The organism is Billgrantia hypersalina (genome assembly GCF_052584175.1).
The window spans coordinates 1-111,972 of sequence record NZ_JBMIQI010000007.1; the positions used below are offsets into that span (position 1 = coordinate 1).

Annotated in this window: 105 protein-coding genes, 1 tRNA gene and 2 pseudogenes (1 of these 108 only partly in view); 54 read left to right on the plus strand and 54 right to left on the minus strand. The window is 65.7% G+C overall.

Translation table 11 applies throughout. The features are described 5' to 3' along the window. Positions 1-98 precede the first annotated feature (98 nt). Both ACOJCM_RS04030 and pgi read left to right on the plus strand, forming a co-directional pair. Positions 99-578, plus strand: coding sequence for a methylglyoxal synthase (locus tag ACOJCM_RS04030; RefSeq protein ID WP_445210781.1), 480 nt, complete (start codon positions 99-101; stop codon positions 576-578). A gap of 41 nt (positions 579-619) precedes the next feature. Continuing rightward, on the plus strand, positions 620-2,278 hold the full coding sequence (gene pgi / locus ACOJCM_RS04035; RefSeq protein WP_445210782.1) for a glucose-6-phosphate isomerase: 1,659 nt from the start codon (positions 620-622) through the stop codon (positions 2,276-2,278). A gap of 22 nt (positions 2,279-2,300) precedes the next feature. Here the strand turns inward: pgi and crcB are convergent, their stop codons facing one another. After that, a complete protein-coding gene (gene crcB, locus ACOJCM_RS04040) occupies positions 2,301-2,693 on the minus strand; it encodes a fluoride efflux transporter CrcB (RefSeq protein WP_445210783.1) in 393 nt (130 codons plus the stop codon). After that, the gene (locus ACOJCM_RS04045; protein ID WP_445210784.1) at positions 2,690-3,079 is read right to left on the minus strand and encodes a fluoride efflux transporter FluC; all 390 of its coding nucleotides are present in this window, start codon (positions 3,077-3,079) and stop codon (positions 2,690-2,692) included. The genes crcB and ACOJCM_RS04045 overlap by 4 nt, the downstream gene beginning before the upstream one ends. A gap of 286 nt (positions 3,080-3,365) precedes the next feature. On the opposite strand from ACOJCM_RS04045, the gene ybiO reads away from it, so the two are divergent. The 3 genes from ybiO to ACOJCM_RS04060 all read left to right on the plus strand — a co-directional run bounded on the left by ybiO (position 3,366) and on the right by ACOJCM_RS04060 (position 8,436). Further along, positions 3,366-5,681 carry a mechanosensitive channel protein gene (gene ybiO, locus ACOJCM_RS04050; RefSeq protein WP_445210785.1) on the plus strand — a complete coding sequence of 772 codons (2,316 nt, stop codon included), beginning with the start codon at positions 3,366-3,368 and terminating at the stop codon, positions 5,679-5,681. A 215-nt stretch (positions 5,682-5,896) separates the two neighbouring features. Continuing rightward, the gene (locus ACOJCM_RS04055; protein WP_445210786.1) at positions 5,897-6,298 is read left to right on the plus strand and encodes a hypothetical protein; all 402 of its coding nucleotides are present in this window, start codon (positions 5,897-5,899) and stop codon (positions 6,296-6,298) included. Next, positions 6,295-8,436: a pyrroloquinoline quinone-dependent dehydrogenase gene (locus ACOJCM_RS04060; protein ID WP_445210787.1), complete on the plus strand. Its 2,142-nt coding sequence runs from the start codon at positions 6,295-6,297 to the stop codon at positions 8,434-8,436. The genes ACOJCM_RS04055 and ACOJCM_RS04060 overlap by 4 nt, the downstream gene beginning before the upstream one ends. 69 nt (positions 8,437-8,505) lie before the next feature. Here the strand turns inward: ACOJCM_RS04060 and ACOJCM_RS04065 are convergent, their stop codons facing one another. Genes ACOJCM_RS04065 through hemC form a run of 4 tightly spaced genes read right to left on the minus strand, consistent with a single transcriptional unit; the run spans position 8,506 to position 13,064 of the window. Next, positions 8,506-9,774, minus strand: a complete 1,269-nt coding sequence (locus tag ACOJCM_RS04065; protein ID WP_445210788.1) for a heme biosynthesis HemY N-terminal domain-containing protein — start codon at positions 9,772-9,774, stop codon at positions 8,506-8,508. Then, entirely contained in the window at positions 9,771-11,321 is a 1,551-nt protein-coding gene (locus ACOJCM_RS04070) for a uroporphyrinogen-III C-methyltransferase (RefSeq protein WP_445210789.1), read from the minus strand. The genes ACOJCM_RS04065 and ACOJCM_RS04070 overlap by 4 nt, the downstream gene beginning before the upstream one ends. A gap of 6 nt (positions 11,322-11,327) precedes the next feature. Continuing rightward, complete coding sequence (locus tag ACOJCM_RS04075; protein ID WP_445210790.1) at positions 11,328-12,125, minus strand: uroporphyrinogen-III synthase; 798 nt, start codon at positions 12,123-12,125, stop codon at positions 11,328-11,330. Next, the gene (hemC, locus tag ACOJCM_RS04080) at positions 12,126-13,064 is read right to left on the minus strand and encodes a hydroxymethylbilane synthase (RefSeq protein WP_445210791.1); all 939 of its coding nucleotides are present in this window, start codon (positions 13,062-13,064) and stop codon (positions 12,126-12,128) included. Between the two features lie 255 nt (positions 13,065-13,319). Here hemC and argH point away from each other — a divergent pair, with 255 nt between their 5' ends. The 7 genes and pseudogenes from argH (at position 13,320) to ACOJCM_RS04115 (ending at position 19,474) form a co-directional block, all read left to right on the plus strand. Beyond that, positions 13,320-14,732: an argininosuccinate lyase gene (gene argH / locus ACOJCM_RS04085; protein WP_445210792.1), complete on the plus strand. Its 1,413-nt coding sequence runs from the start codon at positions 13,320-13,322 to the stop codon at positions 14,730-14,732. A gap of 2 nt (positions 14,733-14,734) precedes the next feature. Further along, positions 14,735-14,875: pseudogene (gene lptM / locus ACOJCM_RS04090) on the plus strand (LPS translocon maturation chaperone LptM); the annotation flags it as partial. Between the two features lie 60 nt (positions 14,876-14,935). Continuing rightward, positions 14,936-16,219 carry a diaminopimelate decarboxylase gene (lysA, locus tag ACOJCM_RS04095; protein ID WP_445210793.1) on the plus strand — a complete coding sequence of 428 codons (1,284 nt, stop codon included), beginning with the start codon at positions 14,936-14,938 and terminating at the stop codon, positions 16,217-16,219. Further along, positions 16,219-17,052: a diaminopimelate epimerase gene (gene dapF / locus ACOJCM_RS04100; RefSeq protein ID WP_445210794.1), complete on the plus strand. Its 834-nt coding sequence runs from the start codon at positions 16,219-16,221 to the stop codon at positions 17,050-17,052. The genes lysA and dapF overlap by 1 nt, the downstream gene beginning before the upstream one ends. Before the next feature lie 32 nt (positions 17,053-17,084). Continuing rightward, a complete protein-coding gene (locus tag ACOJCM_RS04105) occupies positions 17,085-17,822 on the plus strand; it encodes a DUF484 family protein (protein WP_445210795.1) in 738 nt (245 codons plus the stop codon). Continuing rightward, the gene (locus ACOJCM_RS04110; protein WP_445210796.1) at positions 17,815-18,738 is read left to right on the plus strand and encodes a tyrosine recombinase XerC; all 924 of its coding nucleotides are present in this window, start codon (positions 17,815-17,817) and stop codon (positions 18,736-18,738) included. The genes ACOJCM_RS04105 and ACOJCM_RS04110 overlap by 8 nt, the downstream gene beginning before the upstream one ends. Next, positions 18,731-19,474 carry an HAD family hydrolase gene (locus ACOJCM_RS04115; protein WP_445210797.1) on the plus strand — a complete coding sequence of 248 codons (744 nt, stop codon included), beginning with the start codon at positions 18,731-18,733 and terminating at the stop codon, positions 19,472-19,474. Before ACOJCM_RS04110 ends, ACOJCM_RS04115 begins: the two co-directional genes overlap by 8 nt. Positions 19,475-19,502: 28 nt before the next feature. Here ACOJCM_RS04115 and yihA read toward each other — a convergent pair whose 3' ends face one another. Then, positions 19,503-20,114: a ribosome biogenesis GTP-binding protein YihA/YsxC gene (gene yihA / locus ACOJCM_RS04120; protein ID WP_445210798.1), complete on the minus strand. Its 612-nt coding sequence runs from the start codon at positions 20,112-20,114 to the stop codon at positions 19,503-19,505. A gap of 259 nt (positions 20,115-20,373) precedes the next feature. Between yihA and ACOJCM_RS04125 the strand changes: the two genes are divergently transcribed. From ACOJCM_RS04125 to ACOJCM_RS04145, 5 genes are all read left to right on the plus strand, one after another. Next, entirely contained in the window at positions 20,374-20,994 is a 621-nt protein-coding gene (locus ACOJCM_RS04125; RefSeq protein ID WP_445210799.1) for a c-type cytochrome, read from the plus strand. A gap of 182 nt (positions 20,995-21,176) precedes the next feature. Then, positions 21,177-21,827, plus strand: a complete 651-nt coding sequence (locus tag ACOJCM_RS04130; RefSeq protein WP_445210800.1) for a thiol:disulfide interchange protein DsbA/DsbL — start codon at positions 21,177-21,179, stop codon at positions 21,825-21,827. Positions 21,828-21,910: 83 nt separating this feature from the next. Beyond that, entirely contained in the window at positions 21,911-22,663 is a 753-nt protein-coding gene (locus ACOJCM_RS04135; protein ID WP_445211018.1) for an endonuclease/exonuclease/phosphatase family protein, read from the plus strand. Between the two features lie 85 nt (positions 22,664-22,748). Then, on the plus strand, positions 22,749-23,297 hold the full coding sequence (locus tag ACOJCM_RS04140) for a TRAP transporter small permease subunit (protein WP_445210801.1): 549 nt from the start codon (positions 22,749-22,751) through the stop codon (positions 23,295-23,297). A 10-nt stretch (positions 23,298-23,307) separates the two neighbouring features. Then, a complete protein-coding gene (locus ACOJCM_RS04145; protein WP_445211019.1) occupies positions 23,308-24,711 on the plus strand; it encodes a TRAP transporter large permease in 1,404 nt (467 codons plus the stop codon). 2 nt (positions 24,712-24,713) lie between these two features. On the opposite strand, the gene ACOJCM_RS04150 is transcribed toward ACOJCM_RS04145, so the two are convergent. Beyond that, positions 24,714-25,145, minus strand: coding sequence for a YqaA family protein (locus tag ACOJCM_RS04150; protein ID WP_445210802.1), 432 nt, complete (start codon positions 25,143-25,145; stop codon positions 24,714-24,716). 41 nt (positions 25,146-25,186) lie between these two features. Between ACOJCM_RS04150 and thiD the strand changes: the two genes are divergently transcribed. The 3 genes from thiD (at position 25,187) to dtd (ending at position 27,426) form a co-directional block, all read left to right on the plus strand. Continuing rightward, positions 25,187-25,999 carry a bifunctional hydroxymethylpyrimidine kinase/phosphomethylpyrimidine kinase gene (thiD, locus tag ACOJCM_RS04155; protein ID WP_445210803.1) on the plus strand — a complete coding sequence of 271 codons (813 nt, stop codon included), beginning with the start codon at positions 25,187-25,189 and terminating at the stop codon, positions 25,997-25,999. A gap of 80 nt (positions 26,000-26,079) precedes the next feature. After that, on the plus strand, positions 26,080-26,925 hold the full coding sequence (locus ACOJCM_RS04160) for a universal stress protein (RefSeq protein WP_445210804.1): 846 nt from the start codon (positions 26,080-26,082) through the stop codon (positions 26,923-26,925). A gap of 63 nt (positions 26,926-26,988) precedes the next feature. After that, the gene (gene dtd / locus ACOJCM_RS04165) at positions 26,989-27,426 is read left to right on the plus strand and encodes a D-aminoacyl-tRNA deacylase (protein ID WP_445210805.1); all 438 of its coding nucleotides are present in this window, start codon (positions 26,989-26,991) and stop codon (positions 27,424-27,426) included. Positions 27,427-27,429: 3 nt separating this feature from the next. On the opposite strand, the gene ACOJCM_RS04170 is transcribed toward dtd, so the two are convergent. After that, positions 27,430-29,382, minus strand: a complete 1,953-nt coding sequence (locus ACOJCM_RS04170) for an ATP-binding cassette domain-containing protein (RefSeq protein ID WP_445210806.1) — start codon at positions 29,380-29,382, stop codon at positions 27,430-27,432. A 76-nt stretch (positions 29,383-29,458) separates the two neighbouring features. Between ACOJCM_RS04170 and ACOJCM_RS04175 the strand changes: the two genes are divergently transcribed. The 7 genes from ACOJCM_RS04175 (at position 29,459) to ACOJCM_RS04205 (ending at position 35,503) form a co-directional block, all read left to right on the plus strand. Continuing rightward, entirely contained in the window at positions 29,459-29,986 is a 528-nt protein-coding gene (locus ACOJCM_RS04175) for a TIGR02444 family protein (RefSeq protein ID WP_445210807.1), read from the plus strand. A 102-nt stretch (positions 29,987-30,088) separates the two neighbouring features. Further along, the gene (locus tag ACOJCM_RS04180; RefSeq protein ID WP_445210808.1) at positions 30,089-31,105 is read left to right on the plus strand and encodes a TRAP transporter substrate-binding protein; all 1,017 of its coding nucleotides are present in this window, start codon (positions 30,089-30,091) and stop codon (positions 31,103-31,105) included. A gap of 191 nt (positions 31,106-31,296) precedes the next feature. Then, entirely contained in the window at positions 31,297-31,875 is a 579-nt protein-coding gene (locus ACOJCM_RS04185) for a TRAP transporter small permease (protein WP_445210809.1), read from the plus strand. Positions 31,876-31,899: 24 nt separating this feature from the next. Further along, entirely contained in the window at positions 31,900-33,183 is a 1,284-nt protein-coding gene (locus ACOJCM_RS04190) for a TRAP transporter large permease (protein ID WP_445210810.1), read from the plus strand. Positions 33,184-33,215: 32 nt separating this feature from the next. Then, positions 33,216-33,659, plus strand: coding sequence for a universal stress protein (locus ACOJCM_RS04195; RefSeq protein WP_445210811.1), 444 nt, complete (start codon positions 33,216-33,218; stop codon positions 33,657-33,659). Between the two features lie 109 nt (positions 33,660-33,768). Continuing rightward, positions 33,769-34,452: an FKBP-type peptidyl-prolyl cis-trans isomerase gene (locus tag ACOJCM_RS04200; protein WP_445210812.1), complete on the plus strand. Its 684-nt coding sequence runs from the start codon at positions 33,769-33,771 to the stop codon at positions 34,450-34,452. Positions 34,453-34,462: 10 nt separating this feature from the next. Then, on the plus strand, positions 34,463-35,503 hold the full coding sequence (locus ACOJCM_RS04205; protein WP_445210813.1) for a poly(3-hydroxybutyrate) depolymerase: 1,041 nt from the start codon (positions 34,463-34,465) through the stop codon (positions 35,501-35,503). Between the two features lie 28 nt (positions 35,504-35,531). Here ACOJCM_RS04205 and ACOJCM_RS04210 read toward each other — a convergent pair whose 3' ends face one another. Both ACOJCM_RS04210 and ACOJCM_RS04215 read right to left on the minus strand, forming a co-directional pair. Beyond that, positions 35,532-36,125 carry an SCO family protein gene (locus ACOJCM_RS04210; RefSeq protein ID WP_445210814.1) on the minus strand — a complete coding sequence of 198 codons (594 nt, stop codon included), beginning with the start codon at positions 36,123-36,125 and terminating at the stop codon, positions 35,532-35,534. Further along, complete coding sequence (locus tag ACOJCM_RS04215) at positions 36,122-36,634, minus strand: hypothetical protein (protein WP_445210815.1); 513 nt, start codon at positions 36,632-36,634, stop codon at positions 36,122-36,124. Before ACOJCM_RS04215 ends, ACOJCM_RS04210 begins: the two co-directional genes overlap by 4 nt. Before the next feature lie 132 nt (positions 36,635-36,766). On the opposite strand from ACOJCM_RS04215, the gene ACOJCM_RS04220 reads away from it, so the two are divergent. Then, positions 36,767-37,684, plus strand: coding sequence for an AEC family transporter (locus ACOJCM_RS04220; protein WP_445210816.1), 918 nt, complete (start codon positions 36,767-36,769; stop codon positions 37,682-37,684). Between the two features lie 213 nt (positions 37,685-37,897). Here the strand turns inward: ACOJCM_RS04220 and ACOJCM_RS04225 are convergent, their stop codons facing one another. After that, positions 37,898-38,806, minus strand: a complete 909-nt coding sequence (locus ACOJCM_RS04225) for a LysR family transcriptional regulator (protein ID WP_445210817.1) — start codon at positions 38,804-38,806, stop codon at positions 37,898-37,900. Positions 38,807-38,891: 85 nt separating this feature from the next. On the opposite strand from ACOJCM_RS04225, the pseudogene ACOJCM_RS04230 reads away from it, so the two are divergent. Next, positions 38,892-39,746, plus strand: a pseudogene (locus tag ACOJCM_RS04230) (DMT family transporter); the annotation flags it as partial. 10 nt (positions 39,747-39,756) lie between these two features. Here the strand turns inward: ACOJCM_RS04230 and trmB are convergent. The 4 genes from trmB to ACOJCM_RS04250 are packed head-to-tail and all read right to left on the minus strand — an operon-like array spanning position 39,757 to position 41,854. Next, complete coding sequence (gene trmB / locus ACOJCM_RS04235) at positions 39,757-40,497, minus strand: tRNA (guanosine(46)-N7)-methyltransferase TrmB (protein ID WP_445210818.1); 741 nt, start codon at positions 40,495-40,497, stop codon at positions 39,757-39,759. A 25-nt stretch (positions 40,498-40,522) separates the two neighbouring features. Continuing rightward, on the minus strand, positions 40,523-41,320 hold the full coding sequence (locus ACOJCM_RS04240; RefSeq protein WP_445210819.1) for a thiazole synthase: 798 nt from the start codon (positions 41,318-41,320) through the stop codon (positions 40,523-40,525). Positions 41,321-41,370: 50 nt separating this feature from the next. Beyond that, positions 41,371-41,571 (minus strand): sulfur carrier protein ThiS, encoded by a 201-nt coding sequence (gene thiS, locus ACOJCM_RS04245; RefSeq protein WP_445210820.1) that lies wholly within the window; start codon positions 41,569-41,571, stop codon positions 41,371-41,373. A gap of 34 nt (positions 41,572-41,605) precedes the next feature. Beyond that, entirely contained in the window at positions 41,606-41,854 is a 249-nt protein-coding gene (locus ACOJCM_RS04250; protein ID WP_445210821.1) for a hypothetical protein, read from the minus strand. Positions 41,855-41,996: 142 nt separating this feature from the next. Between ACOJCM_RS04250 and ACOJCM_RS04255 the strand changes: the two genes are divergently transcribed. Beyond that, a complete protein-coding gene (locus ACOJCM_RS04255) occupies positions 41,997-42,392 on the plus strand; it encodes a DUF423 domain-containing protein (RefSeq protein WP_445210822.1) in 396 nt (131 codons plus the stop codon). Here the strand turns inward: ACOJCM_RS04255 and ACOJCM_RS04260 are convergent. Both ACOJCM_RS04260 and ACOJCM_RS04265 read right to left on the minus strand, forming a co-directional pair. Beyond that, complete coding sequence (locus ACOJCM_RS04260; protein WP_445210823.1) at positions 42,373-42,786, minus strand: PaaI family thioesterase; 414 nt, start codon at positions 42,784-42,786, stop codon at positions 42,373-42,375. The genes ACOJCM_RS04255 and ACOJCM_RS04260 overlap by 20 nt on opposite strands. A gap of 111 nt (positions 42,787-42,897) precedes the next feature. After that, positions 42,898-45,072, minus strand: coding sequence for a malate synthase G (locus ACOJCM_RS04265; protein ID WP_445210824.1), 2,175 nt, complete (start codon positions 45,070-45,072; stop codon positions 42,898-42,900). A gap of 300 nt (positions 45,073-45,372) precedes the next feature. Here ACOJCM_RS04265 and ACOJCM_RS04270 point away from each other — a divergent pair, with 300 nt between their 5' ends. Both ACOJCM_RS04270 and ACOJCM_RS04275 read left to right on the plus strand, forming a co-directional pair. Further along, a complete protein-coding gene (locus ACOJCM_RS04270) occupies positions 45,373-46,356 on the plus strand; it encodes an alpha/beta hydrolase (RefSeq protein WP_445210825.1) in 984 nt (327 codons plus the stop codon). Then, on the plus strand, positions 46,350-46,829 hold the full coding sequence (locus tag ACOJCM_RS04275; RefSeq protein WP_445210826.1) for a hypothetical protein: 480 nt from the start codon (positions 46,350-46,352) through the stop codon (positions 46,827-46,829). Before ACOJCM_RS04270 ends, ACOJCM_RS04275 begins: the two co-directional genes overlap by 7 nt. A gap of 10 nt (positions 46,830-46,839) precedes the next feature. Here ACOJCM_RS04275 and ACOJCM_RS04280 read toward each other — a convergent pair whose 3' ends face one another. The 3 genes from ACOJCM_RS04280 to ACOJCM_RS04290 all read right to left on the minus strand — a co-directional run bounded on the left by ACOJCM_RS04280 (position 46,840) and on the right by ACOJCM_RS04290 (position 50,035). Further along, positions 46,840-47,934 (minus strand): sodium:calcium antiporter, encoded by a 1,095-nt coding sequence (locus tag ACOJCM_RS04280; RefSeq protein WP_445210827.1) that lies wholly within the window; start codon positions 47,932-47,934, stop codon positions 46,840-46,842. A gap of 94 nt (positions 47,935-48,028) precedes the next feature. Beyond that, positions 48,029-49,534, minus strand: a complete 1,506-nt coding sequence (locus tag ACOJCM_RS04285) for a YifB family Mg chelatase-like AAA ATPase (protein WP_445210828.1) — start codon at positions 49,532-49,534, stop codon at positions 48,029-48,031. 75 nt (positions 49,535-49,609) lie between these two features. Then, positions 49,610-50,035: an accessory factor UbiK family protein gene (locus ACOJCM_RS04290; RefSeq protein WP_445210829.1), complete on the minus strand. Its 426-nt coding sequence runs from the start codon at positions 50,033-50,035 to the stop codon at positions 49,610-49,612. A gap of 287 nt (positions 50,036-50,322) precedes the next feature. Between ACOJCM_RS04290 and ACOJCM_RS04295 the strand changes: the two genes are divergently transcribed. The 3 genes from ACOJCM_RS04295 to glnK all read left to right on the plus strand — a co-directional run bounded on the left by ACOJCM_RS04295 (position 50,323) and on the right by glnK (position 52,503). Further along, entirely contained in the window at positions 50,323-50,661 is a 339-nt protein-coding gene (locus ACOJCM_RS04295; protein WP_234272191.1) for a P-II family nitrogen regulator, read from the plus strand. Between the two features lie 37 nt (positions 50,662-50,698). Continuing rightward, positions 50,699-52,027 (plus strand): ammonium transporter, encoded by a 1,329-nt coding sequence (locus ACOJCM_RS04300; protein WP_445210830.1) that lies wholly within the window; start codon positions 50,699-50,701, stop codon positions 52,025-52,027. 137 nt (positions 52,028-52,164) lie between these two features. After that, the gene (glnK, locus tag ACOJCM_RS04305; RefSeq protein WP_086509163.1) at positions 52,165-52,503 is read left to right on the plus strand and encodes a P-II family nitrogen regulator; all 339 of its coding nucleotides are present in this window, start codon (positions 52,165-52,167) and stop codon (positions 52,501-52,503) included. A gap of 201 nt (positions 52,504-52,704) precedes the next feature. Here glnK and ACOJCM_RS04310 read toward each other — a convergent pair whose 3' ends face one another. Next, positions 52,705-53,481: a ferredoxin--NADP reductase gene (locus ACOJCM_RS04310; protein WP_445210831.1), complete on the minus strand. Its 777-nt coding sequence runs from the start codon at positions 53,479-53,481 to the stop codon at positions 52,705-52,707. Positions 53,482-53,626: 145 nt separating this feature from the next. Between ACOJCM_RS04310 and ACOJCM_RS04315 the strand changes: the two genes are divergently transcribed. Beyond that, positions 53,627-54,553 carry a LysR family transcriptional regulator gene (locus ACOJCM_RS04315; protein ID WP_445210832.1) on the plus strand — a complete coding sequence of 309 codons (927 nt, stop codon included), beginning with the start codon at positions 53,627-53,629 and terminating at the stop codon, positions 54,551-54,553. Between the two features lie 9 nt (positions 54,554-54,562). Here the strand turns inward: ACOJCM_RS04315 and ACOJCM_RS04320 are convergent, their stop codons facing one another. The 6 genes from ACOJCM_RS04320 to phnD form a co-directional block, all read right to left on the minus strand. Next, positions 54,563-56,632, minus strand: coding sequence for a methyl-accepting chemotaxis protein (locus ACOJCM_RS04320; protein ID WP_445210833.1), 2,070 nt, complete (start codon positions 56,630-56,632; stop codon positions 54,563-54,565). 98 nt (positions 56,633-56,730) lie between these two features. After that, positions 56,731-57,159 carry a host attachment protein gene (locus ACOJCM_RS04325; RefSeq protein WP_445210834.1) on the minus strand — a complete coding sequence of 143 codons (429 nt, stop codon included), beginning with the start codon at positions 57,157-57,159 and terminating at the stop codon, positions 56,731-56,733. Positions 57,160-57,252: 93 nt separating this feature from the next. Then, positions 57,253-58,062, minus strand: coding sequence for a phosphonate ABC transporter, permease protein PhnE (phnE, locus tag ACOJCM_RS04330; protein WP_445210835.1), 810 nt, complete (start codon positions 58,060-58,062; stop codon positions 57,253-57,255). Next, entirely contained in the window at positions 58,056-58,865 is an 810-nt protein-coding gene (gene phnE, locus ACOJCM_RS04335; RefSeq protein WP_445210836.1) for a phosphonate ABC transporter, permease protein PhnE, read from the minus strand. Before phnE (ACOJCM_RS04335) ends, phnE (ACOJCM_RS04330) begins: the two co-directional genes overlap by 7 nt. Further along, positions 58,852-59,658, minus strand: coding sequence for a phosphonate ABC transporter ATP-binding protein (gene phnC / locus ACOJCM_RS04340; RefSeq protein WP_445210837.1), 807 nt, complete (start codon positions 59,656-59,658; stop codon positions 58,852-58,854). Before phnC ends, phnE (ACOJCM_RS04335) begins: the two co-directional genes overlap by 14 nt. 70 nt (positions 59,659-59,728) lie before the next feature. Beyond that, on the minus strand, positions 59,729-60,730 hold the full coding sequence (gene phnD / locus ACOJCM_RS04345; RefSeq protein WP_445210838.1) for a phosphate/phosphite/phosphonate ABC transporter substrate-binding protein: 1,002 nt from the start codon (positions 60,728-60,730) through the stop codon (positions 59,729-59,731). 158 nt (positions 60,731-60,888) lie between these two features. Here phnD and ACOJCM_RS04350 point away from each other — a divergent pair, with 158 nt between their 5' ends. Both ACOJCM_RS04350 and ACOJCM_RS04355 read left to right on the plus strand, forming a co-directional pair. After that, positions 60,889-61,479: a histidine phosphatase family protein gene (locus ACOJCM_RS04350; protein ID WP_445210839.1), complete on the plus strand. Its 591-nt coding sequence runs from the start codon at positions 60,889-60,891 to the stop codon at positions 61,477-61,479. Between the two features lie 113 nt (positions 61,480-61,592). Then, positions 61,593-62,030: a hypothetical protein gene (locus ACOJCM_RS04355; protein ID WP_445210840.1), complete on the plus strand. Its 438-nt coding sequence runs from the start codon at positions 61,593-61,595 to the stop codon at positions 62,028-62,030. Positions 62,031-62,129: 99 nt separating this feature from the next. On the opposite strand, the gene ACOJCM_RS04360 is transcribed toward ACOJCM_RS04355, so the two are convergent. The 10 genes from ACOJCM_RS04360 to ACOJCM_RS04405 all read right to left on the minus strand — a co-directional run bounded on the left by ACOJCM_RS04360 (position 62,130) and on the right by ACOJCM_RS04405 (position 73,254). Next, the gene (locus tag ACOJCM_RS04360; protein WP_445211020.1) at positions 62,130-62,858 is read right to left on the minus strand and encodes an amino acid ABC transporter ATP-binding protein; all 729 of its coding nucleotides are present in this window, start codon (positions 62,856-62,858) and stop codon (positions 62,130-62,132) included. Between the two features lie 50 nt (positions 62,859-62,908). Continuing rightward, positions 62,909-64,009 carry an amino acid ABC transporter permease gene (locus ACOJCM_RS04365; RefSeq protein ID WP_445210841.1) on the minus strand — a complete coding sequence of 367 codons (1,101 nt, stop codon included), beginning with the start codon at positions 64,007-64,009 and terminating at the stop codon, positions 62,909-62,911. Between the two features lie 10 nt (positions 64,010-64,019). Beyond that, positions 64,020-65,210, minus strand: a complete 1,191-nt coding sequence (locus tag ACOJCM_RS04370) for an amino acid ABC transporter permease (protein WP_445210842.1) — start codon at positions 65,208-65,210, stop codon at positions 64,020-64,022. Between the two features lie 111 nt (positions 65,211-65,321). After that, entirely contained in the window at positions 65,322-66,350 is a 1,029-nt protein-coding gene (locus ACOJCM_RS04375) for an amino acid ABC transporter substrate-binding protein (RefSeq protein ID WP_445210843.1), read from the minus strand. A gap of 174 nt (positions 66,351-66,524) precedes the next feature. Continuing rightward, the gene (locus ACOJCM_RS04380; protein WP_445210844.1) at positions 66,525-67,547 is read right to left on the minus strand and encodes an amino acid ABC transporter substrate-binding protein; all 1,023 of its coding nucleotides are present in this window, start codon (positions 67,545-67,547) and stop codon (positions 66,525-66,527) included. 205 nt (positions 67,548-67,752) lie between these two features. Next, positions 67,753-69,309 (minus strand): alkyl hydroperoxide reductase subunit F, encoded by a 1,557-nt coding sequence (gene ahpF / locus ACOJCM_RS04385; RefSeq protein WP_445210845.1) that lies wholly within the window; start codon positions 69,307-69,309, stop codon positions 67,753-67,755. 173 nt (positions 69,310-69,482) lie between these two features. Continuing rightward, positions 69,483-70,046, minus strand: a complete 564-nt coding sequence (gene ahpC / locus ACOJCM_RS04390; protein WP_445210846.1) for an alkyl hydroperoxide reductase subunit C — start codon at positions 70,044-70,046, stop codon at positions 69,483-69,485. Between the two features lie 49 nt (positions 70,047-70,095). Further along, on the minus strand, positions 70,096-70,716 hold the full coding sequence (locus tag ACOJCM_RS04395; protein ID WP_445210847.1) for a hypothetical protein: 621 nt from the start codon (positions 70,714-70,716) through the stop codon (positions 70,096-70,098). Continuing rightward, on the minus strand, positions 70,713-71,873 hold the full coding sequence (locus tag ACOJCM_RS04400) for a ChaN family lipoprotein (RefSeq protein ID WP_445210848.1): 1,161 nt from the start codon (positions 71,871-71,873) through the stop codon (positions 70,713-70,715). Before ACOJCM_RS04400 ends, ACOJCM_RS04395 begins: the two co-directional genes overlap by 4 nt. Before the next feature lie 55 nt (positions 71,874-71,928). Continuing rightward, positions 71,929-73,254, minus strand: coding sequence for an MFS transporter (locus ACOJCM_RS04405; RefSeq protein ID WP_445210849.1), 1,326 nt, complete (start codon positions 73,252-73,254; stop codon positions 71,929-71,931). Positions 73,255-73,454: 200 nt separating this feature from the next. Between ACOJCM_RS04405 and ACOJCM_RS04410 the strand changes: the two genes are divergently transcribed. The 8 genes from ACOJCM_RS04410 (at position 73,455) to ACOJCM_RS04445 (ending at position 83,465) form a co-directional block, all read left to right on the plus strand. Then, positions 73,455-73,904: a hypothetical protein gene (locus ACOJCM_RS04410; protein WP_445210850.1), complete on the plus strand. Its 450-nt coding sequence runs from the start codon at positions 73,455-73,457 to the stop codon at positions 73,902-73,904. Between the two features lie 189 nt (positions 73,905-74,093). Next, on the plus strand, positions 74,094-77,162 hold the full coding sequence (gene fdnG, locus ACOJCM_RS04415; protein ID WP_445210851.1) for a formate dehydrogenase-N subunit alpha: 3,069 nt from the start codon (positions 74,094-74,096) through the stop codon (positions 77,160-77,162). A 159-nt stretch (positions 77,163-77,321) separates the two neighbouring features. Beyond that, positions 77,322-78,251: a formate dehydrogenase subunit beta gene (gene fdxH, locus ACOJCM_RS04420; protein WP_445210852.1), complete on the plus strand. Its 930-nt coding sequence runs from the start codon at positions 77,322-77,324 to the stop codon at positions 78,249-78,251. Then, a complete protein-coding gene (locus ACOJCM_RS04425; protein ID WP_445210853.1) occupies positions 78,248-78,937 on the plus strand; it encodes a formate dehydrogenase subunit gamma in 690 nt (229 codons plus the stop codon). The genes fdxH and ACOJCM_RS04425 overlap by 4 nt, the downstream gene beginning before the upstream one ends. Continuing rightward, positions 78,934-79,872, plus strand: a complete 939-nt coding sequence (gene fdhE / locus ACOJCM_RS04430) for a formate dehydrogenase accessory protein FdhE (protein ID WP_445210854.1) — start codon at positions 78,934-78,936, stop codon at positions 79,870-79,872. The genes ACOJCM_RS04425 and fdhE overlap by 4 nt, the downstream gene beginning before the upstream one ends. Before the next feature lie 101 nt (positions 79,873-79,973). After that, positions 79,974-81,419 (plus strand): L-seryl-tRNA(Sec) selenium transferase, encoded by a 1,446-nt coding sequence (gene selA / locus ACOJCM_RS04435; RefSeq protein WP_445210855.1) that lies wholly within the window; start codon positions 79,974-79,976, stop codon positions 81,417-81,419. Then, positions 81,416-83,341 carry a selenocysteine-specific translation elongation factor gene (gene selB / locus ACOJCM_RS04440; protein WP_445210856.1) on the plus strand — a complete coding sequence of 642 codons (1,926 nt, stop codon included), beginning with the start codon at positions 81,416-81,418 and terminating at the stop codon, positions 83,339-83,341. Before selA ends, selB begins: the two co-directional genes overlap by 4 nt. 28 nt (positions 83,342-83,369) lie before the next feature. Next, positions 83,370-83,465: transfer RNA gene (locus tag ACOJCM_RS04445), tRNA-Sec, on the plus strand. A gap of 27 nt (positions 83,466-83,492) precedes the next feature. Here the strand turns inward: ACOJCM_RS04445 and ACOJCM_RS04450 are convergent. The 6 genes from ACOJCM_RS04450 to ACOJCM_RS04475 all read right to left on the minus strand — a co-directional run bounded on the left by ACOJCM_RS04450 (position 83,493) and on the right by ACOJCM_RS04475 (position 90,554). Further along, positions 83,493-84,098 carry a L,D-transpeptidase family protein gene (locus tag ACOJCM_RS04450; RefSeq protein ID WP_445210857.1) on the minus strand — a complete coding sequence of 202 codons (606 nt, stop codon included), beginning with the start codon at positions 84,096-84,098 and terminating at the stop codon, positions 83,493-83,495. A 392-nt stretch (positions 84,099-84,490) separates the two neighbouring features. Next, positions 84,491-84,736 (minus strand): formate dehydrogenase subunit delta, encoded by a 246-nt coding sequence (locus tag ACOJCM_RS04455; protein ID WP_445210858.1) that lies wholly within the window; start codon positions 84,734-84,736, stop codon positions 84,491-84,493. A gap of 5 nt (positions 84,737-84,741) precedes the next feature. Further along, complete coding sequence (fdhD, locus tag ACOJCM_RS04460; RefSeq protein ID WP_445210859.1) at positions 84,742-85,566, minus strand: formate dehydrogenase accessory sulfurtransferase FdhD; 825 nt, start codon at positions 85,564-85,566, stop codon at positions 84,742-84,744. Next, positions 85,559-88,480 carry a formate dehydrogenase subunit alpha gene (fdhF, locus tag ACOJCM_RS04465; protein WP_445210860.1) on the minus strand — a complete coding sequence of 974 codons (2,922 nt, stop codon included), beginning with the start codon at positions 88,478-88,480 and terminating at the stop codon, positions 85,559-85,561. The genes fdhD and fdhF overlap by 8 nt, the downstream gene beginning before the upstream one ends. A gap of 17 nt (positions 88,481-88,497) precedes the next feature. After that, complete coding sequence (locus ACOJCM_RS04470) at positions 88,498-90,063, minus strand: formate dehydrogenase beta subunit (protein WP_445210861.1); 1,566 nt, start codon at positions 90,061-90,063, stop codon at positions 88,498-88,500. Further along, entirely contained in the window at positions 90,063-90,554 is a 492-nt protein-coding gene (locus ACOJCM_RS04475) for a formate dehydrogenase subunit gamma (RefSeq protein WP_445211021.1), read from the minus strand. Before ACOJCM_RS04475 ends, ACOJCM_RS04470 begins: the two co-directional genes overlap by 1 nt. Positions 90,555-90,734: 180 nt before the next feature. Here ACOJCM_RS04475 and ACOJCM_RS04480 point away from each other — a divergent pair, with 180 nt between their 5' ends. Further along, the gene (locus tag ACOJCM_RS04480) at positions 90,735-91,808 is read left to right on the plus strand and encodes a substrate-binding domain-containing protein (RefSeq protein ID WP_445210862.1); all 1,074 of its coding nucleotides are present in this window, start codon (positions 90,735-90,737) and stop codon (positions 91,806-91,808) included. Between the two features lie 19 nt (positions 91,809-91,827). Here the strand turns inward: ACOJCM_RS04480 and ACOJCM_RS04485 are convergent, their stop codons facing one another. Beyond that, complete coding sequence (locus ACOJCM_RS04485; RefSeq protein WP_445210863.1) at positions 91,828-92,934, minus strand: FAD-binding oxidoreductase; 1,107 nt, start codon at positions 92,932-92,934, stop codon at positions 91,828-91,830. A gap of 325 nt (positions 92,935-93,259) precedes the next feature. Here ACOJCM_RS04485 and ACOJCM_RS04490 point away from each other — a divergent pair, with 325 nt between their 5' ends. Next, positions 93,260-94,546 carry an aromatic ring-hydroxylating oxygenase subunit alpha gene (locus tag ACOJCM_RS04490; RefSeq protein WP_445210864.1) on the plus strand — a complete coding sequence of 429 codons (1,287 nt, stop codon included), beginning with the start codon at positions 93,260-93,262 and terminating at the stop codon, positions 94,544-94,546. Positions 94,547-94,634: 88 nt separating this feature from the next. On the opposite strand, the gene ACOJCM_RS04495 is transcribed toward ACOJCM_RS04490, so the two are convergent. Further along, positions 94,635-94,874 (minus strand): hypothetical protein, encoded by a 240-nt coding sequence (locus tag ACOJCM_RS04495; RefSeq protein ID WP_445210865.1) that lies wholly within the window; start codon positions 94,872-94,874, stop codon positions 94,635-94,637. Positions 94,875-95,026: 152 nt separating this feature from the next. Continuing rightward, positions 95,027-96,220, minus strand: a complete 1,194-nt coding sequence (fdhA, locus tag ACOJCM_RS04500; RefSeq protein ID WP_445210866.1) for a formaldehyde dehydrogenase, glutathione-independent — start codon at positions 96,218-96,220, stop codon at positions 95,027-95,029. 277 nt (positions 96,221-96,497) lie between these two features. Here fdhA and ACOJCM_RS04505 point away from each other — a divergent pair, with 277 nt between their 5' ends. Further along, positions 96,498-98,072 (plus strand): BCCT family transporter, encoded by a 1,575-nt coding sequence (locus ACOJCM_RS04505; protein WP_445210867.1) that lies wholly within the window; start codon positions 96,498-96,500, stop codon positions 98,070-98,072. Between the two features lie 200 nt (positions 98,073-98,272). Further along, entirely contained in the window at positions 98,273-98,800 is a 528-nt protein-coding gene (locus tag ACOJCM_RS04510; protein ID WP_445210868.1) for an invasion associated locus B family protein, read from the plus strand. Between the two features lie 65 nt (positions 98,801-98,865). Here the strand turns inward: ACOJCM_RS04510 and etfB are convergent, their stop codons facing one another. From etfB to gbdR, 7 genes are all read right to left on the minus strand, one after another. Next, positions 98,866-99,681, minus strand: a complete 816-nt coding sequence (etfB, locus tag ACOJCM_RS04515; RefSeq protein WP_445210869.1) for an electron transfer flavoprotein subunit beta — start codon at positions 99,679-99,681, stop codon at positions 98,866-98,868. Then, positions 99,671-100,948 carry an electron transfer flavoprotein subunit alpha gene (etfA, locus tag ACOJCM_RS04520; protein ID WP_445210870.1) on the minus strand — a complete coding sequence of 426 codons (1,278 nt, stop codon included), beginning with the start codon at positions 100,946-100,948 and terminating at the stop codon, positions 99,671-99,673. The genes etfB and etfA overlap by 11 nt, the downstream gene beginning before the upstream one ends. Further along, complete coding sequence (locus tag ACOJCM_RS04525; RefSeq protein WP_445210871.1) at positions 100,945-102,936, minus strand: (Fe-S)-binding protein; 1,992 nt, start codon at positions 102,934-102,936, stop codon at positions 100,945-100,947. Before ACOJCM_RS04525 ends, etfA begins: the two co-directional genes overlap by 4 nt. 209 nt (positions 102,937-103,145) lie before the next feature. Then, the gene (gene dgcA, locus ACOJCM_RS04530; protein WP_445210872.1) at positions 103,146-105,218 is read right to left on the minus strand and encodes a dimethylglycine demethylation protein DgcA; all 2,073 of its coding nucleotides are present in this window, start codon (positions 105,216-105,218) and stop codon (positions 103,146-103,148) included. A gap of 11 nt (positions 105,219-105,229) precedes the next feature. After that, on the minus strand, positions 105,230-105,766 hold the full coding sequence (locus tag ACOJCM_RS04535) for a DUF5943 domain-containing protein (protein ID WP_445211022.1): 537 nt from the start codon (positions 105,764-105,766) through the stop codon (positions 105,230-105,232). 201 nt (positions 105,767-105,967) lie between these two features. Further along, entirely contained in the window at positions 105,968-106,945 is a 978-nt protein-coding gene (locus ACOJCM_RS04540) for a dipeptidase (protein WP_445210873.1), read from the minus strand. Positions 106,946-107,214: 269 nt separating this feature from the next. Beyond that, positions 107,215-108,378, minus strand: coding sequence for a choline metabolism transcriptional regulator GbdR (gene gbdR / locus ACOJCM_RS04545; RefSeq protein ID WP_445210874.1), 1,164 nt, complete (start codon positions 108,376-108,378; stop codon positions 107,215-107,217). Positions 108,379-108,752: 374 nt separating this feature from the next. Here gbdR and ACOJCM_RS04550 point away from each other — a divergent pair, with 374 nt between their 5' ends. From ACOJCM_RS04550 to ACOJCM_RS04565, 4 genes are all read left to right on the plus strand, one after another. Beyond that, the gene (locus ACOJCM_RS04550) at positions 108,753-109,475 is read left to right on the plus strand and encodes a FadR/GntR family transcriptional regulator (RefSeq protein WP_445210875.1); all 723 of its coding nucleotides are present in this window, start codon (positions 108,753-108,755) and stop codon (positions 109,473-109,475) included. A gap of 3 nt (positions 109,476-109,478) precedes the next feature. After that, a complete protein-coding gene (locus ACOJCM_RS04555; protein ID WP_445210876.1) occupies positions 109,479-110,234 on the plus strand; it encodes a fumarylacetoacetate hydrolase family protein in 756 nt (251 codons plus the stop codon). 79 nt (positions 110,235-110,313) lie between these two features. Further along, positions 110,314-111,270 (plus strand): C-terminal binding protein, encoded by a 957-nt coding sequence (locus tag ACOJCM_RS04560; protein ID WP_445210877.1) that lies wholly within the window; start codon positions 110,314-110,316, stop codon positions 111,268-111,270. Positions 111,271-111,333: 63 nt separating this feature from the next. Continuing rightward, a protein-coding gene (locus ACOJCM_RS04565) for a TRAP transporter substrate-binding protein (protein ID WP_445210878.1) crosses the window boundary here: on the plus strand, positions 111,334-111,972 show its 5' portion. It continues 384 nt past the right edge of the window; only the first 639 of its 1,023 coding nucleotides appear in the window; its start codon is at positions 111,334-111,336; its stop codon lies off the right edge, out of view.

Consider the following 111,972-nt stretch of genomic DNA (forward strand, 5'->3'; position numbering starts at 1 on the left):
ATTGCCGAACCGGGCGATCATGTCATCCTGACCCGGGGCGACCACATGAACGCCCATGGCGGTACCAATACCCTGAAGATACTCGAGGTAGCGCAGTCATGACCGAAAGCCGCCCCCGGCGCAGCGTCAAACGCACCCTGCCGGCACGCAAGCGCATCGCGCTGATCGCCCACGATGGCAAGAAGAGCGAGCTGCTCGAATGGGCCACACGCTGGCGCGACACCCTGGCGGAACATGAACTGGTGGGCACCGGCACCACCGCAGGGCGCCTCTCGGCAAGCCTGGGGCTTAACGTGGAGGGGCTGATGAGCGGCCCGCTGGGCGGCGATCAGCAGATCGGTGCGCGCATCACCGAACAGCGCCTCGACCTGCTGATCTTCTTTTGGGACCCCTTCTCGCCCCAGCCCCACGATCCCGATGTGAAGGCACTGCTGCGCCTGGCCGCGCTGTGGAACGTGCCGGTGGCATGCAATGCCGCCAGCGCCGATTTCATGGTCAGCTCGCCCTGGCTCGGCCAGTCCTACGAGATGGCCATTCCCGACGCCGACGCCTGGGTGGCCTCACGCAGTTCACGCTAACGAGAAACGGCGGGCCGAGCCCGCACACGTGCGAGGAAACCATGTTCCAGCTCACCCGCAGCGTCACCTGGCAGGCCTTGATGCGGCTGCGCCAGGAAACCGCCAACGACCGCATACGCGACTACTTCACCGCCGACCCCGAGCGCTTCGCCAAGATGAGCCTGCGGGTCGGTGGCCTGTTTCTCGACTACTCCAAGCATCAGGTCTCCGATGCCGTGCTGGCCAAGCTGATCGAGCTGGCCGACCACTCCGCCCTGGTCCAGCGCCGTGCACAGATGTTCTCCGGCGATATCATCAACGTCACCGAAGACCGCCCCGTCCTGCACACCGCGCTGCGCAACATGGGCGACGCCCCGGTGATGGTCGACGGCAAGGACGTGATGCCCGAGATACGCCGCTCGCGCGAGCAGCTGCGCCAATTCGCCGATGCCGTGCGCAGCGGCGAGTGGAAGGGCTACAGCGGCAAGCGCATTCGCGACGTGGTCAACATCGGCATCGGCGGCTCCGACCTCGGCCCCAACATGGCCTGCCGTGCGCTGCTCAAGCACCGTCACCCCGAACTCAACTTCCACTTCGTCTCCAATGTCGACGGCGCCCACATACAAAAAGTGCTGGCCCGCCTCGATCCGGCCTCCACGCTCTTCATCGTCTCGACCAAGACTTTTTCCACCCAGGAGACGCTGCTCAACGCCAAGACGGCACGCCGCTGGTTCCTCGACAACGCCGGTGAAGAGGCCGACCTCGGGGCTCACTTCGTTGCCGCTTCCACCAACAAGAAGGCCGCCATGGCTTTCGGCGTGCGCGAAGAGAACGTGTTCGAATTCTGGGCCTGGGTCGGCGGGCGCTACTCGATGTGGTCCTCCATCGGCCTGCCCATCGCATTGGCGGTGGGCTTCGACGGCTTCATGGAGATGCTCCAGGGCGCCTACGAGATGGATCAGCACTTCGTCGCCGCCCCCTTCCGCGAGAACATGCCGGTGCTGATGGCGCTGATCGGCATCTGGCATATCAATTTCATGGGCGCCGAGACCCAGGCCATCGTGCCCTACGACCAGGCGCTGCATCAGCTACCTTCTTTCCTGCAGCAGCTCGACATGGAGTCCAACGGCAAGTCGGTGGATATCTTCGGCCATCCCGTGGACTACAAGACCGGGCCCATCGTCTGGGGTCAGACCGGCTCCAACGGCCAGCACGCTTTCTTCCAGCTGCTGCACCAGGGCACGCGCTACGTGCCGATCGATTTCATCGCCTCGCTCAAGCCGGAGCCGGGCATGGAGGAGCATCACTTCGCCCTGCTCACCAACATGCTGGCCCAGGCCAATGCCTTCATGGAAGGCAGCCAGCGCGGCAGCCGGCTCGACCCCTACAGCTGCCCCGGCAATCGCCCTTCGAGCGTACTGCTGCTCGACGAGCTGACACCGAAGAACCTGGGCGCGCTGATTGCGCTCTACGAGCACAAGGTGTTCGTGCAGGGGGTGATCTGGAACATCAATTCCTTCGACCAATGGGGCGTGGAGCTGGGCAAGCGTATCGCCGGCGAGATCAGCGAGCGCATCGACGAACACAGCCAGGACTTCGACGCCTCGACCCAGGGCCTACTGGCACTGGTACGCGAGCGCTTCCGCGGCGAGCCCGATGCCCCCGAGCCGGTCGCGACGAGCAAGCAGGACAGGAAAACCGCCGAGAAGAGCAAGCGCTGAGAGCCATCTCGGTGGCGGGCCGTCAGCCGTAACAGACCCGCACGAAGCGCTCGCCCAGCCAGGCCGCGGCCAGCCATAGCGGCACGCTGAGCAGAACGCAAAGGAGGGCCAGGCCGGGCCGACCGCTTTCGACCAGGTGCAACGTTTCCAGGCTGAACAGGGAGAACGTGGTGAAACCGCCGCAGAAGCCGGCTACCAGGAAGGGCTGCCAGCGGGCCGCCCTGCCGGCGTTGCGCAAGGCAGCCAGGGCAACAAAGGCGGCAATCAGCCAGGAACCCAGCAGGTTGACGACAAATGTCCCCCAGGGAAAGGCCGGCCCCAGCGCGGCGAGCGTGGCCAGCGAAACCAGATAGCGCAGCGTCGTTCCCAGGGCGCTACCCAGCCCCACCGCCGCATAGCGGCGCCATCCGCTCATGTTAACCGTCCCGTCAGCCACCAGCCGAACGCGGCCAGTGCCAACCCGGCAATCAGCGTGATCGCCACGTTGGCAAGCGCTGCGCCACGTCGCCCGCTCTGCCACAGTGCCAGGCTCTGCAGGCTGAGCGAAGAGACGGTGGTGTAACCACCCAACAGACCCACCGCCAGAAGCGCCCACGCGCCCGGGGCATCGCCGCCAGACATACCGAGCCAGCCGGCCAGGGCGCCGGCCAGCAGGGCCCCACTGAGATTGACGGCCAGCGTGCCCCAGGGAAAGGCCGGCCCCAGTTGCCTGGCGAGCAGCTCGGAGATCGCCAGGCGCGCCATGCCCCCCAGCGCACCTCCCGCCGCCACCATCAGTACGATTCCAACGTTAGCGTTCATGCGCCTTTCTCACTGGATGAAAGCCGATGCTAGCCGAGTCGGCGCACGCGGACAAAAAGAAGCCATCCGCATGAGATGGCCAAGGGGATGTCGAACTTGGTTCAGGGAATTGCGCCAAGGGCAGGCGCCAAGGAAATATGACACAATATAAATAAAATGTACAATATCTGCATAATTATTTCTGCTCAATGAGCCGCCCATTCGTTCCCTGCGGCCTGAACCCTTATGATGGGCGAGACGGAATACGTATCGCTCCCTGCCGACACGCCCGAGACGGAGGTCACGCGTGATAGCACACCGGATTCTTGCCTGGCTGTTTGCCTGGCTGACACTGACGCTACTGGTCGCCACGCCAGCCTTGGCCCAGCCCGCCGAGAACGGCGACGTTCCCGCTCCCGAGGCGCTTGCCGAGCTGCTCGAGAACGAGCAGACCCGACAGCAGCTGATCGACCACCTGAGGCGTCAGGCCGCCGACCCGGCAGTAGCCGCCGATGACACAACGCCAGCCGGCCAGATATCGCTTCCCAGGCGGCTGGCCGAAGTGACCAGCCGCGTCGTCAGCGATATCGGCGGTGAAATTCGCAACATATTCGATGTCGTGGTGGGAATGTTCACGGCAGATGCCGATACCACCGCTTTCGACTGGAGCGATCTGATCATGGCGGCCATCAACCTGGGCCTGGTCATCGCCGCGACGTTCGCCCTGTTCCTGCTGTTCCGCCGCCTGTCACGACCGTTGTTCTCGCGGCTGAGCCGATGGTCGCAGCACGGCAATGGTCTGAACCCGATCATCAGGCTGGTACTCTGCGTCGCGATTGCCGCCCTGGTCGACGCCTTGGTGGTGGCGCTTTCCTATGTGGGCGGCAACCTCCTCGCCACCTTCGCCATCGGCGAGGCCGGCGAGCTGTCGACCCGCGCTTCGCTGTTTCTCAACGCCTTCCTGATCATCGAACTGATCAAGGCGGCCGTGCGCATGCTGTTCGCCTCGCGCTACGAGGGGCTCCGGCTGCTGCCCGTCTCCGCCGGCGAAGCCTCGTACTGGAATCGCTGGTTGGCTCGCCTGATCGGCCTGGTGGGCTATGGCCTGCTGGTCGTAGCCCCGTTGGTAAGCGTCTACGTGGCGCCGACGATGGGGCAGGCGGCCGGGGCATTGATCATGTTCGCGGCCTTCATCTATGCCGTGGCCGTGGTGCTCAAGAACCGCACGCGCATACGCGACGAACTCAATGGGATGGCGGCACGCTCCGACTTCACCGCCTCTCGCATCTCGCTGCAGCTGTTCGCTCGCACCTGGCACCTGTTCGCTCTGGCCTACTTCCTGATGGTGCTGGTTTTGACCCTGACACGTCCGGCGGATGCCCTGCCCTTCGTGCTCTTCGCCACGCTCAAGACCGTTGTGGTCATCGTCGTCGGCATGCTGCTCTCGAGCCTTCTGACCCATTCCATCGGGCGTCGCATCCGTCTCTCCGACGACCTGCGTCGTAAATTGCCGCAGCTCGAGCCGCGCCTCAACAGCTACATACCCAATGCACTTCGGGTCATCCGTACCGTTATCCTTATCACCGTGGTGCTGCTGGTGCTCAACGCCTGGGGCGCCTTCGATCTGGCGGCCTGGTACGCCTCCGAGGCCGGGCGCGGCCTGGTCGGTACCCTGGTCAGCGTGGCGGTGATCCTGCTGCTGGCCATCGCCGTATGGCTGGCACTGGCCAGCCTGATCGAGCACAAGCTCAACCCCGAAACCGGCAAGGGCGAGCCCGATGCCCGCGCCAAGACCCTGCTGTCCCTGTTCCGCAACGCGCTCGCCATCGCCCTGATCACCATGACGGTGATGATCGTGCTGTCCGAGATCGGCATCAACATCGGGCCACTGATCGCCGGTGCCGGCGTCCTCGGCCTGGCTATCGGTTTCGGCTCGCAGAAGCTGGTGCAGGACATCATTACCGGCATCTTCATCCAGGTGGAGAACGCCATGAACACCGGCGACGTGGTCACGGTGGGCGGCGTCACAGGCACCGCCGAGCGGCTCAGCATTCGCTCGGTGGGCATCCGCGATCTCAACGGCACCTATCACATCGTGCCCTTCTCGAGCGTCGATACCGTTTCCAATTTCATGCGCGAATTCGGCTACCACGTGGGCGAGTACGGCATCGCCTATCGCGAGAGCATCGACGAGGCGATCGTCGCCCTGCGCGAGGCCTTCGACGAGCTGGCCGCCGACGACGACCACAAGATGAATATTCTTGCCCCGCTGGAGGTGGCCGGCGTCGTCGCGCTGGCCGACAGCTCGGTGAACATCCGCGTGCGCATCAAGACCACCCCGGGCACCCAATGGGGCGTGGGCCGCGCCTACAACCGGCTGGTCAAGCTGCACTTCGACGCCCGTGGCATCGAGATTCCCTTCCCCCATACCACGCTCTACTTCGGCGTGGGCAAGGAAGCCGAGGCGCCGCCCGCCAACGTGCGCCTCATGCAGCAGAACTTCGACATCGACGGGCGCCCCGGCGGCCAGCCACGCTCCGGCGAGAGCAGCCGCGAGTCGCAGGACGACCCTCGCGCGAAGTCCGACCCGCCTCCCCAGGGCGACTACGAGGAGAAGGATTGAACGGCCCGGCCTCCTGGCGGTCGGCGGTATCACACGAGCCCCCTATCGCCCCGGTGGGGGGGATTCCCTTGTGCGGTAGCTTCACATCAAGGCGCTAATGCCAGGTGAAATGGCGCGGCATGCCTATACTGTCCCTGGGCGCTGACGCTGCGCATCATCGCGCTTCGGCAAGCGTCCTTCGTGCTTCCAAGGCGTTCAAGGGACGGGACTCACCTATGACAAGCAAACCGCAAGGTACCGCCTACGGTGCCTGGCTGCTGCTCGCGATCTCCATCGTTTCGCTGATCCTAGCGGCAGTCGCCACGTTCAACGAAGGCAATGGCATTGCCTACACGCCCGGCACCTACCTGGTGCTGGTTTCCACTGCCTTTCTGTTGGTCGGGTCGCTGCTGCTCACCCTGGCACGCGGCATGCCGCGCTGGCTGGGCGGGCTGATTACCTTTCTGTTCCTGCTCGACCTGCTGGGCACGGGCCTGGCGGCCTACCTGCTGCAGGCCGAGTGGCTACTCGCTTGTATGGGAGCCGGCCTGGTGGCCTGGCTCGTTCATGTAATAGCCGATCCCGCCACGGGCAAGCGCAGCCACCGCATGACGCAACGCCAGGAGGCCACCTCATGAAAGCTCTGGAGACGCTACCCTTCGCCGTTCTGCTTATGCTGGCGGGCTCCATCGGCGTCGCACAAGCGCAGGAAGCACCCAACGAGGGCGACACCGGCGGCCAGCCCCAGGGGATCTCCGAAACCCAGGACGACGAGGCCGGGCAGGACGACGACGGCGACGAGCCGCAAACGGAGGAGGGCGAAGCCGTGGATGCCTCGGTAACGCCGACCGGCCCCGGCGGGCGCGTCGACACCGGGCCTGCCGGAGAAGCGCCCAGCGGCAGCGGCGAGGCCTCGCTGCCACGGCCGGGAGCGGACGCCTGGATGGAATCACCCGAGAGCTGGGCGACCTTCAACGGCGATCTGCGCGCCCAGAAATACTCGCCGGCCGACCAGATCACGCCGCAGAACGTGGGCGAGCTGGAGCAGGCCTGGGAGTATCACACCGGTGACGTCTCGGATGGCAGCGACGATATCCCGATGTCGGTATGGTCGGCCACGCCGCTGTTCGTCAACGATACCCTCTACCTGGGTACGCCCTTCTATCGCATCATCGCCCTGGACCCGGGCAGCGGCGAAGAGAAATGGACCTTCGACCCCGACGCCCGCCTGGAAGCCCTGACCCAGCCCAACATGAAGAATCGCGGCGTCGCCTATTGGCAGGCCGACGAGCCCCAGGAGGGTGAGGCCTGCCAGAAGATCGTCTATATCGGCACCATGGACGCGAAGCTCTACGGTGTCGATGCCGACACCGGAGAGCGCTGCGCCGACTTCGGCGACAATGGCATGGTCGATATCGACCAATGGAATACCGTCAACGACAAATGGCCACTGTCGCTGCTGCAGCCGCCCACGGTCTACAACGACACGCTGTTTCTCGGCTGGGCCGGCAAGGACTGGACCGACGCCGCCGCGCCGCCCGGCACCGTCTTCGCCCTCGACGCTCGCACCGGTGAGCGCCGCTGGACCTTTCACGCCCTGCCCGAGGAGGTCGTAGACAGAACCGGCACGGCCAATGTCTGGGCCTCGATGTCGCTTGATCCCGAAACCGGGCTATTGTACATACCGATCAGCTCGCCGAGCCCCAACTACTACGGCGGCGAGCGTACCGAGGAGCTGCCCCTGGCGACCTCGATAACGGCCTTGAACACCGAAACCGGCGAGGTGGTGTGGAGCCGCCAGCTCGTGCATCACGATATCTGGGACTACGACACCGTGGCGCCGCCCACCCTGGTCGATATCCAGAAGGATGGCGAGAGTCTTCCCGCCCTGGTCCAGCCGTCCAAGCAGGGCTTTCTTTTCGTGCTCAACCGCGAGACCGGGGAGCCGATCTATCCCATCGAAGAGCGCGAGGTGCCGCCCTCGGATGTCGAGGGCGAACAAGCCGCGCCGACCCAGCCGTTCGTCGATTTCCCCGAACCGGTCATTCCCGACGAGTGGCCGGGCATCTCCAGGCTCGCCGACATGGTGGGCCTGGGCGAGTGCAGCCGCAAGGCAGAAGGGCTTCGTTGGGAGGGCCGCTTCACGCCACCCAGCCTGGAAGGCACCATCGCCTACCCCCCGACGACCGGCGGCTCTCAGTGGGGCGGCGGAGCCGTCGATCCGGAGAGCGGCGTGTTCGTGATCAACTCCAACAGCGTGGTGCAGATCTATCGCCTCATCCCGCGTGACGAGTTCGAGCAGTTGGAGCAGGAAGGGGAGACGGGCGGCTACTACGAGCAGGGGGATACGGCCTACGGCTTCCATCTCGAGACCTTCCTCAACTGGGCCGGGATGCCGTGCTGGAACCCGCCCTATGGCACCATCGCCGCCTACGATCTCAACACCGGTGAGCGGCTATGGAACGAGCCGTTCGGCCAGGTCCAGAAACACGGTTTCTACATGCCCGAGTCTTGGGGTTCGGTCACCATCGGTGCGCCGGTGATCACCCGCTCGGGGCTGATCTTCATCGGTGCCTCGATGGATTCCCGCGTGCGCGCACTGGACCTGGAGAGCGGCGAGGTGCTGTGGCAGCACCTGGTTGATGCCCCCGCCGTCTCGATGCCGGCGGTCTACACCTACGAGGGCAAGCAGTACGTTACCTTCGCGGTGGGGGGCAACTCCATCCTGTTGCCCAAGGTCAGCGACCAGGTGGTCTCCTTCGCCCTGCCCGATTGATAACGTGCCCCCCGCTCAGCAGAAGGGCGCCTGACGGCGCCCTTCTGCTGGCTTGCCCATGGCGGCGTGTCAGCCGGCCTTCTTCTTCGACTTGGCCTCGTCGCGCTTGTCGGGTTGGGCTGGTGGTTCGACAGGTTGGGGTAGCGAGGGCAACGACTTGTCGAGCAGCTCGACGCTCTGGCGATAGTAGAGCTGGCTCTTGTTGTGTTCGCCCAGGTTGGCGTAGAGCCGTGCCAGCTCGGCGCACACCACGCCGCTGGGGCGCTGGCGCTGGCTGGCCTCGAAATACTCCTGTGCCTTGCCCCAGTAGGCGTTGCGCAGCGCCAGACGGCCGAGCGTGAGCAGCAGGTCGGGGTCGTTGGGACGTTCCTGCAGCCACTTCTCCGCATGCGCGAGTTGGCGCCCGGGGTCGACGTTGAGCAGCCCGTAGCGCAGCACCAACCGACTGTCCCAGTGCTCCTTGAGCGAGTGTCGCAACAGCCGCTCGGCAATGCCCTCCTCGTTGCCGCGCACCAGGGCTTCGGCATAAAGCACGATCAGCTCGACGTTGCCACGCAGCGAATCCGGCATGTCGGCCCACAGGCTGCGTATGCGTTCGACATTGCTCGGATCGCGCGCCTCGTGGACCAACAGCTCCTTGTAGGCGCGCAGCTCCAGCTGGTTGCGCTCCTGCGGCGAGATCAGCTGGCGCGAGGCCAACCGCGGCATCAGCCGGCGCAGGCCATCCCAATCGTTGACGCTGAGGTAGGCCTGCTTGAGCTGCTTGAGCACCTGGGGATGGTTGGGCAACTGGCGGTCGAGGCGGGTCAGGATGGCCAGCGCCTCCTCGTACTGCTGGCGATCCAGCATGAGCTGGACCTGCATCAGGCCCACCGCGGTATCGGCTCCTTCGGTGGAGAGGTGCGCTCGCTTGAGCAGCGTGTCGGCCTGCTCGTAGCGGCCTTGGTAGTGGGCTGCCAGCGCGGCGGAAAGGTAGTTGACCAGCGGCGTGCTGGAATCGTCGGCCGCCTTGACCAGCGACTTCTCGGCACGCTTCCAGCGCCCTTCGGCCAGGGCCACCAGGCCGCGCACGGTGCGCTTCATGGCGTTGCGGTGGCGGGTGCGCCGGTTCCACACCTTGAGCCGGCTCACCGGGTGGCTCAGTCGCATCAGTACGCGCAGGGCGAAATGCAGAATCAGGAACACCGCCAGCAGCAGCACCAGGCCGAACCAGAAGGAGGTCTGGTAGGACGTCTCGCCCACGCGCACCAACCAGTAGCCCGGCACCGAAACCATCAGCTGGCCGAACAGCGCCCCCAGCGCCAAGCCGAGGAGGATGATCAGGAGGACTTTTCTCATGTTTCATCTCCCTGGCCGCTGCGCGAACCGAAACGACGCTCGATGAACTCGGCCAGGGCCTCGTGGGAACCGCTGATATCGGGCAGCTCGGGCTGGATGTTCTCGTCCTTGAGCTCCTCGAGCCGGTCGACGACCGCCTGCACCTCGTCGTTGTCGGTGTCGTAGTAGCCGCGAATCAGCTCCAGCGCCTTGTCGATGCTGGCCTCGTACAGTTCCTGCTCCTCTTCGAGCAGCGCCAGCTGGGCCTGCTCGATCACCAGGCGGGCACTCTGGCGCAGGTAGGACTCCTGCTCCGGCGTCACCAACCCCTCGAGCGCCTCGTCGTGGTGGCGAATGACGATCAGATCCTTGAGCTCCTGGCCGAAGCGCGAGAGCTGCTCCTGCCAGCCGCCGCTAGGCGCCTCCTCGATGCCCGAGCGGGCCGGGATCTCCTCCAGCTCGCGCGACAGCGGCAACTGGCCCAGGCGCTCCTGCTGGGCATTCAGGGCGAGATAGAGCCCGGTCCGATCGACCTCCGGTACACCGTCGAGAATCGACAGCTCCGAGGCGATCGCGCGGCGCACTGACAGGAGCGCGGGGTTATCGGCTTCGCTCAAGCGCTCGTCGGCGGTACGCAGCAGCGCCTGGGCGCCCTCCACATCGCGCTCGAGATGCAGGCGCTGGTTGGCCAGACGCAGCAGGTAGGCCGCTTCGGCATGCAGCCATTCGCGTTCGTCGGTGTCCTGGGTGCGGGAGAGTTCGTCGAGCACCTGATCGAGCGTCTCGTCGACCTCGCTGCGGTAGCTGGCGAACTCGCCCTGCATGGATTCGATTGCCTCGGAGAGCGCCGCGTCGCGCTCCTGCTCGCCGCTCTCGAGCTGTTCGCGCAGGCTGGCGACGTCATCGGCCGACGCCGCCTCGCCGGCACGCTCCTCGAGTTCGGCCAGACGCTGCTGCTGGGCATCAAGGCGTTCCCAGGCTTGCCAGGCGAAAAGCCCCGCCCCGATGCCGAGGAACAGCACCAGGATCAGGGCGAGTACGCCGAAAGCACGGCTGCCACCCTTGCCGCCACCGCCGGAGACGGCCGCAGTCGACGTCCCGTCGCCGCCGGGTGGCGTCGCCCTGGTGGCGTCGGCGCCGGGCTTGTCGCTACTCTGGTTGCCTGTCGCGGGCTTGTCGGTCGCGGCCGGCTTGCCTGCACTCTTGCTTTCATCGGGCTTCGCCGCGGCGGCCTTGCCAGTGCTGGCAGGCTTGGTGTTGCCGGACCCGGCCTTTGCCGGGGACGGTGCGTCTGGCTGGGCCTTGTTGCCGGGGCCAGGGCCAGCGGAAGTATTTTTTTCCGTTCCGGCGCTGGCGGAAGCACCCTTGCCTGAGCTGGCGGCATCGCCAGCGGTGGCTGCCGGCTCGCTTTCGCCCGACTTGCCCTGGAGGGTGGACTGCGGCGCCGGACCGCTTCCCTGCGGGCTGCCGCCGGCCTCATTGCCGGCACCGGACTCGCGGCCCTTGCCGTTCTGCCCCTTGCCGGAGGGCGACTTCTGTTCGTCCTGATCGTTAGTCTGCTTGCTCATCTGTCGCTAGCCCTTTTCGAGATCGTCTTGATCGACATCGGCTTCCTCCTGGTCGCAGGCCGCGGCCACTGCACTGGCGAGCGCGGCCGGTGTAGCACCCGTTGCCACCACGGGAGTGCGAAAACCCAAGTTGTTGGCCAGTGTAGCCAAACGGCGACTGGACACGATTAGCGGTTGGTTCAAGGTAGCCCTGGTACACCATCTTGCCAGATGTTCGAGCAATTCTCCGCTGCTCGCCACCAGCCCACGAAATTCACCCTGGGCGAGGCGTGCCTGCAGGGCGGGAGTCGGCGGCTGCAGGCGCCGACGATAGAGGGCCAGGCGCGTGACCCGTGCGCCGCGTGCCGCCAGGGTATCGGCCAGCAGCGAACGCCCGCCCTCGCCGGCCACCAACAGGACGCGCTGCCCTTCGAGGGAACGCAGCGAGGCAAGGTCGAGCAGTGCCTCACTGGTGTCTTCGCCGCTGGTGGCAGAAGGCAGATGCACCCTGACGCCGAGCCGCTCGTGCAGGGTTTCGGCCGTGGCGGCCCCCACCGCATACCAGGCCGTGCCCAGCGGCAGCTGCGGCCAGTAGCGATCCAGTGCCGCGTCCAGGCACTCGGCGGCGAAGGGGCTGACCACCACGACCTTGTGAAAATGATCGAAGTCGAGCCACGCCTGGCGCATCGCCGCATCCTCCGGCAGCTTCTCCAGGACCATGACGTCGAGGTTCTCCACCGGAAAGCCGCGAGCTTCTATGGCGGCCGCCAGTACAGCGGCCCGCTCGCCCGGTCGGCTGATCAGGATGGGAGGCCCGTCCGCCATTCAGACGCCGTAGACCTGGGCCAGGATCTCGCCGGCGCCCTGCTCCAGCAGGTCCTCCGCCACGCGCACCCCCAGCGCCTCGGGCTCGTGGATCGAGCCGCGGCCCTCGGCACGCAGCACCTCGGTGCCCTCGGGGTTGCCCACCAGCGCACGCAGCCACAGGGTCTGGCCGTCATCCTCGAACACGGCATAGCCGCCGATGGGCACCTGGCAGCCGCCCTCGAGGCGAGTGTTCATGGCACGCTCGGCGCGTACCCGGGTGGCCGTGATGGGGTCGTCGAGCGGTGTCAAAAGCGAGATCAGCTCCGGGTCGCTGATGCGGCACTCGATACCCAGCGCCCCCTGGCCGCAGGCGGGCAAGCACACCTCGGGGGGGAGCTCCTGGGCGATGCGATCGCCAAGCCCCAGCCGCTTGAGCCCGGAGGTGGCCAGAATGATGGCATCGAACTCGCCCGCGTCGAGCTTGGCCAGCCGTGTCTGGACGTTGCCGCGCAGGGTGAGGATCTCCAGGTCGGGGCGCTGCTCGCGCATCTGCAGGCCGCGGCGTAGGCTGGAGGTGCCGATGCGCGCGCCCTCGGGGAGCGCGTCGAGCGCGCCATAGTGATTGGAGATGAAGGCGTCGGTGGGTTCGGCGCCGGCGAAGATCACCGACAGGCCAAGCCCCTCGGGGAAGTGCATGGGCACGTCCTTCATCGAATGCACGGCGATGTCGGCGCGGCCATCCAGGATCGCCTCTTCCAGTTCCTTGACGAACAATCCCTTGCCGCCGATCTTTGCCAGCGGCGTGTCGAGGATCTTGTCGCCGCGGGTGGAGAGCGCGACCAGTTCGACCTCGAGCCCCGGGTGCTCGGCCATCAGCAGGTCGCGGACGTGTTCGGCCTGCCACATGGCCAGGAGACTCTTGCGGGTGGCAATGCGCAGCGTAGTGATGGATCGCACGTGGTTCTCCCCTGCAGCGGCCCGAGCGGCCCTGCTCAGCTGTAGTTGCGCGACATTATCGGTCACGGCCGGATAGGCGGTCTTTGACATTCATCATAAAGCACCGGACGAAGCAGGAAAAATTGGGCCTCGCACCTCCCCGCACCGCCCCTCGCCACCCGCCGCGACTCTGGTACACTGCTAGTCCTGACCGATGCCGCCGCGGGCGGCTTTCCGAGAACGCCACAGCATGCATTACGCAGGATGCCCACGCCGATGAGTTCTAGTTCCCCAGCCCCCGGCACCAACCAGTCCTGGGGCGGTCGCTTCAGCGAACCCACCGATGCCTTCGTCGAACGCTTCACCGCTTCGGTCGATTTCGACCGGCGGCTCGCCCTGCAGGACATCCAGGGCTCCATCGCCCACGCCACCATGCTGGCCCGGGTGGGGGTGCTGACCGACGAGGAGCGTGACGCCATCGTCACGGGGCTCGGCGAGATCCGCGGCGAGATCGAGCGCGGCGAGTTCCAGTGGTCGGTGAAGCTCGAGGACGTGCACATGAACATCGAGGCACGCCTGACCGAGAAGATCGGCATTACCGGCAAGAAGTTGCACACGGGACGTTCGCGCAACGACCAGGTGGCCACCGACATTCGCCTGTTCCTGCGCGACGAGATCGATGGGGTCGAGGCCGAACTCAGGCGCCTGCGAGAGGGCTTGATCGCGCTGGCCGAGCGCGAGGCAGATACCATCATGCCCGGTTTCACCCATCTGCAGACCGCCCAGCCGGTGACCTTCGGCCATCACCTGCTGGCCTGGCACGAGATGCTCGCCCGCGATCACGAGCGTCTGCTCGACTGCCGGCGCCGGGTCAACGTGATGCCGCTGGGCGCCGCGGCGCTGGCCGGCACCACCTATCCCATCGACCGCCACGTCACGGCCGAGCTGCTGGGCTTCGAGCGGCCGGCGGAGAACTCGCTCGACGCCGTCAGCGATCGCGATTTCGCCATCGAGTTCACCAGCTTCGCCAGCATCCTGCTGATGCACCTGTCGCGCATGAGCGAGGAGCTGGTGCTGTGGACCAGCGCCCAGTTCGACTTCATCGACCTGCCCGACCGCTTCTGCACCGGCAGTTCGATCATGCCGCAGAAGAAGAACCCCGACGTGCCCGAGCTGGTGCGCGGCAAGACCGGGCGGGTCTACGGCCACCTGATGGGCCTGCTCACGCTGATGAAATCGCAGCCGCTGGCCTACAACAAGGACAATCAGGAGGACAAGGAGCCGCTGTTCGATACCCTCGACACGGTGCGCGACTGCCTCAAGGCGTTCGCCGACATGGTGCCGGCCATCGAGGCGCGCCAGGGAAGCATGTATGAGGCCGCCCGTCGCGGCTTCTCCACCGCCACCGACCTCGCCGACTACCTGGTGCGCCGTGGCGTGGCCTTCCGCGACGCCCACGAGATTGTCGGTCAGTCGGTGGCCTTCGGCATTCGCGAAGGCAAGGACCTCTCGGAGATGAGCCTCGACGAGCTGCGCCAGTTCTCCGATACCATCGAGGAGGACGTGTTCGAGGTGCTGACCCTGGAGGGCTCGGTGGCGGCACGCAACCATATCGGCGGCACCGCGCCGGACCAGGTTCGCGCCGCCGCCCAGCGTGCTCGCGACGCCCTGTCGGCACTGGGCCAATGACCATGCAGGCGCCAGGCGCGAACTCAGCGTCCAGAAGGCGTCGACTGGCGCTGACGGTACTGTTGCTCGCGCTGCTGGCCGGCTGCGGCCAGAAGGGGCCGCTCTACCTGCCCGGCAACGAGGCCGCCGAAGAGCGCTACGGCAGCGGCTCGGCGCCACAGGCGGAGCAGAACGACGCCGACGACGAGGACACGGACTGAACCATGGATCATTTCGAATATCGCGACGGCGTTCTCTACGGCGAGGAGGTTCCGCTGTCTCAGGTGGCCGAGGAAGTCGGCACGCCCTGCTACGTCTACTCCAAGGCGACCCTGGCCCGGCACTTCCGCGCCTATACCGAGGCGCTGGGCAGCCACCCCCACCTGATCTGCTACGCGGTGAAGGCCAATTCCAACCTGGCGGTGCTGGGCCTGCTGGCCCGGCTGGGGGCCGGCTTCGACATCGTCTCGGTCGGTGAGCTCGAGCGCGTGCTGGCCGCCGGCGGCGACCCGGCCAAGGTGGTGTTCTCGGGCGTGGCCAAGCAGGAAGGCGAAATGGCCCGGGCGCTCGAGGTCGGCATCAAGTGCTTCAACGTCGAGTCTCGCCCCGAGCTGGAGCGCCTCAACGGCGTGGCCGAGCGGATGGGCAAGGTGGCCCCGGTGTCGCTGCGGGTCAACCCGGATGTCGACGCCGGCACCCACCCCTACATCTCCACCGGGCTCAAGGCCAACAAGTTCGGCATCCCCGTGGACGAGGCGCTGGCCGTCTACGAGCTGGCCGCCGAGCTTCCGGGCGTCAAGGTCGTGGGGCTGGACTGTCATATCGGCTCGCAGCTCACCGAGATCGCCCCCTTCCTCGACACGCTCGACCGCCTGCTGGTGCTGCTCGAGCGCCTGCGCGAGCGTGGCATCACCGTGGAGCACCTCGACCTCGGCGGCGGGCTCGGCGTGCCCTACCGTGGCGAGCGCCCACCGCAGCCCTTCGACTATGCCGCCTCGCTGCTGGAGCGCCTCGCCCAGTGGGAGCACGGCACCGGGCTGACGCTGCTGTTCGAGCCGGGCCGTTCGATCGCCGCCAACGCCGGCGTGCTGCTGACCCGGGTCGAATTCCTCAAGCCCGGCGAGACCAAGAACTTCGCCATCGTCGACGCCGGCATGAACGACCTGATTCGGCCCTCCCTCTATCAGGCCTGGCAGGCCATCATCCCGGTCGATACCCGCCCCGCCCGTGAGAGCGCCAGCTACGACGTGGTCGGCCCCGTGTGCGAGACCGGCGATTTCCTGGGCAAGGAGCGCGATCTGGCCATCGCCGCCGGCGACTTGCTGGCGGTGCGTTCCGCCGGCGCCTACGGTTTCGTCATGGCCTCGAACTACAACAGCCGGCCGCGTCCCGCCGAGGTGATGGTCGATGGCGATGTCTTCCATGTCGTGCGCCGCCGTGAAACCGTCGAGTCGCTGTGGGCCGGCGAGTCGCTGCTGCCGGAATCCCGGGGCGAGGAGCGTCGCTGATGCTGCTGCACTTCACCAAGATGCATGGCCTCGGCAATGACTTCATGGTGGTCGATCTGGTCACCCAGCGTGCCCGGCTGCGTGACAAGCAGATCCGCCGCCTCGCCGATCGCCGCTTCGGCGTGGGCTTCGATCAGTTGCTGATCGTCGAGCCGCCGCGCAACCCCGACATGGATTTTCGCTACCGGATCTTCAATGCCGACGGCAGCGAGGTGGAGAACTGCGGCAACGGCGCCCGCTGCTTTGCCCGCTTCGTGCGTGACCAGCGCCTGACCCACAAGCAGGAGATCCACGTGGAAACCGCCGGCGGACCGCTGACGCTCCAGGTGGATGGCGACAATCAGGTAACCGTGGACATGGGAGCGCCGCGCTTTGCGCCGGAGGCCCTGCCCTTCGATGCCGCGGAGGACCGCCTGCGGCATCGCCTCGAGGTGGACGGCGAAACACTCGAGATCGGTGCCGTCTCCATGGGCAATCCCCATGCGGTACTGCGCGTGGAAGACGTCGACACGGCGCCGGTCGAACGCCTCGGCCCGCTGATCGAGCGCCATCCGCGTTTTCCTCGGCGGGTCAACGTGGGGTTCATGCAGGTGGTGTCGCCCCAGGAGATTCGCCTGCGCGTCTTTGAACGCGGCAGCGGCGAGACCCTGGCCTGCGGCACCGGCGCCTGCGCTGCGGTGGCCAGTGGCATTCGCCAGGGGTGGCTCGAAAGCCCCGTCACGGTCCACCTTCGCGGGGGAGACCTGCGCATCGAATGGCCGGGCGAGGAGGCCTCGCTGTTGATGACCGGCCCCGCCGAACGCGTCTACGAGGGACGCATCGCCCTGGCCTGACGCCCCGGCCGCCCCAAACGAAGGAGTCATGCATGACCCGAGCCGTCCCCGAACCGCGCAAGACACTCGATCCGGACCGGGTGGCCGAATGGCTGGCCCGTCATCCCGATTTCTTCGTCGGCCGCGAGGGGCTGCTGCAGCAGCTCAAGGTGCCGCACCCCGAGACCCAGGGCACCACCTCGCTGCTGGAGCGCCTGGTCTACGACCTGCGCCGTCGCGCCGAGCAGGCCGAGTGGCGCCTCGAGCAGCTGCTCGAATCGGCGCGCCACAACGAGGTGCAGTATCGCCGCACCCGCGAGCTGGTATTGGCACTGCTCGAGGCCGAGGATGCCGATGCTTTGGGCCAGGCGTTGGCCACGCAGATGGCCGAACGCTTCCAGATCCCGGCCGTGGCGCTGTGGTGCCCGGCCCAGCTCACCGACAGCGAGCCGATGCCGCCGCAGCCGCCGCGCCACGTTCTCGACGAGCATGCCGGCGTTCGCCTGGCCGCGCTGCTCGACGGACGCGCCAGCCGCTGCACCCGGCTCACGCCCACCGACTGGGGTCGCCTGTTGCCTCATGTGCGGCCACCCCGCCAGGCCGGCTCCTGCGCCCTGGCCCGGTTGACCCTCGGCGAGCCGATGGGCTATCTGGTACTGGCGAGCCCCGACCCGGACCACTTCCGCGCCAGCATGGACACCCTGTTTACCGAATACCTGGGCGATGTGCTGGCCCGCCTGCTGCTGGGCCACAGCCGGCCCATCCACGGCTGTCCGACCTCCCGTGGCTGAGCGTCCCCTGCGCGAGCAGCTGGAGGCATGCCTGGCACGGCTGGCGCGCACCGCCAGCCCGGCCACGCTGAGCGCCTACCGCCGCGACTTCGAGGCCATGGCCGAATTCCTCGAAGCGCGGGGTATCCATGACGGCGGCGACCTGGATGCCGGAGTGGTGCGGCGCTTCCTGGGGGCCGAACGTAGCCGCGGCCTGGCACCTCGCAGCCTCGCCCGGCGGCGCGCGGCTGCCTCGCACTTCGGTCGTTTCCTGGTGAGCAGCGGGCGGCTCGGGCACAACCCCGTCGAACTGGTGTCGACGCCACGCCAGCCCGCCCACCTCCCCAAGCCGTTGGACGTGGATCAGCTCACCCGGCTGCTCGATACCCCGCACGACGGCTCGCCGCTGGCCCTGCGCGACCAGGCGATGCTGGAGCTGTTCTACTCCAGCGGCCTGCGCCTGGCGGAGCTGGCCGGCCTCGACCTCGACGACCTCGATGGCCGCCGCGTGCGGGTCATCGGCAAGGGCGGCAAGCCGCGCCAGGTGCCGGTGGGACGGGGCGCCAGGCGGGCCTTGGCGGCCTGGCTGGGCTGTCGCGCGGCCTTGGCAGGCCCCGGGGAGGCCGCACTGTTCGTCGGCAACCGCGGCCAGCGGCTGGGCCATCGCGCCATCCAGAAGCGGCTGAGCGAGCTCGCCCGCCGGCGCGGCCTGCCCGAACACCTGCACCCGCACCGGCTACGCCACTCTTTCGCCAGCCACCTGCTGGAATCGAGCCAGGACCTGCGTGCCGTCCAGGAGCTGCTGGGGCACGCCAACCTCTCCACCACCCAGGTCTATACCAAGCTCGACTGGCAGCACCTGGCAGCCAGCTACGATGCGGCCCACCCGCGCGCGCGCCGTCGCCGCGACAATGCCACCGATACCGACCATGGCTGAATCGCTACCGCTCCAGGCCATTACGTTCGACCTCGACGACACCCTGTGGGACAACCACGGCGTGATGGTGGCCACCGAGACCGGCCACTACGCGTGGCTCGACCGCGAACTCGCCGCGTGGCGACAAACGCGCGGGGAACCCGCCTCGCCGCGCTTCGGCGAACGCTTCCCGCTGGCGTGCTTCGAGCAGCGCCGTCGCGCCCTGGCGCGCGACTACCCGCTGCGCCGCGGCGACTTCACCTGGCTGCGCGAGCGGGCACTGCGCGAGATGCTAGCGGAATACGGCCTCGACCCGGCCGCAGCCGGGCTCTGGGCTGGCGCGGCGATGGAGCGCTTCATGGAGTTGCGCCACCGGGTCTCGCCGCACCCCGAAGTGGAGCCGCTGCTGGCGGCGCTGGGCCAACGCTACCGCCTGGCCAGCATTACCAATGGCAATGTGGATGTACGCCGCCTGACGCTGGGCCGTCACTTCCCGGTGGCCATCGCGGCGGGTGAGATGTTGGCCCCCAAACCCGATCCGCGCCCTTTCCTGGCGGCGCTGGCGCGGCTGGGTGTTGCCCCCCGCCGCGCCCTGCACGTGGGCGACTCCTGGCGCGAGGACGTCGAGCCGGCCCGGCGCCTGGGCATGCGGGTGGCATGGATCTCGCCTCATGTCGACGACCTGCCCATGCCGCCCGGCATCCACCGCCTCGATCATGTCTGCGAGTTGCCCAACCTGCTGCACCGGCTGGCGTGACGACGCCGGACGGAAGCGCTCGCCAGGCCTAGTCGGCGTCTGCCAGCCAGGCATCCAGGCGGGCACTGGCCTCGTCGACCCCCTCGCGCTTGAGCGACGAGAACAGCTGGACAGTGACCAGATCCTCCCACTCGCGCAGGCGGCTGCGCACCTGTTGCAGGGCGTTCTTGGCCGCGCCGGACTTCAGCTTGTCGGCCTTGGTCAGCAGGATGTGTACCGGCATGTCCTGGTTATCGGCCCAGCCCAGCAGGGTCTGGTCGAACTCGGTCAGCGGATGGCGCACGTCCATCACCAGCACCAGGCCACGCAGTGAGCGGCGCCCTTGCAGGTACTCGGCCAGGTGGCGTTGCCATTCCAGTTTGACCGCTTCCGGCACCTTGGCATAGCCGTAACCGGGCAGGTCGACCAGGCGCCGCGCCGCGTCCTCGCCCAGCGAGAAGACATTGATCAGTTGGGTTCGCCCCGGCGTGCGCGACGTTCGCGCCAGCGCCTTCTGTCGTGTCAGGGTATTGATAGCACTCGACTTGCCGGCATTGGAGCGGCCGGCGAACGCGACCTCGGCGCCAGCGTCGGGTGGACATTGGGCTAGCGTGGGCGCGCTGGTCATGAAGCGCGCGCTCTGATAGTTCAATCGGGTCATGGCCTCAACTTTCCTGCCGAACGGCATCGCGGGACGGCGCCGGGTGATAGAGCTGCATTCCCGATGCCGGCTTGTTTCGTTATAATGCGGTGTCTTTTGTCTGCGACCTGGGCGCGCTAGTGTACCACCGTGCTCTTGCCGGCAGCGACCGAGCCAAGGGACGCTGAGGCAGCAGAGCGAGGCCGACCTGGAGCCTGCAAGACCTGACAGCACCCAGGATGCGTACCGGTATAACCCATAACGGCATAGTGAAACAGCGATGAGAAAGTTACTGGCAAGCCTGGCAATCACCCTCGGCGCCGTTGGCGTCGCCCATGCCGACCTGGAAGCAGACGCCGACGCTGCCGCGGGTCGTGAAAAAGCCGAAAGCTGTACGTCCTGCCACGGCCAGAACGGCATCAGCTCCTCGCCCTCCTTTCCCCATATCGCCGGACAGCAGATGAGCTATATCGCCAAGCAGCTCATCGATATTCGCGACGGCGAACGGCTGGTGCCGGAGATGGTCGGCCTGGTCGAGGATTTCTCCGATGAGGATGCCTGGGACGTGGCCGCCTACTTTGCCGAGCAGGACGCCAACATCGGCCAGGCCGATCCTGAGGAGGAGGCGCTGATGCGTGGCCAGGAGCTCTATCGCGCCGGCGACATGGCCAAGGGCATTCCCGCCTGTTCGGCCTGCCACGGCCCCACCGGCGCCGGTATCCACACCGCCATTTATCCGGCGCTCTCTGGCCAGTTCCCGCAGTATATCGTTTCCACGCTGCAGGACTTCGCCTCAGGCGAGCGGAACAACGATCCCAACAGCATGATGGGCGACATCGCCTCCAAGATGAGCGATACCGACATGGAGGCCGTGGCCAACTACCTCCACGGCCTGCATTGAACCCCACGCCAGCAGGCGAGCGCCGGCAGCGGTTCATACATGCGTCAAAGGCGGCCCGGTGCCGCCTTTGACGTCTCGGCGAGTCGTGGAACCGTAAGCGGCGATCGCGCTCAAAGTGACCGACGTACCCGCGCAACGGTCAGCCGCTACCATTCCCAGCGGTTTTCAAGGAGTCCTAGCCCATGTTCAAGCCTTTTCGCATCCTGCAGTCAGCGGCCTTCGCCATCGCCGGTATCGGCCTGGCGACGCTGGCCGCCGCCGACAACCTGGTCGAAGGGCAGCATTACGAGAAGCTGCCCGAACCCGTCTCGACCCGCGCCGATGAAGGCCAGGTCGAGGTGACCGAGGTGTTCTGGTACGGATGCCCGCACTGCTACAACCTGCAGAACAGCGTCACCGAGTGGTACGAGACCCTGGGCGACGACGTCGAGGTGGTGCACATGCCGGCCACCATGGGCGGCGATTGGAATACCCATGCGGTGATGTTCTATGCGGCCGAAGCGCTGGGCATTCGCGAGGAGGCTCACGCCGACATCTTCCATGCCATCCACGAGGAGGGGGAACGCCTAAACAATGCCGACAGCATTGCTCGCTTCCTCAGCCAGTATGGCGTCAGCGAAGAAGAGGCTCGCCAGGCGCTGGACGCCTTCGGCGTCAAGTCGCAGGTCAACCAGGCCCACGCCCGCATGCGCACCATGCGCCTGATGGGCGTACCGGCGCTGGTCGTCGATGGCCGCTACCTGGTGACGCCCAGCAGCGCCGGCAGCCTGGAGAACATGCCGCAGGTGGCCGACGCGCTGATCGAACGCATCCGTCAGGAACGCGAAGGCTAATCGTGTCGGGCGAGCATTCACATCTGGCCGATGCCAGGACGCCCGTGCTGGAAGGCGGGCATCTCAAGCTGCTCACCTTCAATATGCAGGTGGGCATCCAGACCTCGGCCTACCATCACTACCTGACCCGCAGCTGGCAGCACCTGTTGCCGCATCCCAAACGGATGCGGCGGCTCGACATGGTCAGCAGCGTGCTGAGCCGCTTCGATATCGTCGGCCTGCAGGAGGTCGACGGCGGCAGCTTTCGCTCCAGTCAGATCAACCAGATCGAGTACCTGGCCACGCGCGGCGGCTTCCCCCATCACTTCCAGCAGCTCAACCGAAACCTGGGCCGCTTCGCACAGCACAGTAACGGCCTGCTGTCGCGCCTCGCTCCGACCCAGGTCGAGGAGCATCGCCTGCCGGGCACCCTGCCCGGGCGTGGCGCCATCCATGCCCGTTATGGCGACGGCCCCGATGCGCTGCACCTGTTCGTCGCCCACCTGGCGCTTAGCCACCGCGCCCGGATGCGCCAGCTCGACTACCTGAGCGAAATCATCCAGCCCCTGGAACATGTGGTGGTAATGGGCGACCTCAACTGCACGCCGGACCAGTTGCACACGCACACCCGCTTCTGCGCCTCACTGCCCCTGCATCCGGTAAGACCTCTGCTCAGCTACCCTTCCTGGCAGCCGCGCCGAGCGCTGGATCACATCCTGATATCGAGTTCGCTCAAGGCGCAGGATGTCCGTGTTCTCGACCACCTCTTCTCCGACCATTTACCTATCGCCGTCGACGTGGCGCTACCGCCCCGTTGCCTGGCGCTGCTCGAGGAGCTGCGCAAGCAGCAGCGCTAGCCACGGCGTTGAGGGGCGGGGATGACGCCCGCCGCGTAATCGGCGATGATGCCAACCCTGATTTTTTTCGACACGAGACCCCACCATGCAAACCGCGAACCGCGATCCGGTCCTGCTCGCATGGCTCGACGGCTTTACCGAGGTCGTGGGCCGTTCCATCGCCTGGCTGCTGGTCTTCATGATGGCGGTACAGTTCGCCATCGTGGTGATGCGCTATGCCTTCAGCGTGCACAGCGTTGCCATGCAGGAGTCCGTCATGTACATGCATGCCATCGTGTTCATGCTGGGGGCAGCCTGGACGCTGCGCCATGACGGGCATGTCCGCGTCGACATCTTCTACCGCAAGCTCTCCGCCCGCGGCCGCGCCTGGATCGACCTGCTGGGCACGCTGTTTCTGCTGTTTCCCGTGACACTGTTCATCGCCATCTCGAGCTTCGGCTACGTGAAGAGCAGCTGGGCGATTCTCGAGCGCTCGCCCGATGCCGGCATCCCCGGGGTATTCCTGCTCAAATCGCTGATTCTGGTCATGATGGCATTGTTGCTATTGCAGGGCGTGGCGCAGGTGATACGCCAGGTGCTGATCCTGCGCGGCAAGGCACCGGGCAATACGCCCGCTCACGACGAGGTGGTGTGACGTGGAAGTCCTGCTCGAGTTCATGCCGCTGTTCCTGTTTCTCACCGTATGTGCGGTGCTGATGCTGGGCTATCCGGTTGCCCTGGCCCTGGCCGGCACCGCCCTGATCTTCGCCGGGCTCGGCCACCTGCTGCTGCAGTCGGGCGTGCCGGTGCACTTCGAGGCGGGCATGCTTGGCGCCATGCCGAATCGCCTCTACGGCATCATGACGAACCAGACGCTGCTGGCCGTGCCGCTGTTCGTGCTGATGGGCGTGCTGCTGGAGAAGTCGCGGGTCGCCGAGACCTTGCTGGACGCCATGGCGATGCTCTTCGGCTCGCTGCGCGGGGGCCTTGGCATTTCGGTGATCCTGGTCGGCATGCTGCTGGCCGCCTCGACCGGCATCGTCGGCGCCACGGTGGTCACCATGGGCCTGCTGTCGCTGCCCACGATGCTCAAGCGCGGCTACTCGCCAGCGCTTGCCACCGGCAGCATCTGTGCCACCGGCACCCTGGGCCAGATCATTCCGCCCTCCATCGCCCTGGTGCTGCTGGGCGACGTGCTCTCCAACGCCTATCAGCGCGCCCAGCTCGCCATGGGGGTGTGGAGCCCCAAGACCGTTTCGGTAGGCGACCTCTTCATCGGTGCCTTGATTCCGGGGCTGCTGCTGGTCGTGGCCTATATCCTCTACCTGCTGGTCATAGCCTGGTGGAAGCCGGAATGCGCACCGCCCGCCGACCGCGAGGCGCTCAAGCAGGAACTGGGACATACCGGCAGCATCCTGCCGCTGCTGGTCAAGGGCCTGATTCCTCCCGTGCTGCTGATCGTCGCCGTGCTGGGCTCGATCCTGGGGGGCTTCGCCACGCCCACCGAAGCCTCCGCGGTAGGCGCCGTGGGCGCACTGCTGCTGGCGCTGGCCAACCGCCGGCTGAACGTGGCAATGCTGCGCGAGGTCGTCTATTCCACCGCCAAGGTTACCAGCATGGTGTTCCTGATACTGATCGGTGCCGCGCTGTTCTCGCTGGTGTTCCGGGCCTACGGTGGCGAGGAGCTGGTCACCGAACTGTTCGAGGCGCTACCCGGCGGCGTGGTAGGCGCCACGCTGGTGGTCATGCTGGTCATCTTCCTGCTCGGCTTCATTCTCGACTTCATCGAGATCACCTTCGTGGTGGTGCCGATCGTCGGGCCGGTGCTGCTGATGATGGGTCTCGATCCGATCTGGCTGGGCATCATGATCGCAGTGAACCTGCAGACCTCGTTTTTGACGCCGCCGTTCGGTTTCGCACTGTTCTACCTGCGCGGCGTGACACCCGATACGGTACCCACCTCCGCCATCTACCGCGGCGTGATACCGTTCATCCTGCTGCAGCTCGGCATGCTGGTGGCGCTGGCGCTGTTTCCCGGGCTGGCCACCTGGCTGCCATCCGTTCTGTAGCCTCAGCCACACAAGGGGGCCAGCCACGCCTGGGCCAAATAGAGCACCACCGTGTAGCGCGCTCCCTTGGCCAGACCGATCAGCAGGATGGCCCGCCACCAGGGCAGGCGGAAAATGCCGGCGAGTACAGTGAGCGGGTCGCCGATCAGCGGAGCCCAGGACAGCAACAGGCTCCACTCGCCGAAGCGCGCATACCATCGCTCGGCCCGAGCCAGCCCTTCCCGCGAGGCGGGGAACCAGCGGCGATCCTGGAAGCGGCGCGCATAGCGCCCGAGCCAGACATTGAGGAGACTGCCCAGGGTATTGCCCGTGGTAGCCACCAACCACAGGCCCAGCAGCGGCTGGCCCAGGCACCACTGACGCGCCAGCCAGACTTCCGAACCGCCCGGCAGTAGGGTGGCGCTGACGAAAGCCACCAGGAAAAGACTCAGCAACAGCGCCTCCACACTCCGTTTTCGCTTCAGGACGAGACGCCATGACGAACGACCGCCCCATTCCCAACGTTCTCACCATCGCCGGCTCCGATCCCAGCGGCGGCGCCGGCATCCAGGCCGACCTCAAGACTTTTTCCGCCCTCGGTGCCTATGGTACCAGCGTGATCACCGCGCTGACCGCGCAGAACACCCGCGGCGTTCGCGGCGTACACGCGGTGCCGGTGGAGTTTATTCGCCTGCAGCTCGATACCCTGCTCGACGACGTGACGATCGATGCGGTGAAGATCGGCATGGTGGCCAGCCGCGAGGTGGCCGAAACCCTCCGCGATGCCTTGCAGGCGCGGCGCCCCCGCTGGATCGTGCTCGACCCGGTGATGGTGGCCAAGAGCGGCGACATACTGGTGGACGATGTCGGCATCGCAGCCGTACGCGAGGTCCTGGTACCGCTGGCCGACCTGATCACGCCCAACCTGCCCGAGGCCGCCGTGCTGCTGAGATGCAGCGAGCCGGCGAGCCGCGACGAGATGCTCGCCATGGCGCCCGATCTGGCGGCGCTGGGTGCCGGTGCCGTGCTGCTCAAGGGCGGCCATCTTCGCGACGAGTGCTGCCCCGACCTGCTGACCGAAAGCAGCGACCCGCACTGGGTCGAAGGCACCCGCATCGGGACCTCCAACCTGCACGGGACCGGCTGCTCGCTCTCCTCGGCCATCGCCGCCCGTCTGGCCCAGGGCGATACGCTGCCGCAAGCCGTGTCTGCGGCCAAGCAGTGGCTCGAAGGAGCGCTGGTCGAAAGCCGGCGGCTGGACGTCGGCCAGGGACACGGCCCGGTGCACCACTTCCACCGCTGGTGGTAGCGAAACGGCGCTTGCGCCTTTTCCGGGTGCCGCCCATGCTGAAGTTTGTCCTGCCGGCTCATCCGTAACGGAGAGACTTCATGACCCCGACCCTGCTGTTCGCCTGCGACCTTTCGGCCGAGAACCGTGCCGCCTTTGCCCGGGCCGTTCGCCTGGCCGTCGAGAGCGGCGCGCGCCTGGACGTCATTCACGTGCTCGACCCCCACCTACCCCACCGGGTACTGCACGACCTGGAGATCGCCATCGTCGACGACATGCAGGCCCTCCTGACGGACGTGCGCGAGGATTACGCTCTGCCGGAGCCGAGCACCATGCTGCAGACCGTGGCGGGTGCCACCTATGCCGAGATCATTCGCGAGGCGCACGAACGCGAAGTGGACATGATCGTGCTCGGCTCCCATCGCAAGCGCGGCCAGCCCGACCTTGTCGCCGGCACCACCTTGGCCCGGGTGCTGCGCAGCGCACCCTGTCCGGTATTATCGGTGTCCCAGCCGGCCAATCGCGACTGGGAGGAGATCCTGGTTCCCGTCGATTTCTCCCTGGCCAGCCGCAACACCCTGCGCGAGACGCTCAAGCGCTTTCCCGAAGCCCGCCTGACCCTGCTGCATGCCTGGGACATTCCCGGCGAGCGCGTGCTGGGTTCCGACCAGAACTATGCCCGCTGGCGGGACCGCGAACTGGAGCGGTTGCGCTGCCAGCTCGAACGCGAGACCGACCAGCTAATGGGTGAGCTCGACAGCGTGCCGGAGGTAGAACTGGTACTCGAGCAGGGCGATCCGCTCGAGGTGCTGCTCACCCGGCTGCGCCGCCAGCCACCGGACCTGCTGGCGCTGAGCTGCCGCGGCCAGCTCGGACGCCAGAGCCAGATCACCGAGGCGCTGCTGGCCGAGCCGCACTGTGACATCATGCTATGCCGCGCCTGGTAACTCCCCCCTTGAGAGCGTGATACCCTTTCGGCAAACTCGAGCCAGAGAAGGGAAAATCGTCGCATGAAGGCCCTGATTCAGCGCGTCCGGCGCGCCAGCGTTACCGTGGATGAATGCGAGGTAGGCGCCATCGGCCACGGCCTGCTGGCCCTGGTGGGGGTGGAAAAGGGCGACGACGAGGCCGCTGCCGAGCGCCTGCTGCACAAGCTGCTGCGCTACCGGGTGTTCAGCGACGAGGCGGGCAAGATGAACCTCGACCTGCAGCAGGTCGATGGTGGACTGTTGCTGGTGTCGCAGTTCACCCTGGCGGCCGATACCCGCAAGGGGCTGCGGCCGAGCTTCTCCAGCGCCGCGCCGCCGGCCGACGGCGAACGGCTGTTCCACTATCTGCTCGAGCGGGCGCAGGCGGCCTGGCCCCGGGTCGCGAGCGGCGAGTTTGCCGCCAACATGCAGGTGGAGCTGGTCAACGACGGCCCGGTGACCTTTCTACTGGAGAGTTGAGATTCAAGCCCCGCTTTCGAGAAGCTCCGCCTCCATCACCTCCAGTTCCTCCTCGGCGGCGAGCCACTCAGCTTCCAGCGTCTCGAGCCGTGACTTGAGCTCACCCTGGCGGGCCAGCCGCTCGGTGAGTTCGGCCTTGCGCGATGAGTCGGTGTAGAGTTCGGTATCGCCCAGCGCCTCCTCCACCGCGGCAAGTTCGTCCTGCACCTTCTCCATGGCCTGTTCGGCGCGGTCGCGCTTCTTCTTCAGCGGGCGCAGCTTCTCGCGCAGTTCGGCGGCGGCGCGGCGAGTCGCCTTGCGGTCCTCCTTGGGTGCGGCACTCTCCCCCTGCCGCTCGGCCTTGTGGGTCCTCGCTTCGCGCCGCTCGCCCTCCAGCCGTGCCTTGAGCCAGGCGCGGTAATCCTCCAGGTCGCCGTCGAAGGGCTCGACGCGATGGTCGGCCACCTTCCAGAACTCATCCACCGTGGCACGCAGCAGGTGGCGGTCATGCGAGACCAGGATCACCGTGCCCTCGAAGCTCGCCAGCGCTTCGGTGAGCGCCTCGCGCATCTCCAGGTCGAGATGGTTGGTGGGCTCGTCGAGCAGCAGCAGGTTGGGCTTGCGCCACGCCACCAAGGCCAGCGCCAGACGCGCCTTCTCGCCGCCGGAAAAGCGCCCCACCTCGCCGAAGGCGTCGTCGCCCTGAAAGCCGAACCCCCCCAGGAAGTTGCGTATCGACTGGTCGCTGGCGGTAGGCGACAGCCGCTGCACGTGCATGAACGGCGTCGCCGCCAGATCGAGCCCCTCGAGCTGGTGCTGGGCGAAGTAGCCGATGCTGAGGTGCTCACCCGGGATGCGCTTGCCCGACAGCAGCGGCAGCTCGCCGGTGATAGACTTGATCAAGGTCGACTTGCCGGCCCCGTTGGGGCCCAGCAGGCCGATGCGGCTGCCCGGCAGGAGGGTCAGCTTGACCTCGTCGAGCTGCACCTTCTCGTTTCCCGCGTCGTCCCGATAGCCGAGTCGGGCCTGGTCCAGCACCAGCAGCGGGTGCGAGGTCTTGTCGGAGGCGGGAATGGTGAAGTGAAAGGGCGAGTCGGCATGGGCCACGGCGATATCACCCATGCGTTCGAGCATCTTCAACCGGCTCTGAGCCTGGCGCGCCTTGGTGGCCTTGTAACGAAAGCGCGCCACGAACTGTTCGATCTCCTCGCGCCTCGCCTGCTGCTTGGCCGCCTCGGCTTGCTGCAGGGCCAGCTTCTCGGCCCGGGTGCGCTCGAAGGTGGAATAATTGCCGCGGTAGAGCAACAGCCGGCGCCGGTCGAAGTGGACGATGTGGTCGCACACCGCATCGAGGAAGTCGCGGTCGTGCGAGATCAACAGCAGCGTGCCGGGATAGCGTATGAGCCACTGCTCGAGCCAGAGCAGGGCATCGAGATCGAGGTGGTTGGTGGGCTCGTCGAGAAGCAGCAGGTCCGAGGGCATGAACAGGGTGCGCGCCAGGTTGGCGCGCATGCGCCAACCGCCGGAAAAGGCCGACAGCGGCCGCTCCAGGTCGGCCTGGACGAAGCCGAGCCCGATCAACAGCTGAGCGGCACGGGCCGGGGCGCTATACCCATCCAGCGCCTCGATGACGCCATGCAGCTCGGCCTCGCGATGGGCATCGCCACGCTCGCGGGCCGAGTCCAGGGCGGCCTGGGTCTGGCGCAATTCGCGATCGCCATCGAGCACGTAGTCGACGATGGGCCGGTCGAGTGCATCGACCTCCTGGGCCATGTGGGCGATGCGCTGCCCGCCGCTCATCTCGATCTCGCCGCGGTCGGGAGCAAGCGTGCCCAGCAACAGGCCGAACAGGCTGGACTTGCCGGCTCCGTTGGGGCCGACGATACCGGCCTTGTGTCCGGCATGCAGGGTCAGTTCAGCGTCCTCGAGCAGGGTCTGGGTGCCGCGTTGCAGGGCAACCTGGCGCAGTGCAATCATGCAGGCTCCAACTGGCAGAACAAGGAAGCGGTCGCCGCCTGAGCTCGCTTGCGAGTCTAGGAACGGCGACAGCCGGATGATGAGTGACGATTCTACCGCAACGACCGACGCTCTGCGGGCCGGACTGGCCACCGACCCGCTGTGGGACTTCGCCCTGTCCTTCTACCGGCGCCCCGGCGTGGAAGCCGCCTGCCTGCTGCTGCAGGACGAGGCGGAAGTCGACGTTTGCGAGCTGTTGTGGCACTGCTGGCTGTACCGCCACGGATTGACCGTGGGCGAAGAACCCGCCGGTCTCGCGGCCATCCGCCACTGGCAGCGGGACGTCACCCTGCCGCTGCGTGGCCTGCGCCGCCGACTCAAGGCCGAGGCTGCCCAGGATGCGGGTATTGCCGAGGTCCGCCGACAGATCCAGCTGGCCGAACTGGCGGCCGAGCGCGAGACACTGGCACGCCTGCAGCGCCTGGCCGAGCACTCCGAGGTCCTCTCCCCGCTCTGCCGTGATGCGCCAAGTCTCGAAATTTACCTGACAAGACGCTGTAAACTACAGAAAAAAGCGCAACTTTTGGCAGCTCAAACCCTCGATTGCCAGCTTGACCCTCTGTAAGCGGCACGCTAGCCTGAAAAAAGTCGTGTAGCCTTTTGTGGCTGCCTGATGCCTGCTGATGTCTCTTTTTTCACAGGCCCAACCTGCGAGGAGAACATAATAATGAAGGCAACCAAGCTGTTGACCACTGCCAGTATCGGCGCAATGCTGTGCGGCATGTCGGCTGCCGCTTATTCCGCTGAATGGCGTTATGCGCATGAGGAATTCGAGGGTGACGTTCAGGACGTATTTGCCGTCGCCTTCAAGGAGCATATCGAGGAAAACTCCGACCATACCGTACAGGTATACCGCTTCGGCGAGCTGGGTGAATCCGACGATATCATGGAGCAGACCCAGGCCGGCATCCTGCAGTTCGTCAATCAGTCGCCCGGCTTTACCGGCGCCCTGATCCCCGAAGCGCAGATCTTCTTCATTCCCTACCTGCTGCCTACCGACGAAGAAACCGTGCTCGAGTTCTTCGATCAGAGCAAGGCGATCAACGAAACGTTCCCCGAGCTCTATGCGGAGCAGGGGCTCGAGCTGTTGCAGATGTACCCCGAAGGCGAGATGGTCATTACCGTGGACGAGCCGGTACGCACACCGGAAGACCTGCGCGGCAAGAACATCCGCACCATGACCAACCCGCTGCTCTCCGAGACCTATCGCGCCTTCGGCGCCACGCCGACCCCGCTGCCCTGGGGTGAGGTGTACGGCGGCCTGCAGACCGGCATCATCCAGGGCCAGGAGAACCCGATCTTCTGGATCGAGTCCGGCGGCCTCTACGAGGTATCACCGCATCTGGTTTTCACCGGGCATGGCTGGTTCACCACGGCCATGATGGCCAACAAGGATTTCTTCGATGGCCTTCCCGAGGAGGATCAGGAACTGATTCGCGAAGCCTCCGAGGCAGCCTATGATCACACCATCGAGCATATCCAGGGCCTGGCCGAGGAGTCTCTCGAGAAGATTCAGGCCGATTCCGACGAGGTAACCGTGACCCGCCTCGACGAGGACGAGATCCAGGCCTTCCGCGAGCGTGCGCCGCAGGTCGAGGAGCGTTTCATCGAGATGACCGGCGAGCGCGGCGAGGAGCTGCTCGAGCAGTTCAAACAGGATCTGGAAGCCGTCTCCGACGAATAAGCCCCGGTCCGAGCGCTCACAGCGAACGCATGAAGGGGTAGCCGGCCGGCTGCCCCTTCGTGTTTCCGGCCCGAGCGCTTCCCGGCCAAATAGCGTTGAAGCCGGCGCATCGCTGCCGTCTTCAGGTTGTTACCCTTTGGCAGGGAACGTCGCTTCGCCATTTGCAGGGAAGATTTCAGGAGACCGGTCGCATGACAGAAGAAGATTCGGAAAAGAACTACCGTTCCACGCTCCCCGGCCCGCTCGGCATCGCCGACACCTGGATCAGCCGCGCCGAGTCGGTCATTCTCGCGGTAGGCGTGATCTTGATGGCGGTGAATACCGTGGCCAACGTCATCAGCCGCTTCGTTCTGGGAGAGAGCCTGCACTTCTCCGAGGAGATCAATCGTATTCTGATCGTGATGATCACCTTCGCCGGGCTCGGCTATGCCGCTCGCCACGGTCGGCATATTCGCATGTCGGCGATCTACGATGCCCTGCCCACCGGGGGCCGACGCTGGCTGATGATCACGATCTGCCTGTTCACTTCATTCGTGATGTTCGTGCTCTGCTACTTCTCGATCGGCTACATCGAGACGCTGTACGGCCGAGGTCGTGTCCTGCCTTCGCTGAGCGTGCCTGTTTGGATCATCTACCTCTGGGTGCCGATCGGCTTCACCATCACCGGCATTCAGTATCTGCTAACCGCGATCAAGAATCTCACCTCCCGTGACGTCTATCTGTCGACTCACGTGGTCGACGGCTACAAGGATACCGAAACGGAAGTCTGACGCAGGGCGAGAGGAACAATAACCATGACACCCATCATACTCTCCATCATGATCGTGCTCCTGCTGTTGGGGTTCCCCATGATGATACCGCTGGCGACGGCAGCGTTCGTCGGCTTCTTCCTGACTTTCGGTGGCCTGGGCCAGATGGAAACCCTCATTCAACAGATGATGGGTGGCATTCGCCCCACGGCGCTGATTGCCGTGCCGATGTTTATCCTGGCCGCCGACATCATGACCCGGGGCCAGTCCGCCGGACGATTGATCGACATGGTCATGAGCTTCGTCGGTCACGTGAAGGGCGGCCTGGCGGTCAGCACCGCCGCCTCCTGCACACTGTTCGGCGCCGTTTCGGGTTCGACCCAGGCCACCGTGGTGGCAGTCGGCTCGCCATTGCGGCCCCGCATGCTCAAGGCGGGGTATTCGGACTCCTTCACCCTGGCGCTGATCATCAACGCCAGCGACATCGCCTTTCTGATCCCCCCGAGCATCGGCATGATCATCTACGGCGTCATTTCGGGCACTTCGATCGGCGAGCTGTTCATCGCCGGCATCGGCCCGGGGCTCCTGATCCTGGCCATGTTCTCGGCCTATTGCGTGCTCTACGCCATCATCAGAAAGGTTCCCACCGAGCCCAAGTCGAGCTGGAAGGAACGCTCCCGCGCCGTACGCGATGCATTGTGGCCGCTGGGCTTCCCGGTATTGATCGTGGGCGGCATCTACGGCGGGATCTTCAGCCCCACCGAAGCGGCGGCGGCATGCGTGCTGTACGCCGTGCTGCTCGAGTTCGTGATCTTCCGTTCGCTGAAGCTGCCGGATATCTACGCCATCGCCAAGTCCACCGGCCTGATCACTGCCGTGGTGTTCATCCTGGTGGCAGTGGGTAACGGCTTCTCGTGGATTATCTCCTTCGCTCAGATTCCCCAGACGCTACTGGGCGCGTTCGGCATCAACGAAGCGGGGCCGGTCGGCGTTCTGGTGGCAATTTCGGTGGCCTTCTTCGTAGCCTGCATGTTCGTCGACCCCATCGTCGTGATCCTGGTACTGACACCGATCTTCGCTCCGGCCATCGCCGCCTCGGGCCTCGATCCGGTACTGGTGGGCGTTCTGATCACGCTGCAGGTTGCGATCGGCTCGGCCACGCCACCCTTCGGCTGCGACATCTTTACCGCCATCGCCATCTTCAAGCGACCCTATTGGGAGGTGATTCGCGGCACGCCGCCCTTCGTGATCATGCTGATCCTGGCGGCCGCGCTGATCATCATGTTCCCGCAGATTGCCCTTTTCCTGCGCGACATGGCCTACATGTGACGCAAGCCGCCCGATGCTGAGGAGACGCTGAGATGTTCAATCGCATACTGGTGCCGGTGGATGGATCCAAAGGTGCCTTGAAGGCGCTGGAAAAAGCGGTGGGTCTGCACCTGCTGACCGGCGCCGAGCTCTACCTGCTGTGCGTGTTCAAACACCACAGCCTGCTGGAGGCGTCACTTTCCATGGTGCGTCCGGAGAAGCTCGATATTCCCGACGACGCGCTGAAGGAGTACGCCACCGAAATCGCCGTACACGCCAAGAGCGAGGCCATGGAGATGGGCGCCGACTCGGCCAGGCTGCGCGCCTTCGTCAAGGGCGGACGTCCCTCACGCACCATCGTGCGCTTCGCCCGCAAGCGCGAATGCGACCTCATCGTCATCGGTGCCCAGGGCACCAACGGCGAGAAGAGCCTGTTGCTGGGCAGCGTCGCCCAGCGCGTGGCAGGGGCCGCCCACTGTCCCACCCTGGTGGTGTGAGCCTGCCGGGGGCCGGCGCCGCGGACAGTGCGGAACCGGCCCCGCCCTGATAGAGTCCGAGTACTGTCACACACCGTCCCAGCCCCATGAATCATTGATAGGACTCTGCATGAAGACACTGCTGACTTCCGCCTCCCTGGCTGCACTGGTGGCCACGGCGCCCTATGTTCTGGCTGAGCCGGAGACAGAGGACGAGCGTCTCAGCTACAGCCTGGGCATCGCCTATGGCCAGAGCATCGCCCAGGAATATCCGGATCTCGACGTAGAGGCTTTCACCGACGCCATTCGCGACATCATCGAGGGCAACGATCCGGCCATGGATGCGGACGAGATGGCCGCCACCCTGAGCGAGTTCCAGCAGGAGGCGCTGAGCGCCCGTCAGGCCGAGGCCGAAGAGATGGCCGAGCGCAATCTCGCCGAAGGCCAGGCCTTCCTGGCCGAGAACGCCGAGCGCGAGGAGGTCACCACCACCGATTCGGGCCTGCAGTACGAGGTGCTGGAGAGCGGCGACGGCGAAAGCCCGGGCCCCAGCTCCCACGTCGAGGTGCATTACGAAGGCACCCTGGTCGACGGCACCGTATTCGACAGCTCACTCGAACGCGGCCAGCCGCTGAGCTTTCGCGTGGATCAGGTGATCGAGGGCTGGCAGGAGGCACTGCAGCTGATGAGCGTGGGCGATACCTGGATGCTGTATATCCCCCCCGAGCTCGGCTACGGTGCCCAGGGCCAGGGGCCCATCGGCCCCAACGAGACATTGGTCTTCCGCGTCGAACTGCTCGATATCATGGAGTGACGAGGAGCGGATGAAAGCCGCGTCGTTACTACTCACAGCCGCCGGGCTACTGGCGCTCTCCGCCCATGCCGAGGAAAGGCTCCCCGAGCTGCCCCGTCTCGACGCCGATCCCCGCGATGTTAGCGTGCTCGGCGTCTCCTCGGGCGGCTACATGGCCACCCAGCTGGCCATTGCCTGGCCCGAGAAAATCGAAGGCTTGGCGGTACTGGCCGCCGGCCCGTGGAGCTGTGCGCAGGGCAGCCTTGGCCAGGCGCTCGCCCAGTGCATGTCAACACGCCGAGGTCCTCCCGACCTCGATGCCCTGGCGGTGCGCCTGCGCGATTACCAGGCTCGTGACCTGGTGGGCGATGCCGATGCCATTGCCGATCTGCGCGCCTTCGTCTGGCACGGTGAGGAAGATAGCGTGGTGAACCCGGCTCTCGGTGCGGCGCTGTCCGACCAACTGGCCGGTTGGCTGGCCGACCCCGCCGAACAGCTGAAACAGGTGCGCTCACCCGGCGTCGGCCACGGCTGGCCCATCGACAACGACAGGCAGATCGCCCCTAGCCAGTTGGCCGAGTGCCGTGCCGGGGGTAGCACTCACATGCTGGCCTGCGGCCTGGATATTTCCGGCGAAGCGCTGGCCTGGCTGCACGGCAGCCTGGATCCGCCTCGCGATATCGCGTCGGATGAGTTGCTGCGCTTCGACCAGGCGCCCTTCGATGCCCGCGGCCTGGGCGATGCCGGCTATGTGATGGTGCCGGAGGAGTGCGAGTCGGGAGGCTGCGGCCTGACCGTGGCACTACACGGCTGTGGCATGACCGAGGAGCAGATCGAGACGGCTTTCGTCCGCCACAGCGGCCTCAACGAATGGGCCAAGGGCAACCGCCGTATCATTCTCTATCCCCAGGCCACCACCAGCCTGGCCAACCCTCAAGGCTGCTGGGACTGGTGGGGTTTCGCCGAAAGCACCTGGCAGCTCGACCCCCTGCACGACACGCGGGAAGGCGTCCAGGTAAAGGCTCTGATGAGGATGATAGAGCGACTCGAACAGAGCCCGGCCGAGGAGTAGGGGCTGTCGCGTTGCGCGTCGGCCGGGGCTATCCGCCGAGCTCGTTCTCCAGGGCCGAGCGCAGGGGGTGCGGTGTCGGCGAGTAGAGCACCCGCTGCCGGATCGTACCGTGGCGATCGACCAGATAGAGCGATGAGCCATGGTCGATGGTGTATTCCATGGCCGACTCAGGGGTGTCGACCTTGCGCCAGACCACGCCATAGCGGCCGGCCAGCTCTTCGAGCTGCGCCTGGCTGCCGGTGGCGCCGATGAATTCGTCACCGAAGTAGCCCACGTATTTTGCAAGGCGCTCGAGCGTGTCGCGCTCGGGGTCCAGTGAGACCAGCACCGGCACGACTCGGCGCCGCTGCTCGTCATCCAGCCCCTGCATGACCTGGCGCACGACCGACAGGCTCATCGGGCAGACATCCGGGCAATAGGTGTAGCCGAAGAACAGCACGGCCAGCTGGTCGTCCTCCAACTGGGTCAGTGAGAACTCCCCCTGTGTCGAGGGCAGCTCCACCGGTCCGCCTGTCGGAGTGCCATCGTCACTCGACTGGAGTTGCTGATAGCCGTACAGGCCCCCGAGCACCGCTATCACTACCAGCGCGCCCAGCGCCATCCCGATACGTTGCCGCCTCATGACGAACTCCGTTCCACCGTGAAATCGAATCGGCTACCCAGCCGGCCTGCCGGAGTATCCAGCACAACCCAGGCCTGCCAGGGCATGCTCGACTCGGTACAGATCGGCACTTGGCCGACTCCCTCGAAATGCCCTTCATCCTGCTTGCTCAGGGGGAAGCGATGCAAGCCCATATCCATGTTCCGACCGACGAAGTCGATGCTGACCGACTGCGCCTCGAGGCCTTCCACGCGGACCGTCAGCGGCAGCATTTCCAGGGCACGGATGCCGTGCGGTGCATCGACGCTGAGGGTGAGCTTGCGCCCCCCGCCCAGGTCCGCGCTGCAGTCGTGCCGGTGCAGGTCGCAGGCGGGCGTGGCGAGGTGCCAGACGACATCGGCATCGCCACGCAGCACATGCGAGGTCAGGTACCACAGTGCCACGAAGAGCGTCAGCAGCGTGGCCAGCATCATCAGGCGTAGCCCCGGAAAACGGGACTCGCCAGCTTCGGGAGAAGAGGGCGAGGACATAGTGGCGAAAAACAACACTTCACTGAAAGGCGGTAGGGTAAGCTTAACAGCATTTTTTCATCGGCCTGGCGTGTACCGTTGTCGCAGGGTTAAACGGTCGCGGCGGCCCCATCGGAACGTTAAGGATACGAGATGCAAGGTGTCGCGGATGCGTTGGGTCCCCTTTTTTTGCTGATACTGCTTGGCGCCGTCCTGGGGCGTGGGCGTCAGCCCAATGGGGAGTTCTGGGCACAGCTCGAGAAAGTCATCTATTTCCTGCTCTTTCCCGCGATGCTGGTCGCCACACTGGCCACCGCCGATGTCGGCGAGGTCCCCGTGATTCGTATGGCGCTCGCCCTGCTGGGTAGCATGCTGCTGTTCGCCGGGCTGCTTTGGCTGACGCAACGGCGGTTGGGTCTCGAGGCAGCAGCCTTCACTTCCGTCTTCCAGGGGGCGCTGCGCTTCAATACTTACGTGGGAGTCGCCGGCGCCGCGGCGCTGCACGGCTCGGCCGGCGCCACTGTCGCGGCGGTTGCCGTGGCGCTGATGGTGCCGGTGGTCAACGTACTGTGCGTGGCCAGCTTCATCGCCGCCGGCACGCTCGGCGCCTCGAGCCTGGGCAAGAGTCTGGCGGCGCTGGTCAAAAACCCCCTGATCCTCGCCTGTCTGGTCGGCATCGGCCTCAACCTTTCCGGTATCGGCCTGCCCGGCTGGAGCGGTGCGGCGGTGGAGCTATTGGGGCGAGCCGCCTTGCCGCTGGGCCTCGTCGCGGTGGGCGTTGCCCTACGCCCCCAGGCACTGCTGCGGCTTGATCGTGGCGTATGGGCGGCCAATCTGGTCAAGCTGGTGATGATGCCTGTGGTGGTGTTTGGCCTGGCGCTGTGGCTGGGCCTGGATGCGGTGAGCCGTGACGTCGCCCTACTGTTTGCCGCGCTGCCTACCGCCACTTCGGCTTATATCCTGGCGCGCCAGCTGGGCGGAGACGCCGAGCTGATGGCCGCCTTGATCACCGGCCAGACCCTGCTCGCCATGGGGACGTTGCCATTGTGGCTGCATCTGGCGGGCAGTTGAAATAAAAAACATTCGCATTCGTGTTGACAGCGATAATGAGAATGGCTTACCTTAGAGGCGTGGTGTTGATGAGGCCCCACGGCCATTAGGGGAACCGCCAGTTTCCCGCTATGGTTTCTCCCCCTCATTGCTAGTCACGGTCTTGCCTGCGCCTCCTCTGGAGGCGCTTTTTTTTACCGCATACGCCGCATCGCGACTTCCCGTCTTCCCCACTCACGACGAGGCCACACCCCGCCAGGGTCCCCGCCCGCGCAACCGTTCGCGCAGCAACTCGGCAAGGGCTTCTGCGGCAGGCCGCGAGCCCGGTTCGATGGGATGGGCGAAGTGCAACCGCGCCTCGCAGCGGTCGAGCTCGGGCAGGCCCTCCGTCTCCCCGAGCTCGCGCATGGCCGGGGTCAGGCGCTCGCGATCAAGGACGCTGATGGCCAGTCCCATCTCCACCGCCCGTTCGATGGCATGGATGCTGGTACTGGTGAAAACGGCATGCCAGGGCCTCTCCAGCCGCTGCAGCGCTTCGGTCGCCAGCGCCCTGAAGGGACAATCAACCTCATGCAGCGCCAGCGGCAGGCTGGTCCGGTCGGTCAGGTTCGCAGCCCTGGGCGCGGCCCACACCGGCGTGGTGCGCCACAGCGGCTCGCCGCCGGCCAGCGGGACGGGACGATCCAGCACGACCGCCAGGTCCAGCCGCGAGCGCACCAGCTGACGCACCAGTTCACCGCTGGTAGCGGTTACCGCCTGCAGCATCACATCGGGATAGCGCGCAGTGAACTCGGGGAGGACATCGCCGAGCAGCTCCCTGGCATAGTCCTCGGGCAGGCCGAAACGCACCTTGCCCCGCAAGCCGCGTCCGGCATAGCGGGCCATGATCCCGTCATGCATGCGCAGCAGCTCGCGCGCTTCCTGAAGCAGTACCTCTCCCGTGGCAGTGGGCACGACGCCGCGTGGGCCGCGCTCCAGCAGCCGCGCTTCGAGCAGCGACTCCAGGCGCTTGATCTGCATGCTGATGGCACTGACCGTGCGGTGGCGCTGCTCTGCTGCTGCCGCCAGCGAGCCGAGCTGCGCCGCGGCCTGGAAGCTGCGCAAAAGCTCAAGATCCAGCGTTGCCGTCGAGACTTCAGCCATATTGAACTCTGAATGCAATGAATATCGCTTTATTGAAACTGCAACAGGCGCCAAGCTCAAGCAACGTATGACGAAGGAGCTCGGTATGCCGCAACAAGTCCTGACATTGCTGATCGCCGTCGGCTTCGTAGTGTGCTGGAGTTCCGGCTTTGTCGGGGGCAGGCTCGCCAGCGCCATCGATATGCCGGTACTCACCCTGTTCGCCTGGCGCTTCCTGCTGGCCGCCGCGCTGGTGGCGCTATGGTGCCGGCTGACGCTTGCCTCGGCGCCGACGTGGCGCAACATGCGGCGGGAAATGACGATCGGCAGCCTGACCATGGGCGGCTACCTGCTCGGTGTCATCTTGGCCATCGATCTGGGCGTGAGTGCCGGCGTTGCCGCGCTCGTCACGGCCCTGCAGCCGCTGCTGGCGGCGGCTGTCGCCGGGCGCTGGCTGGGCGAGCGCCTGGGTTCGCGCGGCTGGCTGGGGATGGCGCTGGCCACAGGGGGCGTGGTGCTGTGCGTGGGCGATGACATGCAGCAGGCACTGGGCGCCCCGGGCTGGGCCTACCTGCTGCCGCTGCTGTCGGTGGCCTCGGTGACGCTCGGCAGCGTGCTGGCGGTGCGTCAGGCCCCGGCGATGCCGCTGTCCGCGGCGCTGTTGGCCCAGTTGCTCGCTGCTGCGGGGATCTTCCTGCTGGTGGCCCTGGTGGCGGAGGGCGGGTCGCTGAGCCCGCCGACGTTCGAACCCTCCTTCCTGACTGCACTCGGCTGGCTGGTGGTGCTGTCGAGCCTGGGCGGCTACGGCTTCTTCGTCGCCAGCCTACGCCGGTTGGGTGTCACGCTGACCTCGGCCCTGGTCCATCTCACCCCGGCGGTGACCCTGGTCTGGGCCGCGGCGATGTTCGACGAACGCCTCGGCCCGATCGGTCTGACGGGAATGGCACTCGCCGCCGTGGGGGCCGGCCTGGCTATTCGCAGCGCTCGAAGATCAGGTCCCACACGCCGTGACCCAGTCGAGCACCGCGCGCCTCGAACTTGGTCAGCGGGCGAAAGTCCGGTCGCGGCACATAGGGCATCGTCTCGGGCGGCGCAATATTGACGTAACCCGGTGCGGCGGCCATTACCTCGGCCATCCACTCGGCATAGGCCTGCCAGTCGGTGGCCATGTGCAGCTTGCCGCCAGGCTTGAGCCGCGTGCGGATCAGCTCGACGAAGGCCGGCTGGACGATGCGCCGCTTGTGGTGCTTCTTCTTCGGCCAGGGGTCGGGGAAGAAGAGCTGCAAGGTATCGATACTGGCCTCCGGCAAGCACTGTTCGAGCACCGCCAAGGCATCCTCGCGATAGACGCGGATATTGGTCAGGCCGCGCTTGTCGGCTTCGTCGAGCAACTTGCCCACGCCCGGTGCGTGCACCTCGATCCCGATGAAGTCGGTGTCGGGATGGGTCTCGGCCTGCGCGATCAGCGAGGCGCCCATGCCGAAGCCGATCTCCACCACCCGCGGCGCCCGGCGCCCGAACAGGACATCGAGGTCCTGGCGCGCCTCGGCCAGGGTCAGGCCCAGCCGCGGCCAGACCTCTTCCAGGCCGCGGGTCTGGGCCTGGGTCATGCGCCCGGCGCGCAGCACATAGCTCTTGATGCCGCGACGATGCAGCGGGGCGTCCGGCCCTTCCGGGCCGGTGGAGGCGGAGTCGCGTTGCGGGTCACTCATGAAATTCGTGCTGCTCCAGTGGGGTTCAGCCGTTGATGCGGCCGGCGAAGGGCGAGGAGGGGTCCGCCGTCTGGCGGCGCGGCATGCGCCCGGCCAGGAAGGCTTCGCGTCCGGCCTCGACGGCTTTCTTCATGGCGCTGGCCATGAGTACCGGCTGACGCGCATGGGCGATGGCCGAGTTCATCAGCACGCCGTCGCAGCCCAGCTCCATGGCCATGGCGGCGTCGGAGGCGGTGCCGATCCCCGCATCCACCAGCACCGGCACGCTGGCCTGCTCGATGATCAGGCGGATGTTGTGCGGGTTCTGGATACCGTGACCGGAGCCGATCAACGAGCCCAGCGGCATGATCGCGCAGCAGCCGAGGCGCTCGAGCTCGCGGGCGACGATGGGGTCGTCGCTGGTGTAGACCATGACATCGAAGCCGTCGGCCAGCAGTTCCTCGGCCGCCTTGAGGGTTTCCGTCACGTTGGGGTAGAGCGTGGAGTCGTCGCCCAGCACCTCGAGCTTGACCAGCTTGTGGCCGTCGAGGAGCTCGCGGGCCAGCTTGCAGGTGCGCACGGCATCCTTGGCGGTGTAGCAGCCGGCCGTGTTGGGCAGCAGGGTGAAGCGATCCGGCGGCACCACGTCGAGCAGGTTGGGCTGGCCGGCCTCCTGACCGAGGTTGGTACGACGCACGGCGAAGGTGACCACCTCGGCGCCCGAGGCGGCGATGGCGTCGGCGGTCTCGTCGAAATCCCGGTACTTGCCGGTACCGACCAGCAGGCGGGAGGTGAAGGCGTGGCCGGCAATCCGCAGCGGCTGGTCCTGGTAAAAGTCTGTCATCGCATGGGCCTTTGTCTGGGTCGGGAAACGATCGGGGGGCGGGTCACTCGCTAGCCGCCACCGATGGCGTGCACGATTTCGATTCGGTCGCCGTCGACCAGGCGAGTGGCGTCGTGCTCGCTCCTGGGCACGATCTCCTCGTTGCGCTCGACGGCGATACGCCGTCCGGCGAGGCCAAGGCTGTCGACCAACTGCGCTACCGTGAGGCCTTCGGTCAGGTCGCGGGGCTCCCCGTTGAGCTGTATCTGCATGGCTGTCTCCGAGTTTCGGCCCGCCCGCGGATCGCTATCCCGGCGCGCCCATTACCCATGGCGAGCCGGATATTCTACCGCCTATCCCCGGTTCAGGCATCCCTGGCGGCCATACATCGGCATCGACCAGTTCCGGCCGCTTGAGTACCCGGGGGTGGAATACCGGCTCGCGTATGCCCTCGCGGCGCTGGCGCTCATAGTCCTTGAGTACCGCTATCGCTCCGATGATCACCATGGCGATGATGACGCGCAGCGAGGCCGCGAGCGATTCGAGGGTTTCCATGGCATGATTCTCCTGAGGGTTCCTGAGGCGCGCGGCAAGCCTGGCCTGCAACGCCGGCGGCCGAGCCTGTCAGCGGCATTCGCTCATCGATGTATTCGTGTCTCGGGCTTGCTAAAGCGTAGACAGCCGAGAGGAGTAAGACATGCAGAGTCGCCTCGCCTGGGTCGCCGTTGCCATGAGCGGCTTCATCACGGTTGCCATGGGCGCCTTCGGTGCCCATGGCCTGGCGGAGCTGGTACCGCCGGCCTCACTCAGGGCCTTCGAGACCGGCGTGCGCTACCAGGCTTGGCACACCCTGGCCTGTTTGGTCATCCTGGTGTGGCGGCAGCAGCTTCCGCTGGCGGGACAGCGGCTGGTGCTGTGGTGCTGGACGCTGGGGATCGTGCTGTTTTCAGGCTCGCTTTACCTGCTGGTGCTGACCGGCTGGCTCGTGCTGGGACCTGTCACCCCCATCGGCGGCTTGATGCTGCTTGTCGGCTGGCTGGCGCTTGCGGTATGTGCGCTGCGCGCCAGGCCGATCAATCGGCGTCAGGAATGACGTAGGTGGCGGTGACCAGGGCCACCGGGCGCTCGTCGCCGGCAGAGAAAAGCTGCACCTCGCCCACCGCCAGTCGCCGCCCCAGCTTGAGCAGGCGCGCCGTGGCGATGATGTCGCGGTCCCCCCGGGGCCGCCGCAGGAACCGACAGTGCAGGTCGCTGGTGACCGCCATGGGCTCGGGGCCGATCTGACCGAGGATGGCGACGTAAAGGCAGACGTCGGCCAGCCCCATCAAGGTGGGGCCTGAGACGCTGGCGCCGGGGCGCAGGTGCTCGTCTTCGATGGCCAGGCTCATGGTCGCCCGCATGTCATCCACGGCCTCGATGGTCCCGATACGCTGGGGGAATACTTCGTCGAGAAAATCCTCGATGGCGGCGGCGGTCATCACGGGCATCGGGCGGCTCCTGTGCGCTGTGGAGTAGAGAGCGAGAACGCAGTCAACATAACCCAAAGCGCCCCGGGCGGGTACCGGGGCGCTTCGTGTGCTTTCGCCGTTGCCTTTACGTCACTTGGCCTTATGCACGGCCCGCCAGTGGTGCAGCAGCGGCTCGGTGTAGCCGGAGGGCTGCACACGGCCCTTGAAGACCAGGTCGCTGGCGGCTTTGAACGCGGTCGAAGCGGCGAAATCGGCACTCATGGCGGTATACGCCGGGTCGCCGGCGTTCTGCTCGTCGACCACCTTGGCCATGCGCTCGAGGGTCTCTTTCACACGCTCGGCATCGACCACGCCGTGATGCAGCCAGTTGGCGATGTGCTGGCTGGAGATGCGCAGCGTGGCTCGATCCTCCATCAGGCCCACGTCGTGGATGTCGGGCACCTTGGAGCAGCCCACGCCGTGCTCGACCCAGCGCACCACGTAGCCGAGGATACCCTGGCAGTTGTTGTCGAGCTCCTGCTGGATCTCTTCGTCGGTCCACTCGATCTTCTCCGCCACCGGCACGGTCAGGAGATCGTCGAGGAAGTCGGGCTCACCCTGGGCTTCCAGTTCGCGCTGGATCTCGGTGACGTCGACCTGATGATAGTGCAGCGCGTGCAGGGCGGCGGCGGTGGGCGACGGCACCCAGGCAGTATTGGCGCCCGCCTTGGGGTGGCCGATCTTCTGCTCGAGCATGGCCGCCATCAGGTCCGGCATGGCCCACATCCCCTTGCCGATCTGGGCGCGTCCGCGCAGGCCGCAGGCCAGGCCGACCTGGACGTTGTTGCGCTCGTAGGCGCCGATCCAGGCCGAGTTCTTCATGTCGCCCTTGCGGATCATCGGGCCCGCTTCCATGGCGGTATGCATCTCGTCGCCGGTGCGGTCGAGGAAGCCGGTGTTGATGAACACCACACGGGAAGTGGCCTCGGCGATACACGCCTTGAGGTTGACCGAGGTGCGCCGCTCCTCGTCCATGATGCCCATCTTCAGCGTATCGCGGGAAAGCCCCAGCAGGTCCTCGATGCGGCCGAACAGCTCGTTGGAGAAGGCGACCTCCTTGGGGCCGTGCATCTTCGGCTTGACGATGTAGACCGAGCCGCTGCGGGAATTGCGCGCCTCGCCTTCGCCCTTCTTGAGATCGTGCATGGCGAGAAGACTCGTCACGATACCGTCGAGGATGCCCTCGGGCAGCTCGTTGCCGTCGGCGTCGAGCACCGCCGGGGTGGTCATCAGGTGGCCGACGTTACGCACGAACATCAGCGAGCGGCCCGGCAGGGTCAGGCTGCCGCCGTCCGGCGTGGTGTAGTCGCGGTCGGCGTTGAGGCGACGGGTGAAGGTCTTGCCGCCCTTCGCGATGGCCTCCTCCAGATCACCCTTCATCAGCCCGAGCCAGTTGGCATAGACACCGACCTTGTCCTCGGCGTCCACGGCGGCCACGGAATCCTCGCAGTCCATGATGGCGGTCAGCGCCGCCTCGACCAGCAGGTCCTTGACCCCGGCCGGGTCCGTCTTGCCGATCGGGTGTGCCGGATCGAACTGGAGCTCCAGGTGCAGATCGTTGTTGGCCAGCAGGATCGCTTCGGGGTTGGCGGCATCGCCCCGGTAGCCGATCAGCTTGCCCGGCTCCTTGAGTTCTGTCTCGCTGCCGTCCTTCAGGGATACCATCAGCTTTCCGCCGCGCAGGGCGTACTTGACGGCGTCGCGGTGGGAGCCGGTAGCGAGCGGCGCGGCCAGGTCGAGTACACCGCGGGCATAGGCGATGACTTTATCGCCGCGCTTGGGGTTGTAGCTGGTGCCTTTCTCGGCACCGTCCTCTTCGGGGATGGCGTCGGTGCCGTAGAGGGCATCGTAGAGGCTGCCCCAGCGCGCGTTGGCGGCGTTCAGCGCATAGCGGGCGTTGCTCACCGGCACCACCAGCTGGGGGCCGGCCTGCACGGCAATCTCGCGGTCGACACGGGCAGTGGATACGGAGACCTGGGAGGGGGCATCCACCAGATAGCCTATCTCCTCGAGAAAGGCGCGATAGACGCTCATGTCGCGCACCGGGCCGGGGTTCTCGCGGTGCCAGGTATCGAGCTGCTGCTGCAGGCGCTCGCGCTCGGCGAGCAATTCACGATTTTTCGGTGTCAGATCATGAAAGATGGCATCGACCCCGGCCCAGAAGCTCTCGGCATCGAGGCCAGTGCCCGGCAGGGCCCGATCGTTGATGAAGCGGTCCAGTTCAGCGGCCACCTGGAGACGATGGCGTGTAACGCGTTCGGACATGGGAAAGTCTCCTCCTGCGTGGCGGCCGATAACGAGGTCGGCCAGCCGCAATTCGTGGGGGTGATACCACTGCGAAGGCGCCAATTTTGTGGAAAACTGTTCCACATGTAAACCCGGGAGCCGGTCTACCCTACTAGACATAGGGTTAAGACGCGATTTTTTGACCAATTGGTCAATTTTTGGCGCATGCAGGCGGTAACGCTTTCCACAGCATGGCCGCTAGCTGAGCGGGCTGCACACTCGGTACCGCTGCAGACGAAAGGATTCGAGGGGACATGTCTTGATCCGCTGGAGAACGCCATGACCGATTTCACCCCCCTGCAGGCGCTGGGACCGATCGCCCCCTTCAGGGCGGATCGCGAGCCTTCGCTGGAAAATTATCTGGCCCATTACGGTCTTGCACCGCTGCTCGGCGAGCACGTGGGGCTCTACGTCGGTTACGTCACCACCTCCCGCTATCAACTGTGGACTCAGGTCTGGAGCCCTGCGGAGCCGATCGGTACGGCCTTCGTGGTACACGGTTATTTCGACCATCTCGGCCTGTATCGCCACCTGCTGGAGCGGCTGCTGGAACGCCGCTGGCGAGTCGTACTGTGGGACCTGCCGGGTCATGGCCTGTCCAGCGGCAAGCGTGCCTGTATCGACGACTTCGCCCACTACGGTGAATGCCTGCACGCCCTGCAGGAGCAGTTGGATGTCCAGGACCTCGCCCCGCGCCCCTGGCTGGGTATCGGCCAGAGTACTGGCGCGGCCATTCTCGCCACCGACGCCCTGAGCCGACCCGATGAGGATCGCTGGTCGGGGCTGGCCCTGCTTGCGCCGCTGGTCCGCCCGTGCGGCTGGCCCCAGGCGGGTTGGTTGCATACGGTAGTGGGTCCTTTCCTCCAGAGCGTGCCGCGCCGCTTTCGGCCCAACTCCACCGATGCCGAGTTCGCCGCCTTCCTGCGCGAACGCGATCCGCTGCAGCCGGAACACCTTTCGCTCAACTGGGTCAGGGCCATGCGCCGCTGGATGCCCCAACTGCTCGCCCTGCCGCCTAGCGAGCTGCCGACACTGATCCTGCAGGGAGAGCAGGACGCCACCGTGGATTGGGCATGGAACCTGGCGGTGCTGGAGCGCAAGTTCATCAACGCCCGCATCCAGCGCCATCCGGACGCCCGTCACCATCTCGTCAACGAAGCCACGCCCATACGCGACACGCTGTTCAAGGCGCTCGACGACTTCGTCGACGAGCTGGAACGGGGCCTTGCATCGGCCGCCCGGGAGTCGCTCTCACGATGCTGAGACATGTCGCGCTATTTGCCCTCCTTGCCGTCCTTGGCGGATGCGCCACCCAGCCACCCGAACCCGATCCCATTCGCCGCGCCCTGCAGAACCTGAGCGACCGCGCCGTCGCCCGCATCATGGAAATCGATGCGTTACAGCCGACCCGGGACCAGGTCCTGCTGCTCAAGACACCGGAAGTGGACCCCCATCTCGATATCGACGGCGAGCGCTTCCACGAGAGCCTTACCCGGGCCCTGCTGGGCGCCAGCGACGGCCCGCAGGTGCTGGACTGGCGCCCGGCCATGGCCGGAGGCGGGCGCAATCACCAATGGCGCCTGGAGAGTCGACTGGAGGCCACCGCGCCACGCCTGACGCTCTCGGACCGCGATTTGCTTCCCTATCGCCTCACCCTGTCGCTCTATCGTCCCGAAGCGGACCGGGCAGCCTGGCAGACCGAGGTGGAAGGCGCCTTCGACGCCACGGCGCTGTAGCCACGAGCAGCTAGGCGGCACGCCCGCCCTCGCCGCCGATCAATACCATGGCGATACCGAGCAGATAGCAGGCCAGGATCGCCACGCTCTCGAAGCCGATTCGCCCCGGCCCCTGCTCCTCGCGGCGAATCAGCCCCACCAGCAGGACCCCGGTCATCAGCAGCGACAGGGCGATCCACAGCGATACCGAATCGGGCATGGCGTGATAGATCGAGCCTTCGCGATAAGCCAGATCCGCGGCCGCAGCGAACAACGTATCGAAGGCATTGCCGCCAATGATGCCGGCGACCGCCAGCGTCAACGCGCCGCGTCGCACCGCGGCCACCGTGGTCACCAGTTCCGGCAGCGAGGTCGCCACCGAAGTCAGCAGGATACCGATTGCCGCCTGGTCCAGGCCGGTTGTGAGGGAAAATGCCGTGGCGCTGCGCTCCATCACCCAGCCCGCCACCGCCAGCGCCGCGGCAAGCATGACGAATGCGGCCCACAGCCGGACCAGGGACTGTTGCGCCGATTCGGCGTCCGGCTCGTCGATGCGCGTCTCAAGGGTCTGGGCCGGACTCCACATGGGATCGAACTGCGCCTGGTTGATCAGGCGCAGTCCAAACAGATAGCCGAAGATCAGCAGCGGCGTGACCGGGTGGATATGCCATAGCGTCAGCTCCGGCGAGAAGCGCCCGACCAGTAGCAGCGCCAACAGGCAGAGCAGCAGGGCACCTTGCAGCAGGTTGCCTAGCGAAGCAGCGGCGTGCTCGAGATTGGCACGTCGATAGGAGACGTCGGCGATGGTCAAGAACAGGGTCTGGGCGGCGATGCCGCCCAGGGCATTGCTCATCGCCAGCTCAGCACGCCCGCCCCAGGCCGCCGAGACCGACAGCACGATCCCCGCCAGCGAGGTCGCCAGCCCCAGCAGCACCGCGCCGGCAATCGCCTCGCCCAGGCCGGTTCGATCGGCCAGTTCATCGACGATGCGCGCCAGCTTGGTCCCCACCACGCCGATCACGACCGCCGTCGCCAGGAACAGGCCAATGGCCTGCGGCAGAGACAGGCTAGCCGGGGTCAGCCACATGCGGCATGCCTGGGCCGGCAGGTAAGGTTCGGTAGGCAAGAGTGCATGCGGCCTCCCTGGCCTTGGATGGCGAAGCGGCTCGTCATCCCCCATGGCGAGCCGCTCTAAGCGTAGTCGCCCCCCGCGAAGGCCCTCAACCCTGGCGTAGCTGACGATCGAGCTGGCGGTAGCCGATCGCCTCCATCAGCTCGCCGCGCTCCGGATGCGGCTTGGCGGCGAGATCGGCCAGCGTCAGCGCCACCCGCAGCACGCGATGATAGGCGCGCGCCGATAGCCGCAGGCGCTCGAGCACACCGGCCAGCCAGGCGCGGTCCGCCGTCGACAGGGCGCAGGCGGCCTCCAGCTCGCGCCCGCCGAGGTGGGCGTTGAGCGCACCGCGGGCGTACTGACGCTCACGGGCGGCCATGACCCGGGCGCGCACGTCGGCCGAACTCTCTCCCGTTTCACGTGACGTGAGCTGCTCCGGCGGCAGCGCCGGCACTTCGATCTGCAGATCGATACGGTCGAGCAGCGGCCCCGAGAGCCGCGACTGGTAGCGCTGGATCTGCGCCGCCGTGCACTGGCAGGCCTGGCGCGGGTCGCCGAGATGGCCGCAGGGGCAGGGGTTCATGGCCGCCACCAGCTGGAAGCGGGCCGGGAAGCGACGCTCATGGTTCGCGCGAGCGATGTGGATGCGCCCCGACTCCATCGGCTCGCGCATCACCTCGAGCACGTGACGGCTGAATTCGGGCAATTCGTCGAGGAACAGCACGCCGTGGTGGGCCAGCGAGATCTCGCCCGGGCGCGGCCAGGAGCCGCCGCCAACCAGGGCCACGGCGCTGGCAGTGTGGTGCGGTGCGCGAAACGGCCGGCGCCCCCACTGTTCGGCCAGTGGCAAGCCACACACCGAGCGGATGGCGGCCACTTCCAGCGCCTCGTCCTCGGTGAGCTCGGGCAGGATGCCGGGCAGGCGGCTGGCCAGCATGGTCTTGCCGGTGCCGGGCGGGCCCGCAAACAGCAGGTTGTGCGAGCCGGCCGCGGCGATCTCCAGGGCACGGCGGGCCTGATGCTGGCCGCGCACCTCGGCCAGGTCGCCTTCGCGGTTGTCAGCAACCGGTGGCGTCGCGAGGCGGTGTGCCGCGATCGGCTTCTGCCCCAGCAGGTGTGCCATCACGTCGAGCAAGTGTTCGGCGGGGAGCACCTGCAGGTCGCCGGCCAGCGCCGCCTCGTCGGCGTTCTCCCTGGGCACGATCAGCTTGCGCCCGGCCTTGCGCGCCGCCAGGGCCAGCGGCAGCACGCCGCTGATGGGGCGCAGGCGACCGTCCAGCGCCAGTTCGCCGACGCTCTCGATCCCCTCGACCGCCTCGCCCGGCACTTGGCCGGAAGCGATCAGGATACCCAGCGCAATGGGCAGGTCGAAGCGCCCGCCGACCTTGGGCAGGTCGGCGGGCGCCAGGTTGAGCACGATTCTTCGCGTATTGGGAAAATCGAAGCCGGCGTTGGTGAGGGCGCTGCGTACCCGCTCGCGGCTCTCCTTGACGGCGGCCTCGGGCAGGCCGACCAGGGTCATCCCCGGCAGGCCATTGGCCAGATGTACCTCGACCTGAACCTCGGGCGCTTCCAGCCCCAGGCCGGCCCGTGTGGCAACGATCGCCAGCATCGCGCAGTCCCTCGCAGTTCATTAGCGTAAGGGCTAGATACTAGCATTGTGCCGCAACGAGCGCTCCACGCTGGCTCAGCGGTCGGTTGCACCGGGGCCGGTTTCGCCTGTGCCATCCGGCCTGGACGACGCTCCCGCACCGCTTGGCCTGGATGTGTCCTTGTCGCTGGCGCTGGACGTGCCCGCATCGCCAGGCCTGGATGACGCACCCGTGTCGCCCGGCGTCGTGAGAGTCGCCTGGGTCACCGGCGTCTCGCGCGCCGCCAGCGCCTCCTCCAGCGCGGCCACCTGCTGCTCCAGGGCCTCGACGCGAATACGCGTGCGCTGCAGCACGTCCATCAATATATCGAAGTCCTCCCGCGATACCAGCTCGAGGCGGTCGAAGGCCCCGCGCACGACTTGCTGAATGCCTTTCTGGAACTCCTCCGGCGCCTGGGCCGCGCCCTGCAGGCGCTCGCCCAGCTGTTGCGCCAGCCGACTGATGGGATCGTGACTCGCCATGGTGCGTTTCTCCTTTTTGCCGCACGTGTTGCCTACAGCATACGCAAGCCCCCATCACGACGCATGCCCTTCTCACGCCCCGTCATGGCGCACCCGCACCATGCATAGCACCAGCCTGGTGCATGGCATCTTCGGTCGCTGCGCCAAAGGGGCGCAAGACACGTCCGAATAGAGCCTCAAGCCCCTGTTTCCGAGAAAGAAAAATCCCGCCTGGCACGGTCTGCGCATGACAAGACGTACAGCCGGCTGGCGACCCCGCCGCCTCAATTCCAGCAGGGAGAGACGCGATGAAGCTCATCACCGCCATTATCAAGCCGTTCAAGCTCGACGACGTTCGCGAGGCGCTGGCCGACAACGGCGTCCAGGGTATTACGGTGACCGAAGTGAAAGGCTTCGGCCGCCAGAAAGGGCATACCGAGCTCTACCGGGGCGCCGAGTACGTGGTCGACTTCCTGCCCAAGGTCAAGGTCGAGGTTGCTGTCGACGACTCCCGCGTCGAGAGCGTGCTCGACGCCATCTGCAGCGCGGCCAACAGCGGCAAGATCGGCGACGGCAAGGTCTTCGTCACGCCGCTGGAGGATGTGATCCGCATCCGTACCGGCGAGCGCGGCGCCGACGCCGTGTAACGACTGCCCCTATTACAAGAGCGATGGAGAAACTCCCATGAGTGAACTTGCTGAGCTGAGCTACGCGCTCGACACCTTCTACTTCCTGATATGCGGCGTGCTGGTGATGTGGATGGCCGCTGGCTTCTCGATGCTCGAGGCGGGCCTGGTGCGCGCCAAGAACACCGCCGAGATCCTGACCAAGAACATCGCCCTGTTCGCCATTGCCTGCACCATGTATCTGCTGGTGGGCTACGCCATCATGTATTCGAGCGATGCCGGCGGCATCCTGCCCAACCTGGGCGTACTGATCGGCGCCGAGAACAGCGCCGACGCAGTCACCGCCGGGGGCGACGACGCTCCCTACTACTCCATGCGCGCTGATTTCTTCTTCCAGGTGGTGTTCGTCGCCACCGCCATGTCGATCGTCTCCGGCGCCGTGGCCGAGCGCATGAAACTATGGGCCTTTCTCGCCTTCGCCGTGGTCATGACCGGGATCATCTATCCCGTTTCCGGCTACTGGACCTGGGGCGGTGGCTGGCTTTCCGAGCTGGGCTTCTCCGACTTCGCCGGCTCCGGCATCGTGCACATGGCCGGCGCCGCTGCGGCACTTGCGGGCGTACTGATCCTCGGTCCGCGCAAGGGCAAGTACGGCAAGGACGGCAGCATCCACGCCATCCCCGGCGCCAACCTGCCGCTGGCCACCGTGGGCACCTTTATCCTGTGGATGGGCTGGTTCGGCTTCAACGGCGGCTCCGAGCTGAAGCTCTCCGACGTCGCCTCGGCCAATAACGTGGCCCAGGTGCTGGTCAACACCAATGCCGCCGCCGCCGGTGGCGTGATCGCCGCCCTGATCCTGGCCAAGCTGTGGTTCCGCAAGGCGGACCTGACCATGGCGCTGAACGGGGCACTGGCCGGCCTGGTCGCCATCACCGCCGAGCCGCTGGCACCCTCCGCTCTGGGGGCCACGCTGATCGGTGCCGTGGGCGGCATCATCGTGGTGGCCGCCATCGTGACGCTCGACAAGCTCAAGATCGACGATCCGGTCGGCGCCATCTCGGTGCACGGTGTGGTCGGCGTCTGGGGCCTGCTGGCGGTGCCGCTGTCAAACGCGGATAGCACTATAGGTGCCCAGCTTGTCGGTGCGGTCGCCATCTTTGCCTGGGTCTTCATGGCCAGCATGATCGTATGGCTGATCATCAAGGCCGTGATGGGCGTTCGGGTCAGCGAAGAGGAAGAGTACGAAGGGGTCGACCTGGCCGAATGCGGCATGGAGGCTTACCCCGAATTCAGCGTGGCCCGGGTCTATGGCGGCAGCGGCGGGCGCCCACAGTCCGGCGGCTACGGTGCCGCCGCGCCGGTCGGCCAGCAACCGCAGCCTGAGTAGCAGTCGATCGATTCGCCAAGGCTCCCTGCGGGGAGCCTTTTTTCTTAGCGCCTGGGGCGGTGTATGCTTGTCTGCAATCGATCCGTCCCCGCTCGGGTTCCCTCCGCGAACCCCGCTCGACCATGAGGAAACAGACCATGAAACTGGTGACCGCCATCATCAAGCCGTTCAAGCTCGACGACGTTCGCGAGTCGCTTTCCGAGATCGGCGTGCAAGGTATCACCGTCACCGAGGTGAAGGGCTTCGGCCGCCAGAAGGGCCACACCGAGCTCTATCGCGGCGCCGAGTACGTGGTCGATTTCCTGCCCAAGGTAAAAGTCGAGATCGCGATCGACGACGACCTGGTGGAACAGGTGATCGACGCCATCACCCAGGTGGCCAACACCGGCAAGATCGGCGACGGCAAGATCTTCATCACCCCGCTGGAGCAGGTCATTCGCATCCGCACCGGCGAAACCGGTAAAGATGCCGTATAGACCCAGGTGGCGCCTATACATACAGCAAGATCGGCGACGGCAAGATCTTCATCACCCCGCTGGAACAGGTGATCCGAATCCGTACCGGCGAAACCGGCAAGGACGCGGTGTAAGCCCACCATCAAGCCATACACGAAAAACCCACGATACAGAGCCGTGGGTTTTTCGAAACGTCAGCGAGCGCCCGAAACGCCCCTTTTACTATTTCTCGACGAAGGCGCGCTCGATCACGTAATCCCCCGGCTCGCCCATGCGCGGCGAGATATTGAAGCCCAGGTCGTCGAGCAGCGCACTGGTCTCGTCGAGCATCGCCGGGCTGCCGCAGATCATGGCGCGGTCCTGCTTGGGATCCATCGGCGCCACGCCGGTATCCTCGAACAGCTTGCCGCTGCGGATATGGTCGGTGAGACGCCCCATGGTGTGGAACTCCTCGCGGGTGACAGTGGGGTAGTAGACCAGCTTCTCGCGAATGTCGTCGCCCAGGTACTCGTGGGCCGGCAATTCCTTCTGGATGAAGTCGGCATAGGCAAGTTCGCTGACGCTGCGCACACCGTGCACCAGGATCACCTTTTCGAAGCGCTCGTACACTTCGGGGTCCTGGATCAGGCTCATGAACGGTGCCAGGCCGGTACCGGTGGAGAGGAAATAGAGGTTGCGCCCCGGCAACAGGTCGTCGGTGACCAGGGTGCCGGTGGGCTTGCGGCTGACCATGATCTGATCGCCCACTTTCAGATGCTGCAGGCGCGAGGTCAGCGGGCCGTCGGGCACCTTGATGCTGAAGAACTCGAGATGGTCCTCGTAGTTGGGGCTGGCGATGGAGTAGGCCCGCATCAGCGGCTTGCCGCTCACTTCGAGGCCGATCATCACGAACTGGCCGTTCTTGAAGCGCAGGCTGCGCTCGCGGGTCGTGCGAAAGCTGAACAGGGTGTCGTTCCAGTGGTGGACGCTAAGCACCTCTTCCAACGCAAACTTGCTCATGCCGGCTCCTTATATTCCAAATACGAATAACCAAAAGGGCAAATTGATTTGCTTGCATTATAAGAGCGCAAGGTTTATCTGTTAATTGGATTGTATGGATATCCTTTATCCAGACTACTGATATAGATCAAATGCGAGCCGCTTCATGCACTTCACCCTGCGTCAACTCGAGGTGTTCGTCGCCGTCGCCCAGCACGAAAACGTTTCTCGCGCCGCCCGCGCGCTGGCACTGTCGCAATCGGCTACCAGTACCGCCCTGGCTGAGCTCGAGCGACAGTTCGATTGCCAATTGCTCGATCGCGTCGGCAAGCGGCTGCGCCTTAATGCGCTGGGCTTCCAGTTGCTGCCCAAGGCCGTGGCGCTGCTCGACCGGGCCGAGGAGATCGAGGAGATCCTGCACGGCCAGCAGGGCATCGGCTCACTTGACGTGGGGGCTACCCTCACCATCGGCAATTACCTGGCCACGCTGCTGATCAGTGACTTCATGCAACGCCATCCAGGCAGCCGGGTACGTCTGGCGGTGCGCAACACACGGGAGATTGTCGAACGCGTGCGCCAGCACGAGCTGGACCTGGGACTCATCGAGGGGCACTGCGAGGCTGAGGACGTGATCACCCAACCCTGGGTGGAGGATGAACTGTCGGTATTCTGTTCGCCGCGTCACCCGCTGGCCGGGAAAGGGGCGGTGGAACTCGACCGCCTGCTGCGCGAAGCCTGGATCATGCGCGAGCAAGGCTCGGGCACCCGCATGACCCTGGAGCAGGCCGCACGTCACCGGCGGGGGCGCTTCAATACCCTGCTCGAGCTGGAACATACCGAAGGCATCAAGCGGGCAGTGGAGTCGGGGCTCGGCATCGGCTGCGTGTCGAAGCTGGCGCTGCGCGACGCCTTCCGCCGCGGCAGCCTGGTGCCGATCCCCACCCCCGAGCTCGACCTGAGCCGCCAGTTCGCCTTCATCTGGCACCGCCACAAGTACCTTGCCACCGGCATGCGCGAGTTCCTGCGCCTGTGCCGGCAGATGACCGAGGGAATCCGTCGCAGCGACGAGATCGACCTGCCGCCGGTGTCCTGACCGATTCCACTAACGGTGGCTTTCGCCCAGCTTGAACCCGCCCACTACCCGTGCCAGGCGGTCGGCCTGCTCGCTCAGCTGTTCGGCGGCGGTGGTCGACTCCTCCACCAGCGCGGCGTTCTGCTGGGTCATGCGGTCGAGATCCGCCACCGCCACGCTGACCTGACCGATGCCGTCGCTCTGCTCGCCGGCGGCCATGCTGATCTCGCCCAGCATGTGGGCTACCCGGTTTACGCTGGCCACCAGCTCGCCCATGCTCTCGCCGGCACGCCCCACCAGCGCGGCGCCGTTGGCGACACGCTGGGTCGAGGCATCGATCAGCGCACGAATATCGCGCGAGGCCTCGGCGCTGCGGGTGGCGAGCTGGCGCACTTCGCCGGCTACCACGGCAAAGCCGCGGCCATGCTCGCCGGCCCGCGCCGCCTCGACCGAGGCGTTGAGTGCCAGCAGGTTGGTCTGGAAGGCGATGCCGTCGATGACCTTGACGATCTCGCCGATCTTCTCCGACGAGCGGCTGATCTCGTCCATGGTATCGACGACCTGATTGACTGTCTCACCCGAACGGTGCGCGACCTCGGCGGCCGATTTCGACAGGCCATTGGCCTCGCGCGAGGAAGCCGAGGTGTGCTCGACGGTCGCCGAGATCTCCTCCATCGAGGCCGACGTCTGCTGCAGGCTGGCGGCCGCCTGCTCGGTACGCCGCGAGAGGTCCTCGCCGCCGCTGGCGATCTCGTTGGCGGCCAGGCGCACCGATTCGCTGCTGTCGCGCACGTCGAGCAGGACATCATGGATCTTGTCGACGAAGGCATTGAACTGTAGGGCCAGTTCGGCGCTTTCGTCGCGCCCGCGTACCGGCAGCCGCTGGGTCAGGTCGCCGTTACCGGTGGCGATCTCGCGCATGCGATCGGCCAGCAGCCGCAAGGGGCGGGAAACCCGGGACCCGACCCACCACAGCGCCGCAAGCCCCAACGCCGCCAGCAGCAGGCCGACCAGGGTCATGCCCAGGGTATCCGCCCGGCGCTGTTCGGCGAGCACGTCCTGCAGCGTTGCCAGCTCGGCCATGACGGCGGCCTCGGGCAGGCGGATCAGCAGGGTCCAGGGTGCCTCGCTGTCGCCAATGAAGAACGGCTGGTAGCGCTCCAGCCTGCCCTCCCGCGTCAGGCTGACGCTGTCGCCTTCCGCTTGTGCCCGCTCGATGGCGTCCAGCACTTCCCCGTCGAAGACTGCGCTTGCTTCGGCGCCAAGCCGGTCGGCGTCGCCCGTGTGGGCCACCAGGCCGCCGCGGCCCGCCACCAGCGCCATCTCGCCCGCGCCGTCGTAAAGCGCCTGGTTGGCCTCGAGCAGCAGCGCCTGGATGAAGTCGAGGGCCAGGTCGACGCCAGCAACACCGCGAAACTCGCCGTCGACCAGGATCGGCACGTTGAAGGAGGTGACCAGCAGCGTCTCGTCACCATAGTCGTAGGGTGCGGGGTCGATGATGCAGGGGGCCAAGGTCTCGCGCGGGCAGAGATAGTACTCGCCTTCACGCACGCCACTGGCGAGCGGCGCGGTGCTCTCCATGGTCTCGCCCAGCGGCAGCACCTCGACGCTGCCCTCCCCGGTGCGATACCACCAGGGCATGAAACGCCCGCTGCCGTCGTAGCCGTCACTCTCGCCGAGATCGGCATACAGCGCGTCGCGGCCGAAGGCATCGGGCTCCCAGCCGATGAAGGCGTCAAGCAGTGAGGGGTTCTCGACAACGGTCTGCCGCACCAGGTTGGAGAGTTCGCGCCGGCTCAGGGAGAGCGCGCTGCGGCCGCTGGCGTCCTGCTGGCCCATCAGCGCGTTGGTATCGGCCAGTTGGGTGGCCAGGGTCAGCGCATGCTCGAGCTCGCGCTGAATGCGCCCGGCCTCGGCATCCGCCAGCACCGCCAGGCGCTCCTCGATGGCGCCTTCCAGCAGGCCGCGGGTATGGGTCTCGACGGTCTGTTGGGTACGGGCGGAAGAGACCAGGGCATAGCCGACCAGGGCCACGACCACGAGCAGCAGACAGGGCCCGGCCAGCATGATAACGAACTGGCGAATAGACTTGAGGTGCATGGGCGCTCTCACTGGAAGGGAAACGAGAGGCAGCAGGATGAACGTTGCTGCCAATGCTCCCTTATCGGCAAGAACGCCCCGACCTTGAGGCGAGTCCGTCAGCGCATGTCGCTGACGGCTTCCTGGATGTCGTTCAATGAGGCCTTTGACAGGTCCTTGTCCAGGGTGTGGATGATCAGCTTGCTGCTGGGGGCATCCAGCTTGTTGCGCAGCACACCGAGGAAGCGCGGCGGGGCGACCAGGATCAGCTTGTCCATGCTGTTCTCGACCCGCGCCTTGTAAAGGCGTTCGGCGATCTGCTTGGCAAAGATCTCCGCCTCGTGATCCAGCGCGACACTATCGCCACGACTCGCACGCCGCGTGGCGGACGTCGATTCGTCGACGCTCCCCGTGGTACCGGTTACCAGATCCCCTTCGTGCAGGCGCCCTTCGGCATGTACCAGATTCTCCTTCTCCTCCAGCTTGAGCGCATCGCGAGTAAACACACGTGCCCGAGCCGCATCGGCCACCACGATATACGTTGACATAGCCACTCCTTGAGTCGGGTTGAAGGAAAGCCCGCCATCCCGTTGCGGGCCTTCTCCTTCAACATGGCAATCACATACTCAAGGGTCAACCGACTAGAGCACCTTGCTGCGTAGCAGACTGGTAACCGCCTCCCCCAAAAGCACCAGGACGATGATGGCAATCAGGATGGTGGCCACGGTGGGCCAGGCGAAGGTGTCGATGGCGCCCTGCAGGATCACCCCGATACCGCCGGCGCCCACCAGGCCCAGGACCGTCGACTCGCGAATGTTGATGTCCCAGCGCAGGATGACGATGGCGAAGAAGGCGGGCATGACCTGCGGCACAATGGCATAGGCGATCACCTTGGCCTTGGAAGCGCCGGTCGCCTCCATCGCCTCCACCGGGCGGCGGTCGATCTCCTCGATCGCCTCGCCCATCAGCTTGCCGATGAAGCCCACCGAGCGAAACATGATGGCCAGTATGCCCGCCAACACCCCCGGGCCGAAGATCGCCACGAACAGCAGCGCCCAGATGATGGTGTTCACCGAGCGGCTGGCGACCAGGATGAAACGGCCAAGCCACAGGCAGGCACGGTTGGGCGTGGTGTTCTGCGCCGCGATGTAGGAAACCGGCAGGGCGATGAGGATCGTCAACGCGGTTGCCAGCGTGGCGATGTGAACTGTCTCGAGCAGCGCATTGACGATCGCCGCCAGCCGTGAGGGATCGGGCGGCCACATGCGCGCCCCCAGGCTCGCTATCTGATTGGGGGCATCCCACACCCAGGGCCAGAAGATATCGATGTCGCGCACCGCCCAGTAGACCACCAACGCGGTGGCCAGCAGCACGACGTAGCGAATCGCTCGCTGCTTGCGGTCGTAGCGTCGCCATACGCGATCGGACAGAACGCCGGCATGATCTACCATATCTTCTTCCTCACCCAGCCGCTGATGCCCTCGCTGACCAGGATCACGGCAATGATCGTGATCAGGATGGCAAAGGCGAAGTCGTAGTCGTAGCGGCCGAAGGCGTTCATCAGCGTGCCGCCGATGCCCCCGGCACCGACGATGCCGACCACCGCCGAAGTACGCAGGTTGCTGTCGAGCTGATACATGGAGAGCCCCACCTGGCGCGGCAGTATCTGCGGGAAGACGGCATACACCAGGGTGGCGAAATAACCCGCCCCGGTGGCCTTCATCGCCTCGACCTGGCCCCAGTCGATCTCTTCGATCTCCTCCGCCAGCAGCTTGCCGACGAAGCCGATCGAGTAGACCGTCAGCGTGAGGATACCGGCCAGGGGGCCGAAGCCGACCGCGGCGACGAACAGGATGGCCACGATGACCGGATGAAAGCTGCGCGAGACGATGATCACTGCACGGCCCAACAGGTAGATGGGCTTGGGTGCGACGTTCTTGGCCGCCATCACGGCAAAGGGGATCGACAGCGCCACGCCGAGCAGGGTGGCCAGGATGGCGATCTGGAAACTTTCCTTGAAGCCGGTGAGCAGCAGCCCGCTGCGCTCGAAGCTGGGCGGAAAGCCCCCGCCGAAGATGCGTGCCGCTCGCGGCAACCCCTCGGCAATGCGGTCCCAGTTGAACGGCAACGAGCCGAAGGCCCACACCAGGTAGACGACCACTGCCAGCCACAACCCATAGCGCAGCACGGGGTTGGCGATGAAGGGCGGCTTGCGCCAGGTGCGCGGCACGGCCTCGCGGTCAGGTCGAGTCATGCGCCACCCCCTGTGTCGAGCGGCCGGGTGGCTCGATGATATCGCCCTCGGCGGTCTCGATACCGCCATAGATGGCATCCAGCGCCTCCTTGCCGAAGTCGGACGGCGCGCCATCGAAGATCATGCGCCCGTGGCGCAGGCCGACGATACGTTCGGTGTAGGCCTTGGCCTGGGCGACGTTGTGAATATTGATCAGTACCGGCAGGGAGAGCTCGCTGGCCAGGCTCTGCAGCAGCTTCATGATCTGCTCGGAAGTGCGCGGGTCGAGCGATGCCGTCGGCTCGTCGGCCAGCAGGATCTCGGGTTCCTGCATCAATGCCCTTACCACGCCGACCCGCTGCCGCTCGCCGCCGGAAAGCTCGTCCGCTCGCTTGTTGGCGTAGTGGGCGATGCCCACCCGCTCCATCAGGTGAAAGGCGCGTTCGATGTCATGTTGCGGATAGCGACGGGTGATCGCCTGGAACAGGCTGACGTAGCCGAGCCGGCCGGCCAGCACGTTCTCCATCACCGTCAATCGATCGATCAGGTTGAACCCCTGGAACACCATGCCGATCTTGCGCCGTGCCCGACGCAGGTCGCGTCCTCTGAGGCTGACCAGTTCGGTGCCGTTGAGCCTGATCGAACCCGAGGTCGGCTCCACCAGACGATTGATACAGCGCAGCATGGTGCTCTTGCCGGCGCCGGAGGCGCCGACGATGGACACCACGGTACTGCCCTCCACCGTCAGGTCGAGCCCCTCCAGCACCGCCGCATCGCGCCCGTAGCGCTTGACCAGTTTCGAAATCTCCAGCATTCAGCTACCTCACGTCACAAGGAAAGGAGCGCCCCCGGCATCGCGGGGGCCCCGGCGCCATTCGCCAGGCTCACTCCTCTTCCAGGTCCTCGCGGGTATAGCTCACGCCGTTGGCTTCCTGGATGGTACGAATGACCTTCCAGTGCTCCTCGTAATTGATGGGGATGAATTTCTCGACACCGTCGAACTCCTCGCCCAGTTCGGTGCCCTCGAACTCAAAGCTGAAGAAGGCCTCCTCGATCTTGTCGACCAGATCGGGATGCAGGTTGTGGGCGTAAGTGTAGGAGGTGGTCGGGAAGCGGTCCGACTCGAAGATCATGCGCACCTCTTCCGGATCGTAGAGGCCGCGATCGGCCATGCGCTCGACCACCTCGGAGGCCACCGGGGCGGCGTCGTAATCCTGAGCGACCACGCCTAGCATCGACTGGTCGTGGCTGCCGGAGTAGATCACCTCGTAGTCCTCGTCCGGGACCACGCCCTCGTCGGGAAACAGTGCGCGGGGTGCCTGGTTACCGGAGTTGGACGTCGGCGACGTATGCGCGACGCGCTTGCCCTTGAGATCCTCCATCTCCTCGATGTCCGAATCGACATGCGTGTAGACCTGCAGGGTATAGCCGAACTGGCCGTCGTCGGAGCCCATCAACGCGAAGGGCACGGCACCGGCCAGGTTCACGGCGAACGGCGTCGGGCCGGTGGAGAAGCCGGCAATGTGCAGCCGACCGCTGCGCATCGCCTCGACCTGGGCCGAGTTGGACTGCACGGCGAAGAAGCGCACGTCGCGCCCGGTCACCTCCTGCAAATGGTCGATGAAGGGCTGCCAGATATCGGAATAGATGGCAGGGTCCTCGACCGGCGTGTAGGCGAAGATCAGCGTATCGGGATCGACCCATTCCGACTCGTCGGCGGGGCGGTCGGCGACCAGATCGCCATTCTCGTCGCAGTAGATGTCGGCCAGGTCGCCCCGAGGGCAGTCGTCCTGGGCCTGGGCAGGTATCGCCAGGGCCAGCGGCAGCAGCGAGGAGAGGGCCAGCGTGGCGAAGGGGAAACGACCGGAGATTCGGGATATTGTCATTGGCGTGTCTCTCTGTATCACTGTCATTATGTTGTTTTCAGCGACGGCGGGGGCAAGAGCGCCCGAAAGATCCGCTCATCACGCTCGAAAGCGAACACGGAAAAACCCGAATGATCGCAAACGAAACTAACCCTCAATCTAGGTAGTATGACAATACGATGTCAATCCGATTTCACTCCGTCCCGGGCCAACGCTACAACCGCTACCTGCTGATGCGTCACGGCCACAGCGAGGCCAATGCGCAACACCTGATCATCAGCACGCCGGCCCGGGGGCTGGCGGGATTCGGCCTGTCGGCACAGGGCGAAGCGCAGCTGGAAGCGCTGCTTGCCCACTGGCGCTGGCCGCCCCCGACCCGTATCCTGCATTCGGATTTTCTTCGCACCACGGAAACGGCAAGGCGAGTGGCCGCTCACTTCAGCCTCGAACTGCAGCCTGAGCCGCGCCTGCGCGAGCGTGACTTCGGGGCCTTGGAGGGGATGGCGGACTGCCGTTACGAAGACGTCTGGGTCCACGACGCTCGCGACCCCGAGCATCACGAATTCGGGGTGGAGAGCGTGGCCAGCGTCGCTGCCCGCATGCAGGGCGTGATCGCCTCGCTGGAACAGGCGTTGCGCGGGGAGACCGTGCTGCTGGTAAGCCATGGTGACCCGCTTCAGATCATGCTGACCGCGCTCGAAGGCCGCTTGCTGACGGAGCATCGCGCCCGCAGCCCGCTGCTTCCGGCCAGCATCACCATGCTCGATTGAGCGTGAAGCCCAACGCAACGGCTGACGCCCGTCGCGATCTGGGTTAGCATCGAATCGCCGGCAGGGATGTCGGCCAGCTCATCGTACTGCGATGCGTCAACGGGAGGACCCCGATGCGACAGTTCCTGTTTCCCCGCCGCCCGATGTCCCGCGGCATTCTGTACTTCAGTCACATCATGCTCCAACTCGGCCTGGTTGCAGGGGCCGCGCTGTGGCTGATGCCACGCACGCCCTCGCTCGCCACCGTCGACTGGAGCCATGCCTGGCCTAGCCTGGCGCTGGGCGCCGGACTCTGGCTGGCCATGGCCGTCGGCTTGCACCTGCTCGCCGAATTATGCCTGCTGCCCCGTTATCACGAAGCTCGGAAGGGGTTCGCTCCCGGTGATGTGGTGACCCGGTCCTTCGAGCGCCGGCCGGCGATTCACGATGCCCAGTCGGCCTGGACCAGCGAGGCACGCTCGATCGAAACCGAGCCCAGCGTGCTCGGTAGCGCCCGCGTGATGCGTCCCGCCGAACCTCTCAAGCCCCAGGGAGGCACCTGTTCGACCTGACAAGGCGGGCCATGCCGGATGCAACCGCGACGTGATCCATGGCGAGTCCTTGACGGGGCCGGACCCGCACCCTGCTACGGATCCGGCCACGCTCGTCGATCAGTGACCGAGGATCTGGCTGAGGAAGAGCTGGGTGCGCTCGGACTGCGGGTTGTTGAAGAAGGGCTCGGGAGCGTTCTCTTCGATGATCTGCCCTTGATCCATGAAAATCACGCGGTCGGCCACGGTCTTGGCGAAGCCCATCTCGTGGGTCACGCAGAGCATCGTCATGCCCTCCTCCGCCAGCTCGACCATGACGTCGAGTACCTCCTTGATCATCTCCGGGTCGAGCGCCGAGGTCGGCTCGTCGAACAGCATGACCTCGGGATGCATGCACAGCGAGCGGGCGATTGCCACGCGCTGCTGCTGGCCGCCCGATAGCTGGCCGGGGTACTTGCGCGCCTGCTCGGCGATCTTGACCCGTTCCAGGTACTGCATGGCAAGGCGTTCCGCCTCGCGTCGCGGCTTCTTCTGCACCCATGTCTGGGCCAGGCAGCAGTTCTCCAGCACCGTGAGGTGCGGAAAGAGGTTGAAGTGCTGGAACACCATGCCCACGCTGCGGCGAATCTGCTCGATGCGCTTGACGTCCTGGGTCAGCGGAATGCCGCCGACCACGATTTCGCCGGCCTGGTGTTCCTCAAGGTGGTTGATGCAGCGAATCAGCGTCGATTTACCCGACCCCGAGGGGCCACAGATGACGATTCGCTCGCCGCGCCGAACTTCGAAGTCGATATCGCGCAGCACGTGGAAGTCGCCGTACCACTTGTTCACGCCGCGCATCTCGACCATGAGGTCTTCGGTGCCGGCCCGGGTTGCCTGTTCAGTCATTGTTCTCGTTCCTATCTCTTATGGCCGGTGTGCAGTTTCCGCTCGAGGTACTGGCTGTAGCGCGACATGCTGAAACAGAAGATCCAGAACATGAACGCGGCGAACACATAGCCTTCCAGCGAGAAGCCCAGCCAGCGGGAATCCGACAGCGCCGCCTGCACGATGCCCAGCAGGTCGAACAGCCCGATGATCATGACCAGGGTGGTGTCCTTGAACAGCGAGATGAAGGTGTTGACAATACCCGGGATCATCATCTTCAGGGCCTGGGGCAGCACGATCAGCCCCATGCGCATCCAGTAGTTCATGCCCAGCGCCGCCGCGGCCTCTTCCTGGCCGCGCGGGATCGCCTGCAGCCCACCGCGGATCACCTCCGCCATATAGGCGCTCTGGAACAGGGTGATACCGATGAAGGCACGAATCAGGCGGTCGACGCTGACCCCGGTGGGCAGGAACAGCGGCAGCATGACGGAGGCCATGAACAGCACCGTGATCAGCGGCACGCCACGCCAGAACTCGATGAACACCACGCAGAAACTCTTGACGATGGGCATCTGAGAACGCCGGCCCAGCGCCAGCACGATGCCGATGGGCAATGCACCGACCATGCCCACTACGGCCAGCACCAGCGTCAGCATCAGGCCGCCCCAGCGATGGGTCTCCACCACCGGCAAGCCGAAGAAGCCGCCATAGAGCATGAAGAAGGCAAACAGCGGGAAGACCGTAAGCGTCGCCAGGGCAACCCATCGCTTGAACGGCAGTCGCGGAATCGCCAGCCAGGCGATCAGGGCGGCAAAGGTGAGGAAGGTCACGTCGACCCGCCAGATCTCGCCACGCGGGTAGAGGCCGTAGATGAACTGGGTGAAACGGGCGTTGACGAACACCCAGCAGGCGCCCTCGCGGCTACAGTCGGCGCGCGTGGTGCCGATCCAGTCGGCATCGATGAAGGCCCATTGGATGGTGGGCGTCAGCAGCAAGTAGAGGAGGTAAAGGCCCAGCAGCGTGAACGCGCTGTTTATCGGCCCGCTGAACAGGTTGGCCCGCAGCCAGGCAAGCGGTCCCACCGTGCTCTTGGGCGCCGGACGCGCCTCGATCATCTTGTGTTGGATAGTCATGGCGCCTCTCCTAGCGTTCCACCAGCGCCACACGGGCGTTGAACCAGTTCATGAACATCGACACCAAAAGGCTGATGGTGAGGTAGACCGCCATGGTCATGGCGATGACCTCGATCGCCTGCCCCGTCTGGTTGAGGGTAGTGCCGGCGAATACCGAGACCAGGTCCGGATAGCCGATGGCCGTGGCCAGCGAGGAGTTCTTGATCAGGTTGAGGTACTGGCTGGTCAAGGGCGGAATGATCACGCGCAGTGCCTGCGGCACCACCACCAGCCTCAGCACCAGGTTCTGCGGCAAGCTCAACGCCTGCGCCGCCTCGGTCTGGCCGTGGGGAATCGCCTGGATGCCCGAGCGCACGATCTCGGCGATGAACGACGCCGTATAGATCGACAGTGCCAGCCACAGCGCCAGGAATTCGGGGATCACCGTAAAGCCGCCGCGGAAGTTGAATCCGCGCAGCTCCGGCACCTCCCAGGTCACAGGCACGCCGGTCACCACCAGTACCAGCAGCGGCAGGCCGACGATCAGCGCCAGCGATATCCAGCCCGCCGGCAGGCGACGGCCGGTGGCCTCGTGACGACGCTTGTTCCATATCACCAGCGCGATGCTGGCCACGATGGCCACCGCAAACGCCAGCGGGATCAGACCGAAACCGGAAAGAAACTGCGGCTCGGGCAGGTAGAGGCCGCGCACGTTGAGAAAAGCCACCTCGCCGAGCGACAGGCTGTCGCGCGCCGCCGGCATGGAGCGCAAGACGGCGAAGTACCAGAAAAAGATCTGCAGCAGCAGCGGAATATTGCGGAAGATCTCGATATAGCCGCTGGCCAGCCGTGCGATAAGCCAGTTGGGCGACAGCCGGGCGATACCGACGATGAAGCCGATGAGCGTGGCCGCCAGGATCCCCAGCGCGGACACCAGCAGGGTATTGAGCAGGCCTACCACGAAGGTACGGCCGTAGGTGCTCTGCGAGGAGTAGTCGATCAGGCTCTGGACGATGCCGAAGCCGGAGGTATTGGTCAGAAAGCCGAAGCCGGTGGTAATGCCGCGGGCCGCGAGGTTGGCCTGGGTATTGCCGACGATGTAGAGCAGGAAGACGGCGACAGCGGCAACCAACAGGATCTGAAAGGTCAGCGCGCGCTTGGCGCGGTCGCGCCAGAACGGCGGTTTAGGGCCCACGGAAGGGGCCTTGGGTCGAACGGACATGAAGGGACTCTCCGCCTGGATCCGTCAAGCAGTTGTCGAGCCCCGACCCGGGGTGTCCGGGTCGGGGCACAGTTGGATCGAGGCACTCAAGCGGTGTCTCGGGCGGTTCGATCAGCGGATCGGCGGAGCGTACTGGATGCCGCCTTCGGTCCACAGCGCGTTGACGCCACGCTCGATTTCGAGCGGAGAGTCCATGCCCACGTTGCGGTCGTAGCTCTCGCCGTAGTTGCCCACCTGCTTGATGATTTTGTAAGCCCAGTCGGCCTCGAGGCCCATGGCTTCGCCGTAGTTGCCGTCACGGCCGAGCAGGCGCGCGATGTCGGGGTTGTCCGACTCGAGCATCTCGTCGACGTTCTCGCTGGTGATGCCGTACTCTTCGGCGTTGAGCATGGCGAACAGCGACCACTTGACGATGTTGAACCACTTGTCGTCACCCTGGCGTACTACCGGGCCCAGCGGTTCCTTGGAGATGACCTCGGGCAGGATCATCGACTGGTCCGGGTCGGAGAGCTGAATGCGCAGTGCCGCCAGCTGCGAGGTGTCGGAGGTCAGCACGTCGCAGCGGCCGGCCTCGTAACCGCCCACGGTCTGCTCGGAAGTGTCGAAGACGATGGGGTCGAACTCCATGCCGTTGGCGCGGAAGTAGTCGGCCACGTTGAGCTCGGTGGTGGTACCGGACTGCACGCAGATGGCCGCGCCGTCGAGTTCCTCGGCGCTGGAGATGCCCAGCTCCTTGTTGATCATGAAGCCGATGCCGTCGTAGAAGGTCACGCCGGTGAAGTTCAGGCCCAGGGTGGTGTCGCGGGTGGTGGTCCAGGTGGTGTTGCGCGAAAGCACGTCGACCTCGCCCGACTGCAGCGCGGTGAAGCGCTCCACGGCGTTGAGTGAAACGTAGCGTACCGCTTCCGAGTCACCGAACACGGCGGCCGCCACGGCGCGGCAGACGTCGACGTCCAGGCCCTGCCACTCACCTTCGTCATCCGGTGCGGAGAAGCCCGGCAGACCGTCGCTGACGCCGCACTGCACGGCGCCGCGCTCACGCGTCTCGTCCAGGGTATCGGCCGAAGCCATGGCGGTGGTGCCCAGAGCCAGAGCCGCTGCGGAAGTGAGCAATAGCCACTTGTTCTTGTTGTCGCGCATGGAAGATCCCTCGTCGTATGTTGTGTCTTGGTGAATCATGCCTGGGCATGTGCCCAGCACCTTAGCAAGGTTTATTCCAATACGGGGATAGCGCAGGCAAAACACTTATTCAACGCTGCCGCGCAAGGCGATCCGCCCTGAGCCAGTGCCCCGTTCTGGTGCACCCGGCACGCCTCAGCGCACCGGTGGCGCATAGTGTAGACCGCCCTCGGTCCACAGGGCGTTCTGACCGCGTTCGATATCGAACGCCGAACCCGCACCGACATTGCGTTCGAAAACCTCGCCGTAGTTCCCGACCTGCTTGACGATCTGGTAGGCCCAGTCGGCCTCGAGACCCATGGCTTCGCCGTAGTTGCCGTCACGACCGAGCAGGCGCGCGATGTCGGGGTTGTCCGATTCGAGCATGTCCTCGACGTTCTCGCTGGTGATGCCATACTCTTCGGCATTGAGCATAGCGAACAGCGACCACTTGACGATATTGAACCATTGGTCGTCGCCCTGCCGCACCGCCGGCCCCAGAGGCTCCTTGGAGATGATCTCGGGCAGCACCTCGGCACTCTCGGGATCGTCCAGCTGCATGCGCTGGGCGTAGAGCTGGGAGGCATCGGAGCTGAGCACGTCGCAGCGCCCCGCCTCGAAGCCGTTGATGGACTGCTCGGGCGAATCGAAAACCACCGCCTCATAGGTCATGCCGTTGGCGCGAAAATAGTCCGCCAGGTTGAGTTCGCTGGTGGTTCCCGACTGGGTGCATACCGCTGCGCCATCCAGTTCCAGGGCGCTCTGCACGCCAAGGTCGCTTGCCACCAGGAATGCCTGGCCGTCGTAGTAGCTGATGCCGGTGAAGTTGATCCCCAGGGTGGTATCGCGGGACGACGTCCAGGTGGTGGTGCGCGACAGGACGTCAACCTCGCCCGACTGCAGGGCGGTGAAACGCTCCACCGAATCCAGCGGCACGAAGTGGACCTTGCCGGCATCGCCCAGCACCGCGGCGGCGATCGCCCGGCAGACATCGGTATCCAGCCCCCGATAGGTTTCCTCATCGTCCAGCGCCGAGAAGCCCGGCTGGGCGGCATTCACGCCGCAGCGCACCTGATCCTGCTGGCGGACGTCGTCCAGCGTGGTCGCCTGGGCCAGACCGATGCCGCCGAACATCAGCGCCGCCGGTGCCAGCCAGGCCAATTTGTTGTGTTGGATCATGTCGTTCCCTCGTTGTCAGTCTTCGAGAAGGCCCGATAGGCCTCGCTTATGATTAGCGCATCCTCGCCGCGCTTGCACGACGCTTCGCGGCCCACCACTCGCTTCCCCCGGCATGCAACGTCTCGACTGCGCAACGAAACGCCCCCGCAGGCAAGGCCTGCGGGGGCGTGAGGAGGAACGGCGGGGCTGTGTAACCCGCGCTGCTTCAGTGCCGGATCAGGTAGTCGAAGGCACCCAGGGCGGCCTTCGAGCCCTCCCCCATGGCAATGACGATCTGCTTGTAAGGCACGGTGGTGACGTCGCCGGCGGCAAAGATGCCGGGCACGGAGGTCATGCCCCGCTCGTCGATCACGATCTCGCCACGCGCCGACAGCTCGATTGGCGAGTCGGTCAGCCATTCGGTATTGGGCACCAGACCGATCTGGACGAAGATGCCTTCCAGCTCGAGCCGCTTGATCTCGCCGCTGGCGCGCTCTTCATAGGTGAGGCCGGTGACCCGGGTGCCGTCGCCATTGACCTCGGTCGTGCGCGCGCTCTTGATGACCTCGACGTTGGGCAGGCTGGCGAGCTTCTTCTGCAGCACGGCATCGGCTCGCAGCTCGTCCATGAACTCGATCAACGTCACGTGGCCGACGATACCGGCCAGGTCGATGGCCGCCTCGACGCCGGAATTGCCGCCGCCGATCACCGCCACGCGCTTGCCCTTGAACAGCGGGCCGTCGCAGTGGGGGCAATAGGCCACGCCCTTGTTGCGGTATTCGTTCTCGCCGGGCACGTTCATCTCGCGCCAGCGCGCCCCGGTGGCCAGCACCAGCGTCTTGCTCTTGAGACGCGCGCCCGACTCGAACACCACCTCGTGCTCGCCGCCCTGGTCGGCCGCCGGGATCAGCTCTACCGCACGCTGCAGGTTCATGATGTCGACTTCGTACTGCTTGACGTGCTCTTCCAATGCCGCGGCGAGCTTGGGTCCTTCGGTCTCCTGCACGGAGATGAAGTTCTCGATCGCCATCGTGTCGAGGACCTGGCCACCGAAGCGCTCAGCCGCCACGCCGGTGCGGATGCCCTTGCGCGCGGCATAGATGGCTGCCGCGGCGCCGGCCGGGCCACCGCCCACCGTCAGCACGTCGAACGGCGCCTTCTCGTTGAGCTTGGCCGCCTCGCGCTTGGCCGCGCCGGTGTCGACCTTGGCCAGGATCTGCTCCAGGCTCATGCGGCCCTGGTCGAAAGGCTTGCCGTTGAGGAAGATGCTCGGCACCGACATCACCTGGCGCTCTTCCACCTCGTCCTGGAACAGCGCGCCGTCGATGGCGACATGACGCACGTTCGGGTTGAGGATCGCCATCAGGTTCAGCGCCTGCACCACGTCGGGGCAGTTCTGGCAGGAGAGCGAATAGTAGGTCTCGAAATGGAGTTCGCCTTCGAGATGCTTGATCTGCTCGATGGTGTCGTCGCTGACCTTGGGCGGGTGGCCGCCGACCTGCAGCAGGGCCAGTACCAGCGAGGTGAACTCGTGCCCCATGGGAATGCCGGCGAATACCAGGCCGGTGTCCTCGCCGGGACGATTCAGCGCAAAGGAGGGCTTGCGCGCGTCCGTACCGTCGAGGCGCAGGGTGATCTTGTCGCTCAGGTTCTCGATGTCCGTGAGCAACCCATGCAGTTCCTTGGACTTGGCGCCGTCATCGAGGGACGCGACGATCTCGAACGGCTGAGTGACCTTCTGCAGGTAGGCTTTTAGCTGGCTTTTCAGATTGTCGTCCAACATGACAGCGATTTCCTTCATGTCTGGCTCACGAAAGACGGCAAGACGTCACCGAAACGCGGACCGGAGTCAGCGCAGGCAAGAGCTTGCACGTCGGGGAGAGAGCGCCCGGGCAAAGGCCCGGGCGGGGTACCTACACGAGGTCAGGGGATAGCCTCGCGGGTCTGGGAGACCGTTTAGATCTTGCCGACCAGGTCCAGGGACGGAGCGAGGGTCTCTTCGCCTTCCTTCCACTTGGCCGGGCAGACCTCGTTCGGGTTGTTGCGAACGTACTGGGCTGCCTTGACCTTGCGAAGCAGCTCTTCGGCGTTACGGCCGATGTTGCCGGCGTTGATCTCGACGATCTGGATCTTGCCGTCGGGGTCGACCACGAAGGTGCCGCGCTCGGCCAGACCGGCGTCTTCGATCAGAACCTCGAAGTTGCGCGAGATCTGCAGGGTCGGGTCGGCCAGCATCGGGAACTGCAGCTTGCCGATGGTCTCGGAGCTGTCGTGCCAGGCCTTGTGGGTGAAGTGGGTGTCGGTAGAGACGCTGTAGATCTCGACGCCCAGCTTCTTGAACTCCTCGTAGTTGTCTGCCAGGTCACCCAGCTCGGTGGGGCAGACGAAGGTGAAGTCGGCCGGATAGAAGAAGAAGATGCTCCACTGACCCTTCAGGTCGGCATCGGTAACGTCGACGAACTCGCCGTTGTGAAAGGCGGTGGCTTTGAACGGCTTGACTTCAGTATTGATCAGGGACATTCAGCAAAGCTCCATGTCATTCATGAGTGGGTGGTTCCGAATACGACGCTCATCTTAACCGCGTCAGCCGATAGTCTAAAATTGAATGCGGCCATGGTTGCAATAAACCGGCCCTATGAGGCGCCGCGCTTCCTCCATATGGAGGCGGCCATCGCTCATTGCAAGGCAAGCGCTTCGCCCTGGCGATCGAATGCCAGGAAGCTCTGCATGTTCCCCATCTGCAGCGATTCCACCATGCGCTGCAGCTGCCGCTCGACGATGTCGTCAGACGTTGCCTTGCCATTGCTGCCGACAGCGCGCCGACGAAGACGATATCCCAATCGATCTCGGTGCGCTGCGACTCGGCCACGAGCGCTTCCATGTCGCTGAGCTCGTCGGGTGTCTTGTCGACGCAGAGTACCGGGGTCAACACGCCGCCCTCCCCCTGCTCGAAGCGGCGCCGCTGTTCGGCACTGGGGTTGTCGGGCAGTTCGGCGCGGGTGAAGACGAACAGCAGCCGCTGCGGTTCGGGCTGGCGTCGCGCCTCGTCCAGCAGATCGGCAAAACGTGAAATGGCCAAGTCGTTCCTCCTGGGCTCGACGCCCTGCGACAGCAGATGAAAAGGTTGCCGGGGCCCGGCGCGCACCGACACGATAGCGTATCGAGCGCCCTCACGCCTGACCTGGGTCATGGCGTCGCATCGTCGTGCGGCGGGAAGCGCGCCAGGACTTCGCGCACCGCGCCGTCGCGACGAATCTCCAGCGGCAGCAAGGTGCCCGGCGGCTGACGGCGAACATGGCCGACGAGCTCGTCCGGCCGGGACAGCTGCTGACCGGCCGCCGAGAGGATGACGTCGCCCACCTCGAGGCCGGCTTGCTCGGCTACCGAACCCTCGACCACGTGCTGCACCGCCACCCCCGACTCGGCCGGCGCCATCAGCACCCCGAGCTGCGGCGGGGAGACATCCGCTTCGCCACGGTCGGCAATGCCGAACACCGCCCGCGCCACACCCCTCGGAGGTGACTCACAACCCGGCCCCGCCGCCTGCCAGGGCAGAAGGACGCTATGCTCGGTCACGTCGAGATCGTCGAGCTGGTGGGGCACGCCATGGCCATACTGCAGATGCCCCTGACCGAGCAGGCCGACCACCAATGCCCCGCTCTTGCTCGCCTCGGCCAGCCCCGCGGCCATGGTCCGATCCCATACCAGTTGCGCCTCGACGAAGCGTTCCAGGTCGGCTTCGCCGCGCCGGCCGGCATGCATGGCATGCACCTCGGCCAGGCGCGCGCGATAGGCCGAGGACGCCTCAGCCGGCGCAGAGATACCGAAACGCGCCTCCTCCGGCACCGCTTCCCAGCCCTCCTCGACCAGGCGGCCGCGCAGTGCCGGCGTGACGTTGATGGCCTTTAGCGGCACCTTCTGCAGGCGGGCGAAGTGCAGGATCGGCAGATAGAGGTCGGGATCGAAGCCCCAGGCGGCGTACCAGTCGCTGGCGTCGAGAAACGCCGCCTCGTCGAGTTCGTCCGCCACCCAGGCGTCAAGCGCCGGCTGCGCCTCGCGCGGCAGCATTTCCAGGGCGATGACCATGTCGGGACGGCGTGCGTGCAGCCCGGCCAGGACGTGCAGCTGCCAGCGGTGGTGGTCCATGCGGTCGTGCTGTTCCCCGAGCAGCACCACGTCGCGCCCGGACAGCTCCTGCATCAGCCCTGCACTGTCGAGCGCTTCACCGGCGGGGCGGTACCACCGCCCCGGGTCGAGGCAGGTAGCGGCATGTACGCGGAGCGATGGCAGGGCCAGGGAAAGGCTGAGCAGCACGGCCAGGGCACGCAAGAGGGACGGGTAACGCATCGCAGTCTCCAATCGGATCGACCCATGATGCCCCATCACGCCTCCCCTGGCAGCCTCAGGCGGCCTCCTGCCGGGCCTCGTCGCCACGCTCTTCGCCACTCTCTTCGCCGCTTTCCTCGAAATGGAACTCCAGTTGGGTCGGCTCCAGGCGGGGATCGAGCTCGGCGAAGTGCGGCGTCTCCAGGGTCGGCACCGCCACGAAGGGCTCCTGTTCGACGTGTTCCTCGGGCTCGCCGACGCGGCGCCTCAGGCGGAACGCCACGAACGCCGCCAAGCTGAGAGAAGCACCACCGAGAAAGATCCACAGCCCGTCGGGACCGGTCAGCCGCATGACCAGCGATGCGGCAAAGGGGCCGATAATCGAGCCGATACCGTACCAGATCATCAGCTTGGCATTGGCCGCCACGACCTCGCCGGGCTCGAGCCAGTCGTTGGTATGGGCCAGGCTCAGCGCATAGAGCGTGTGCAGCATGGCGGTGTGGAAACTGGCCGCCAATACCAGCATCCAGAAGTCGATGCGCACCATCATCGACACGAAGGCGCCGGAAATCGTCATCATCACGGCCATGCCGAGAATCACCTTGCGCCGGTCGATGTAGTCCGAAAGCCGCCCCAGCCCCCACTGGGCGAACAGCGCCACCATGGTAGTGATCGCCATGAAGCGTGCCGTCTCGCCGGTGGTCAGGCCAATTTCCTGGCCATAGAACGGCGTCATGGCGAAGAAGGCCTGTACCATCATGCCGGCGGTAAAGGCGCCCACCAGGCCCACCGGGGCGCGCTTGAACAGCGCCTTGAGACGGATCTTCTGGGGCTGGAAGTCGTGTGCCTGACGCGGGCCGTGGATGCGCACGATCGACAGCGGTACCAATGACAGGGCGAAGAGCATCCCGACCAGGGAGAACAGCATCGGCCCCGCCGGGTCGCCGACGTTGAGCATCCACTGCCCGCCGGCGAGCGACAGGGTCGAGATGATCATGTAGAGCGCCAGTACGCGGCCGCGGTTCTCGTTGGTCGACTCGCCCGACACCCAGGACTCCATCACCATCAGCATGCCCGCGGTGGCCACCCCGCCGATCAGTCGCCAGACCAGCCAGGCCCAGGGATCGACCCACAGGCCATGGAGCATGGCGGTCACCGCCAACAGGCCGGCGCAGGCGGAGAAGACGCGTATATGGCCAACGCTGCGGATGCGCTTCTCTAGCGCGTAGCTGCCCAGCACGAAGCCGAGCGAGAAACTCGACATCAGCAGGCCCGCCATCTGCGAGGGAAACCCCTCCATGGACATGCGCACCCCGAGCAGGGTCATGATCAGCCCATGGCCGAGCAGAAAGCTGATTTCACAGACGAAAAGAATCGGAAGGGTCGCCGGTAGACTGCGCAAGATGTCACTCCGTTGACGTTGCCGGGACGAGCAGGCCGCAGCCTGCCCGAGCGTTGAGCGGTTAGCTGGGCCAAAGTGTAGGAAGCCTGCCCCGGCCCTTGCCAGTCCGAAGCCACGACGCCTGTCGCTATCGTCTCGTCCGGACTACGCTGGTGCGGTAAGGACCCGCCAAGGAGCTGGCCACCGCGTGGAGGTATGCGATGACATACAAAGCTTTTCTGCCCGGCCGCGGCCGACCGTGGCCGACCGCCCTGCTGGGCCTGCTGTCGGTCGCCTGGCTGACCGTCGCCGTTGCCCAGGATGCCGACACCGCCGCGCCCAGCGCGGATGCGGTGGACCTGGACCCCGCCGAGACCACCGAGCCCCCGAACATCGACACCGGGCAGCACGGCACCAGCAGCGGGCTCACCCGCTCGGACATGAACGAACCCGACGAGGGCTCCGGCAGCGGCCAGAGCCAGGGCGACGACATTTTCCAGACCCCGGCGGCGGCGTCCGATGCCGGCCCGGCCTACGAGACCCAGTCTCCCGAGCGCGAGTCACCCTACCTGCCCGACGACCCCGAGCACGCCGAGGAAACCGGTCGGCAGGAGGGCGATGACGAGGGCAACGGTGAACCGCAGAGCAGCAACGAAGACTCGCCGGAGTAGCCGCTGGTTACGTTTCGTAACGAGGCATGTTTCACCAACGGCCTCTGAGCCGCTACGCTTTTGATGAGGATTCGCCATACGTCTGGCTGATGACGCTCAGGCGGTCGCAATGAACAACCAACCCAAATCACAACCAGCAGCAGACTGTCAGCAACGATAAAGGGGTACAGGAACCAGGCAGGAGGCCTCATGACCCTTCGGGTAACGCGCAGACAATTCTTCAAGCTCGGGGCGGCGGGGATGGCCACGTCCAGCATGGCGATGATGGGCTTCGCTCCCGAGCCGGCCGTGGCGTCGATTCGCCACTTCAAGCTGACCGGCGCCAAGGTGACGCGCAGCAACTGCACCTACTGCTCGGTAGGCTGCGGCGTGCTGCTCTACAGCCGTGGCGATGCCGCCATAAACAACGTCGACGACATCTACCACGTGGAGGGGGACCCGGACCATCCGGTGAGCCGCGGCTCGCTGTGTCCCAAGGGGGCGGGGTTGCTCGACTATATCCAGAGCGACTCGCGCCTGCGCTATCCCCAGGTGCGCGAACCCGGCAGCGACGAGTGGAAGCGCATCAGCTGGGACGAGGCGCTGGATCGCATCGCTCGTCACTTGAAGGACGATCGCGACGCCAACTTCGTCACCCAGAATGACGACGGCAATACCGTCAACCATTGGACGACGACCGGCATGCTGGCCGCATCGGCCTCGACCAACGAGACGGCCTACCTGACCCACCGGGTGGTTCGTAGCCTCGGCATGGTGGCCTTCGACAACCAGGCGCGCGTCTGACACGGACCGACGGTGGCAGGTCTTGCCCCAACATTCGGTCGCGGTGCCATGACCAACCACTGGGTCGATATCCGCAATGCCGACCTGATCGTCGCCATGGGCGGTAACCCCGCCGAAGCGCATCCCGTGGGTTTCCGCTGGGTGATGGAGGCGCGTGAGCACAACGACGCCCGCCTGGTGGTGGTCGACCCCCGCTTCAACCGCACGGCGGCGGTAGCCGACTATTACGCCGAGATTCGCACCGGCAGCGACATCGCTTTCCTCGGCGGGTTGATCAATTACCTGATCGAGAACGGGCACTATCAGCAGGAGTACGTGCGCGCCTATACCGACGCCAGCCTGATCGTGAGCCCCGAGTTCGGCTTCGACGACGGGCTGTTCACCGGCTACGATGCCGAAAATGGCGAGTACGACAAGTCGTCCTGGCAGTACGAGTACGACGACGAGGGCCACGCCCTGCGCGACGAGACGCTCGAGCATCCGCGCTGCGTCTTCCAGCTGATGCGCCAGCACTATAGCCGCTACACCCTCGACGTGGTGTCCTCGGTATGCGGCACACCTCGTGAGAAGATCCAGCGGATATGGGACATGATGGCCGAGACGGCCGCGCCCGACCGCACCATGACCTTCCTCTACGCGCTCGGCTGGACGCAGCATTCGATCGGCTCGCAGATCATCCGCACCGCCGCTATCGTGCAGCTGCTGCTGGGCAACATGGGCATGCGCGGCGGCGGAGTGAACGCCCTTCGCGGCCACTCCAACATCCAGGGCCTGACCGACCTGGGCCTGCTCTCCGACCTGCTTCCCGGCTACCTGACCCTGCCCGACGCGGACGAGCAGGACTACGACGATTATATCGAGGAGCGCGTCCGGCCGCCGCTGGTGGAAGACGAGGTCTCCTACTGGCGCCATTACGAGCGCTTCCATGTCAGCCTGATGAAGGCGTGGTTCGGCGACGCCGCCAGCGAAGACAACGACTGGTGCTACGAGTGGCTGCCGAAGATGGGGGAGGATCTCTACGATATCCTGCATACCTTCGAGCGCATGCACCAGGGCGAGATTAACGGCTATCTCTGCCAGGGATTCAACCCGCTGGCCGCCTTCCCCGACAAGGGCAAGAACACCGAGGCCTTGTCGCGGCTGAAGTTCCTGGTGGTGATCGACCCGCTGCGCACCGAGACTGCCGAATTCTGGAAGAACCACGGCGAGTACCACGACGTGAACCCGGCGGAGATCGACACCGAAGTGTTCCGCCTGCCGACCACCGCCTTCGCCGAGGAGGACGGCAGCATCGTCAACAGCTCGCGTTGGCTGCAGTGGTTCTGGCGCGCGGCTCCCCCGCCGGGCGAGGCGCGCTCCGATACGGCGATCATGGCGGGCATCTACCTGCGCCTGCGCCGGCTCTACCAGGAGGAGGGCGGCGCCTTCCCCGAGCCGATCCTCAACCTGCACTGGCCCTACCGCCGCCCGGAGGAGCCCAGCCCCGAAGAGCTCGCCCGCGAGTATAACGGCTGGGCACTGGAGGATGTCCTCGACGAGGAGCGCAACCTGGTGGTACGCGCCGGCGAGCAGCTCGAGGACTTCGGCATGCTGCGCGCCGACGGCTCCACGGCTTGTGGCTGCTGGCTATTCGCCGGCTGCTGGACCGAGGGCGGCAACCAGATGGTGCGCCGCGACAACTCCGACCCCTACGGCACCGGCCAGACACTGGGCTGGGCGTGGTCGTGGCCGGCCAACCGCCGCATCCTCTACAACCGCGCCAGTGCCCGTCCCGACGGCACGCCCTGGTCGTTCCGCAAGGCCGTGGTGTGGTGGAACGGCCAGCGCTGGGTCGGTAACGACGTGCCCGACTTTCCCGTGGATTCCGCCCCCAGCGAGGCCCAGGCACCGTTCATCATGAACCAGACCGGCCGCGGCCAGCTGTTCGCCCGGGAGCGCATGAACGAGGGACCGTTCCCCGAGCACTATGAACCGTTCGAGACTCCCATCGCCAACAACCCGCTGCACCCGAACAATCCCCGGGCCAAGCACAACCCTGCCGCGCGGGTGTTCGAGCAGGACCGCGAGAACTTGGGCACCTTCGAGGAGTTCCCCCATGCCGCGACCAGTTATCGCCTGACCGAGCACTTCCACTACTGGACGATGCACAACCGCCTGAATGCCATCGCCCAGCCCGAGAAGTTCGTCGAGATCGGCGAAAGCCTGGCCGAGGAGCTGGGCATCGCCAAGGGCGACCGGGTGCGGGTCAGCTCCAAGCGGGGCCACATCGAAGCCGTGGCGGTGGTGACCAAGCGTATCCGGCCGCTACAGGTGAACGGCCAGACCGTGCATCAAGTCGGCATACCGCTTCACTGGGGTTTTCTCGGCGAGACGAAGAAGTCGTACCTGACCAACACCCTGACGCCGGCCGTGGGCGACGGCAATACCCAGACCCCCGAGTTCAAGTCGTTCCTGGTGAGGGTCGACAAGATGTAGGCATTGTCTGAAAGGTCGGCGAGCGATGGCCAGACAAGGCAAAAAACAACGAAAAGACGGAGTTTACGAGGTGTAAATGAGTACTTTGAGCTGTTTTTTAACGCCGTATGGCCGAGCGCAGACAGTTTTCAGGCAATGCCTGGCGCAAGGAGGCGATCAATGAGAGGCGACCAGATCAACACGCAGAACATCATCGCCCGCTCGGCGACACAGGTACCCTCACCCCACGAGCGCACCGGTGGCGTCGACCGCGTGACCAAGCTGATCGACGTGTCGCGCTGCATCGGCTGCAAGGCCTGCCAGGTGGCATGCGCCGAGTGGAACGACCTGCGCGACGAGGTCGGCGAGTGCGTCGGGGAGTACGACAACCCTCTCGACCTCACGCCCGACACCTGGCAGGTGATGCGCTTCGACGAGTACGAGAACGAGCAGGGCAATCTGGAGTGGCTGATCCGCAAGGACAACTGCATGCACTGCGCCGAGCCGGGCTGCCTCGAGGCGTGCCCGGCCCCGGGTGCCATCGTGCAGTACGCCAATGGCATCGTCGATTTCAACTCCGAGCACTGCATCGGCTGCGGCTACTGCGTGCAAGGCTGCCCCTTCGACGTGCCGCGCATCTCGAAGAAAGACGGCAAGTCCTACAAGTGCACGCTCTGCTCCGACCGCGTCTTTCACGGCCTGGAGCCGGCTTGCGTGAAGTCCTGTCCCACCGGCTCGATCATGTTCGGCACCCGCGATGACATGCTCGATCTGGCCGAGACCCGCACCGACTTCCTCAAGCGTCGCGGCTACGACAACGCCGGCGTCTACAATCCCGAGGGGGTGGACGGCACGCATGTGATCTACGTGTTGCAGCATGCCGACAAGCCGGAAATCTACAGTCACCTGCCCGAGGATCCGCAGATCAGCCCGCTGGTCAGTGCCTGGAAGGGCGTGACCAAGCCGCTGATGTCGGCGGCGATCGGGATTGCCGCCCTGACCGGCTTTTTCCACTACGCCGCGGCCGGGCCCAAGGAGTACGGCGAAGAGGATGAACAGGCGGTGCGCGACGACGACGAACGCGAAAGAGAAGAGGAGGAGCGCCCATGAGCCGCGCCAAATCGGACCCGGAGCTGCTGCGCTACGGCCTGGGCATTCGCATCCTTCACTGGCTCGTGGCCATCAGCTTCGTACTGCTGGTGCTCAGCGGCCTGCCCCTGTTCCACCCCTTCTTCTGGTCGTTGACGGGGCTGTTCGGCGGGCCGACGATGACCCGTATTCTGCATCCCTACATCGGCCTGTTCCTGGCCGTGATGTTCGTGCCCATGGCCATCCACTTCTTCAAGGGAAGCCTGATCAAGCGCCACGACGTCCAGTGGCTCAAGCAGATCCGCGACGTCCTGGGCAATCGCGACGAGAAGTTGCCGTCGGTGGGCAAGAACAACGCCGGTCAGAAGCTGGTGTACTGGATCATGCTGCTATGCATTCCGCTGCTGCTGCTCTCCGGCCTGTTCTTCTGGCAGCCCTACTTCGCCGATGCCATGCCGCTCACCGTGCGCCGCCTGGCCGCCGCCACGCACGCCTATATCGGTTTTCTGGCCATCATCACCCTGATCATCCACATCTACTCGGGTATCTGGGTCAAGGGTTCGTTCCAGGCCATGGTTCGCGGCCGGGTCAGCTGGGCCTGGGCGCGCCATCACCATGACCTGTGGTACGAGCAAGAACGCAGGAAGGCGCGCAAGCACCGCGAGATCAGCCGCCGCCACGACCATACCGGACAGGAGTCGCCGTGACACACGCCTTCGGCAACGCCCCCACGGGGATCATGCACCCTCACGAGGTCAGGCTGCCCGACACCGATCACTTTGCCCGCCGTGCCAGACGCCTCGAGGCGCTCGCCGAGCGCAGCGAACCGCTGGGCGATTTCCTGCGCTTCATGGCGCAGGTGGCCCAGGCCCAGCAGGTGGCGCTGGAGCACACCACGCCGGGTTGGCAGCCGGAACCCGAGGCCTTCTCCCTGGCCCTGGAACATGGCATGCCTCCACTCAACGTCCAGGCACTGCAGGGCGATATCGACCTGGACAGCGAGCTCGAGGGTTTGCTCGCAGCGCTGGAGCTGCGAGTGGGCCAGGCCCAACGCCCCTTGCTCGATTCGCTGCGGACCCAGCCGCGTGACGCTGTGGCCCGCATGGCTCGGGACGTGCTGGCGGGCCAGGCCGGCGATGTGCCAACCCGGGGCCTGATGCCGCTGGTTGCCGCTGCCCTGCAGGTAGCCTGGCTGCGCCTGGCCCATTCCCTACCCCAGGTGCCGGCACGGCCCAGCGGCGAAGTGCGTACCCTGTGCCCCAGCTGCGGCTCACCGCCGGTGGCCAGCGTGATCGAGACCGAGCCGCGAAGCCAGGGGGTGCGTTATCTGCAGTGCGGCCTGTGCGCTACCCAGTGGTACCTGGAGCGCTCCATCTGCAGCGTATGCGAGCAGAGCGGCAAGCTGGACTACCTGAGCCTGGCACCGGAAGCGGGTGAGAGGGAAGATGAAGGCGCCGCCGCCGCCCAGGCCGAAGCCTGCGGCGATTGCGACAGCTATCTCAAGATCTTCCCGCGCGCGCTGGATGCCAGTGCCGAGCCCCTGGCGGACGACCTGGCCAGCCTGACCCTCGACCTGCTGCTCGGCGAGGAGGGGCGCTACCGGCGCAGCGGCTTCAACCCCCTATTGATCGTCGAGGATTGAGCCACCCCGTTGGACGCGTCCCGCTCCGACATGCTATGCCATAGGAATTGACTAACCCTTGAACAGGGATGCCCGATTCCGGCATGGACATGAAGACGACAATGGATGTTCGACGTACCCTACCCGCGGTGGATGCACTGCTGGCACATCCCACCGTGCAAGCGGCTCGCCGCCGCCACGGCCATCGCCTCGCCCGGCGCGCCGTCCGTGAAACCCTCGCCGAGACGCGCGCCAGCCTGAGCCGGACGGAGCGCGCCGCGCCCAGCGCCGAGAGCCTGGCCGAGCGCGTCGTGACACGCCTGGCCGAGCTGGTGCGCCCCGCCAGCCGCGCCGTGTTCAACCTCACCGGCACGGTGATCCATACCAACCTGGGGCGCTCGCCGCTCGCCGAAGCGGCCATCGAGGCAATGGCCGAGGCGGCGCGTCATCCCGTGGCGCTGGAGTATGACCTGGACAGCGGCGGGCGCGGCGACCGCGACCGCCTGGTCGAGGGCCTGCTGTGCGAGCTGACCGGCGCCGAGGCGGCCACCGTGGTCAACAACAACGCGGCGGCGGTGCTGCTGGCCCTGGGTGCGCTGGGTGCCGGCCGCGAGGCGCTGATCTCCCGCGGTGAGCTGATCGAGATCGGCGGCGCCTTCCGCATGCCCGATATCATGCAGGCCGCGGGCTGCCAGCTGCGCGAGGTCGGCGCCACCAACCGCACCCACTCGAGGGATTTCGAGAACGCCATCGGCGAGCAGACCGGGCTGATCGTCAAGGCGCATACTTCCAACTACGCCATCACCGGATTCACCGCGAACGTGCCGGAGGTGCGCCTGGCCGAGATCGCCCACGCCCACGGCATTCCCTTTCTGGTCGACCTGGGCAGCGGTGCGCTTACCGATTTCGCCGCCCTGGGGTTGCCCTACGAGGCGCAACCGGGCGACGCCATCGCCGCCGGGGCCGACGTGGTCACCTTCAGTGGCGACAAGCTGCTGGGCGGCCCCCAGGCCGGCATCATCGTCGGACGCCACGAAGCCATCGCCACCATCAAGCGCCACCCGCTCAAGCGCGCCCTGCGCCTGGACAAGCTCACCCTGGCCGCGCTGGAGGCCACTCTGCGCCTCTACCGCGACAGCGACGCCGCCGAACGCGATATCCCCACCCTGGCGCTGCTGACACGCCCGGAGGCGGAGATCGCCGCCGTGGGCGAGCACCTGCTGCCTCACGTTCAAGCGCTGCTTGGCGACTTCGTGGTAACCCTGGAGCCTTGCGCTAGCCAGCTCGGCAGCGGTTCGCTGCCGGTGGACCGGCTGCCCAGCCGGGCGTTGGCATGGCGCCCAACCGTCAGCGGACGTCGTGAGCGTGAACGCTGCCTACGTCGTCTGGAAAAGGCTCTACGCCGGCTGCCTCGCCCGGTTATCGGCCGCATCAGTGACGGCGCCCTGCTTCTCGACCTGCGCTGCCTGGCGGGCGCCGACAACGAGGCGGCCTTCATCGATCAGCTGGCCGAGCTGCCCGGCTGCTACGCTGCCGCCTCGCACCGGGCCAACGGAGGCTCACGTTGATCGTCGGTACCGCCGGCCACGTCGACCATGGCAAGACCGCCCTGATAGAACGCCTCACCGGCATCGACACGGACAGGCTCAAGGAGGAGAAGGCGCGCGGGCTCACCATCGAGCCCGGCTTCGCCTATCCCGAAGTGGAGGAGGGCATCGAACTCGGCTTCGTCGACGTGCCCGGTCACGTGCGCTTCCTGCATCACATGGTGGCGGGCAGCGCCGGCGTCGACACGGTGCTGCTGGTGGTGGCGGCCGATGACGGCGTAATGCCGCAAACACGCGAGCATCTGGAGATTCTCACCCTGCTGGGGCTGGACCGCGGCCTGGTGGCGGTGACCAAGATCGACCGGGTCGACGCCGCACGCAGGCGCCAGGTGCATGATGAAGTCACCGCCCTGTTAGGCGATACCCCGCTGGCCGGCGCCTCGATTCATGAGGTGTCGAGCCACACCGGCGAGGGCGTGAAAGCCCTGCGCGACCGGCTCTGGACCTGGGCGGCGACCCAGCGCGACACTCCGGTTCAGGGGCATTTTCGCCTTGCCGTCGATCGGGTCTTTACCAAGCGAGGCGCCGGCCTGGTGGTCACCGGCACCGCCTTCGCCGGGCGTGTGACCCAAGGCGACGCGGTTCGCCTGGAGCCTTCCGGCATCACGGCACGGGTGCGCAGCCTGCGCCGCCAGCATCGCGAGAGCGATGCGGCGCGCCAGGGCGACCGCGTGGCGCTCAACCTGGTCGGTGCCGCCATCAGCCGCGACGCCATCCACCGCGGCGACTGGGTCGTGGCCGAGGGGCTGGAAACACCTCTTTTGCAGCGCTACGACGTCGACCTGCGGCTGCTCGAGAACGCCCCCGAACTCAGGCACTGGTCGCCGGTACACGTGCATCTGGGCGTGGCGCGCTACCACGGCCGCGTCTCGCTGCTCGAAGGCCAGCGCCTCGCACCCGGCGAGCGCATGTTGGGTCAGCTCGTCCTCGATACCCCGGTTCATGCCTGCCTGGGCGACCGCTTCGTGGTGCGCGACGCCAGCGCACGCGCCACCCTGGGAGGCGGCTTGGTACTCGAAGGCGACCCGCCACGGCGCGGCCAGCGCCGCCCCGCGCGGCTGGCCTGGCTCGCCGCGCTGGCCGAGTGCGCCGCGAGCGCACCGCTCGACCTGGCCCCGGCGCTGAAGGAGGGGCTACGTCGCCGGCCCGACGGTATCGATCTCCTTGCCCTGGCACGCAACGCCAACGTCGAGGCGGCGTCGCTGGCCGAGGCGGTTACCGCTTGGGGAGGAGAAACGATCGTCACGCCAGAGGCCACCCGGAGCTTCTCGGCTGAGGCGGTCGCGACGCTCGAGCAACGCCTGATCGAATGTGTGGCAGCCAACCACGAACGCGAGCCCTCGATGCTCGGCACCGAGCGTGCTCGGCTGGCCCGCCAGGCCATGCCCGAGCTGCCCGAGGCGGTATGCCGACACCTGATTGCGCGGCTGGTCGCGCGCGGCGAATTGGAAACCCATGGCCCCTTTGTCGCCCGGCCCGGTCATAGCGCCACGCTCGACGAGGCTGACGAAGTGCTGTGGCAGCAGCTCGAGCCGCTGATCGCCGCGACCCCCTTCCAGCCGCCGCGGGTGCGCGACCTGGCGGCAAGCGAGAACCTCGACGAAGGGCGCATACGCGAGGTGCTCAATGCCTGCGCCCGCCTCGGCCGGCTCTACCAGGTGCGTCGCGACCATTTCTACCGCGCCGAAACGGTGGCCGAGATGGGCACCATGGTGCGCGCGCTGGAGCATGAGCACGGCAGGATCCGGGCAGCCGCCTTTCGCGACTGCATCAACACCGGTCGCAAGCTGGCCATTCACATACTCGAATTCTTTGATAAGGTGGGCTACACACGCCGCATCGGAGACGAGCGCGTGGTTCGCAACGAAAGCATGTGGCAGTAGCCGCCCCGCTTGCCGGCGACTTGCTCAAGGAAGAGGATCGACCCCCGGTGGGGCGGCCAGACTTCAAATCTGGCAGGGGCTGCCAGCGGTCCCTGGAGGGTTCGACTCCCTCGCTCTTCCGCCAGCTCCCCTTGTTGGCGCTAGGCTTTGCCTAGCCGCTGATAACCACCCGCGTGCCGATCCTTAGCCACGGATCGAGCGCACGGATCTCCTCGTTGCTCACCGCCACGCAGCCTTCGGTCCAGTCGAAGCTGCGATGCACCTCGGGGTCGCCACGACCCAGGCCGTGGATACCGATCAGACCGCCCAGCGAGGTGGTATGCGGCGCTCGCCCATGACGGGCACGGTAATTCTCGATGTACCAGTACTCCTGCAGGGTGATGCGGCCGATTCGCAGCGCTTCCTCGGCGACCTGTGCGTTGGGGTAGTCGAAGCCGAAGAACAGCCCGAAGCGCGAGGCGCGGTTGATGCGGTCGACACGGAACTCACCCAACGGCGTCATGGCGCTGCCCTTGGCCCGTAGCGGTGCCGCACCGCCAGCGCCGAAGGCCAGGTGCTCGATGCGCTTGATCACGGTCTCGCCGCGCAGGACGCGCACCTGGCGGCTGCGCAGGTCAATGCTGAGCCAGACCTCGTCGGCCGCCAGGCCCTCTGGCATGGCCACGGCGTCCAGCACCTGCCAAAGCGTCGGCTGGCCGGGGACAAGGTTATCGAGAGAAGCGGGAATGTTGGCCTGTGCCGTCGGACCAAACGTCAAGAAGCCTGCCGTCAAGGCGGCAGCCTGGAGAAATGCCCTGTTCATGCAGCCCCTGCCCGTGCGTATTGGCGTTATGTGTCGGCTTGGCACCGATCGGTCATTTATTGAGGCCTGCCGTGGCCCGCACCATGACAGGCATGGCACGACTCCCTTCGACGGGATGCGATCGCATGGCAGGGGCGAGCGCAGCGCAGGACTGCTGCACTTGGCACTCGCGGCGTCGGCTTTCGCTCAGGGCCCGAGGCCCACCGACATGACCACCGGCCAGGCCATGAGACGCACGAGTCGAATATAGCAACACGCTAGTCAGGGCAAAAGGGGGAGAACGGGGCAAAAGGAGCCGCTTTATTCGTTCGTACAAGCGGCGTGGGCGTTCATCGGCGAGGGGTGACTTACGCCCTGGCTGCGCCGGCCTCCTCACGACTTTCCGCCAACAGCGCGACAGCTTCCCTGGCCAGGGGCGAAAGCTCGCTGCCGTCGCGCCGGAGGTAATCGACGATCTGTTGCTTCATGCTGCGGGCCCAGAACTTCTTCAGGTGGAGGTGGACACGCTCGGCGGCGGCGGTGCCGTAGTGGACATTGTTGGCGGCGATCTGGTTCGCCATCTGGATCAGGGAGTCGAGCTGGCTGCGGCTCATGGCGATCAACCTCCGCTTGCATGAACGGCCGGCGGCGCTTCGGCCACCGGCTGGTGATAGATGACGTGGCGCCCCGAGCGAGCAAAGCCGACCAGCTTCAGGCCTGCCTGGCGGGCCTGCTCGATGGCAAGCGAGGTGGGCGCCGACACGGCGACGAGACAGCCGATACCAGCATTGGCGCACTTCTGCACCATTTCGTAGCTGGCGCGGCTCGAGACCAGGGCGAAGCCCTGCTGCGGATCGAGCCGCTCTCGCGACAAGGCGCCGATCAGCTTGTCCAGGGCGTTGTGGCGGCCGACGTCCTCGCGCGCCGAGAGCACCTGTCCTGCCAGGTCGCACCAGGCGGCGCCGTGGGTGGCGCCGGTTTCGCGCTGCAGCGGCTGGTGCCATCTCAACGCCTCCAGGGCGTACTGGATGGCAGCGTCACCGACCTCCGGCGCCACGACCGGTGCCACCGGGCGGATCGCCTGCTCCAGCGACTCGGTGCCGCAGAGGCCGCAGCCGGTGCGCCCGGTCAGGCTGCGACGACGCTGCTTGAGTTCCATGAAGCGCTGGGAGGCGACCTCCAGGTGCACGGCTATGCCGGCGGCCTCCTCGCGCACCTCGACGCCATAGAGTTCCTCCGCCACGTGCAGGATGCCCTCGGTGAGGCTGAAGCCGAGGGCGAAGTCCTCCAGGTCGGCCGGTGTGGCCATCATCACGGCATGGGAAATACCGTTGTAAACCAGCGCCACCGGCATCTCCACGGCGATGCTGTCTTCCAGCCGCTCGGCGCTGGCACCCCGGTGCACCTCGACCGGCGCCTGGCAAGAGCTGTGGGCGTCATTCATTCGCGCGCTCCGCTGAGGGGCGGTTCTCGCCCGCTTCGTCCTTGATACCGCGCAGCAGTTCGAGCTGGAGCCTGTCGAACGTCGCGAAGCGGCGCTGCCAGGCGGACGGCTGGCTGACCTTCTCGACCTGCACGGCGGTCACCTTGTACTCCGGGCAGTTGGTCGCCCAGTCGGAGCTGTCGGTGGTGATCACGTTGGCGCCGCTACCCGGGTGGTGGAACGTAGTGTAGACCACGCCAGGCGGCATGCGGTCGCTGACCCGTGCGCGCAGCACCGTCTGGCCGGCGCGGCTGGTGATGCCGACCCAGTCGCCGTCGCGCACGCCGCGCAGCTCGGCGTCGGTGGGATGCAGCTCGAGTACGTCCTCGTCGTGCCAGGCCTGGTTGTGGGTGCGCCGGGTCTGGGCACCGACATTGTACTGGGAGAGGATGCGACCGGTGGTGAGCAGCAGCGGGAAGCGGCGGTTGCTGAGTTCGTCGCTCTCCACATAGTCGGTGATGGCGAACTGGCCGAGGCCAATGGGGAAGTCCTCGACGTGCAGGGTCGGGGTTCCCTCGGGATCCACGTCGTTGCACGGCCACTGGATGCTACCCAGCTCGTCGAGCCGCGTGTAGCTGACCCCGGCGAAGCTCGGCGTGAGGTTGGCGATCTCGTCCATGATCTGCGACGGGTGATCGTAGTGCATGGGATAGCCCAGCGCATTGGAGAGGTCCATGGTTACCTCCCAGTCCTGCTTGCCGGCCAGGGGTGGCATCACCTTGCGAACCCGGTTGATGCGGCGTTCGGCGTTGGTGAAGGTGCCGTCCTTCTCCAGGAAGGAGGAGCCCGGCAGCAGCACATGAGCGAACTTGGCCGTCTCGTTGAGGAAGATGTCCTGCACGATCAGGCACTCCAGCGAGCGCAGCGCCTCTTCCACATGCTGGGTGTTGGGGTCGGACTGGGCGATGTCCTCGCCCTGGACGTAGAGCGCCTTGAAGTCGCCGGCCACGGCGGCGTCGAACATGTTGGGGATGCGCAGCCCCGGCTCGTCATCGATGGGAACACCCCAGGCCGCCTCGAAACGCTCGCGCACGGCGGCCTCGCCGACGTGCTGGTAGCCCGGCAGCTCGTGGGGGAAGGAGCCCATGTCGCAGGAGCCCTGCACGTTGTTCTGGCCGCGCAGCGGGTTGACGCCCACGCCCTCGCGACCGATGTTGCCGGTGGCCAGCGCCAGGTTGGCGATGCCCATGACCATGCTCGAACCCTGGCTATGCTCGGTGACGCCGAGGCCATAGTAGATCGCGCCGTTGGGGGCACTGGCATAAGTACGCGCGGCGCGGCGCACCTGCGCGGCGGGCACGCCGGTAATCGCTTCGACATTTTCGGGCGAGTGCCGCGCCTCGAGAATGAACTCGCGCCAGGCCTGGTAGCCGGCCGCGTCGCAGCGCTTGGCGATGAACTCGTGATCCTCCAGCCCTTCGCTGACGATGACGTGAGCCAGGGCGTTGACCATCGCCACATTGGTGCCGGGGCGCAGCGCAAGGTGCTGGGCGCCGCGATGATGCGGCGTCTTGAGCAGGTCGATGCGTCGCGGGTCGATGACGATCAGCTCGGCGCCCTGGCGCAGGCGGCGCCGCATCTGCGAGGCGAACACCGGGTGGGCGTCGGTGGGGTTGGCGCCGATGACGATGATGGTGTCGGCCTTCATCACCGAATCGAAGGTCTGGGTACCGGCGGACTCGCCCAGCGTCGCCTTGAGGCCGAAGCCGGTGGGCGAGTGACACACCCGGGCGCAGGTATCGGTGTTGTTGTTGCGGAATGCCGTGCGCACCAGCTTCTGCACCAGGTAGGTCTCTTCGTTGGTACAGCGCGACGAGGTGATGCCGCCGATGCTCTCGCGGCCGTACCTGGCCTGGATCGCCTTGAGCCGCTCGGCGGCGAAGGCGATCGCCTCTTCCCAGCCCACCTCGCGCCAGGGCTGGTCGATCGACTCGCGAATCATCGGCGACTTGAGCCGGTCCGGATGGGTGGCGTAGCCGAAGGCGAAGCGACCCTTGACGCAGGAGTGGCCGTGGTTGGCGTCACCGCCCTTGTACGGCACCATGCGCACCACCCGATCGCCCTGCATCTCGGCCTTGAACGAGCAGCCCACCCCGCAGTAGGCGCAGGTGGTCACCACGCTGTGCTCCGGCTGGCCCTGCTCGATCACCGATTTCTCCATCAGTGTCGAGGTGGGGCAGGCCTGCACGCAGGCGCCGCAGGAGACGCACTCGGAGTCCATGAACGCCTCGCTCTGCCCGGCCGCGACCTTGGAGTCGAAGCCGCGCCCCTCGATGGTCAGGGCGAAGGTACCCTGCACCTCGTTGCAGGCGCGCACACAGCGCGAGCAGACGATGCATTTGCTGGGGTCGAAGCTGAAGTAGGGGTTGGAGTCGTCGGTCTCGGCCGCCAGGTGGTTCTCGCCGTCGAAGCCGTAGCGCACCTGGCGCAGGCCCACGGCACCGGCCATGTCCTGCAGCTCGCAATCACCGTTGGCCGGGCAGGTCAGGCAGTCCAGCGGATGATCGGAGATGTAGAGTTCCATCACGTTGCGCCGCAGCTTGGCCAGCCGAGCGTTCTGCGTGGTGACCTGCATGCCGGGCTCGACCGGGGTGGTGCAGGAGGCCGGCAGCCCGCGCTTGCCCTCGATCTGCACCGCGCACAGGCGGCAGGAGCCGAACGCCTCGAGGTTGTCCGAGGCGCACAGCTTGGGAATGTTGATGTCGGCCAGCGCCGCCGCGCGCAGCACCGATGTCCCCTCGGGCACGCTGATCTCGACGCCGTCGATCTCGAGGCTGACGAGTGTCTCGGAGACCCGTGCCGGGGTGCCGTAGTCGCGCTCCGGCGAGGCGTGCCGGGGATCGAACGTCTGCTTGGGGTCGAAATAGTGCAACATGTCGTACCTCCTCCCGCTCAACGCGGCTGCGCGTCGCGCTGCAGGTCTTCGGGAAAGTGTTTCATCACGCTCTGTACGGGGAAGGGCGTCATGCCGCCCATGGCGCAGAGGGATCCGTCCACCATGGTTTCGCACAGATCACCCAGCAGCTCGAGGTTCTCCTCGCGCTGTTCGCCCGCGCGGATGCGGTCGATCACCTCGACGCCACGCACCGCGCCGATGCGGCAGGGGGTGCACTTGCCACAGGATTCCACCGCACAGAACTCCATGGCGAAGCGCGCCTGCTCGGCCATGTCCACCGTGTCGTCGAACATCACCACGCCGCCGTGGCCGACCCCCGCACCGACCTCGGCGAAGGCTTCATAGTCGAGCGGCAAATCCCATTGGCTTTCGGGCAGGTAGGCACACAGCGGGCCACCCACCTGCACCGCGCGCAGCGGTCGACCGCTTGCGGTGCCGTCGCCGAAGTCCTCCATCAGCTGGCGCAGGGAGGTACCGAAGGCGAGCTCCACCAGCCCGCCGCGCTTGACGTTGCCGGCCAGCTGCAGCGCCAGGGTGCCGCGCGAGCGCCCCATGCCGTAGTCGGCATAGGCCGTGGCCCCATGGGCGAGAATGAACGGCACCGCCGCCAGCGACAGCACGTTGTTGACCACCGTGGGCTGTCCGAACAGGCCCTCGATGGCCGGCAGCGGCGGCTTGAAGCGCACCATGCCGCGCTTGCCCTCGAGGCTCTCGAGCAGCGACGTCTCCTCGCCGCAGATGTAGGCGCCGGCACCGAGGCGAACCTCGAGATCGAAGCGCCGGCCACTGCCGAGGATGTCGGCGCCGAGATAGCCGGCAGCCTCGGCGCGGGCGATCGCTTCATTGAAGATCTCATGCGCCAGGGGATATTCCGAGCGCAGGTAGACATAGCCCTGGGTGGCGCCCACAGCGAGACCGGCGATGGTCATGCCCTCGACCAGCATGTAGGGATCGCACTCCATCACCAGGCGGTCGGCGAAGGTCCCGGAATCACCCTCGTCGGCGTTGCAGACAATGTACTTTTGGGCGGCCGGCGCATCGAGCACGGTCTGCCACTTGATGCCGGTGGGAAACGCCGCCCCGCCGCGGCCGCGCAGGCCGGAAGCCTTGACCTCGTCGACAATGGCCTGGGGCTCGAGGCCCAGGGCCCGGCGCAGGCCACGGAAACCGTCGTGAGCGCTGTAGTCATCGAGAGAGAGCGGGTCGGTGACGCCGATGCGCGAGAAGGTCAGGCGCTGCTGCGCCTGCAGGTAGGGAATCGCCTCGACCGGCCCCTGGTAGAGGGAAGAGAGGGCTCCGCTTACCTGCAAACCGGCTTCGAGCAGCCCGGCGTCGAACAGGCCGGCCACGTCGCCGACCTCCACCGGGCCATAGGCGATGCGGCCCGCCGAGGTCTCGACCTCAACCAGCGGCTCCAGCCAGAACATTCCGCGCGAGCCGTTTCGCACCAGTTCGACCTCGAGGCCACGGGCGGCCGCTTCCGCCTCGATGCGTTCCGCGACCTCGTCGGCACCGAGAGCCAGCGCCGTGGTTTCGCGTGGCACGTAGATCTTCACGCTCATCAGCCCACCTCCAGCACTTGCACGGTCAGTTCGTCGACCAGACGATCGAATTTTTCCGGCGTGACCCGACCATGGATGCGGTCACCGATGCGCAGCGACGGGCCGCAGGCGCAATTGCCCAGGCAGTAGACCGGCTCCAGGGTGATCTCGCGGTCGGCGGTGGTCTGGTGGAAATCGATGCCGAGGGTTTCTCGCGCGTGGCGCTCCAGCATTCGCGAGCCGCGCGCCTGGCACGCCTCGGCACGGCAAAGCTGCACCACATGGCGACCCGGCGGTGCGGTACGGAAGTGGTGGTAGAAGCTGATGACGCCGTGCACCTCCGCCCGGGTGAGCTGGAGCGACTCGGCGATCGGCGGCACCGCCTCGCGCGGTATGTATCCGAAGCGGTCCTGGATCGCATGCAGGATCGGCAGCAGGCCGCCGGGCTTGTGTCGATGGGCCTCGATCTGCTGCTGCAGCAACGCCGGGGTGTAGGGGGTAAAAGCACTCATGGGCATGGTCAGGCCTCGCAACGAACCTGCGGGAGCCCTCGACCGGCTCCGTCAATTCGCTATTGCTAGTTATGAACTGTTTTGCATATATTCAAATCTTAAACGGTGCGAAATCCAGGCACCCGTATAGAAGCAAAGTAGCAGTTGCGCCTCCCTTTCAAAATATGAAATATACTTCCTATGAAACGCATTCGAATCGAACCGGCCTGGTCATTCACCGACGAGGCGGGTAACCGCCTGGATCCACAACTGTTCGGGCTGCTGCAGGGCGTTCACCGTAACGGCAAGCTGACCGAAGCCGCCGCCGAGGCCGGCATTTCCTACCGCCATGCCTGGAACCTGCTCAATAAATGGGCGGAATTCTTCGGCGTCGCCCTGGTCGAGATGCAAAAAGGCCGCGGCGCTCGGCTCACGCCGCTGGGCGAAAAGCTGCTGTGGGCCCGCCAGCGAGTGTCCGCACGGCTCGGCCCCCAGCTGGAAAGCCTGGGGTCGGAACTCAACCTCGAGCTGCAGCAGTTGCTCGAGGGGGTCGAGCCAGTGCTGCGCATGCATGCCAGCCACGGCTATGCGGTGGCGCTGCTGCCCCGCTTCGCCAAGGCGTTCCAGCTCGACCTGCAATACTGCAGCCCGGCGGAGGCGCTTGCCGCCCTCAACCGCGGTGCCTGCGACGTGGCCGGCTATCACATGCCGACCTCGGCGACCCAGGGCCCGCTGATGCCGAGCTATCGCCGCCAGCTCAGACCGCGCGGCCACAGCATCATCCGCTTCATCACCCGCCGCCAGGGGCTCATGGTGGCGCCGGGCAATCCCTGCGGCATCGACGGCCTGGCCGACCTTTCGCGCGGCGACGTGCGTTTCATCAACCGCCAGCAGGCCTCGGGCACCCGAGCGCTGCTCGACATCCTGCTGCGCGACGCCGGCCTCTCGTCGCAGCGAATCCCGGGCTTCGAGCTGGAGGAGTACACCCACTCCGCCGTGGCCGCCTATGTTGCCGCCGGCATGGCCGACGTCGGCTTCGGGGTCGAAGCCGCCGCCCACCAGTTCGGGCTGGAATTCCTGCCGCTCGCCACCGAGCACTACCTGCTGGTGTGCCAGCGCAAGAGCCTCGCCGAGCCCAGCGTCCAGCGCCTGCTGACGATGATCCGCAGTGACTCGTTCCAGGAGGCCGTCAGCGAGTTGCCGGGTTATTCCCCGGATCGCTGCGGCGAGATATGCAGCGTCGACGCGTTGTTCGCCGAAGCCCGCCAAGGCTGAGCCTCGCTCGTGCCAGGGGTCAGTAATCGACCACCACGTCACCCCGCGGCTTGCTGCAGCACGAGAGGATGTAGCCCTCCTCGATATCCTCCTCGGTGATGCCGCCGTTGTGCTCCATGTCCACTTCGCCGGACTTGAGCCCCACCCGGCAAGTGCCGCAGATGCCCATGCCGCAGGCCTTGGGAATGTGCAGACCGAGCTTGGCGGCAGCGGCATGCACCGTCTCGCCCGGCTGAATGCGGACGCTCTTGCCCGAGCCGGTGAACTCGACGCTGAGCATGTCGGCGTAATCGATCTCCTCGGCCTCTGCTTCGGCCTGCTCGGCCAGCTCCAGCACGTCCTCGCGCACGTCCAGTGGCGTGGCGCCGAAGGACTCCTCGTGGTAATGGCTCATGTCGAAGCCGTTGTCGCGCAGGATGCGCTTGACCGCGTTCATGTACGGCGTCGGGCCGCAGCAGAAGATCTCGCGATCGAGGAAGTCCGGCGCCATCAGCTCCAGCATCGGCTGGGTCAGATACCCGCGATAGCCGGCCCAGGCCTCCCCGACATCGTCCTTCTGTTCGCACACGATGTGCAGCTTGAACTCGGGAATTCGCGAAAACATGTGCACGAGCTCGCGATGGAAGATGATGTCACGCGGGGCACGGGCGCTGTGGATGAACTCGACATCGACGTTGGCGTTGGTGTCGAAGAACCAACGTGTCATCGACATCAAGGGGGTAATGCCCACGCCGCCGGAGAGGAACAGCACCTTGTCGGCGGGAAAGTCGATCGAGTTGAAGTTGCCCACCGGGCCGTGCACCGCCAGCTCGTCCCCCACTTTCATGTTGTCGTGCAGCCAGTTGGAGACCCGCCCGCCCGGCACACGCTTGACGGTGATCGAGAAGCTGTAGGGGATCGATGGCGAACTGGAGATGGTGTAGGAGCGCATGATCGGCTCGCCGTCGATCTCCAGTTCCAGGGTCACGAATTGCCCTGGCTTGAAGAAGAACATCACCGGCTGCTCAGCCATGAAGCAGAAAGTGCGGACGTCCCAGGTTTCCTGGATGACCTTGACGCAGCGCACCAGATGGCGGCCGTTGGTCCAGGTCTGGGTCGTGACGGGGTTGAGGAAGTTCATGGTCATGTCGAGTCGCCTGGCATTGATCAGCTTGGAAGGCTCCGACTGCGGAACACCGCCTGCCGTTGAACGAATTCTGCGTCAGTCGGCAAGGGCCCGACTTGCCTGACTGCGACACGGGCATGCCCATGACTCCCACCCGATATGATTTTTCCCCTTTCCTCCGTCGCGCCTGCATTCATGCTTGTCGTCGGCAGACAACTGGGCGCCCGGCGCCTGATCCACACTCGCCGTACCCGTAACCGGCATACCGCACAATCACATCGCCGGACCTGACGACACCAACAATTCGACCGATGCCGCCGACGCGGCCAGCAATGAGGAAGCTACCATGGACACACTCTCCACAGCCCCCCTGGACGATCCACTGGATCCGGCGCGTCAGGCCACTGCCAGAATGCTTGCCGAGCGCGAGCGCAACTTCTCGCTGCCGCAACCCTTCTACAACGATGCCCGGCTGTTCGCCCTGGACATGCAGGAGATCTTCGGCAAGGAGTGGCTGTTCGCCGGCATGACCTGCGAGATTCCCGCCAAGGGTAACTACATGACCCTGCAGGTCGGTGATAATCCGGTGATCCTGGTGCGCGGGGACGGCGGTGCAATCCATGCGTTTCACAACGTCTGTCGCCACCGGGGCTCGCGGCTCTGCGTCAGCGACAAGGGCAAGGTCGCCAAACTGGTCTGCCCCTACCATCAGTGGACCTACGAGCTCGACGGTCGCCTGCTGTTTGCCGGCAGCGATATGGGTAATAATTTCGATCTGGCTGCCTACGGCCTCAAGCCGGTTCACGTCAAGACCGGCGGCGGCTTCATGTTCATCAGCCTGGCCGATCAGCCGCCGGCCATCGACGACTTCCTGGTTACCCTTGAGCACTACCTCGAGCCCTACGAGATGGACAACGTCAAGGTGGCCGTGGAGTCGAGCATCGTCGAACAGGCCAACTGGAAGCTGGTAATCGAGAACAACCGCGAGTGCTACCACTGCAACGGCGCACACCCGGAGCTGCTCAACTCGCTGCAGGAGTTCGACGACACCGACGACCCGCGCGCCACGCCGGCCTACAAGGCACTGGTCGCCAAGAAGCAGGCGGACTGGGACGACCAGCAGGTGCCCTGGCAGCTCAAGCGCTTTGGCAAGCGCAACCGGCTGACCCGCACCCCGCTGCTGGAGGGCGTGGTCTCCATGACCGTGGACGGCAAGCCGGCCTGCCGCAAACTGATGGGCCGCCTGACCAGCCCCGACATGGGCTCGCTGCGCATTTTGCATCTGCCCAACTCGTGGAACCACTTCATGGGCGACCACGCCATCGTGTTCCGCGTGCTGCCGCTGGGGCCGCAGGAGACCCTGGTGACGACCAAGTGGCTGGTACACAAGGATGCGGTGGAAGGCGTTGACTACAAGCCTGAAGAGATGCGCCGGGTGTGGGATGCCACCAACGACCAGGACCGGCGGCTGGCCGAGGAGAACCAGCGCGGCATCAACTCCAAGGCCTATCAGCCCGGCCCCTACTCGGAAACCTACGAATTCGGCGTCATCGATTTCGTCGACTGGTACAGCGAGCGGATGCGGGAGAACCTGGGCCACAGCGCCCCCCACCTGCAGTTGGTTCAGGGCTAGACTCTCCGCCTGCCATGACAATCGCCCCCGGCCAAGGCCGGGGGCGATTCGTTGATGCCGGCTGGCTTCGCCGCCCCGAAGAGCGCAGTCAGCTCACGGCAGGCCGCAGGTAGCGCACCAGCGCTTCGCGCACCTCGGGCAACATGACGCCGGTCTGCGCTTCGAGCCCAGCGACCAGCGCCGGCAGGCCGGGCACGGCACGGCATGCATGCTGCTGCGCCGCGATCCGAGCGCTGGTGTCGGGATCGGCGTTCGAGGGAACGTCGATGCCCAACGCCAGCAGGCGCTCGCGGAAGTCCTGCGCATCGATCAAGTCGGCGAACATCATCTCTCTCATCTCCCGCTGCCGCTGGCCATCGTTGGCTGCCTACATTACCCGCTGGGCAAGCAGACAGCCATGCTACCGTGGGGATCGTTCCCCCGAAATGGCGAGCCGCGCCGGCTAAGGGCGCGGTGTCGGCCAGCTCGGATTCGCCCGGCTTACGCGGCCACGCTGCCGTGGGGGTCAATGACGAATTTCTTGGCCGCGCCACCGTCGAAATCGGCGTAGCCCTGCGGCGCCTGATCCAGGGTGATCATCTGCACGTTGACCGCATCGGCGATCTTGACCTTTTCGAACAGGATCGCCTGCATCAACTGGCGATGATACTTCATCACCGGGCACTGGCCGGTATGGAAGGAGTGCGACTTGGCCCAGCCGAGACCGAAGCGCATGCTCAGCGCGCCCTGCTTGGCGGCGTCGTCGGCCGCTCCCGGGTCCTCGGTCACGTAGAGCCCCGGAATGCCGATCTGGCCGCCGGCCCGAGTCATCTGCATCGCCGAATTGAGCACCGTGGCCGGCGCCTCCTTGCCGTGGTTGCAGCCGCAGGCGTGAGCCTCGAAGCCGACGCAGTCGACGAAGCAGTCGACCTCGCGCTCGCCGAGAATTGCCTCGAGCCGGTCGGCCATGTCGCCTTCCTGGGTCAGGTCGAGGGTCTCGCAGCCGAAACTGCGCGCCTGGGCCAGGCGCTCCTCGATCATGTCGCCGACGATCACGCAGGCCGCCCCCAGCAGTTGGGCGGAGACCGCCGCCGCCAGACCCACCGGGCCGGCTCCGGCAATGTAGACGGTGCTGCCCGGCCCGACGCCGGCCGTCACGCAGCCGTGAAAACCGGTGGGGAAGATGTCGGACAGCAGAGTCAGGTCGCGGATCTTTTCCATGGCCTGGTCGGCGTCCGGAAATTTCAACAGGTTGAAGTCGGCGTAGGGCACCATGACGTACTCGGTCTGGCCACCGACCCAGCCGCCCATGTCGACGTAGCCGTAGGCGGCACCGGGGCGCGCCGGATTGACGTTGAGGCAGATGCCGGTGCGGCCCTCCTTGCAGTTGCGGCAGCGCCCGCAGGCGATGTTGAACGGCACCGAGACCAGATCGCCCGGCTGGATGAATTCCACGTCGCGCCCGCATTCGATCACCAGGCCGGTGATCTCGTGGCCCAGCACCAGGCCGGAGGGGGCGGTGGTGCGGCCGCGCACCATGTGCTGGTCGCTGCCGCAGATGTTGGTGGTCACGACCTTCAGGATCACGCCGTGGTCGCATTTCCGATTGCCGAGGGCAAGCTCGGGGTAGGGGATGGCTTCGACGTCGACCTTGCCGGGGCCCTTGTAGACGACTCCGCGGTTGGCTTGGCTCATGGCTGGCTCCTTACGTTGTTATGCGGCTGGCCGGGCCGGGGCCCGATGCCAAGGGATGGCGAGACGCCACCGAGCCAGCCTACGCCACACCCCGAAGACCCCGTATTCGCACAGGCGACGTCGCCATGCGTGATATCGCCATGCCGAGGGCCGCGCAAGACAACCGCAGGTCGCTTTCACGACACCGCCGCCGACCCATGCACCCAACAATGTCTGGCCGGGTGCGCCAGCGCATTCGGCACTTGCGCAAGACCAACAACAATCATGAGGACTCCCCATGAAGCATGACGATGCCCCCATCCTCAAACCGGGGCAGGACAACGCCCAGGTACTGGGGATGGACTTCCATCATCCCGTCTTCCCCCTCTCGGCCTTGGCCATCCTGGCCTTTATCCTCTATGCCCTGATCTACCCCGATGCCGCCAACGGCCACCTCACCGCGGCCCGCGGCTGGTCGATCGAGCACTTCGACTGGCTGTTCATGATCGCCGGCAATCTCTTCGTGCTGCTGTGCCTGGCACTGATTGCAATGCCGGTGGGGCGCATTCGCCTGGGCGGCAGCCAGGCCCGGCCGGAATACTCGACCACCTCCTGGTTCGCCATGCTATTCGCCGCCGGCATGGGCATCGGCCTGATGTTCTGGAGCGTGGCCGAGCCGGTGGCGTACTACACCGACTGGTACGGCACCCCGCTCAATACCGAAGCGCACACCCCGGCCGGGGCCAGCGCGGCCATCGGCGCCACCATGTTCCACTGGGGCCTGCACCCCTGGGCGATCTACGGCGTGGTAGGACTGTCGCTGGCCTTCTTCGCCTACAATCGTGGCCTGCCGCTGACCCTGCGCTCGGCCTTCACGCCGATCCTCGGCGAACGGGTACGTGGCTGGTTCGGTCATGTCATCGATATCGTCGCGGTACTGGCCACTATCTTCGGCCTGGCCACTTCACTGGGCTTCGGCGCGTCCCAGGCGGCGGGTGGCCTCAACTATCTGTTCGACGTACCCAACACCATCGGCACCCAGCTGGCGATCATCGTGGTGGTCACCGCGGTGGCGCTGTTCTCGGTATGGCGCGGCATCGATGGCGGTGTGAAGCTGTTCTCCAATATCAACATGGTGATCGCCCTGGCACTGCTCACCTTCGTGATCGTCACTGGCGGCGTGCTGCTGTTCGTCAACAACCTGTGGAGCACGACCCTGGCCTATGTCGGCCATATCGCGCCGCTCTCCAACTGGCTCGGCCGCGACGACACCACCTGGTACCACGGCTGGACGGTGTTCTACTGGGCCTGGTGGATCTCCTGGTCGCCCTTCGTCGGCATGTTCATCGCGCGGGTCTCCCGCGGGCGCACGGTGCGGGAGTTCCTGACCGCCGTGCTGGTGGTGCCGACCCTGGTCACCCTGGTATGGATGAGCGCCTTCGGTGGCACCGCCCTGGATCAGTCGGCTGCTGGCGTGGGCGCCCTGGCCGACGGTATCAGCGACGTCTCGCTGGCGATGTTCCAGATGCTCGAACACCTGCCGCTGACCACCCTGACCTCCAGCCTGGCCATCCTGCTGGTGCTGGTCTTCTTCATTACCTCGTCGGACTCCGGCTCGCTCGTGATCGATAACATCACCGCCGGGGGCAAGACCGACGCCCCCCGCGGGCAGCGGGTATTCTGGGCCGTACTGGAAGGCGTGATCGCCGGCATCCTGCTCTACGGCGGCGGCAGCACCGCGCTGGGGGCGCTGCAGGCCGGCGCCGTGGCCACCGGGCTGCCCTTCACCCTGGTGCTGCTGGGCATGGCCTTCTGCCTGGTCAAGGGGCTGCGCGAGGAGCAGCGCGGGCTGGCGGGTGCCCGGCTGGCCTGATACGCACCTCCCTCCCCAGACGCAACGACCCCGGCCAAGGCCGGGGTCGTTGCGCTGCGGGGCTCGACCTCGAGGGAACGAACGGGCATGGTAGAGGTTTCCAACCCGGCCCCTCGTCGAGGCGGCAAGTGTGCCCCTCCCCGCCGTATGGTCACGACGCGACGAGAGCCCATGGTCACCCAAGCCGAGGAGGTACACCGATGTCGACCCCGTTCACCCGATGCCTGGGCCTGGCCGGCCTGTTGTCGCTGCTGACCCTGGCCCCCCCTGCCTTCGCCCAGCAAGTCTCGCCGGGGGCTGCCGACGCCGATGTCACCACCGAGCAATTCCGTGACTGGGAGGTTGCCTGCCCAAGCGAGGGCGAGGGCATCTGCACGATGGGCCAGGTGGTCAACGAACCGGACAGTAACCAGCCAGTGATGCAGGTCGTGATGGCGCATCCGCCGCAACTCGACGGCCCGGCGATGACTTTCCTGCTACCGCTGGGGGTGCATCTCGCCTCGGGCCTGCAGCTCCAGGTAGAAGACGGGGAGCCGGTCCAGTTCCCCTATCAGACCTGCGTACAGCAGGGCTGCCGTGCCGACCTTCCCGTTGAACCGTCCCTGCTGCAGGCATTGCGCAGCGGCAGCACGGCCACCTTGAGCCTGTTCGGCCCACGCGGCGACCGCATCGATCTGGACATCTCCCTGATGGGCTTCACTGACGCCAGCACCCGCATCTCGCCCTGAAGCCGGGGCCTCTCATACGCGAGCCCCGGCATTGCGCCGGGGCTCGCGGGGGACCCTCCCGGCCTTTACCTCAACACGCCTTCCTCCTTCAGCAACTTGAAGATGGCCTCGGCGCCCTGCTCCGGCGTCACGTCGGTCAGCACCTGGCCGCCGCCACCTTCGGCCTTGGCCGCGGCGGCCTTGAAGCGCTCGCGCGCCGAGGTCGCCTTGACGATCTTGAGTCGCTTGGGGCGCTTGCGGGCCGGTGCCACGCTCCACGCTTCCTGGGCTTTGTCCCACGCCACCGCGGCCGGCTCGATGTCGATCTCGCCGCGTCGCGCCGGACCGAAGGCGCTTTGGCGCGCTGCCGAAGCGGCGGCGTCGACGGTCACGATAGCCGGCAGCCGCACCTGAAGCCGCCGGCGCTGGCCGCGCGGCAGGGCCTGGAGCAGCGTGGCCACACCGTTCTCGACCTTCTCCACTGCCACCAGGCCGCTGACCAGTGGCCAGCCCAGGCGGTCGGCCAGCAGGTAGGGCAACATGCCGGAGCCTTCACCCTTCTCGGCACGCTCGCCGGCGATCACCAGCTGCGGCCTGGTTTCATCCAGCGTCTCGGCCAAGGCGGGCACCACGTCGGCGCCGTGCGGCTGCTCGACCAGGGTCAAGGCCGGCAGGCCCATGCCCAGGTAGCCGCGCAGCGCGCTCTCGCCTTCTTCGTCGAGCGCTCCCGCGTGCAGCAGCGTGACACGTGCCTGGTCGAGCGACAGGGCCAGCTCCACACCGCGGGCATCCTGGTCGGCACGCCGGGGCCGACCGGTCAACGGATGGCGGCCGACGGAGACCAGCACCGCCACATCGACGGCCGCGTTGTCTTGGGCCCCTGTTTGAGCTTCAGGCTGCATTGCGCTTCTCCTCCCGCTGTCGCTCCACCATCTCGACCAGTGCCGCGAGTATTCCCGACGCATCACCGATCACCGCCAGGTCGGCGCGCTTGATCATGTCGCATCCCGGATCGAGATTGATCGCCACCACCTTCTCGCAGCTCTGGATGCCCTGCAGGTGCTGAATGGCGCCGCTGATGCCCACCGCCACGTAGACTCGCGCGGTGACCCAGGTGCCGGTGGCGCCCACCTGGCGGTGACGCGGCATGAAGCCGTCGTCCACCGCCACCCGTGAGGCGCCCTCGGTGGCTCCCAGCAACTTGGCGGCATGGTGGAAGCCCTCCCAATCCTTGACGCCGTTGCCGGCGGAGAGAATGAACTCGGCTTCACCCAAGGCCACGCCGGCCGGATCCACGGCCACCTGGCCCAGATCCTCGATGCGCCCCAGCAGGGGAGGCAAGGACTGGGACAATTCAAGCGGCTGCGCGGCATGCCGGGTCTCGGTGACCGGCTCGGCACATTCCGCCAGCGCCAGGACGACACGCGGCAGGGCCCGCTGAATATCGGTGGTGCCGGCGGCACCGCGACCGGTACAACGCCAGCCCCGTGCACAGGAAGCGTCCTGCTCGAGCTGCCAGACGCCCGCCGCGGGGCGTTCCTGGAGACGTGCCGCCAGGCGCCGCCCCAGGTCGGCACCGCCCAGCTTGGAGTCGGGCAGCAGCCAGAACGCCGGGGCGAGTTCATCCTCGACGGCGGTTAGCGCCGCCACACGTGCCTCGGGCGCGTAGCCATCGAACCGGGCGTCGTCGAGATGCAGCAGGCGGTCGACGCCGGCCTCGCCGAACGTCTCTTCCTTGTGGTTACCGAAGACTACCGCCAGTACCGCTCCCGGCCGTTCACCATCGGCATCGGCCAGTTGCCGGGCCAGTCCCAGCAAGTCGCGGTCGTGGCTGGAAAGGCGCCCGCCGGACATGTCCGGCACCACCGCGACCAGGAAGGCCGGGGCTTCGATGGTGACGTTGCGGCGGGTATCCTGAGCCGCCTGGCGAGCGCCGCCCAAGGCCTGGCCGCCCTGTTGGGCGCCGCTGCGATCGATGCGCTTGACGCCGTTGGGGCCGACAAAGCCAACGGCATGAGGGTTCTTGCGCCTCACCCCGCTGGGGCCCATCCATTCGCTGGTGCCGCCCGCGACTTCTCCCAGTGCGGCAAGCACGCTCTGATGCTCGGGGTGCAGGCGGTTTCGGGCGATCCACTCCTTGCGCGGATCGCGACGCAGGATGTCGCTCATGATGTCACCTCCTCGACGGCAGGCTGCTGAACCCCGGCGCTTCCCGCCGCGGCAGGCCGTTCCACCAGGGCATCGGCCACCAGTTCGGCGATGTCGCGCACCTCGGCGCTGGCATCCACCACGCCTTCGAGCATGGCGGTGCACTGGGGACAACCCACCGCCACCAGCTCGGCACCGGTCTCGCGCACATCGTTCATGCGCATGTCGGGAATCCGTTGCTTGCCCGGGATATCGGTAATCGGCGCGCCGCCACCGCCGCCACAGCAGCGCGAGCGGAAGCCTGAACGCTGCATTTCGGCCACCTCGATGCCCAGCGCCTTCAATACGTTGCGCGGTGCCTCGAATTCGCCGTTGTAGCGGCCCAGGTAACACGGATCGTGATAGGTGACCGAGCCCCCCTTCCAGGGCGCGAAGTGCAGGCGACCCGCCTCGAAAAGTTCGGCGATATAGGTGCTGTGGTGGCGCACTTCGTAGGTTCCGCCCAGCTCGTCATACTCATTGCCGAGCACATGGAAGCTGTGGGGGTCGCAAGTGACGATGCGCCGGAAGCGATATTGCGACAGGGTGGCGATGTTGCGCCGGGCGAGCGACTGAAAGGTCGCCTCGTCGCCCAGACGGCGCGCCACGTCGCCGCTGTCGCGCTCCTCGTTACCGAGCACGGCAAAATCGACATCGGCGGCACGCAGCACCTTGACCAGGGCGCGCAGGGTGCGCTGGTTGCGCATGTCGAAGACGCCATCGCCAAGCCACAGCAGCACGTCGGCCTCTCCCACGTCGCGCATCAGCGGCAGGTTCAGGTCCGCCGCCCAATGCATGCGTGAGCCGGGATCGAAGCCCCCGGGGTTGTCGGTAGCGATCAGGTTGTCGAGCACCTCGGCGCCCTTGCCCGGGGTATTGCCCTGCTCCAGGGTCAGGAAGCGGCGCATGTCGACGATGGCATCGACGTGCTCGATCATCATCGGACACTCCTCGACGCAGGCGCGACACGTGGTACACGACCACAGCGTCTCGTCATCCACCAGCGCCGTTCCCTCCGGACCTTGCGAGGAGCGCGCGATCGGCCCATGGGGGTCGCCGCGGTGCTCGCCGACAGGCTTTCCCGGATAGGGACTGCCGGCGTAGTTGGCGTCGCTGCCGCCGACCATGCCGACGACCATGTCCTGGATCAGCTTCTTTGGGTTGAGCGGCTGACCCGCGGCGAAGGCCGGGCAGGCCGCCTCGCAGCGCCCGCACTGCACGCAGGCATCGAAGCCGAGCAGCTGATTCCAGGTGAAATCGGCAGGCTTCTCGACGCCCAGTTTGGCTGCGGGGTCTTCCAGGCGCAGCGCCTTGAGCCCGGTGGAGCGCCCTTCGCCAACGCTTTTATCCGAGAAACGTTCCGGGCGGCGATGAAAGGCCAGGTGCAGGGCGCCGGCAAAGGCGTGCTTCATCGGCCCGCCCCAGGTCATGCCGAAAACCATCTCGCCCAGGCCCCACACCAGTACCGCGGCCAGCGCCACGGCCACAACCCAGCTACCGAAGTCTTCCGGCAACAGGCCCACGGCAGGCAGGGTGATGGCGAACACGCTCAGCGAGAAGGCCATCAGGCTCTTGGGCAGACGCATCCACGGGCCCTTGGAAAGCCGAGCCGGCGGGTTGCGCCGCCGCCGGGCGACGAACAGGCTGCCTACGAACATACAGGCACTGGCGGCCAGCAGCAGCCAGCCCAGGACGCCCTGCGCCAAGCCGAGGCCATGCACCAGAATCATCAGCACGGCGGCGGCCACGAAACCGCCAGCGGTGGCCACGTGGGTGTTGGACATCACCTTGTCGCGTGCCACCACATGGTGCAGGTCCACCAGGTAGCGGCGCGGCATGGCGGCCAGGCCTTGAAGAATCGGCACCGGCGATTTCCGCCCCTGGCGCCACAGGCGGATACGCCGTACAGCGCCGATCGCCGCCAGCGCCAGAGTAGAGAAGATCAGTATCGGCAGGAGGGTGTCGAGCATGGTGCTCACCTCATACAGGAGCCGTTGGCTTTGGCTTTGGCATTGTCGTTGTCATCGGGGCTGTACCGAGGACAACAGAGGCCGCGCGGTGAAAGCGTCATGAGCGACGGCCAGGCTAGGCGAAGTTCGGCGAGTCAGCGGAGTGGACTTGCTGCTCCATGAGCATGACGAGCCGAACTTCAACAACGCCTGGCCGAGCGCAATCGCTTTCACAGGTCTTTGCATAGCCGCAGCGCGTCGTAAATCGCCGCATGTGTATTGCGCGGCGCCGTGCAGTCGCCCAGGCGGAACAGCAGGAAACCATCGCCCGGCTCGCTCAGACAGGGCTGCGCCTGAGCGGCGTAGAGCGCTTCCAGGTCCACCTGGCCCTTGTTGCGGGACTGGTCCTTGAGGGCATAGTAGAGCGCCTCGTCGGGACGCACGCCGTTCTCCACCACCACCTGGTCGACCACCCGCTCTTCCAGGGCGCCGGTGTACTCGTTCTCGAGCACTGCCACCAGGCCGCTGCCTTCGCGGTAGACCTTGTGCAGCATCAGGTCGGCGGTCATGATCACCTCTTTCTCGTAGAGGCTCCGGTAGTAGGTGGGGAAGGTGGTACCGCCCACCGCGGCGCCCGGCTTGATGTCGTCGGTGACGATCTCGACCTTGGCGCCCTTGTCGGCCAGGTAGTCCGCCGCCGAGACGCCGGAGAATTCGCAGATGGCATCGTAGATCAATACGTTCTTGCCCGGCGCCACCTTGCCCGAGAGGATGTCCCAGGTGCTCACCACCAGGCTCTCCCCGGGGTTCTCCGAATAGCCCCACTCCGGGAACTGGTTGAGGAAGGGCTGGCCGCCGGTAGCGAGGATCACCACGTCGGGGCGCAGGTCCTCGAGGGTCGCCTCGTCGACACGGGTGCCCAGGCGCAGGTCCACGTTGAGCCGCACCAGTTCCAGCTGATACCAGCGGGTGATACCGGCGATCTGATCGCGCTGCGGCGCCTGGGCGGCGATGGTGATCTGCCCGCCCAGCGCTTCTGCCGCTTCGAAAAGGGTGACGTCGTGGCCTCGCTCGGCGGCAACGCGGGCCGCCTCCATGCCGCCGGGGCCACCGCCGACCACCACCACCTTGCGCTTGGGACCTTCGCTCTTCTCGATGATATGCGGCAGGCCCATGTACTCCCGGGACGTCGCGGCATTCTGGATGCACAGCACGTCGAGGCCCTGGTACTGGCGGTCGATGCAGTAGTTGGCGCCCACGCACTGCTTGATCTGGTCGACCTGGCCCATCTTGATCTTGGCGATCAGGTGCGGGTCGGCGATGTGCGCGCGGGTCATGCCCACCAGGTCGACATAGCCGCCTTCGAGGATGCGCTGGGCCTGGTTGGGATCCTTGATGTTCTGGGCGTGGATCACCGGCACGCTGACCACTTCCTTGATGCCCGCCGCCAGGTGCAGGAAGGGCTCCGGCGGGAAGGACATGTTGGGAATCACGTTGGCCAGGGTGTTGTGGGTGTCACAGCCGGAGCCGATCACGCCGAAGAAGTCGACCTGGCCAGTAGCGTCGTAGTAGGCGGCGATCTGCTTCATGTCCTCGTGGGAGAGGCCGTCGGGATGGAACTCGTCGCCGCAGATGCGCATGCCGACGACGAAGTCATCGCCCACCTCGGCACGCACCGCCTTGAGCACCTCCATGCCGAAGCGCATGCGGTTCTCGAAGCTGCCCCCCCACTGGTCGGTGCGCTTGTTGACGCGCGGACTCCAGAACTGGTCGATCAGGTGCTGGTGCACCGCGGAGAGCTCGACGCCGTCGAGGCCGCCCTCCTTGGCTCGCCGCGCCGCCTGGGCGAAGTCGCCGACAATGCGCCAGATCTCCTCCTCCTCGATGGTCTTGCAGGTGGAGCGGTGCACCGGCTCGCGGATACCCGAGGGCGACACCAGGGTTGGCCAGTCGAAGCCGTCCCAGCGCGAGCGACGCCCCATGTGGGTGATCTGGATCATGATCTTGCCGCCGTGCTTGTGCACGGCATCGGCCAGATTCTGGAAGTGGGGGATGATGCGGTCGGTGGAGAGGTTCACCGAGCTCCACCAGCCCTGGGGGCTGTCAATGGAGACTACCGACGAGCCACCGCAGATACACAGGCCACAGCCGCCCTTGGCCTTCTCCTCGTAGTACCTGACGTAGCGCTCGGTCGTCATGCCGCCGTCGGTGGCGTGCACCTCGGCGTGGGCGGTACTGACGACCCGGTTGCGGATGGTGAGCTTGCCGATCTCGATCGGCTGGAAGAGTGCGTCGAATGCCATGGAAAACCTCCTCAGCCTCGGGCGTCGGGCAGCGGCTTGACGATAAAGATACCCACATCGCAGCCGGGCTCGGCGGCGCTCTGGGTCTGCTCAGCGATGGTGCGCCGCGAACTGCCGCGGGCGGCGAGGATCTGGTCCATGGCACCGGCAAACCAGCCGGTGAACATGTACTCCTCCTTGTGCCCCGTCTTGCCCAGCTGGTAGACGAAGGCACTGTGCTCCAGGCGTACCCGGGCGGTGCCGGCGTCGAGGTCGATGTCTTCGGTCACGAACTTGCCCCAGCCGCGCTGGGAGAGCCGCTGCATGTAATGCTCGAACACATGAACGCCTTCCAGGCCGTGCAGCTCGGCTTCCTTTTCGCACCAGTGCCAGGCGCTCTTGTAGCCGGCGTGGTAGAGAATCTCGGCGTACTTGTCCACACCCAGCGCTTCGGCGACGGCGATGTGGTTGTTGATAAAGAAGTGTCGCGGCACGTAGAGCATCGGCAGGGCGTCGGTGGTCCACACGCCGGTTTCGCTATCTACCTCGATGGGCAGGTCGGGGGGCATCTTGGTCACGGTCTTGGTCCTCAAAATCGTTGTTCTTGGCAGAATTCTCTGGTTTCGCGGCGCTGGGCTGTTCCGGCGACAGGTCCTTCGCTAAGGCGCTGTGAACCCTTCCCTGGGCGCTACATTTGCCATCCATGGCAAATGACCTTCGCTACGACCTGTCCCCGGCGCCCCTATCGCACCCAGTGGGTACTAGCCCATTCAGGCGCCCCAGACATCCTTCAGGACACGCACCCAGTTCTCGCCCATGATCTTGCGCACCTGGGGCTCGCTGAACCCACGGCGCAGCAGCGCCTCGGTCAGGTTGGGGAACTCACCGATGGTGCGAATGCCCTCGGGATTGATGATCTTGCCGAAGCTGGTCAGGCGGCGGGCGTAGCCCTTGTCATGGGTCAGCCACTCGAAGAAATCCTTGCCGTGGCCCTGGGTGAAATCGGTGCCGATGCCGATAGCGTCCTCGCCGACGATGTTCATCACGTACTCGATGGCCTCGACGTAGTCGTCGACGGTGGCGTCGACCCCGGCACGCAGGAAGGGCGTGAACATGGTCACGCCGACGAAGCCGCCGTGCTCGGCGATGAAGCGCAGCTCTTCGTCGGACTTGTTGCGCGGGTGCTCCTTGAGACCTGCGGGCAGGCAGTGGGAGTAGCAGACCGGCTTCTTGGATTCGAGGATGACCTCCTCGGACGTCTTGGACCCGACGTGGGAGAGGTCGCACATGATACCGACGCGGTTCATCTCGGCGACGATTTCACGGCCAAAGCCGGAGAGTCCGCCATCCCGCTCGTAGCAGCCGGTACCCACCAGGTTCTGGGTGTTGTAGCACAGCTGCACGATACCCACGCCGAGCTGCTTGAAGATCTCGACGTAGCCGATCTGGTCCTCGAAGGCGTGGGCGTTCTGGAAGCCGTAGATGATACCTGTCTTGCCCTCCTCCTTGGCCCGAGTGATGTCGGCGGTGGTGCGCACCGGGCGCACCAGGTCGCTGCATTCCGCCATCAGCTGGTTCGAGGCGACGATGTTGTCGACGGTGGCTTGGAAGCCTTCCCACACCGAGACGGTGCAGTTGGCCGCAGTAAGTCCGCCGCGACGCATATCCTCTAACAGCTCGCGGTTCCACTTGGCGATGATGAGGCCGTCGATGACGATGGCGTCGTCGTGCAGGTCACGGGGAGTCATGGGGCGTGCTCCGGTTCGGGTTGGCTTGATGGCAGGATAGCGCCGGCCAGGTGCGGCCCGACTTCTGGAAGCGACGGCCATAATTCCAAAAACGTCATCTCTGTCGTGACTGCGACGCGCGGCAGGGCACCACCACTTTCTCAGGGGCTCGCAGGCAGGCTGCGCAGCGAGACACGAGCGCATGGCAGAGCCTCACCCGCGGATGGCGAGAGAGGTGTCGACAGGAGATAAGGGAGACGACTCGCAGCGACTGCCACGAGCCGCCCTTTTCAGTGTTTCAGGCGAACACTGGCGTAGGTGGGCTCGCCTCGGGCCTGGTCCAGCGCCATCAGCGCCGCCGAGATCGGCTGTTCCGGTACCTGGGCGAGTGACACCGGCTGCAACAGGAGGCCGCCGGGCTGCTGCTCGGAAATAGGAACCTGCGGCCGCAGCGGGCTCGTGCCCAGGCGCTCTTCCCGTGGCGGCAGGCCGAAGAATTCCCGATAGCACTTGGAGAAATGCGGGGTGGAGACGAAGCCGCAGGCCGAAGCCACCTCGATGATCGACAGCGAGGTCTGCTTGAGCAGCTGGCGCGCCCGGGTGAGGCGCAACTTGAGGTAGTAGCGGGACGGCGAGCAGTTCAGGTACTTCTGGAACAGCCGCTCGAGCTGGCGGCGCGAGACGTCGACGTAATCGGCCAGCTCCTCCAGCGCAATGGGCTCCTCCAGGTTGGCCTCCATCAACGCGACGATCTCCAGCAGCTTGGGCTGGGTCGTTCCCAGCACGTGCTTGAGCGGAACGCGCTGATGGTCGCTCTCTCCGCGCATGCGGTCGCAGATGAACATTTCGGAAATCCCCGCCGAGAGCTCGCGGCCATGCTCCCGCCCGATCAAGGTCAGCATCATGTCCAGCGGCGCGGTACCGCCCGAGGCGGTGGCCCGGTCGCGATCGATGGAGAACAGACGCGTGGTGAGCACGGCCCGGGGGAACGACTCGCGCATCGCCGCCAGACACTCCCAGTGCACGCTGGTTTCGTAGCCGTCTAGCAGCCCCGCCCGGGCCAGCGCCCAGCTGCCGGTACAGATGCCGCCCAGCCGACGGGACAGGCGCGCTTGTGACTGCAGCCAGGTGACGTGCTCGCGCTGTACGGCCCGGGCCGGCCCCACACCGCCGCAGACGATGACCATGTCCAGCGCCAGCGGCATGGTGATGGCGCCGTCCGGGGTGACCCGCAGGCCGTCGCTGGCCGAGATGGGGCCGCCGTCCACGCTCAGCGTGAACCAGCGGTACAGCTCGCGCCCGGCCAACTGGTTGGCCATCCGCAGCGGCTCGATGGCCGAGGCCAGCGAGAACAGGGTGAAATTCTCCAGCAGCAGGAAGCCCAGCGTCTGGGGGGCCGATGCCTTGTGCGGGGACTGGCTGGAATCGGACGAAGCCGTGAAAGTCGTCGCCATAGTCATACTCCTGTGCCGTGTGTCGTTATGGTTATCGGCACGTTTACCCGTCAGGGTGCTGTTCAGGGTCTTGTCTACGTTTGGGGGCAATGCCTCGATGCGTCGCGATCAGGCAAGCCTGTCTGACAAGGTATTCCAAGATGTCGCTCTTGGATACGTTAAAAATCCGATAAACGCACGAAGACCGCCAGCCGTACGGTCAGAGCGTGTCGCAATCGGGTTGGCTGCAGGTCGCCTACAGGACAGTCGTGACAGCACAAGCCGAATAGGAATCCCCTTGACGCGCCTTTGGGCAGACGCTAAATTCGAATCAACCAAGTGGTCTGACCATCAGAGCATACGACCACCCCTACCACTGACCGAGCCCATGTCCTATGAAGATCGAGCCTCTCGAAAAAAAGAGCCTGAGCGATGATGTCGTTGCCAAGATCAAGGCCTTGATCGTGAGTGGCGAACTGAAGGAGGGCGACAGAATTCCGGGGGAGAGGGAGCTGTGCGACCAGTTTGGTGTCAGCCGAGCCTCGGTGCGTGAAGGCCTGAAGATTCTCTCCCTGCAGGGACTGCTACGAAGAACCAACGCCGGAACTGTCATCACGGCCAATTTCACCTCCATCCTCGAAGAGACGCTGGCGCTGAAAATCCTGCTGGACGATTGCAGCTACGAAGACATTACCGAAGCGCGGCTCTTTCTCGAAAAGACCATGGTCAGCCTGGCAGCCAAGAGAATCGAGCAGAAAGACATCGATATCATGGCCCGTCAGCTCGAATTGATGATCGAGGCGGAGAGGGCCGACAACAATGATGATTACATACTGGCCGATATCGCTTTCCATCAGCAGATCGCCAAGGCCTCCAGAAGCAGAGTGCTGGCGAGCCTCTACAACTCCATTATAACGCTCGTGTTTCGAGCCCAGAAGAGCGTCGGGTACGACAAGCCCGTCATGAAGGAGTCGATCAAGTTTCACCGCAATATCCTGGAGGCGCTCAAGAACAGCGACGCGGAACTCTCGGAAAAAGAGATGCAATTCCACTTGCTTGATGTTCAGGAGCGCATCAATCACTTGATCGGCAAAGACATTATAAAATCAGGAGTCTAAGCAATGTATGTTCGTTACAATTACAATAATGAAGCGCATGAAGGCTTTGTGGATGCCGGTTCGATCCGGCACCTGAATGGTACCATGTTCGAGCATGAAGGGCTGGGTGACGTGCACGCTGAACTCGCATCCGTCGATCTGTTGCCGCCATGCCAGCCAAGCAAGGTCGTTTGCGTGGGCCTCAACTATCGCGACCATGCGGCGGAAATGAACGAAACCCTACCGGAATCCCCACTGCTCTTCCTGAAGCCATCCACCAGCGTGATCGCCCATGGCGACCCTATCGTCGCACCCAGAGGTGCGGGGCGGCTGGACTACGAAGCCGAGCTTGCCATTGTAATCGGCAAGAAAACCAAGGGCATTTCCGTCTCCGACGTCGCCCAATCGATATTCGGTTATACCTGTGCCAATGATTTTACGGCACGCGCCATTCAGCTCTCCGACAAACAGTGGACGCGAGGAAAATCGTTCGACACCTTCTGTCCTCTAGGGCCCGGCATAGTAAAGCGAGTCAACCATGATGACGCGCGGATCACGCTCACGGTTAACGGGGAGTTGAGGCAAGACTCCAATATTAACATGTTCATTTTCAACGTCCCTGAAGTCGTGAGTTATATCTCAAGACATATGACGCTATTGCCAGGTGACGTCATACTGACGGGTACGCCCCATGGCGTCGGCCCGGTCAATCATGGTGACGTGATGACTGTCTCGATTGACGGCATCGGCAGTCTGACCAATACGCTTCAAATCGTATAAAACGTTGAACGCTTAAAAACAAAACCAAGCGGGCCTTGAGGCCCGAGGGCAGTCTGCGGCCTGCCCAAGGGAGACGACAGTGAAATTCAATGTACTCATGACCGATACAATCTTCCCTGACACCTCCATCGAGAAGGCGTGTTTTTCTCAGGAGGACATGGCGTTCACGCTAAGCCCAGCCAGTGATACCGAGACACTGGCGGAGAACGGCGTGGAGGCGGATGCGCTCCTGGTCGTATATGCCCCCGTCACAGCGGAAGTTATCGAACGCCTGCCGCGCTGCAAGGTGATCGTCCGGGCCGGGATCGGCTTCAACAATGTTGACCTGGAGGCCGCCTCTCGACGGGGCATCATGGTGGCCAACGTCCCCGACTACTGTCAGGACGAAGTGGCAGACCATACCTTCGCGCTGCTGCTTTCCCTTTCCCGGAAGATCCGCTTTCTGCACGAGCAGGTTCGGCAGGGAACGTGGGACGCCAACCTGGCCAAATCGGCTCCACGGCTCAGGGGCAAGACCCTGGGCCTGCTGGGATGTGGCGCCATAGGCCTGGAGGTTGCCAAGCGGGCGTCGGCCTTCGGCCTGCGTGTGGCGGGCTATGATCCGTTTGCCACCGCCAGCGACCTCGCACGGCACGATATCCATAAGATGGAGAACTTCGATGAATTCCTGGAGAGTATCGACTTCCTTTCGCTGCACCTGCCACTGACGAATGACACCCGACATATTATCGCTCGTTCCGCGCTGAACAGAATGAAGTCGACCGCTATCGTCATCAATACCTCAAGAGGCGGCTTGATTGACGAAGAGGACCTTTACTCGGCCTTGTCCGATAACACCATTGCCGGTGCCGCTCTCGACGTTCTCGAAGCCGAGCCTCCTCAAGGCATACCCCAGCTGGCGAAGCTCGAGAATACGCTTATTACACCTCATACCGCCTTCCTTTCTGAGAGTTCCGTGGCCGAACTCCGCAAGAAGGCATCCTTGGAAGTCGTACGCACGTTGAAGGAGGGAAGTCCCAGACATCAAGTTAATTGAAGATCCTTATCCAAGAAACGCTATCGAGCAAAAATTAATTCCTACAAGTACAAAGGTGACACTATGGACTCGCGAAACCTGAAGCTCGCAGGACGTCTGTTGGTGGTTGGCCTGCTCTCCAGCCTGGTCTCCGTGGGCGCGCTTGCGCAATCGACAATCAACATCAAGCTGGCCCACAACGGCAATACCAATCCCGACGACCCTCAGAACGTCGGCGTTCAAGCTTTCAAGGAAATGGTAGAGGAGCGTTCGGACGGCACGTTGAGCGTACAGATCTATCCCGCCGGCCAGCTCGGCGACGCTCGTACCATCGTCGAAGGCATCCAGTTCGGCACTATCGAGATGGCGGACGTGGAGAATGGCCCCATGGGCCGATTCGTGCCCGAAGCCATGCTCTGGGACCTGCCTTTCATCTTCCGCGATATCGAACACGCGCATAAGGTACTGGACGGCGAGATCGGACGAGCCGTACAGGAAAAATACCCGGAAGTCGGCATCCGTCACCTGGCCTATAACGACGGTGGCTTTCGTTACTTTACCAACAACGTTCGTCCTATCCACAGCATGGCCGACCTCGAAGGGCTGAAGATCCGGGTCATGGAAAGCGAGGTCATGATCGATACGTTGAACGCTTTCGGGGCCTCGGCAGTGCCCATGTCGTTTGGCGAACTCTATACGGCACTTCAGCAGGGCGTCGTCGAT

Coding starts and splice junctions, on each gene's coding strand:
- ACOJCM_RS04030 (WP_445210781.1), top strand. CDS start 99: ATGACCGAAAGCCGCCCCCGGCGCAGCGTCAAACGCACCCTGCCGGCA.
- pgi (WP_445210782.1), top strand. CDS start 620: ATGTTCCAGCTCACCCGCAGCGTCACCTGGCAGGCCTTGATGCGGCTG.
- crcB (WP_445210783.1), bottom strand. CDS start 2,693: ATGAGCGGATGGCGCCGCTATGCGGCGGTGGGGCTGGGTAGCGCCCTG.
- ACOJCM_RS04045 (WP_445210784.1), bottom strand. CDS start 3,079: ATGAACGCTAACGTTGGAATCGTACTGATGGTGGCGGCGGGAGGTGCG.
- ACOJCM_RS04055 (WP_445210786.1), top strand. CDS start 5,897: ATGACAAGCAAACCGCAAGGTACCGCCTACGGTGCCTGGCTGCTGCTC.
- ACOJCM_RS04060 (WP_445210787.1), top strand. CDS start 6,295: ATGAAAGCTCTGGAGACGCTACCCTTCGCCGTTCTGCTTATGCTGGCG.
- ACOJCM_RS04065 (WP_445210788.1), bottom strand. CDS start 9,774: ATGAGAAAAGTCCTCCTGATCATCCTCCTCGGCTTGGCGCTGGGGGCG.
- ACOJCM_RS04070 (WP_445210789.1), bottom strand. CDS start 11,321: ATGAGCAAGCAGACTAACGATCAGGACGAACAGAAGTCGCCCTCCGGC.
- ACOJCM_RS04075 (WP_445210790.1), bottom strand. CDS start 12,125: ATGGCGGACGGGCCTCCCATCCTGATCAGCCGACCGGGCGAGCGGGCC.
- argH (WP_445210792.1), top strand. CDS start 13,320: ATGAGTTCTAGTTCCCCAGCCCCCGGCACCAACCAGTCCTGGGGCGGT.
- lysA (WP_445210793.1), top strand. CDS start 14,936: ATGGATCATTTCGAATATCGCGACGGCGTTCTCTACGGCGAGGAGGTT.
- dapF (WP_445210794.1), top strand. CDS start 16,219: ATGCTGCTGCACTTCACCAAGATGCATGGCCTCGGCAATGACTTCATG.
- ACOJCM_RS04105 (WP_445210795.1), top strand. CDS start 17,085: ATGACCCGAGCCGTCCCCGAACCGCGCAAGACACTCGATCCGGACCGG.
- ACOJCM_RS04115 (WP_445210797.1), top strand. CDS start 18,731: ATGGCTGAATCGCTACCGCTCCAGGCCATTACGTTCGACCTCGACGAC.
- yihA (WP_445210798.1), bottom strand. CDS start 20,114: ATGACCCGATTGAACTATCAGAGCGCGCGCTTCATGACCAGCGCGCCC.
- ACOJCM_RS04125 (WP_445210799.1), top strand. CDS start 20,374: ATGAGAAAGTTACTGGCAAGCCTGGCAATCACCCTCGGCGCCGTTGGC.
- ACOJCM_RS04130 (WP_445210800.1), top strand. CDS start 21,177: ATGTTCAAGCCTTTTCGCATCCTGCAGTCAGCGGCCTTCGCCATCGCC.
- ACOJCM_RS04135 (WP_445211018.1), top strand. CDS start 21,911: ATGCAGGTGGGCATCCAGACCTCGGCCTACCATCACTACCTGACCCGC.
- ACOJCM_RS04140 (WP_445210801.1), top strand. CDS start 22,749: ATGCAAACCGCGAACCGCGATCCGGTCCTGCTCGCATGGCTCGACGGC.
- thiD (WP_445210803.1), top strand. CDS start 25,187: ATGACGAACGACCGCCCCATTCCCAACGTTCTCACCATCGCCGGCTCC.
- ACOJCM_RS04160 (WP_445210804.1), top strand. CDS start 26,080: ATGACCCCGACCCTGCTGTTCGCCTGCGACCTTTCGGCCGAGAACCGT.
- dtd (WP_445210805.1), top strand. CDS start 26,989: ATGAAGGCCCTGATTCAGCGCGTCCGGCGCGCCAGCGTTACCGTGGAT.
- ACOJCM_RS04170 (WP_445210806.1), bottom strand. CDS start 29,382: ATGATTGCACTGCGCCAGGTTGCCCTGCAACGCGGCACCCAGACCCTG.
- ACOJCM_RS04175 (WP_445210807.1), top strand. CDS start 29,459: ATGATGAGTGACGATTCTACCGCAACGACCGACGCTCTGCGGGCCGGA.
- ACOJCM_RS04180 (WP_445210808.1), top strand. CDS start 30,089: ATGAAGGCAACCAAGCTGTTGACCACTGCCAGTATCGGCGCAATGCTG.
- ACOJCM_RS04185 (WP_445210809.1), top strand. CDS start 31,297: ATGACAGAAGAAGATTCGGAAAAGAACTACCGTTCCACGCTCCCCGGC.
- ACOJCM_RS04190 (WP_445210810.1), top strand. CDS start 31,900: ATGACACCCATCATACTCTCCATCATGATCGTGCTCCTGCTGTTGGGG.
- ACOJCM_RS04195 (WP_445210811.1), top strand. CDS start 33,216: ATGTTCAATCGCATACTGGTGCCGGTGGATGGATCCAAAGGTGCCTTG.
- ACOJCM_RS04200 (WP_445210812.1), top strand. CDS start 33,769: ATGAAGACACTGCTGACTTCCGCCTCCCTGGCTGCACTGGTGGCCACG.
- ACOJCM_RS04205 (WP_445210813.1), top strand. CDS start 34,463: ATGAAAGCCGCGTCGTTACTACTCACAGCCGCCGGGCTACTGGCGCTC.
- ACOJCM_RS04210 (WP_445210814.1), bottom strand. CDS start 36,125: ATGAGGCGGCAACGTATCGGGATGGCGCTGGGCGCGCTGGTAGTGATA.
- ACOJCM_RS04215 (WP_445210815.1), bottom strand. CDS start 36,634: ATGTCCTCGCCCTCTTCTCCCGAAGCTGGCGAGTCCCGTTTTCCGGGG.
- ACOJCM_RS04220 (WP_445210816.1), top strand. CDS start 36,767: ATGCAAGGTGTCGCGGATGCGTTGGGTCCCCTTTTTTTGCTGATACTG.
- ACOJCM_RS04225 (WP_445210817.1), bottom strand. CDS start 38,806: ATGGCTGAAGTCTCGACGGCAACGCTGGATCTTGAGCTTTTGCGCAGC.
- trmB (WP_445210818.1), bottom strand. CDS start 40,497: ATGAGTGACCCGCAACGCGACTCCGCCTCCACCGGCCCGGAAGGGCCG.
- ACOJCM_RS04240 (WP_445210819.1), bottom strand. CDS start 41,320: ATGACAGACTTTTACCAGGACCAGCCGCTGCGGATTGCCGGCCACGCC.
- thiS (WP_445210820.1), bottom strand. CDS start 41,571: ATGCAGATACAGCTCAACGGGGAGCCCCGCGACCTGACCGAAGGCCTC.
- ACOJCM_RS04250 (WP_445210821.1), bottom strand. CDS start 41,854: ATGGAAACCCTCGAATCGCTCGCGGCCTCGCTGCGCGTCATCATCGCC.
- ACOJCM_RS04255 (WP_445210822.1), top strand. CDS start 41,997: ATGCAGAGTCGCCTCGCCTGGGTCGCCGTTGCCATGAGCGGCTTCATC.
- ACOJCM_RS04260 (WP_445210823.1), bottom strand. CDS start 42,786: ATGCCCGTGATGACCGCCGCCGCCATCGAGGATTTTCTCGACGAAGTA.
- ACOJCM_RS04265 (WP_445210824.1), bottom strand. CDS start 45,072: ATGTCCGAACGCGTTACACGCCATCGTCTCCAGGTGGCCGCTGAACTG.
- ACOJCM_RS04270 (WP_445210825.1), top strand. CDS start 45,373: ATGACCGATTTCACCCCCCTGCAGGCGCTGGGACCGATCGCCCCCTTC.
- ACOJCM_RS04275 (WP_445210826.1), top strand. CDS start 46,350: ATGCTGAGACATGTCGCGCTATTTGCCCTCCTTGCCGTCCTTGGCGGA.
- ACOJCM_RS04285 (WP_445210828.1), bottom strand. CDS start 49,534: ATGCTGGCGATCGTTGCCACACGGGCCGGCCTGGGGCTGGAAGCGCCC.
- ACOJCM_RS04290 (WP_445210829.1), bottom strand. CDS start 50,035: ATGGCGAGTCACGATCCCATCAGTCGGCTGGCGCAACAGCTGGGCGAG.
- ACOJCM_RS04295 (WP_234272191.1), top strand. CDS start 50,323: ATGAAGCTCATCACCGCCATTATCAAGCCGTTCAAGCTCGACGACGTT.
- ACOJCM_RS04300 (WP_445210830.1), top strand. CDS start 50,699: ATGAGTGAACTTGCTGAGCTGAGCTACGCGCTCGACACCTTCTACTTC.
- glnK (WP_086509163.1), top strand. CDS start 52,165: ATGAAACTGGTGACCGCCATCATCAAGCCGTTCAAGCTCGACGACGTT.
- ACOJCM_RS04310 (WP_445210831.1), bottom strand. CDS start 53,481: ATGAGCAAGTTTGCGTTGGAAGAGGTGCTTAGCGTCCACCACTGGAAC.
- ACOJCM_RS04315 (WP_445210832.1), top strand. CDS start 53,627: ATGCACTTCACCCTGCGTCAACTCGAGGTGTTCGTCGCCGTCGCCCAG.
- ACOJCM_RS04320 (WP_445210833.1), bottom strand. CDS start 56,632: ATGCACCTCAAGTCTATTCGCCAGTTCGTTATCATGCTGGCCGGGCCC.
- ACOJCM_RS04325 (WP_445210834.1), bottom strand. CDS start 57,159: ATGTCAACGTATATCGTGGTGGCCGATGCGGCTCGGGCACGTGTGTTT.
- phnE (WP_445210835.1), bottom strand. CDS start 58,062: ATGGTAGATCATGCCGGCGTTCTGTCCGATCGCGTATGGCGACGCTAC.
- phnE (WP_445210836.1), bottom strand. CDS start 58,865: ATGACTCGACCTGACCGCGAGGCCGTGCCGCGCACCTGGCGCAAGCCG.
- phnC (WP_445210837.1), bottom strand. CDS start 59,658: ATGCTGGAGATTTCGAAACTGGTCAAGCGCTACGGGCGCGATGCGGCG.
- phnD (WP_445210838.1), bottom strand. CDS start 60,730: ATGACAATATCCCGAATCTCCGGTCGTTTCCCCTTCGCCACGCTGGCC.
- ACOJCM_RS04350 (WP_445210839.1), top strand. CDS start 60,889: ATGTCAATCCGATTTCACTCCGTCCCGGGCCAACGCTACAACCGCTAC.
- ACOJCM_RS04355 (WP_445210840.1), top strand. CDS start 61,593: ATGCGACAGTTCCTGTTTCCCCGCCGCCCGATGTCCCGCGGCATTCTG.
- ACOJCM_RS04360 (WP_445211020.1), bottom strand. CDS start 62,858: ATGGTCGAGATGCGCGGCGTGAACAAGTGGTACGGCGACTTCCACGTG.
- ACOJCM_RS04365 (WP_445210841.1), bottom strand. CDS start 64,009: ATGACTATCCAACACAAGATGATCGAGGCGCGTCCGGCGCCCAAGAGC.
- ACOJCM_RS04370 (WP_445210842.1), bottom strand. CDS start 65,210: ATGTCCGTTCGACCCAAGGCCCCTTCCGTGGGCCCTAAACCGCCGTTC.
- ACOJCM_RS04375 (WP_445210843.1), bottom strand. CDS start 66,350: ATGCGCGACAACAAGAACAAGTGGCTATTGCTCACTTCCGCAGCGGCT.
- ACOJCM_RS04380 (WP_445210844.1), bottom strand. CDS start 67,547: ATGATCCAACACAACAAATTGGCCTGGCTGGCACCGGCGGCGCTGATG.
- ahpF (WP_445210845.1), bottom strand. CDS start 69,309: ATGTTGGACGACAATCTGAAAAGCCAGCTAAAAGCCTACCTGCAGAAG.
- ahpC (WP_445210846.1), bottom strand. CDS start 70,046: ATGTCCCTGATCAATACTGAAGTCAAGCCGTTCAAAGCCACCGCCTTT.
- ACOJCM_RS04395 (WP_445210847.1), bottom strand. CDS start 70,716: ATGACCCAGGTCAGGCGTGAGGGCGCTCGATACGCTATCGTGTCGGTG.
- ACOJCM_RS04400 (WP_445210848.1), bottom strand. CDS start 71,873: ATGCGTTACCCGTCCCTCTTGCGTGCCCTGGCCGTGCTGCTCAGCCTT.
- ACOJCM_RS04410 (WP_445210850.1), top strand. CDS start 73,455: ATGACATACAAAGCTTTTCTGCCCGGCCGCGGCCGACCGTGGCCGACC.
- fdxH (WP_445210852.1), top strand. CDS start 77,322: ATGAGAGGCGACCAGATCAACACGCAGAACATCATCGCCCGCTCGGCG.
- ACOJCM_RS04425 (WP_445210853.1), top strand. CDS start 78,248: ATGAGCCGCGCCAAATCGGACCCGGAGCTGCTGCGCTACGGCCTGGGC.
- selA (WP_445210855.1), top strand. CDS start 79,974: ATGGATGTTCGACGTACCCTACCCGCGGTGGATGCACTGCTGGCACAT.
- ACOJCM_RS04455 (WP_445210858.1), bottom strand. CDS start 84,736: ATGAGCCGCAGCCAGCTCGACTCCCTGATCCAGATGGCGAACCAGATC.
- fdhD (WP_445210859.1), bottom strand. CDS start 85,566: ATGAATGACGCCCACAGCTCTTGCCAGGCGCCGGTCGAGGTGCACCGG.
- fdhF (WP_445210860.1), bottom strand. CDS start 88,480: ATGTTGCACTATTTCGACCCCAAGCAGACGTTCGATCCCCGGCACGCC.
- ACOJCM_RS04470 (WP_445210861.1), bottom strand. CDS start 90,063: ATGAGCGTGAAGATCTACGTGCCACGCGAAACCACGGCGCTGGCTCTC.
- ACOJCM_RS04475 (WP_445211021.1), bottom strand. CDS start 90,554: ATGAGTGCTTTTACCCCCTACACCCCGGCGTTGCTGCAGCAGCAGATC.
- ACOJCM_RS04480 (WP_445210862.1), top strand. CDS start 90,735: ATGAAACGCATTCGAATCGAACCGGCCTGGTCATTCACCGACGAGGCG.
- ACOJCM_RS04485 (WP_445210863.1), bottom strand. CDS start 92,934: ATGACCATGAACTTCCTCAACCCCGTCACGACCCAGACCTGGACCAAC.
- ACOJCM_RS04490 (WP_445210864.1), top strand. CDS start 93,260: ATGGACACACTCTCCACAGCCCCCCTGGACGATCCACTGGATCCGGCG.
- ACOJCM_RS04495 (WP_445210865.1), bottom strand. CDS start 94,874: ATGATGTTCGCCGACTTGATCGATGCGCAGGACTTCCGCGAGCGCCTG.
- fdhA (WP_445210866.1), bottom strand. CDS start 96,220: ATGAGCCAAGCCAACCGCGGAGTCGTCTACAAGGGCCCCGGCAAGGTC.
- ACOJCM_RS04505 (WP_445210867.1), top strand. CDS start 96,498: ATGAAGCATGACGATGCCCCCATCCTCAAACCGGGGCAGGACAACGCC.
- ACOJCM_RS04510 (WP_445210868.1), top strand. CDS start 98,273: ATGTCGACCCCGTTCACCCGATGCCTGGGCCTGGCCGGCCTGTTGTCG.
- etfB (WP_445210869.1), bottom strand. CDS start 99,681: ATGCAGCCTGAAGCTCAAACAGGGGCCCAAGACAACGCGGCCGTCGAT.
- etfA (WP_445210870.1), bottom strand. CDS start 100,948: ATGAGCGACATCCTGCGTCGCGATCCGCGCAAGGAGTGGATCGCCCGA.
- ACOJCM_RS04525 (WP_445210871.1), bottom strand. CDS start 102,936: ATGCTCGACACCCTCCTGCCGATACTGATCTTCTCTACTCTGGCGCTG.
- dgcA (WP_445210872.1), bottom strand. CDS start 105,218: ATGGCATTCGACGCACTCTTCCAGCCGATCGAGATCGGCAAGCTCACC.
- ACOJCM_RS04535 (WP_445211022.1), bottom strand. CDS start 105,766: ATGCCCCCCGACCTGCCCATCGAGGTAGATAGCGAAACCGGCGTGTGG.
- ACOJCM_RS04540 (WP_445210873.1), bottom strand. CDS start 106,945: ATGACTCCCCGTGACCTGCACGACGACGCCATCGTCATCGACGGCCTC.
- gbdR (WP_445210874.1), bottom strand. CDS start 108,378: ATGGCGACGACTTTCACGGCTTCGTCCGATTCCAGCCAGTCCCCGCAC.
- ACOJCM_RS04550 (WP_445210875.1), top strand. CDS start 108,753: ATGAAGATCGAGCCTCTCGAAAAAAAGAGCCTGAGCGATGATGTCGTT.
- ACOJCM_RS04555 (WP_445210876.1), top strand. CDS start 109,479: ATGTATGTTCGTTACAATTACAATAATGAAGCGCATGAAGGCTTTGTG.